Raw genomic sequence first — 87823 nt, 5'->3', positions numbered from 1 at the left:
GGGGATGGGGTTGGTGCCGGCGGAGGGCGGGGTGTTCGGGGCGCTGACGGTGGCGGAGAACCTGGGGTTGGCCGGGGACGGGGACGGTCGGGGGGAGGTCCTGGAGTTGTTTCCGGAGCTGGTGCCGTTGTGGGGCCGCAGGGCCGGGGAGTTGTCGGGCGGGCAGCAGCAACTGGTGGCGGTGGGGCGGGCGTTGGCGGCGCGGCCGCGGCTTCTGCTACTGGACGAGCCGGAGCGCGGCCTGGCGCCGGCCGTCGCGGCGAGGCTGCACGGGTATCTGCTGGCGCGGGCGGCGGCCGGGCGGACGGTGGTGCTGGCCTCGCAGGCCGTACCGCGCACGCTGGGGGGCGCGGCGGTGGTCTACGGGCTGCACCGGGGTGAGGTGGTGTTCCGCGGGGAGCCCGGGGAGTTGGCCGCGGGAGGGCAGCTGGTGCCGAGGTCGGACGGGTGAAGGACTGCGCTCCTGGCGTCGGCCGTAGCGGCGCGGTTGCGGGGTGGAGGTACACGGTGGGCTCCCTTCTGAGGTGCCCCCACAATGAACCCCGAACGCCCCTTCGCACATGTCCCGTTCGGCCCATCCTGAGCAGCGAAAACGCCTGTGCCCCCTGCCGATCGGCAGGGGGCACACAGGCGAACAGAGCACACAGGCACCACAGGCAGCACAGGCAGCACAGGCGGCACGCCCGTCAGGCGGAGGCGGCACCCCACAGGTACGGCGTCGTCGACGTCAGCCGCGCGAAGCCGAGGCGCTGGAGGATCGGCCGGCTCTGGTCGCTCGCGTCCACCTGGAGGTAGCGGTAGCCCAGTTCGGCCGCCTGCCGCGCCCGGTGGGCGACCAGGGCGCGGTAGATCCCCCGCCCGCGCCACTCGGGCACCGTGCCGCCGCCCCAGAGCCCGGCGAACTCGGTGCCCGGGACGAACTCCATCCGGGCCGAGCACACCGGCCGGTCGCCCGCCATCGCGACGACCATGCTGACGGTCTCGGAGTTCTGCTCCAGCTGGTCCAGCAGCCGCTGCCGCAGCGCGGGCTTGGGCGTGCCGAATGCCGACTCGGCGGCCTCGATCAGCAGGTCGAGCCCGGCCTCGTCCGTCACCGGCCGCAGCCGGACGCCCTCGGGCAGGACGGCGTCGGTGGGCAGTTCGTGGACGTCGGCCACCATCACCGCCTCCTCGTCCTCGGCCGTGAACCCGGCGGCGAGCAGCCGTTCTCCCAGGTCGGCGGGCCGGTCGTGGGCGTAGGTCTTCCACTCGAAGTCGAGCCCCAGGGCGGTGAAGTGGCCGATCTGCGCCGCGATCGCGGCGTCCGCGCCCGCCTCGTCGAGGTCCGACCAGAGGACGCCGTTCCAGTCGTGCGGGGCGCCGACCTGCCGGATGACGGCGCCGTCCCGCTCGATGCGGGTGCTGTCGCTGTCGGGCCGGGCCTCCAGTCGGAGGCGGCGGTCGAAGAGGGCGAGTACGGTGTCGTGATCCATCCGCCCAGTTCAACACGGGTGCCGCAGCGCGGGCCATCGTATTTCAGACGGTGAGGACGATCTTGCCGCGCACGTGTCCCTCCTCGCTGATCCGGTGCGCCTCGGCGGCCTCGGCCAGCGGCAGCACCCGGTGCAGCGGCAGCCGCAGCGTCCCCGCCTCGTGCAGCGCCAGCGCGGCGGCGTACGCCCGGCGGTGCTGCGGCTCGTCCTCCGCGCCGGTGAAGCGCACGCCCTCGGCGGGCGCCGCCGGGTTGGCGATGCTGAGGACCCGCTGCGCGTCGCCCGTCAGCTCGACGGACAGGGCCAGCTCCCCGCCCCGGCCGGACGCGTCCAGCGCGCGGTCGACCCGCCCGCCCGGGGCCGCCGCCCGCACCCGCTCCGCCAGGCCCTCCCCGTACGTCACCGGGATCGCGCCCAGTTCGCGCAGGTAGGCGTGGTTGGCCTCGCTCGCCGTGCCGACGACGGTGATCCCGCGCGCCCGGGCGAACTGCAGCAGCAGCGTGCCGACGCCGCCGGACGCGCCGTGCACCAGCAGCGTCTCACCGGCCTTGGCGCCGAGGATGCCGAGGACGCGCTCGGCGGTCTCGCCCGCCACCGGGATGCCCGCGGCCTCCTCCCAGCTCAGCGTGGCGGGCTTGGGGGCCAGCCAGGAAGCCTCGACCAGCGCGTGCTGGGCGTAGCCGCCGCCCATCAGCGCGCCGAACACCTCGTCGCCGGGGGCGAACTCCGTCACACCCTCGCCGACCTCGGCGACCACGCCGGACAGCTCGTAGCCGGGCACGGCGGGGAAGGTGACCGGGAAGAAGCCGTCCAGCTCGCCGCTGCGCAGCTTGTGGTCCAGCGGGTTCACGCCCACGGCGCGGACCTCCACCCGGACCTGGCCGGGGCCGGGGGCGGGCAGGTCGAGGTCGACGGGGCGCAGCACGTCCGGGCCGCCGTACTCGGGGAAGGCGATCGCCTTGGTCATGGGAACTCCTCGGTTCGTAAGGAAGTTGGGGAAGTCGCTGTCTTCGTCGTGTTCCATCCTGGTCCGCCGGGGCACGGGAACCGGCCCGCCTTTCGGACGGTTGCGCCCCTCCGAACGGCCAGGCGGGTGGCCGGGCGTGCGGGATAGGCTCGACGCCATGGACGTGACCCGGCAGCAGCCCCAGGGCGAGACCCTCGGCGAGACCATCGACGACACCCTCGGCGAGGCCCGGCGCAGGTACTGGGGCCGGCCCGAGGACGTGCTGGACCGGGCGCTGGACGTGCTGAACACGCCCCGGCCGGGCCTGCTGCCCCGGCTGTCCGACGTACTCGGCACCCTCGTCCCGCATGTGGCGCTCGCTCAGGTGAGCCATGTCTGCAGCTACTCCCCCACGGCGGCCCACGGCCCCTCCGCGCTGACCGACGCCGTCAGCGGCCTGGAGCTGGCCGGGTTGGGCGAGCTCGCCGCCGAGGAGACCGCCGCCGGGCGGCCCTGGCAGGGCGAGGCCCTGCTGGTCGGCCGGCTCCGGCCGGTGCTGGTGGTCGCCGCCACTCCGAGCAGCGGCGCGGGCGCGCTGCTGGTGCTGGTGCTGGCCGACGCCCGGCCGGTGCCGCCCGAGGCGCTCGCGCTGCTGCAGCGCCTGTGGGCGGTGCTCGTCGCCCATTTCGACCACCGCGCCACCGATGCCACGCCCGACCAGTCGGCGAAGTCCCGCGCGGCCGCCACCGCCCGGGCCCGGGCGATCGCCGAGCTCACCGGCGCCCACAGCGCCGCGCTCACGGCGATCCTCGCCCCGCTGCGCTCGGCGGGCCTCGACGACGCCGCCGCCCGCCGCGCCGCCACCGATCTCGCCGTCACCGCCCTGCTGGACCTGCGCCGCACCGCCGAGTTGGACCGTTCCCTCAGCGAGGAGCCGGCCGACGCCGCGTTCGCCCGCCTCACCGAGGAGCTGCGCCCGCTGCTGCGCCACACCCGGGTCCGCCTCGACGTGGCGCCGGCGGCGGAGACGGGCCGTTCCGTGCCCGCCGAGGTCGCCCACACCGCCCGGGAGGCCGTGCGGGCGGCGGTGCTGGTGATGCTCGAGCAGGAGGAGCTGACCCGGGTGCACGTGGGCTGGCGGTTCGTCGGCGACGCCCTGCGCGCGGTGGTCCGCGACGACGGGCCGGGGCTGCTGCCCGCCGACGCCCTCGACGTCCACCGCACGGCCGACCGGATCACGGTCCTGGGCGGCCGCTGCGCCGTCGAGGCCGTGCCGGGCTGGGGCAGCACCGTCACCGTCGACCTGCCCCTCTCCCTGCCCGAACCGGCGCCCGCCGCCGACCCGTTGGAGGGCCTGCACCCCCGCGAGCGGGAGGTCCTGCAGGAGCTGGCCCGGGGGCGGCGCAACCGGGACATCGCCGAGGCGCTGCACATCAGCGAGTCGACGGTGAAGTTCCATGTGGCCAACATCCTGGGCAAGTTGGGCGTCTCCACCCGGGGCGAGGCCGCCGCGCTGGCCCACCGCGCGGGCCTTCCGGCGAACGTCGCGCCGCTGCACGTGGCCTCGTAGGAGTAGCAGGAGCAGGAACAGGAGCAGGAACAGGAGCAGGAGAGTGAGTGCCGTGAGCGGGCCCGCCGAGCCGGCGACCACCTGGGACCCGTCCGCCCCCGGGGTGCTGCGGCTGCCGTCGGGGCGGCTGGTGCGCGGGCGCGGGCTGCGGCGCCCGCTGCCGCAGGGGCCCCAACCGGCCTTCGGGTTCTACCTGCTGGGGCGCGACCCGGGGCCGATGCCGTGGCCGAGGCGCTGGGTGCGCTGGCCGGACTTCCGGCTGCCGACCGACCGGGCGGATGCCGCCGAGGCGTTCCGGCAGGCGTGGGAGCGCTGCGCCGTGGAGCGGGTCGAGGTGGCCTGCGCCGGAGGGAAGGGACGGACGGGGACGGCGCTCGCCTGCCTCGCGATCCTCGACGGCGTGCCGCCCGGCGAGGCGGTGGCGTACGTACGGGCGCACTACCAGGCGCACGCCGTCGAGACTCCGTGGCAGCGCAGATTCGTGGCGCGCTACCGCTGAGCGCCGTGTGCGCCCCCTCGCCACCACCGCCGATTCCAAGTTCACCTGGCCGTCGGCCAGTTGTCATTGACATGCCCCGAACTCCCCCGTGACGCTTGACCGATGGGCCGGTTCGCGGCCGATCGAGGCGCTGCGGAGGGGTGGTGGCGTGACGCCGTCGGGAGAGGTCGGCCCCCGGGCGCTCGACGCGGCGATCCTGCGGGTACGCGGCCGGGCCGGATACCCGGTGGGCGTCGGGTTCCTGGTCACCGGGGAGTTGGCGCTGACCTGCGCCCACGTGGTCACCACCGCCCTCGCGCTCGCCCCCGGCGAGGCGCCCGGCCCGGACGCGCGCCTCAGCCTCGACCTGCCGCTGCTGCCGGACGGCTCCGCGCACACCGCCACCGTCGAGCGGTGGGCGCCGGAGCGGGACGCGGCCCTGCTGCGCCTGGCCCAACCCCCGGCGGGCGCACGGCCCGTACGGCTGGTGGAAGCCTCCGACGTCTGGGACCACGAGGCCCGCGCCTTCGGCTTCCCCGCCCACCACGGGAGCGGGGTGTGGCACGCCGGGAGGCTGCGGGGCCGCCAGGCGGACGGGCTGGTGCAGCTGGACATCGACCGCGGCGGCGGCTACCAGGTCGCCCCCGGGTTCAGCGGCGGCCCGGTCTGGGACGAGCGGCTGGTCGGCGTCGTCGGCATGATGGCCGCCGCCGAATCCGGCGCCACGGCCGCGAGCTTCCTCATCCCGACCGCCGAACTCCTGCGCGCCTGGCCGGACCTGCGCGAGCTCGCCCTGCCGCCCTCGCCCTTCCGCAGCCTGCGCGCCTTCCAGGAGGACGACGCCGACCTGTTCTTCGGCCGCGACGAGGAGTCCGAGAAGCTCGTCCGGTCGCTGCGCCGCTCCCGGTGGGTGACGGTGGTCGGCGCCTCCGGCTCCGGAAAGTCCTCCCTCGCCCTGGCCGGGGTCGTCCCGCGCTGGCGCCGCGCCGACGGCCTGGCCGTGGTGCTGCGCCCGGGCGGCGGCAGCAGCCCGCTGTCCGCGCTCGCCGGGGCGCTGCTGCCGCTGCTGGAGCCCGAACTCCCGCCGACCCGGCGGCTCGAGCGGCTCGGCCCGTTCACCGCCTTCCTGGCCACGCCGGGCGGACTCGCCGAGGTGATGGGCCAGTTGGCGCAATTGCACGGGCGGCGGCGCGGACTGCTCGTGGTGGTCGACCAGTTCGAGGAGCTGTTCGCGCGCGGCGAGGAGGCCGTGGACGAGCTGGCCGGGGTGCTGTTCGGCGCCGAACTCCCCCATTCGGTGCGGGTGCTGACCACTCTGCGGGCCGACTTCCTGGAGTCCTTCCTCCAGCACCGCCGCCTCGGGCAGCTCTTCCACCCCGACCCCGGGAGCGGCGAAGAGGACCACGAGAGCCTCCTCCTGGGCCCGATGAGCCGGGAGCAGCTGCGCGAGGTCGTCACCGCGCCGGTCGCCGCCGTCGGCTCCGTCGCCTACCAGCCTCACCTCGTCGAGAGCATCCTCGACGACGCCACCGCCGAGGCGGGCGCGCTGCCGCTGCTCGGCTTCACCCTGGAACAGCTGTGGCAGGGCCAGCGCGGCGGCGTGATGAGCCTGGAGGCGTACGAGGAACTCGGCGGCGTCGGCGGGGCGTTGAGTGCCTACGCCGAGCGGGCGTGGCAGGAGAACGTCCGCCCCGCCGACCACGACGCGGCCCGCCGGCTGTTCACCCAGCTCGTCCGCGTGCCCCTCGGCTCCGCCGGCGCCACCCGGCGCACCGTCCCGCGCACGGACCTGGGCGAGGAGGAGTGGCGGATCGCCCAACAGCTCGCCACCACCCGGCTGTTGGTCACCGGCAGCCTCGCCGAGGGCACGGAGACCGTCGAACTCGCCCACGACGCCCTGATCACCCACTGGCCCCGGCTGGCCCAGTGGGTGGCGGAGGACCGCGCGTTCCTGGACTGGCGGGAGTCGCTGCGGCACGACCGCGACCGGTGGAAGGCGGCGGACAAGCCTCCCGAACTCCTGCCCACCGACGTCACCCTGGCCGCCTCGCAGCGCTGGGACGAGGAGCGCAAGGGGTATCTGACGCCGGAGGAGCGGGACTTCCTGCGGCGGGGAATGCGCCACCGCCGGTCGCGCCGCAGGCGCCGTACGGCGGTGGCGGCGGTGCTGTGCGTGCTGACGCTGGTGGCGGGGGCGGTCAGCGTCGTGTCCTGGCAGCTGCGGGACGAGGCGGCGCGGCGCACGGCCGTCGTGCACTCCGCGAGTCTCGCCAACGACGCGGCGGCGCTGGTGCACAGCGACCCGGGGGTGGCGGCGCAACTGGCCGTCGCGGCGTACCGGTTGTCACCGACGAAGGAGGCCGCGAGCCAGCTGTACGCCACGCTCCAGACGCCCCTGGACCGGGTGATCGCGAACACCGGGCACGTGATCAAGCGCGTCGCGGCGCAGCAGGACGGGCCGCTCGCGGCGGCCACCGACGCGACCGGGGCGCTGCGCCTCTGGGACCTCGGCAACCCCACCGACCCGGTCCTCGACGCGACCCTCCAGCTGGACCGGCCCTCCGCGATCGCCTTCCTCCCGCACCGCCCGCTGCTGGCCGCCCGGTGCGCGAAGGGGCACGGCCTGTGCCTGTGGGACCTGGCCGATCCCCGCAAGCCCGTCATCACGGCCCCGCTGCCCAACCCCGACCGGGCCCCCACCGGCGACATGTCCACCACCGCGCTGGCCACCGACGCGGACGGCCGCCTCCTGGCCGCCACCGACCAGGCCGGTTACACCACGCTGTGGTCGGTGGCCGACCAGTCGCACCCGCGGCTGGTCACGGTCCTGGCCAACCCGGGCAAGGAGAGGGCCGCCCTGGCCGGAGTGGTGCTCACCCCGGACGGCCGCCGGCTCGCCCAGACGGCCTTCGGCGGCTCGACGACCGTCTGGGACATCTCCGCCACCCCGCCGAAGCGGACGCTCGAGATCCCGGACGGTTTCGACGCGGCGGCCTTCAGCCCCGACGGCGGCATGCTCGCCACCGCCGGTTCCGGCGTGGTGAAGCTGTGGCGGCTGAGCGACCCCGGCGCGCCCGCGTCCGTCGAGGTCGGCCAGCCGTGGGTCGACCTCACCAATCCGCTCGCCGTCTCCTTCAGCCCCGACGGCCGGGAGTTGGCGATCGGCGGGATCGACAGCAGCAGGCCGAAGGGCGCGCTGTGCCTGGCGAGCGTCGTGCAGCCGAACTGGAACGCGACGCAGCCGCTGTCCCGCAGGTGCACCCACGCCTCCTTCGACACCAGCACGCTGGCGTACACGGCCTCCGGCGCGATCGTGAGCGGTGACTCGGACGGCGGGGTCAGGCTCTGGCGCCAGCCGCTGCGCCGCTTCGGCCCGTTGGACAACTACCCGTCCGGGGGCTGGGCCCTGAGCCGGGACGACCGGCTGCTGGTCGCGTCGACGGCGCCGCCCCCGTCGTCGGTGGACCCCGGCAAGACGCTCGGCGTCTGGGCCCTCGACCGGCCCGACTCCAGGGGGCCGGTCGCGACGCTCGACCTCACGGAATCCCCGCAGTACGTCGCCTTCGTCACCGCGACCGTCCTGCTGACCGTCGCCCACGACGGCACGGTCACGCTCTGGGACCTGCGCGACCCGGAGCATCCGACGTCCACCTCACCGGGCAGGGCCCAGTTCCCCACCTATCACACGGATATCGGCGACTCCATCATCTCCGCCGGGGTCAGCATCTCGGAGAGGGATCCCGGGAAGCCGCTGCTGGGGGTCCAGTACGGAGGGCGCTTGCACGTGCTCTCGGTCTCGGACTCGGCCACGACCCGTGAACTGGGCTCGCTCCCGCTCGCCGATCCGGCCCACGACACGACCGCCGTCGTCGACTCCCGGACGGTCGTGGTCATCGAGTCGACCTCCCTCGTCTGGTGGGACATCACCGATCCGTCGCAGCCGGTGCGGACCGGCGCCTCCGCGCTGGGCGAAGGGAAACCGCGAGGGTTCACCGTCTCCAACTCGGGGGTCGTGACCTCGACCATGGGCGAGCTGGACGGCGGGCGGCTCACGGTGCACTCCGCCGACGGAGGCCGGGTGCGCAGTTCGGCCCAACTGCCCGGACGGGTGGGAAGCACCATCGAGTCCGGCGACGCGGGACGCCTGCTCGCCGCCACCGGCCCCGACGACGGCGGCATCACGCTCTGGGACCTCACGGACCGCGCCCATCCGCGCCCCCGGGGAGCCGCACTCACCAAGCCGGGCGTCGACAAGGCCATCTTCAACAGCGCCGAGACGATGCTCGCCGACTGGCGGCAGGACTTCCGCACCCAGGACATCCAGCTGTGGGACGTGACCGGCTCCGGCCCTCCCGCGCCCGTCGGAACACTCGCGCCGCTGAGCGAGGGCGAGACCGGCTCACCGGTCGCCGCGTTCGCCCACTCCGGCGACCGGCTCCTCGTCCTGATCTCAGGCTCCGCCCGCTTCTACGAGACCGACCCCGCCAAGCTCGCCGACCGCCTCTGCACCTACACCGGCAGCAGCGTCACCGAGGAGCAGTGGCAGCAGTACGCCCCCGGCATCCCGTACCACCGCCCCTGCCCGTAACGAGGGGACGGCGAAGCGTCGCCTCACCGGATCAGACGCCGCGTCAGGACGGCTTCGCAGGCAGCGAGTTGGGCGTCCGGGACGTCATCGTGGCCGCCCGGGTTGGCGTGCAGGGTCTTCACCGGGGAGGCGAACGCGCCGTAGAGGTCGAGGGCGGTGGCGCGGGGGACGAAGGCGTCGTCCCACTGGACCAGGAACTCCACCGGCACCGTGACCCGGCCCGCCGCCTCGGTCAGGGAAGCGCCGCCCGTCAGTCCGAACACGGCCGCGGTGAGCCGGGGTTCGGCCGCCGCGAGCGTGATGCCGGCGCCGGAGGCCAGCGACAGTCCCCAGTAGCCGACGGGGCCGAGGCCCTCGCCCTCCTGCGCCGCCGCGTCCAGCACGGCCGCCCACTCGGAGGCGGCCCGCTCCGCGAGCCCGGCGCTGTGCCGCACCACCCAGGCGCTGACCGGGCGGCCCGCCAGCAGCAACTCCCCGACCTCGCCCGCGAACCGCTGGTCGGCGGCCGTCCGCGGGCGCTCCCCGTGCCCGGGCGCGTCCAGGGCGACGGCCGCGAACCCCGCCGCGACGAAGCGCCGGGCCCGCGCGACCAGGCCGGCGCCGAGCTTGTGCTGCCCACCGCCGTGCGCCAGCAGCACCAGCGGCCGCTCCACCGGCGCCGCGCCGACGGGCCGCCACAGGACTCCGGGCACGTCGCCGCAGGTGAAGCGGCCCTCCGCCACCCCGTCCGAGACCGTCCGCTCGCCGAACTCCACGATGACTCCCCCTTCGACGTGTCCTCCACCCACCCGAACAAGCGCCCACGCACCGTACCCCCTGCCACCTCGCGACCGCCCCCGGCCCCCGTCGACGGGCGGCTTCGGGCGCATCGCATCGCGGAGGACGAGGAGCCGCGGGCGCTCTGCCGCACCGTCCCGTCCCGCCCGGCGTGGGCCGGAAGGCACGGCCCGGTGATCCCGCGGCGCGCCCCCGGCCGTGGCACTGGGCAGGGCCCGGCGGATTCGGAGTAAGCGCTTTCCCGCGCACCTGGGCTCTATAGGGGCGAGGAGGTGCTCATGGGAGATTCGAAGATCGGCCGGGACGAGGAGTTCCAGGCGTTCATCACCGCATGCTGGCCACGGCTGCTGCGAACGGCCTACCTGCTGGCCGGTGAACAGTACGCGGCCGAGGACCTCGTCCAGTCCGCTGCCGAGAAGGCGTGCGCGGCCTGGTCGAGGGTGCGGCGGGCGGACGATCCGCACGCGTACGTGCGGCGCATCCTGGTGAACCAGTTCGCGCGCCGCACCCGGCGCCGGCTGCCGGAGCTGCTGGTGTCGGCGGTGCCGGACAGGGCGTCGGCGGAGGACGGCTTCGCGCGCTCGGACCAGCGCGGGGCGCTGCTCACCGCGCTGGCGACGCTGCCGCCGCGCCAACGGCAGGCGGTGGTGCTGCGGCACTGGGAGGACCTGAGCGACAGCCAGGCCGCGGCGGCGATGGGCTGCTCGGCGGGCGCGGTGCGCAGCCACGCGGCGAAGGGCATCGCCAAACTCCGCCAGGTGACGACGCTGGTGGAACTCAAGAACACGACCCACATCGGAGGTGCGGTATGACCGGGAACGACGCGCAGGACAGGGACATCTGGCTGGGTCTGGGCCTGGCGGAGGCGGCCTCCGAGGCGAAGGTCGGCCCGGTGCCGATGGCGGACATCATGGCGGGCGGCCGCCGCATCCGGCGCCGCCGCCGTACGGTGGTCGGCGCGCTGGCGCTGGCCTCGGCGGTGGCGCTGGGCGGCGGCGCGCTGACGCAGCTGCACCCGGCCCCGGTGGCCACGGCGGCGGGCGGCCCGGGCACTGCGGCGGCGCTCGGCCCGGCGGCCGCACCGGCGACGGCGACGACCCCCGCCGCGAAGGACCCGCTCAAGCCGCAACGGGTGCTGCTCGCGGAGGGCACCACGGACGGCAAGTCGTGGAAGGTGTGGCGGGCGCTGTGGCCGCTCGCGCCCAAGGAGCGGGCGTACGAGCAGGCGCTGGCGGTCTGGCAGGAGCGCAGCGCGTACACCCCGGACGTGAGCAAGCCGACCGAGGCGTTCGTCCAGCAGTACTGGCAGCCCGGTAACGACGTGACGAACGACTACGTCGAGGTGGACGGCGTGCGCCAGGGCCACGACGGCCAGGGCGTCACCCCCGCGGCCGGGCACCTCCTGCCGGAGATGGCGGCCCAGTCGACGTTCGGCGGCGGCATGCTCGGCCACTGGAGCAAGGACGACCCGGGCCCGTTCTTCCCGGCTGAGATCGGTATGGTCGACCTCGGGCCGACCGTCGACAAGGTGGTCGTCACCTGGTCCGACGGTACGAAGACCGAGCCGAAGCCGGTGACGGTCGGCGACTCCCCGATCCGGGTGATCGCCATGGGCCGGCCCCAGGACAAGCGGGCGACGCTCTGGCAGTTCTTCGACCGCGACGGCAAGAAGGTCCCCAACGACGGCACCACGCTGTTCCGCTGACAGCGGCGCCACGTGCCGACCGGGCGCCGGCCCCCGCCCCCTGCGGGGCCGGCGCCCTGCCCGTCGTACCTACTCCTGCTCCGCGTCCGACGCGGGCACGTACCGGGCCGCGAGCAGCCGGGCCATCGTGCGCAGCCGCTCGAAGTAGGGGCGGCCCTCCGGGTCGGTGATCTGCGGCACCACCGTTTCGAGTTCGGCCCCGCAGGTGCGCAGCGCGGCGAGGTCGGGGTGGTCGAGGCCCCGGTTGAGTTCGCTCCTGACCAGGCCCGCGACCGCGAAGTCCAGGTACACCAGGTCCACGCCGTCGATCTCCACGCGCCGCAGGCCGTCGGGGAACGGCAGCGGCAGGTGCTGCTCCCAGAGTTCGGCCAGTTCGACGTCCGAGGGGGTGGCGGCGGGCAGTGTGGTCTTCATCCCTCCAGTGTCCCGGCCGCGGCGGCCCGGCGCCAAACACATTCGCCCTGCGTCGCCGACCTGCTCCTTCGGGCCTGGCCCCCGGCCCTACGCGTCGAGGACCAGGCGGGCGGCCGCCTCCGCGCCGTCCGTGCGGACCAGGGCCGCCACCTCGCGCGCCCGGTCGCGGACCGGTGCGGCGAGGGCCGTGTCGAGGGCGGCGGCGAGGGAGTCGACGGTCGCGGTCGGCCCGTCGTGGGCCGCGCCGAGGCCGAGTTCGGCGACGCGGCGCGCCCAGTACGGCTGGTCGACGATCTGCGGCACGACGACCTGCGGTGTGCCGGCGATCGTGGCGGCGGTGGTGGTGCCGGCGCCGCCGTGGTGGACGAGGGCGGCGCAACGCGGGAACAGCGCCTGCTGGTTGACCTCGCCGACGACGTGGCAGTCCGCCGCGCCGTCCGCGCCGGTGAGCCCGGCCCAGCCCCGGGCGAGGACGATCCGCCGGCCCTGGGCGCGTGCGGCGGCGATGGCGACCTCGGCGGCGTCCGGGGCTCCGGGCAGCGGCATGCTGCCGTAGCCGACGTACACCGGTGCCTCGCCCGCGTCGAGGAACGCCGACAGCCCGTCGGGCAGCGGGCGTTCGTCCGGCAGCAGCCAGGCGCCGGTCTGCCGGACGGCGGGCTCCGGGGCCTGCGGCCAGGGGTCGAGGACGGGGTCGGTGGCGAGCCAGGGGCTCTCGCCGTTCACGTGGTCGCGGACGTTGTCGACGGCCGCGAGCCCGGCGGCGGCCCGTGCGGTGTTGACCGCCTCGCCGAACAGGGTGTTCATGGTGCCGATGTTGAGGTCCCACAGCTGCTGGACGTCGGTGACCTCCGGCGGGTAGGGCAGCATCGGGTACTCGAAGGGCCGGTGGTGGGGGGAGGGCAGCGCGGTCGGCTGGAGCGCGGCGTGGTGGAAGCGGGCGCCCGCCCGCTCGGCCGCCGCCTGCGCGCCGGCCACGGTGGGGAACAGTCCGGTGGCGACCACCACGTCGCCCGGCCCGGCCAGCGAGGAGACGGCCTCCCGGAACCGGGCGGCCAGCACCGCCGCCCGGGTCTGGATGTCGCCCTTCACCGGCAGTCGCCCGGTCACCAGGGCCCGTACGGACTCGCCGACCGGCACCGTCTCCACGCCGAGCGCCCCGAGCGAGCGCGCGTGCTCCTCGTCGGGCGGCGCGCACACGGTCACCGGCACGCCGTGGGCCCGCAGCCGCAGCGCGAGCGCGGCCAGGGGCTGGACGTCGCCGCGCGAGCCGTACGTGGAAAGGATCACCTGCATGTCGTGGGTCTCCGCAATCTTCGGGTTTTGCCGTCGAGTTGCAGATTCTGACCGCTCAGGGGGGCCTTGCGGCAAGACCCCCCGTGCGCTATACGTTGAGAGTGGCGAGGAGTGGGTGCACCTCCTTCGCCCTTCTCCCGGGCGGGCCGGACGGGCAGCCCGTCCTGTCGATCGGCCCCCGGCGCCGGCCCCGCGCCGTCAGCCGTCCAGGAAGCCGGTGAGCAGCTTGCGGACGGCGGCCGGTTCGTCGATCCAGGGCCAGTGCCCGCAGCCGGGCAGCACCTCCAGCCGCGCGGCCGGGTAGGCCGAGGCGACGCGGCGGGCCGTCCCGGTGCCGGCCACCCCGTCCTCGGCGCCGGCGATCACCAGCACCGGGTGGGGCAGGGCGGCCCGGCGGGCGCTCTCCCGGACCGGGTCGGGGCGGACGTAGAACGCCTCGCGCAGCCAGGACGGCGGCTGCGGGTAGGCGGCGTCGGCCTCGAAGTGGCGGCGGGCCGCCTCCGTCCACCGGCCGTAGAGCCAGGGCTCGGCCCCGGCCGCCAACGCCTCGGCGGCGCCCGGCTCCTGGTCCCGGCGCGCCCGTATCGCCTCCACCTCGGCCTGGTCGATCTCCCGGGCGACCAGGCCCGCGGGGGTGATCAGGACGAGGCGGCCCACCCGCTGGGGATGGTCGGCGGCGTACGCCTGGACGGTGAGGGAGCCCGCGGAGTGCCCGAGCAGGTCCAGGCGCTCCGCGCCCAGGTGGAGCCTCAGCGCCTCGAGGTCGCGGGACTGCTCGGGGAAGGCGCAAGTGGCCCGGTCCGCGGGCGTTTCGGAACGCCCGGCGGCCCGGGCGTCCAGCGTCACGAGGGTACGGCTGTCGGCCAGCCACCCGAGCTCGGCGAGGTCCCGGACGTCCGCGCCGGGCCCGCCGGCCAGGCAGACCAGCACCGGGCCGCTGCCCGCCACCGTGTAGTGCAGCGTCGTTCCGTCGTGGGAGGTGAAGTGAGGCATCCGCCCATCCTGGCAGACGCGTTCGCGCCGCGAGGAGCCGAAAGGCAGACCCCTAGACGTCGAAGCCCGTGGCCCGGGAGTGCTTCTCCCAGGCGAGGACGTCCTCGCGGACCTGGTCGAGGTGGCCGAGGACGCCGCTGACGCCGTCCTCGCCGAGCGGCAGCCGCAGCGGGGTGTGCTCCGCATCCAGCGCGGCCAGGATGACCGCGGCGGCCTTCCGCGGGTCGCCGGGCTGGGAGCCGTCCCCGCCGGAGACGAGGGCGCGGGTCTCGGCGACCCGGGAGTAGAGCCCGCTGTCCCCGCTGGCCCCGGCGCGGCCGGTGTCGAACAGCGAGGTCCGGAAGGCGCCCGGCTCCACGATCAGCACCTTGATGCCGAACTCGCGCACCTCGTCGGCGAGCGCCTCGGAGATGCCCTCCAGTGCGAACTTCGTTCCGCTGTAGGCGCCGAAGCCCGCGAAGGACAGCTGCCCGCCCACGCTGCTCATCTGCACGATCGCGCCCGAGCGCCGCTCCCGCATGTGCGGCAGCACCGCCCGGGTGAGGGCCGCCGGGCCGAAGACGTGCACCTCGAAGAGGGCGCGCAGTTCCGCGTCCGAGGTCTCCTCGACGGCGCCGACGTGCGTGCGGCCCGCGTTGTTGACCAGCACGTCGATCCGCCCGTGCCGGGCCAGGACGTCCTGGACGGCGCCCTCGACCGCGGCGGTGTCGGTGACGTCCAGGCGCAGCGCCTCCACCTGGTCGGGGTGGGCGGCCCGCAGGTCGTCCAGGGAGCGCGGGTTGCGGGCCGCGCCGATCACCACGTCACCGGCGGCGACGGCCGCCTCCGCGATCGCCCGTCCGAATCCGCTGCTCGCCCCGGTGACCAGCCACACCTTGTTCACGGCAACTCCCTTTGCTGTGGTATCTCCTGACGCCGATCATGCTGGCGCCCGATCGCCTTGCCCGTCCAAGACCCGTGGTGATAGCCAACGGTCATGACCATGGACGTCCACGGGCGCGACCTGCGCTACTTCCTCGCCGTCGCCGAGGAGCTGCACTTCACCCGCGCCGCCGAGCGGCTGTACGTGTCGCAGCCCGCGCTCAGCAAGCAGATCCGGGCGCTGGAGCGGCGGTTGGGCGCGGAGCTGTTCCGCCGCGACCGGCACGCGGTGGCGCTGACGGCCGCCGGTGCGGCCCTGCTGCCGCACGCGGGCCGGGTGCTGGCCGCCTGGGAGGAGGGCGCGGCGGCGGTGGAGGCGGCCAAGGCGGAGCAGCGCAGCACGCTGGTGGTGGGCATGAGCACCAGTCCGGCCCGCGGGGGCCTGCTCCCGGCCGTCCGCTCCCGCTTCGGCGCCGAGCACCCGCAGGCCGTCACCCGGCTGCGGCAGGTGAGTTGGGAGGACCCGACGGCCGGTCTGGCGCAGGGCCTGGTGGACGTCGCGTTCGTCTGGCTGCCGTTGCCGGACGAGGAGCGCTACGGCTGGACGGTGGTCGCCGAGGAGCCCCGCCTGCTGGCCCTGCCGACGGCGCACCCGCTGGCCGCCCGCGCCGAGATCGACTTCGCGGACCTGCTCGACGAGCCGTTCCTCGCCCTGCCCCCGAGCGCGGGCCCGCTGCGCGACCACTGGCTGGCCCTGGAGGCCCGGGGCGGCCGCCCGCCGCGCATCGGCGCCGAGATCGCGGGCACGGAGGAGACGTACGAGGCGCTGATCGCGGGCCTGGGCGTCTGCCTGGTGGCGGAGGGCAACGCGGCGCTGCTCACCCTGGGCGGGGTCGTCACCCGCCCGGTCCGGGGCGTGGGCCGCAGCCGCTACGCCCTGGCCTGGCGCCGGGAGGACGGGGAGCGGCCGCTGGTGCGGGCGTACGCGCGGGCGTGCGGGGCCACGGTCGGCGAATGAGGGACCCCCTGGCCGAATCCTTGGGCCTGAGCACGGCGGCGATGAAGTCACGTCTGCACCGGGCCCGTTCGGTGGGCTCGGTCAGCGCCGTCAGCGTGCCGGAGCGGAGGGGCTGAGCCGGTGGGGCATGTTCCACCCCTCGGCGAGGGCCGAGGGGTGGACGGTGCTCCGGCGCGGAGGCCGTCACCCGGGTGACGGCCTCCGGCAGGTGTCAGCCCTGCGAGTAACCGCCGTAGGCGAGGGAGGAGTTCACGCTGGTGCAGTAGGCGTAGCTCCACCAGTCCTTGACGCCGGGGACGAGCCACTGTCCCCAGACGGTGACGCCGTTCTGGCACATGGCCCAGGCCCGGTACCAGCTGGCGCCGTCGTTGCTCGTACAGCGGGCGCCGAAGGTGTTGCTGTCCTGCCACGTCTCGCAGGAGAGGGTGCTGGTGGTGGCCGCGGAGGCCGGGGTGGCGGTGAGGCCGCCGACCACGAGCGTGGCCGCGGCGGCGGTGGCGACGGCGAAGGAGCGCAACTTGGGCATCGGATTCCCTCTTCAGGTGTGACGGGAGTGGTGCGTGTGCTTCCTGGTCGAACGGTAAGCGAGCCTACGAACCGATCGCGGGGCGGCCTAGGCGAATTCCGGCCACTGTCCGTACACGGCCCGGCAGTTGCCCTACTGTCGTGCCCGCCCGAGATCGCTCGCGTCAGCCCGTCCGAGGAGCCCCATGGCCGACACCGTCACCTCCCTCGCCTCCCACCTGCACGGGATCCTGGTCGCGGACCTGAGCAACCCGGTGGCCGCCGCGATACCCGGGCAGGGCGCGTTCGCCAACCTCGCGCGGTCCGTCCTCGGCGCGCCGCAGGGCATGGACGTGGCGGCCGGGTTCCGGGACGTGATCGCCCGTGCCTCCGTCCTCGGGCCGGACGCGGCCTGGCTGGTGGCCGCCGGGCACAGCGGGCTCTCGGGGCTGGCGTTCAAGGCGCAGCAGACCGACGCGATGCTGTACCACCTCGACCAGGCCGTCACGTACGGGTTCAACGACTGCCTCGCCCTCCACTCCCCGCCGATGCGCGCCTTCCACCAGGACCCCCGCTTCCGGGCGAGCTACCAGCGCATTCGCATCACCCTCGCCGACCTCGACGAGGTCACCTGGGCGCACCGGGAGCTCCTGCTCATGTCGCGCGACGCGAGTCGGGCGGCCGTCGACAACGTCGGGCGCCGCGACACCGGGATCTCGCCTCTCCCCCAGGCGCCGCTGCCCACCCGGGTGCCCGACACCCCCGGTGTGCTGATCACCCGGGTCGAACTCTCCGCCGCGCAGACCGCGTTGCAGCGGGCGGCGATCAAGGCCGAGACCGGTCGGGCCTCCGGCAACGTCTCGCTCAGCCTCGTCAGCGACGACTGGGACCACGCGGGCGCCCGCCGGGACGCCTGGCGCGCCGACGAACTCGAGACCCACCGCCAACAGGCCGCCGCGGGACGGGCGTTCGTGGAGCGCCCGGGGGTGAGCACGCTGGTGATCCCGTGCCCGCCGCTCGGCTCGCTGGCCTACCCGGCGGGCTGAGCGGGGCGGGACTCCCCCGTGCGGGCGAGGCGGTGAATCACCGGCGTCGGCGATCCGCGACCAGGCGGGCGCTCGGCAGGATCTTCCCTGTCGAAGCCGAGGCCGAAACCGAGGCCGAAGTCGAAGCCTGAAGTTGAAGCCTGAAGTTGAAGTCGAAGCCTGAAGTCAGCGCCCCGCCAAGGAGACCAGCCGCCGTGAACCGCCGCCGCACCGCCCGCCTCGCCACCGTCCTGCTCGCCGCCGCCTCCTCCCTGCTCCCGCTCTCCGCGCCGGCGTTCGCCGCCGAAGCCTCCACCGGGGCCTCCTCCGCAGCCTCCACCGGCGTCACCGACCGGGCCGCGCTGCAGAAGGCGCTGGACGAGGTGGTCGCGGACGGCGTGCCCGGGGCGATCGTCGAGGTGCGGGACGCCCACGGCGTCTTCCGTACGGGCAGCGGCGTCGCCGACCTGGCGAACCGACGCCCCGCCAAGGCCGGGGAGCGGTTCCGGGCGGGCAGCGTCACCAAGAGCTTCGTCTCCACCGTCGTCCTGCAGCTGGTCGACGAGGGCCGCCTCGGCCTGGACGACCCGATCGAGAACGAGCTGCCGGGCCTGGTCCCGAACGGCGAGCACATCACCGTGCGCCAACTGCTCGGCCACACCAGCGGCCTGTACGACTTCACCGACGAGCTGCGCCGTCGCCCCGACCCGATCCGCAGCACGCGGACCGCCACCTACACCCCGCTCGAGCTGGTCGCGATGTCCACCGCGCACGGCCCGCTGTTCGAGCCCGGCACCTCCTGGTCGTACAGCAACACCAACTACACCGTCCTCGGCCTGATGGTCGAGCGCCTGACCGGCCGCCCGCTCGGCGAGGAGATCAGCCGCCGCATCGTGCGCCCGCTGCACCTGACGAACACCTACTTCGCCACCACCGCCGAGCTCACCGGCCCCCACCTGAACGGCTACGAGTGGCTGGACGGCCCGAACGCCGCCCCCACCGACCTGACCGTCTTCAATCCCGCCATCCTCTGGGGCTCCGGCACGATGGTCTCCACCACCGCCGACCTCGACCGCTTCTACCGCGCCCTCCTCGGCGGCGACCTCCTGCCCGCCGACCTGCTCGCCCAGATGCGGGCCGGGCGCACCATCGACACCGACGGCCGCGCCTACGGCCTGGGCCTGGAGTCCCGCACCTACTGCCCCGGCACCCCCGCCTGGGGCCACAGCGGCAGCGTCCCCGGCTACGAGACGTTCAGCTTCACCACGGCGGACGGGAAGCGGCAGATCACCCTCTCCCTCAACCGCAACCTCACCAACACCCCGCAGACCGACGCCGCGATCAACCGCGTCCTCACCGCGGGCCTGTGCTCCTAGGGCCTGTCGTCAGACGCCGGGGCTGGCCCTAAGCAGGCCGGGCCGGGCCGCGCAGGGGGAGGGTGCGGCTGTAGACGACGCTGGTGGTGGTGCTGCCGAAGCCGGCGAGTTCGTCGACGAGGGTTTCCAGGTGTTCCATCGAGGTGGCGGCGATCTTGAGCGTGTAGCAGTCGTCGCCGGTGGTGCGCAGGCACTCGAGGATCTCGCGGCGTTCGGCGAGCAGGCGGCGCAGCGGGTCGTGGCGGTTGCCGGGGTACTTGAGGCGGATGACGGCGAGGACGGGGTAGCCGACCTTCGAGAGGTCGACGGTGGCGTGGTAGCCGGTGATGACCCCGGCGGACTCCAGGTTCCTCACCCGTTCGGTGGTGGCGGAGGGGCTGAGGCTGACGCGTCGGCCCAGCTCGCTGAGGGAGATCCGGGCCTCCTGCTGGAGCTGTTCGACGATCGCCCAGTCGGTGTCGTCGAGGATCGGGGAGGGGGCCTGGGAGGGGGCCTGGGAGGGATTCACGGTCATGGCGCGAATCTACCGGGGAATCCCCTGCATGACACCGCCATCACCGGGAGGAATCCGTTCCATCCGCCATGATCACGGGGATAGCCTCCTCGGCATGCACCTTGGCGTCAACGTTCCGAACTTCGGGCCCGGCACCGACCCCGGCCTGCTGCGCGACTGGGCGCGGGTGGTGGAGGGGCTCGGCTACGACCTGCTCATGCTCTCCGACCACGTCGCGATCACCCCGGACGTGGCGGTGCGCTACCCGGAGCCGTTCTACGAGCCGTTCACCGCGCTGTCCTGGCTGGCCGGCGTCACCGACACGATCCGGCTCGGCACGACCGTCCTGATCGTCCCCTACCGGCACCCGCTGCTGATCGCACGGATGGCGGGCAACCTGCAGCGCCTCAGCGGGGGCCGGCTCGTCCTCGGGGTGGGCGTCGGCTGGGCGCGGCAGGAGTTCGAAGCGCTCGGCGTGCCGTACGCCCGGCGCGGGCGGATCACGGACGAGCACCTCACCGCCGTCCAGGACGCGTGGTCCGAGGAGGCGGGCCTGCCGCACGTCCCGATCTGGGTGGGCGGGCACAGTGCGGCGGCCCTGCGGCGGGTCGCGCAGTTCGGCGACGCCTGGCACCCGCTGCGGCTGTCGCTGGAGCGGATGCGCGAGATCCTGGCCGAGCACGAGCTGCCGGGGTTCGCGCCGCGCCTCGCGTTCCGGCTCACCGACGCCCCGGTGGACGACCCGGAGCGGCCCGCCGGCGTCGGCAGCCTCGAGCAGGTCCTCACCGACCTGCACCGGCTGCGCGAACTCGGCGCCTCCACCGTCGTCCTCGACCCGTACCACGGCGACCCCGACGAGACCCTTCGGCCCGAGCGGCCCTGGCGGGACCTCGCCGAGGTGGCCGCCCACTGGAAGGCAGCATCGTGATCACCACCGCCGACGAGATCCTCCTGCGCCGCGCCGTCGCCGTCGCGGCCGCCGCCATCGACGAGGGCGACGCCCCGTACGGCTCGCTGCTCGCCGCGGCGGACGGCACCATCCTCGCCGAGGCCCACAACACCGTGCGGCGCGACGACGACATCACCGCCCACCCCGAGCTCAAGCTCGCCCGCTGGGCCGCCCGCGTCCTCGCCCCGGGCGCGGCCGCCTCCGTGACGATGTACACCAGCTGCCAGCCCTGCGGCATGTGCGAAGGGGCGCTGGTGCGTTCGGGCATCGGGCGGGTGGTGTACGCGCTGGCGACGGAGCAACTCGTCGCTCTGAACCCGGAGTCGGGCGCCTGGCCGGAGGTGGTGCGGGAAGGGCCCGCGCTGTTCGAGGAGGCTCGGGTGCCCATTGAGCGGTACTACCAGGGGAGTTGACGTCCTCTGCCGTGGTCCCGCCCTCCGGAGGGGAAGGGCGGGGCGTCAGCCCGCAGGTTCGCCCGGTGCGCCCGGTGCGCCGAGGGCGGCGCGGGCGAGCCGGGTGACGGCCGGGACGGCGGCCTCGAGGGATTCGCGGGCCTCGAGGGCTTCGGGGGCCTCGCGGGAGGGGTCGCCAGGGGCGGCCGACGGGGTTTCGGACGCGAGGGCGTCGAAGGTTTCGAAGGAGGTCAGGATGTACAGCAGTGCGGCGGCATCGGAGGGGGCGTCGGGCAGTCGGCCGGCGAGGACGGAGGCGCCCTGGCGGCGGCGGGCGTCGCGCTCGGCGATGACCCGGCCCACCTCCTCGTCGAGGGCGCCGAGGGCGCGCAGCCGGCGGGTGCAGGCCGGGTCGACCGACCAGAAGCCGGCCATCACCTCGACGAAACGGTCCACCGCCGTCCAGGGGTCGGGGCGCCCGAACGCCTCGGCGAGGCGGGCCATGCCGCCCTCGGCGGCAAGGGCGTCGCAGAGGGCCTCCAGGAGCCCCACCCTGGACTTGTACTGGTAGTAGACGGTCGCGCGGGCGACGTCGGCGCGGCGGGCGACAGCGTCGAGGGAGAGGGCCCCGCTCTCGGTGAGCTGGGCCCTCGCGGCCGCGACGATCCGGGCCCTGGTCTCGTCGACCTCGGCCTGCCGCTGTCCCATCCGGTACGACCGGGGGCTCATTCCGTCCTCCTCCGCCCTGCCACCACGTGTGCGTTCTGCGTCGGAAGTATCCCCGATCGCGCCATGGAGGCGCGTCACGGCCGATGGTGCGCGATCAGACGATGACCCGGCCGCCGCTGACATCCAGGGTCTGGCCGGTGATCCAGGAGGACGCGTCGGAGGCCAGGAAGAGCGTGGCCTCGGCGATGTCCTCGGGCTCCCCGAGCCGCCCGAGCGGGTGCGCGGCGGCCACGGCCGCCTGCACCTCGGGCGGCATCCGCTCGGCGGTGATCTCCGTACGGACGGCGCCGGGCGCGATCGCGTTGACCCGCACGCCCCGTCCGGCGACCTCCAGGGCCAGGTGGCGGGTGAACATCAGCACCCCCGCCTTGGCGGCCGCGTAGGCGGCGGAGGAGCCGCCGGGCAGTCGGCCGGCCGTCGAGGCCATGGTGACGATCGAGCCGGTGCCGCGTTCCAGCAGGCCCGGCAGGAACGCGTGGACGGTGAGGAAGGTGGCGTGGAGGTTGCCGTCCACCACCGAGCGCCAGTGCTCCTCCGTCTCCCGGACGGTGGGCACGGGGTAGCCGTTGCCCCCGGCGAAGGCGGCTAGGACGTCGACCGGGCCGAGCTCGCCCTCGATCCGCTCGACGGCGGCGGCGAGCGCCGCCGCGTCGGTGCAGTCGGCGACCAGGCCGAGGGCCTTCGATACCCCGGGCCCCCCGGGGTTCCGGGGCTCCCCGAGTTCGTGCAGTTCGGCGGCGACGGCGGTGAGCGCCGCCTCGTCGCGGCCGAGGACGGCGACGATCGCTCCCTGGCGGGCGAAGGCGCGTGCGGTCTCCGCGCCGATGCCCCGGCTTCCCCCGGTGATGACGACGACCTTGCCGGCCAGGTCGGTGTGCTGGATTCCCATGTCCGTTCGCTCCTTCGGGCTTGCGCTGGCTGTCCGCTGCTGGTTCCCTGTGGTGCAACTGATTCATTCATACAGTGCGTCTGAATGAATCACAAGCCATGCAGACCACCGCAGGAGGACACGATGAAGATCGCCGTCGTCGGCGCCACCGGACGCACCGGCCGCCTGGTCGTCGACCTCGCCCTCGCCGCCGGACACACCGTCACGGCTGTCGCCCGCGACCCCGCCAAGGTCCCGGCCTTCACCCACGGCACCCCGCTCACCGCCCGCGCCGACGTCGGCCGACCGGGCTCCCTGCACGAGGCACTGGCCGGACAGGACGCCGTCGTCGCCGCGCTCGGCACGGCCGGGCGCGGAGCGACCACCGTCTTCTCCGACGGCGCGCGGGAGCTGACCGCCGCCTGCGCCTCGGGCGGCGCCCGGCACCTGGTCGCGATGAGCTCGGCCGGACTGGACACCTCCCGACTGCCCTTCGCCCAGCGGCTGGTGACCACCCTCGTCGTCGACCGGCTGTACCGGGAGATCCACCACGACCTCGCCCGGATGGAGGCCCTGCTCGCGAAGTCCGACACCCCGTGGACGGTCGTGCGCGTGCCCATGCTCAAGGACGGGCCCGCGTCCGCCCGCCCGCAGGTCGCGTACGACCGCCCGCTCCCCCGCGCGGGCACCGCCGCCCGCGCCACGGTGGCCGCGTGGATCCTCGGCCACCTGGGCGACGAGGAGACGTTCGGGAGGCTGGTCCACCTCTCCGACGGGTGATCAAGCGCAAACTCCGCGCCCTGGCCGAAGTCCCGCGCTGAGCACGGTTGCCGCCGCCCCCACCACTCCGGGCACTACGGACGTAGTGGGACTACGGACGTAGTGGGACTACGGGAGTAGTGACACTGCGCCAGCAGTGCCACCCCCGGGGTGGCACTACGGAAGTAGTGCCACTACATCCGTAGTCAAAGCCCTCGGGGAGGCGCCACCCGGGGGTCGTCTGCCGCCGCGACCACCGCACCGGCCGCCGCCCGCGTGCTCTCCGCCCACGCCGTCACCTGTTCCGCCGACATGCAGGCGAGGCAGGAGGTGCAGTCCACCTCCGTGTAGTGCGCCGCGAACTGCCGCTCCGCCTCGGTGGCGTCCACCTCCGCGTCGTGCCAGAAGTTCTCGACCAGTTCCTCCGGCGCCAGTCCCCCGGTCGCCACGCACTCGGCCGCCTCCCACACGTGGCAGCGCCAGGAGATCCCGTACCCCGGTTCGACGACGCCGAGTTCGGCCAGTGCCGCGCTCAGCAGTCCGATCAACTCGGCCGGAGACTCGCTGCGGGCCCGCCCGGCGAGGTCCCGCAGAGCGGGCGAGTCCTCACCGGCGACGAGCAGGTCGGCGGCGGCCATCGGCAGGTCTTCGGGCGGCACGAGGCCGGCTCCGTGTCGCCAGGCCAGGGTGTAGACGGGGTCCATCCCGTCATCCTGCCGTACCTCGAACCCCACCGACGAGCGGTTTCACACCGGCCGCACCCGTGCCCTCAGCAGGCAGAACTCGTTCCCCTCCGGGTCGGCGAGGACGTGCCACGACTCCTCGCCGCTCTGTCCGACGTCCACGGGCACGGCCCCGAGGGCGAGCAGCCGCGCCAGCTCCGCGTCCTGGTCCCGGTCGGTGGGGCTGACGTCCAGGTGCAGCCGGAGCTTGCCGACCCGACGGGGGTCGGAGCTGGGGCTGATGACGACGGTGGGCAGCGGTCCGCCGAACCCGACGCCGGGCGGGCCGAGTTCGATGCTCCCGTCCTCCTCGCGCCCGGTCTCGACGTAGCCGAGGACGGCGGCCCAGAAGACGGCCAGGCCCTCGGCGTCGGCGGCGTCGATGACCAACTCGCTGATACGGCATGCCATGCGGGGCAGTGTAGGCCGCCCGTACGGAACCGAGATCCGAGAACCGGAAGCCGGAAGCCGGGAACCGAGCACGGCCCCAACCCCGGCCCCGACCCCGGCCCCGTACGGGCGGCCTCGCGGGATCAGCCCGCCGTGACGGCCGTCGGCGTGCCGCCGGTGACGCGCAGCAGTTCGCCGTACGTCAGCGGCACCACGGTGTGCGGGTGGCCGGCGGCGGCCCAGAGGACCTCGTACCGTTCGAGCGCGGTGTCGACGACGGTGCGCAGCGGTGCCGGGTGCCCGGTGGGGGCGACGCCGCCGATGGCCTGGCCGGTGGCGGCGCGGACTTCGTCGGCGCCGGCCCGGGTGATCGGGCCGGTGCCGAGCGCGGTGGCCAGGTGGGCGGTGTCGACGCGGTGGGCGCCGCTGGTCATCACCAGCAGGGGTGCGCCGTCGCACCGGAACACCAGGCTGTTGGCGATCGCGCCGACCTCGCAGCCGAGGGCGGCGGCGGCCTCGGCGGCCGTACGGGCGGAGTCGGGCAGGACGACGATCTCGCCGGTGACGCCGGCCGCCGCGAGCGCCCGGGCCACGGCCTGGCTGCGGGCGGGGAGAGTGGAGTCGGTCATCGCCCCATCATGCCTTTCGGGTTGCGGAGGCGCGGGCCACGGCGCCCAGCACCGCCCGTACCCCCGCCGTGAGCACGGAGGTGTCCCGCCCGGCGCCCCAGGCGGCCGCGCCCCCGACCCGCACCTCCACGTACGCGACGGCCTCCGGCCCCGCGCCGACGGCGTGTTCGGTGAAGGAGAGGATCTGCGCGCCCAGCGCGTCGGCGACGGCGTCGAGCGGCCCGGTGCCGTTGCCGGGGCGTCCGTTGACCTCGGCGCGGTCGCCGTCGACGCTCCACGTCCAGTCGGCGGGGACGGCGTCCAGGTAGGCGGCGCGGAACAGCGCGTACAGTTCGGCCGCCGTCATCTCGCGCCCGCTGTCGTCGGTGGCCTCCTGCACGACGCGGGCGAAGTCGATCTGGAGGCGGCGGGGCAGGTCGAGGCCCTCGCCGGTCTGGAGCAGGTGGGCGATGCCGCCCTTGCCGGACTGGCTGTTGACGCGGATGACGGCCTCGTAGGAGCGGCCGAGGTCGGCCGGGTCGATCGGCAGGTAGGGCACGGCCCAGGGGGCTTCGCGCTCGGGCAGTCCGGCTTCGGCGGCGGTCTTGGCGTGGTGGGCGAAGCCCTTGCGGATGGCGTCCTGGTGGGTGCCGGAGAAGGCGGTGTGGACGAGGTCCCCCGCGTAGGGGTGGCGTTCGTGGACGGGCAGGCGGTTGCAGTGTTCGACGGTGCGGCGGATCTCGTCGATGTCGGAGAGGTCGAGCATCGGGTCGACGCCCTGGGTGTGCAGGTTCAGGGCGAGGGTGACGAGGTCGACGTTGCCGGTGCGCTCGCCGTTGCCGAACAGGCAGCCCTCGACGCGCTGGGCGCCCGCCAGGACGGCGAGTTCGGCGCAGGCGACGCCGGTGCCCCGGTCGTTGTGGGGGTGGACGGAGAGGATGACGGACTCGCGGCGCTCGAGGTGGCGGTCCACGTACTCGATCTGGTCGGCGTAGACGTTGGGTGTGGCGATCTCGACGGTGGCGGGCAGGTTGTGGATCACGGGCCGCTCGGGCGAGGCGTCCCAGAGCCGGGTGAGGCCGTTGCAGACCTCCAGGACGTAGTCGGGCTCGGTCAGGTTGAACACCTCGGGGGAGAACTGGAAGCGCAGGCCCTCGCGGTCGCCCGCGAGCCGGTCCATCCCCTGGGCGGCCTCGGTGATCAGCGCCCGCACGCCCTCGCGGTCCTTGCCGAGGACGACCTCGCGCCAGGTGGGGGCGGTGGCGGTGTAGAGGTGGACGACGACGCGGGGCAGGCCCCGGACGGACTCGAAGGTGCGGTCGATGAGGTCGGCGCGGGCGGCGGTGAAGACGACGACGGTGACGTCCTCGGGCACGGCGCCGGGGGTGGTGGCCAGGCGGCGGACGAAGTCGAAGTCGGCGCGGCTGGCGGAGGGGTAGCCGACCTCGATCTCCTTGAAGCCCATGGCCAGGAAGAGGTCGAACATGCGCTGCTTGCGCTGCGGGTCCATCGGTTCGGCGAGCGCCTGGTTGCCGTCGCGCAGGTCGACGGGCACCCACAGCGGCGCCCGGTCGGTGCGGCGGCCGGGCCAGCGGCGCAGCAGGGCGGGCACCCGCACCCGCTCGTGGGCGGGGCGGTAGCGGTGGGAGGGCATGGAGCCGCCGCGCTGGGGGTTCCAGGCGGGGGCGGCGGCGGGGACGGGCCCGGCGGGGGGGCGCAGGGGGGGGAAGGGTGTGGCGGGTCGCATCGCGGGTTTCCTTAGACGGGTACCGGCGACCGGCAGGACGGCGCCCCGCAGCGGGGTGCCGGTCCGGTCAGACCCCGCTGCGGCCGCCGAGAAGGAGTCCGCCCATGACGCCCCGGAGGGCGTGGTTCCATGCCTGCATGCCGGTAGAGTAGCCAGCAGACGACTCCTCAGACAACCTGACAGGTGAAGGAACATGACCACCCCGCTCCCCCCGCTGCGCCCCTCCCCCCTCGCCCAGCAGGCCGCCGAGCGGATCGAGCAGCAGATCCGCACCGCGGTCTGGCCGGTGGGCGGACGGCTTCCGGGCGAGGTGACGCTGGCCAAGGAGCTGGGCGTGGGCCGCTCGACCGTGCGGGAGGCGCTGCGCACCCTGGCCGCGGCCGGGATGGTGCAGAGCCGTCAGGGCGCGGGGGTGTTCGTGACGGCGGACCGGCCCGCCGAGGACTGGCCGTCGAGGCTGCGCCGGGCGGAGCTGGCGCACGTCTACGAGGTGCGCACGATGGTCGAGGTGCAGGCGTCCCGGCTGGCGGCGCTGCGCCGTACGGAGGCGGATCTGCTGGCGGTGGACGCGGCGCTGGCGGCCCGGCAGGCGGCGGGCGAGGGGGACGACGCCGCGTTCGTGGACGCCGACATCGCGCTGCACACGGCGATCGTCGCCGCCGCCCACAATCCCGTGCTGGACGACCTGTTCGCGCAGTTCGCCCCGGTGCTGCGGGAGCACCTGGTGGCGCTGGTGGGCGTGTTCGAGCTGCGGGCGATGGACCGCAACCACGGGTACGCCGCGCACGCGGAGCTCGTCCGGGCGGTGCACGAGGGCGACGCGGAGCGGGCGGGGCGGGTGCTGGCGGCGGAGCTGGAGGCCACCCGGGCGCGGCTGCTCACGGACTGAGACGGCGTCGGATTCCTGTCGAGTTCCGGCCGGCGCCCCGGACGGTCGGCGGAATCGTGTCACACAGTTTTCACACCCCGGCCATCCGTTGGCCGTGACCTGCCATGACACTGTGTCAAGCCTTGCCGATCGGGCTTGCTTCGAATACTGACGGTCAACGAACGGATGACGTTGTGTCCGAGCGGTGATCGAGTACGACCCAGGTGGCGAACACCCGTTCACCCGACTCACACGGTATGACTAATATCGCCTCGTCAGTTCGTCCCAACAGCCCCCGGCCGGCCAGCCCCCGAAAGGGCGGGCCGACAGTCCCTAGGAGCCAGCTCTGCGTGCGCGTGCGAATCGGCGGCCCCCGACGCCGAAGCCCCCCCGCAGGCGTCGTCCGCGCCTGACCCTGCGGGCGGCGCTGCTCGTCCTGGCCGTCGTCCCCAGCCTGGCCCTCGTCCTCCTGTGGGCCGTCACCAGCGGCGAGACCGTCGCCGACTTCCAGCGCCAGGCCGCCCAGGGCCTGCTCGCGCAGAAGGCCGGCCAGCCGTCCAACATCGTCTACTACAACCTCCAGGAGGAGCGCCGGCTCACCGCCGAGGCGCTCGCCCACCCCGGCGGCGACACCGGACCGCTGCACCGTCAGCGCCTGGCCACCGACGAGGCGGTGAGCCGGTTCAGGACCCTGTCCGGCGAGACCGCCGACAGCGCCCCCGCCGAGGTGCGCGGCGCCGTCGCCGAGGCCCGGCAGGCGATGAACCGGCTGAGCGAACAGCGGGCCGCCGTCGACCGCGGCTCCGTCGACCAGCAGACCGTCTACGGCTACTACACCGACCTCATCGCCGTGGACCTGCGTTTGTTCACCGCGCTCAGCCACGTCGACAACGGCGAGGTCACCTGGGTCTCCAAGACCCTGGTCAACGCCTTCTGGGCCAAGGAGATGCTCGCCCGCGAGGACGCCCTCCTCGCCCGCGGCTGGCCCTCCGGGCGGCTCAGCGCCGCCGACTTCCAGCAGGTCCAGCTCGCCATCGGCGCCGAGGACCACCTCTTCACCGTCCAGATCCTCCCCTACCTGCCCGAGGCCGAGGCCCGTACCTGGCGTGCGCTCATGAACAGCCCCGCCTGGCAGGCCAAGGCCGCCGTCGAGCAGCAGCTCACCCGGTCCGTCGCCGCCGACCCGGGCGGCGCGGTGCGGCTGCCCGCCGTCCAGGACCAGTGGCGCCAGGCCGTCGACCAGCTCAACCCCCAGCTGGTCGGGGCCATCGAGACCCGCACCGACGGCATCGTCGAGGTCGGCAAGGGCACCATCACCGACCTGCTCACCAGGGTCGTCCTCACCACCGTCGTCGGCCTCGTCACCGTCGTCGCCGTCGTCGTCGCCAGCTGGCGGATCAGCCGCACCCTGCGCCGGCGCGTGGCCGACCTGCACGGCCAGGCCGAGGAGATGAGCCGCACCCTGCCCGAGGCCGTCGACCGGCTCGGGCGCGGCGAGCGCCTCGACGCCGAGACCGCCACCCCCGCCGTCGCCGACGAAGGCCGGACCGACGAACTGGCCAGGCTCGGCCAGGCCCTCAACCTCGCCCGCTCCTCCGCCCTCGCCGCCGCCGTCCGCCAGGCCGAGCAGCACCGCGGCTTCGAACGCCTCCTCCAGCGCATCGCCCGCCGCACCCAGCTGCTGATCGGCCGCCAGCTGCGCAAGCTCGACGAACTGGAGCGCAAGCACGAGGACCCGGAGGTCCTGGAGGGCCTCTTCGACCTCGACCACCTCACCGCCCGGCTGCGCCGCTACGAGGAGAACCTCGTCATCATGGCCGGCGGCCAGCCGCATCGGCGCTGGCGCAAGCCCGTCCCGCTGCTGGACGTGCTGCGCGCCGCGCAGGGCGAGGTGCCGGACTACCGCCGGGTCATGATCGAGGTCGAGGGCCACCCCTGGCTCTCCGAACGGGCCGTCGGGCCCGTCGCCCACGTGATCGCCGAACTCATGGAGAACGCCACCACCTTCTCCAAGCCGCCCACCCCCGTGGAGGTGCGCGCCGCCATGGTCGGGCGCGGGCTGGCCATCGAGATCGAGGACCGGGGCCTGGGCATGGACCCGGACCAGTACGACGCCGCCAACCGGCTCATGGCGAGCCCGCCGCGCACCGACGTGCTCACCCGGGCCGACGACATCCGCCTCGGCTTCCACGTCGTCGCCCGGCTCGCCGCGCACAGCGGGCTGCGGATCGAGTTCCGGCCCTCCGCGTTCGGCGGCACCCGGGTGGTCGTCCTCGTGCCCGAGGAACTGGTCATCGACGGGGACACCGGGCTGCCGGAGTCCGCGGCCCCCGCCGAGGAACCGATCCCCCTGGTACGGCAGTCGCGGCGCACGGTGCTCTCCGCGGCCACCGGCCCGAGCAGCCCGGAGGCGGACTCCCCGGAGGAGACCGCGCCCGCCGTCGCGCCGGTGGAGGTGTACCGCAGGCTGATCGCGGACGGCCTCGCCAAGCCGAGCCCCGCCAGGACCGGTCCCGCCAAGCCCGGTGGCCCCGGCGGGCCCGGCGCGTGCGAGGAGGGCGCGGAGGGCGAGGAGGGCGCGGAGGGCGAGGAGGGCGCGGACGTCGTCGAGCAGCCCATCCAGCACAGCTCGCCCATCTACCCGGACATCGCCTACGCCCGGGTCACCGACGCGGAGGCGCCGTACGCCGACGAGCAGTACCGCCCCGCCGACCACTACCGGCTCGCCGAACGGCGCAGCCGCGAGTACGCGCCCGCCGAGCCGCCCCCGCCGGTGCCCGTCATGGGCGGGCAGAAGCCGCTGCCGCAGCGGGTGCGCCAGGCCAGCCTGGCCGCCGAGCTGCGCGTGCCACCGCCCTCGCAGCAGTGGGTCGACCCGGCGCCGGACGCGGCCGAGACCCCCTCGGAGCCGGCCCCGCACCCGGTCCGGCGCTCCGGCGCCGCCATCGGCGCCTTCCAGCGGCAGTCCCGGGCCGCGCGCGCCCAGGCCGGCTCCCCCGCTTCCCCCGCCGGCGCCGGCTCCCCCGCTTCCCCCGCCGCAGCACCGTCGTCCGTGGACACCACCGCGCCCCTCGCACCCGCAGCGGACGCCGCCCGAACCACAAGAACGGATGAGCAGCCATGAACCGCACCACCGCCACCCACCAGGACCTGGACTGGCTGCTGGACGGACTCGTCGACACCGTGCCCGGCACCCGCAACGCCGTCCTGCTCTCCGACGACGGCCTGGTGGTCAGCCACTCCGCGGGCATCGAGCGCGCCGACGCCGAGCGCCTCGCCGCCGTCGCCACCGGGCAGCAGTCCCTCGCCCGGGGCGTCGGCCAGCTCTTCGACGGCGGGCCGGTGCACCAGGTGATCGTCGAGCTCGCCGAGTGCTGGCTGTTCGTCGTCGCCGCCGCCCAGGGCACCCACCTGGCCGTCATCGCCTCGCAGGAGGTGGACGCCGAGGTGATGTCGGTGGCCATGCACACCCTGGTCCAGCAGGTCGGGCAGAAGCTCGGCACCCCGGCGCGGGCCGGCTCCCCCTCCGAGCCCGCCGCCACCTCCTTCGACGCCTTCGCCACGCGGAACCGGGCCTGAACCGGGTGGGCGGCCCGTACGGGGCCGAGCCGGACGGGATCGAGCCCAACGGGGCCGAGCCGGACGGCTTCGAGCGGCAGCAGCGCGAACGGGCCCCGCACTGGAGCGAGTTGGCCGAGGAGGAGGACGGCCAGGACGAGGCGGGCATCATGGTCCGCCCGTACACCATCACCCGTGGCCGAACCGCCCCCGACCGCGACGACCTCACCCTCATCACCGTGCTCACCACCGACGAGCCGGCCGCCGACGCCGCCCTCGCCCGCGCCGGCCGCTCCGGCAGCCGCGCCCTCCAGCGCGAGCACCGGCTGATCCTGGAGCGCTGCCGCCGCCCCGCAGCCGTCGCCGAGGTCGCGGCCGGGCTCGACCTTCCGGTGTCGGTCACCAAGATCCTGCTGGGCGACCTCATCGCCCAGGGGCTCCTCAACGCCCGGGCCCCGATCTCGGTGGCCCCCGCCGTCGGCGGCCCGGACACGGGCCTCCTCTCGGCCGTACGCGACGGACTCCGGAGACTCTAGAACCATGGCAACACCCCAGCCCGCGGCCCCCGCCGCGGTCAAGATCCTGGTCGCGGGCGGCTTCGGCGTCGGCAAGACCACGCTCGTCGGAGCCGTCAGCGAGGTCGCCCCGCTGCGCACCGAGGAGTACCTGACCCGGGCCGGCATCGGCGTGGACGACCTCGACGGCATCGACCAGAAGGAGACCACGACCGTCGCCCTCGACTTCGGCCGGATCACCATCGGCCCGGAGCTGGTCGTCTACCTGTTCGGCACCCCCGGGCAGGAGCGGTTCTGGTTCATGTGGAACGACCTGGTCAACGGCGCCCTCGGCGGCGTCGTCATCGCCGACACCCGGCGGCTGGAGACCAGCTTCGCGTCCATCGACTTCTTCGAGGGCCGGCGCATCCCGTTCGTCGTCGCCATCAACTGCTTCCACGGGGTCAACACCCGTACCCCGCAGGAGATCCGGGCCGCCCTCGACCTCGACCCGCAGGTGCCGATGCTCATCGGCGACGTGCGCGAACGCGCCTTCGGGCGGGACGTGCTGCTCGCCCTCGTCGACCACCTGCTGGCGCTGGCCGCCGCCCCGGCCGTCTGAACTCCCCGCCCCCGCTGCTCCTCCCCGCTGCTCACCGCTCTTCACCGCTCTTCACCGCACGTCTGGAGAACCACCCGCCATGACCCCACCCCTGCGCGTCCTCGTCCACGGCGGCGGCATCGGCGGCCTCACCGCCGCCCTCGCCCTCTCCCTCCGCGGCCACCGGGTCGACGTCGCCGAGCTGCGCGAGCAGCCCGAGGCGCTCGGCGTCGGCATCATCCAGCCCTCCAACGCCCTGCACGTGATGCGCGAACTCGGCGTGCTGGACGCCTGCTTGGCCGAGGGCTTCGAGTGGGAGGTGCTGACCATCTGCGACCCGGCCGGCGCCACCCTCGCCCGGATCCCGCAGCCCCGGATGGCCGACGCCCCCGCCGGCAACGGCATCCCCCGCCCGGCCCTGGCCCGCATCCTCGCCGAGGCCGCCGCCAAGGCGGGCGCGACCCTGCGCTTCGGCACCACCATCGACTCGCTGGCCGAGGACGGCGACGGGGTGGACGTCACCCTCGCCGACGGGCACTCCGCCCGCTACGACCTCGTCCTCGGCTTCGACGGCATCGGCTCCCCGCTGCGCGGGCGGCTCTACGGCGAGGCGTACGCGCCCGAGTACACCGGCTTCGCCAACTGGCGCGTCACCCTGCCGCGTTCGCCCGAACTGCACGGCGTGCTGATGTCCACCGGCAACCTCGCCGCCAAGGCGCTGCTCACCCCGATCAGCGACGAACTGATGTACCTGGGCTCGGTGTTCGCCGAGGCCGAGGACTTCCGCCCCGACCCGGCCCGCGCCCACGAGCAGCTGCGCGAGCGGCTCGCCGGCTTCGGCGGCCCTATCGCCGAGGCACTCGCCCAGGTGACCGACCCGGCCGCGGTCGTCTACTCGCGGATCTCCCAGGTCACCGTCGAGGAGCCGTGGCACGTCGGCCGCATCGTCCTCGCCGGCGACGCCGCCCACGCCTCCACCCCGCACCTCGCCCAGGGCGCGGCCATGGCCGTCGAGGACGCCCTCGTCCTCGCCGAGTCGCTGTTGGCCGAGGACACCGTCCCCGCCGCGCTGGCCGCCTGGGAGCAGCGGCGCCGCCCACGCGCCATGTGGGTGCAGGCGCTCTCGCGGGCCGTCCTCAAGCAGGAGACCGGCACCCCGACCACCGAGGAGGAGGACGCCCTCCTGAAGATCGGCGTCCCGGGCGCCGCCCACGTGCTCGTCCAGCCGTACTGAGGCCGTACCGCGAACGGGAGTTGCCGCCCTGCCCCGACCCGGGGCAGGGCGGGGGCATGCCCGCCGACCCGTACGTGTTGCGCCTGCGCGAGGACGCGCGCCTGCGGCGGGCCTGGCGCTGCTCGTCTTCCGGCTCCCCTAGAGGAGAGCGGCCGCCGACTCCCGTGCCTCGCGCAGCCACTGCGCCCGGTCCTGCGGCGACGAGTCGGTGACCGTGCGGAAGACGGTCCGCCGCACGTCCGTCACACCCGCGTACGGCAGGATGCAGGCCGCCCAGATCCGCTGCAGCGGATCGCCGAACTCGCCCTGCTCCCGGGCCTCCGGGGTGTCCGAGGTGTTGAGTACCAGCGCCCGCCCGGCCTTCAGCAGCCCGGCGGGCTCACCGGCGGCGGTGCCCAGCTTGTACGCGACCCCGGGCACCAGGACGCGCTGCGCCCAGCCCGCGAGGACGGCGGGCGGCATGCCCCACCAGTTGGGGTGGATCAGCACCAGGGCGTCCAGCGTCGCCACCTCGGCGCGGTGCAGGGCGAGTTGGGGGTCGCCGCTGGTGCCGTGCGCGTCGACGGTCTCGGTCTCCTCGGCGGTGACCAGCGGGGCGAAGCCCTCCGCGTACAGGTCGTGCGCCCGTACGTCGCAGCCCCGGTCGCGCAGTTCGTCGACCACGGCCTCGTAGAGCGCGTGGTTGAAGCTGTCCTTGCGCGGGTGCGCCAGGTAGACCCCGATCCGGCTCATTTTCCGTCCCCCTCAGGTTGGTTGATGTCGTGGCGGCACTCCCACACCGCCGCCGAGACCCGGGCGAGCAGGCGCGCCGCCGGGTCGGTGCGGTCGCTGCCGTCGGCCAACGGGCCGCTGTAGCAGACCGCGAGGACGTACGGCGGGCAGTCCGCCGGGTGCACCACGCCCACGCAGAGGCGGGCGCCGGGCACCCACCCGTTCTTGAACGCGATCCGGGTGCCGGGCGGCAGACCCGCGGCGAGGTCCACCCGGAAGTCGTTGCGCTCGAGGAGGGTGAGCAGCTCCGGCTCGTCGGCGAGGGAGTGCAGCAGCCGCACCAAGTCGCCTGCGCTGACCCGGTTGTGGACGCCCGCCTCGCGGGCGGCGTAGTCCTCGATCCCGCGCGGTGTCGCACTGCGGGTGGCCCCGGCGCGCCGCCAGACCTCGGCGACGGACTGCTGGTCGGTCCGGGCGAGGCAGAGGTTGGTGGCCAGGTTGGAGGAGTGGGTGATCATCCGCTCGGCCAGCAGCCGAAGCGGCGCCCGGGTGCCGATCAGCTCCCAGGGCAGTGGATCACTGTCCCAGGCCGGGTCGTTGCCGAACTCCCCGCCGACCACGGACTCGAACCGGTTCACCACCGGGATCTGGGCGTCGAGGTCCGCCCCGCCCCGGACGAGCGCGGCCAGTACCGCGACCTTCATCGTGCTCGCGGCGTCGTGCAGCTCGTCGGCCCGCCGCTCGAACACCGGCACCGCATCCCGCGCCCAGGGGGCCACCACGACAGACAGCATGGCCGAAGCGTAGTGCGTGGCCGGGGTCGCAGGCCCGGGCGCGTAGCCGGGCGCGTAGCCGTGGGAACCGACAGGCGGGGCCGGACGAGTCGTCGGCGGCGACTCGTCCGGCGCGTTCCTCAGGTGGCGGTGGGCTTCGGCAACGCTCCGAGGAGGGGCCATTCGCGGTGGTACGGCGGCAGCGGGAGCTTGCCCTCGATGACCGGGGTGCCGAAGATCTTCAGGTGGGCGAGGAGGGCGCCGTTGAGGTCGACTCCGCCGACGAGGGACCAACTGCCCTGGGCCTGCGGGGCCTTGCCGGAGGAGTCCGCGACCAGGGAGCCCTCGGCGCGGGCGCTCAGGTACGGGGCGACGCCCGCTTCCACGCCGACCGTGTCGTAGAGGCCGAGGTTGATGTCGGCGCCGAGCGCGGCCCGGACGGACGCCTTGCCGTTGAGGCGCAGTTGGACCGGCGTCACCTTGGTGTCCGCGTCCGTGGTGGAGGTCCAGCCCTTGCCGCCGGTGTAGTCGGCGCGGACGGCCCAGGTACCGGCGGCGTCCTGTTCGGCTTCCAGGTGCACCTGGCCGTCGGCGCTGACCTCCAGGTAGCAGGTGAGGCCCAGGTTGACGACGACGGGCAGTCCGGCGACGGTGAGCACCGGGTTGGCCTGGAGCTTGGCGAAGGGCACGCGGACGGGTGCGGCGCCGGTGCCGCGCTTGGCGTCGCCGGTGACCTTCCAGTGGGCGTGGGCGCCGAGGTCGAAGCCGACGGAGGCGGTGCGGGGGCCGGCCGCGGTGGCGCCGTGGTAGGCGAAGTGGACGGCCGGGTGGAGCTGGAGGGAGCCGGTGGCGGCCAGGCTCAGGCCGTCGGGGAGGGGGACGGGGGCGTTGAGGTCGACCTGCAGGGTGCCGGAGGCGTCGGCCTTGACGCCGCCGGGGCCGTCGGTGCCGACGGTGGCCTTGAGGTCCTTGACGAGCGGGGTGACGGCGATGCCGTGCACGTCGATCGGCACCTGGCCGTCGGCCTCGGTGGAGCCGAGCAGTTCGCTCAGGTTCGCGGGCCGGGTGGCGAGGGCGAGGCTGTCGCGGGCGGCGCCGGGCTTGACCGCGGTGACGGCGAGCAGGGCGCCCTGCGGGGCGGCCTCGGTGGGCGGGCTGGCGAGCAGTTGGCCGGGCTTCGCGGCGGTGGTGTCGCCGCCCGCTCCGGACAGGACGGCCGTGCCCGCGGCCGCGTCGTATCCGGTGAGCTGGAGGTTCGTCGCGGTGGGGGTGACGGCGCCGCCGTCCTTGGCGGGGCTGCCGACGGCCGCCCGCCGCTCGCCCGCCGGGGCGACGGCGACCGTGCCGGGCTGTCCGGCGGACGGGCGGTTCGCGGCGCCGGAGCCGGAGCCAGTGCCAGTGCCGTTGCCGGAGCCGGAGCGGGCTCGCGGGCCGGCCTGGCCGGGTGCGGTGGCCGCCGGACTGCCCCCGGCGGTGGTCGCGTCGGTGGCGGCGGCGGCGGCCGGTTCGAGGGTGGCCTGGCCGGTGCCGGGGGTGGAGGGGTGGCCGCAGGCGGCGGTTCCGGCGAGGAGGAGGGTGAGGAGGGCCGGGCCGGCGGCCCTGGCTATCGAAGGCTTGAGCGAAGGCTTGGGTGAAGGCTTGGGTGAAAACTTGGGCGAAAACTTGCGCGAGGGATTGAACACGCGGCGTCATGTTACTGATGGGGAATCAGTTTGTCGAAGCGGCCGGTGGACGACTGTATACGCAGGTCAGCCCAGTCGCGAAGCCGGGAGCGGGCCGGTCTCCAGCAGGCCCGGTGCAGCACCGGCGGCCAGCTCCTCCAGGTACCGGGCACGCGGCACCGGCCGGGCCCCGAGGCTGCGCGCGTGCGGGCCGTCCCACTGCACGTCCAGCAGCCGGCCGCCCGCCGCGCCGAAACGGGCGCCGAGGTCGGCGACGGCCACCCGGGCGGCGTCGGGGCGGCGGTGGAACATCGAGTCCAGGCTGAGCACCGGCCCGGCCACCACCCCGAACGTCCCGCCGACCAGTTCCTCCCCCTCCCACACCTCCCCGCTGTGGGCCGCGCCCCGCGCGTTCAGCTCCAGCAGCGCATCCCGCAACTCCGGGGTGAGCCAGGCGGGTTGGCGCCCCTCGGCGCAGGCGTCGACCACCCGGCCGAAGGCCCGGTCCACGCTCGTCCACCACCCCAGCCGGTTCCGCAGCCGCCGCCCGAGCCCGCCCGGCACTCGCACCCCGCCCGGCGCCAGCACGGGCCGGGGGTCGGGCGACCACCAGGCCAGCGCGTACGGGTCCTCGCCCGGCAGCAGCGCGATCTCCCCTGCCGCTACGGCCTGTTCGTACCGCGCCTCCGCGTAGGCACTGGCGAACACGTCCGCCGCCGGGAGCGGGAGCAGCCCCCGCCGGTACGCCTCCAACACGACCTCGGCCCCCGGCTCGCCGCCGAACGCCACCGGGGCGTCCGCGGGCGCCCGGTCGAGGTCCAGCCCGGCGAAGAGGCTCATCGCGGCTCCCCGAGCAGCCCGTCCTCCGCCATCCTCCGCAGGTAGTGGTCCAGCAACGGCCCGTCCACGCGCGGAAGTTCGGTGCCGCTCCCCGCCAGGACCGTGTCCGCGTTCTCCCGGTCGAACCTCGGGAACGTCGGCCGGAAGTACAGCTCGCTGATGCTCAGCTCCCCGCCCGGCGCCCGGTCGACGAACAGCGGCACGAACGGCGCGATCGGGTGCGTCGGATGCCCGGCGGCGAACCTCACCAGGTGGCGCACCCAGTCCCCGTACGGGAGTTCGGAGATGCGGTGCCCGTGGGCCCGCATTCGCGCGGCCAGCTCCGGGAGCGTGGCGGGCGAGGGCGAGGTGAGGTGGTAGACCTCGCCGTCGGCCGGGGCGTGGGCGGCGATGTGGGCGATGGCACCGGCGAGGCGGTCCGCCGGGACGAAGTCGAGCGGCAGCCGCACGTCCGGATAGGTGCCGCTGTCGGCGAAGTAGGCGATGAGCGCACAGAGTTCGGTGCCCGGGTTCATGGCCCCGCTCGCCAGGTCGCCCGTGACGTCGTTGGTCCGCAGGACCGTCACCGGCAGTCCCGCCGCGGCCGCCTCGTGCAGCAGCTGCTCCGCCACCCACTTGCTCTCCACGTACCCGACCCCCAGCCGCTCGGGGTGGGCGAGCGGGGTCCGCTCGCTCACCTCCGCCACCCCCGCCGCGCCGAAGCCGGCGAGGACCGCGAGGGTGGACAGGTAGTGCACGGGCACGCCCCGGCTGTGCCCGGCGAGGCGCACGACCTCCCGGGTGCCCTCCACGTTCGCGGCGCGCAACTGGTGATACGGGTAGAGGAAGTTGACCTGCCCGCCCAGGTGGTGGACGGCGTCGAGGTGCTCCGCCAGCCACCGGTACGGGCCCTCCGCCAGCCCCAGCCGGGGCGCGGTGAGGTCCCCGAGGAGCGGCACCACCCGGGGGTCGACGAGGTCGTGGCGCAGGTAGCGCTGCTGGGCGGCGCGCAGCCGCTCGAGGGCGTGCTCCTCGTCGGGCGCGCGGACGAGGCAGTGGATGCGGGCCCGGGTGGTGGCGAGCAGGGCGTGCAGCAGGTGCGCGCCGCAGAAGCCGGTGGCGCCGGTGAGGAGGATCTCGGCGGGGTCGGCCCGGCTGGGGGCGGGGTTCCAGGACTGCCGTACGGGGACGGCGAGTCGGGCTTCGGCGGCCCAGTCGACGGCGGCGGTGTCCGCGTCCGTGCCGGCCTGCGCGGTGGCGGCCAGCGCGGCGGCGAAGGCCCGTAGTGTCGGGTCGCGCAGCAGGGCCCGGGTGAGGGTGCGGACCTCGCCGACGGGGAAGCCGAACACGATCCGGGCCCGCGCGAGCATCTCCATCGCGAGCAGCGAGGTGCCGCCGAGTGCGAAGAAGTCGTCCTCGGGGCCGACGAGTTCGACCCGGAGCAGCTCGGCCCACAGCTGTGCGAGGGCGGCCTCCCCGGCGTTCGCGGGGCCGGGCGCTCCGGCCGGACGGGCGAGCGGCTCCGCGTGCGGCAGCCGCCGACGGTCGATCTTCCCGGCCGGGGTGAGCGGCATGGCCTCCAGTGCCACGAACGAGGCCGGGACGAGGTACGCGGGCAGCAGCTCGCCGAGGTAGGCGCGCAGGTCCTCGCCCCGGCCCCGCCCGGTGTAGTACGCGGTGAGCGTGCGCGATCCGTCCGGCGCGGTGCCGTCCGCCGTCACCCGGGCCTGCCGGACGGCCGGGTGCGCGGCGAGGACGGCTTCGATCTCGGCGGGGTCGACGCGGTGTCCGAGCACCTTCACCTGGTCGTCGAAGCGGCCGAGGATCTCCAGCTGCCCGTCGGCGCGCCAGCGCCCGGCGTCGCCGGTGCGGTACATCCGCTCGCCGGGGGTGGGGGCGTACGGGTCCGGCAGGAACGCTTCCGCGGTGAGGCCGGGGCTGCGCCAGTACCCCCGGGCGAGTCCGGGGCCGGCGAGGTGGATCTCGCCCTTCTCGCCGGGGCGTACGGGGTTCAGCGCGGCGTCCAGTACGTGCACCCGCACGCCCGGCAGCGGTCGGCCGATCGGCACCGGGGCGGTGTGCGCGGCGTGTCCGGCGTGCCCTGCGTGCGTGGCCTGCCCGGCATGCGTGGCGGCGTCCAGCACCGCCTCCGTGACCTCGCAGAGCGTCGAGGTGACGGCCGCCTCCGTGACCCCGTACGCGTTGAGCAGCCGCACCCCGGGCAGCCGGGCGAGGCTGTCGCGGCAGTCGTCGGCGTGCACCACGTCCCCGCCGACGACCACCAGCCGCAGCCCGTGCGGCGCGGGCCCGGAGGCCGGCAGCAGGCCGAGCAGCTGGTGCCAGTAGGCGGGCGTGAGGTCCATCGAGGTCAGACCCAACTCGCCTATCAGTACGGCGAGTTCGGTCGGCGCCCAGGTGAGCGCGCCGCCCGGCACCACGGTGGCCCCGGCGAGCAGTGGCGCGAAGACCTGCTCCAGCGCGGTGTCGAAGCCCAGCGCGGCCAGCTGCGGCACCCGGTCGCCCGGGCGCAGCCCGTACGCGTCGATGACCCGGTCCAGCGTGAACAGCAGTGCCCGGTGACCGACCGCGACGCCCTTCGGGTGGCCGGTGGTGCCCGAGGTGTAGATCAGGTACGCCAGGCCGTCCGCCCCGAGGTCGGCCTCCGCCCCGGCTCCGGCCTCCGCAGCACCCCCCGTGGCGTCGACCGCGACCCCCACCACCCCCTCGAATCCGTCACCGTCCGTGATCGACACCCGTGCCCCGCAGTCCTCCACCAGCCCCGCCAGCCGCCGGGCCGGGCTCCCCGGGTCCAGCGGCAGCAGCGCCCCGCCCGCCTTGAGCACCGCCAGCCAGGCCGCCACCAGCGCGGCGCCGCGCTCCAGGCACACCGGCACCACCTGCTCGGGCCCGACCCCGCGCTCCCGCAGTGCGGCGGCCAACCGGTCGCTCCACGCGTCGAGTTCGCGGTAACCGAGCGTCACGTCGTCGGCCTCCACGGCGACGGCCTCCGGGGTCCGCGCCGCCTGCGCCCGGAACCGCCCGACCACCGTGTCCCCGCCGGAGCCGCCCGAACCGCCGGACCCGCCGGAGCCACCAGGCCCAGCGGACCCACCGCCCCCGCCGACGCCGGCACCCGAGAACCCCAGCTCCCCCGGCCGCCACTCCCGTTCCACGTACGCCCGGCAGTCCGCCGCCCCCGCCGGCCCGTACACCCGCCGCCACCCCTGCGGCACCTCGGGCACCCCCGCCCCGCCCGGCCATATCGCGTACCGACCGTGGCCGTCGACGACCACGGCGTGATGCCCGGGGCTCCGCTCCGTCCCCGTGCCCCGTGCGCTGTCTGCTGCGTCGTCCACCGGCTTGACCTCGTGCTGTGGCGGCAGAATGCTGGGAGTGCGACATTTCCGACTATACGCACTCACGGCACAGGAGGACCGCCCGGCCGAAGAACCCCCGGGCGCCCCTCTCACATGCCTGTGCCCGACCCGCCCTCGCCCGAACTCCCCGCCCGAGCGGCGGGTGAAGTCGCGGAGGAGGTAGCCTCGTTGACCCGTCGGCGCCAACGCCTGATGACCTGTTACCTGCTCTGGATGGTGCTGTTCACCGGCGTCTACTACCTCAACCCGGCTCAGCGCATCATCTGGTGGACGGGCATCGGCCTCGGCGGCGTCGCCGCGATCGTGGTCGGCGTCCGGCTCAACCGGCCCGCGCACGCCCGCCACTGGTACCTGCTCGCGCTCGCCAACCTGAGCTTCACCGCGGGCGAGGTCGTCCAGGCCGTCCAACTGGACATCCTGCACCGGCCCAACCCGTTCCCCTCCGCCGCCGACGCCCTCTACCTGGGCGAGTACGTGCTGTACGCGGCCGGCCTGCTCGGCTTCCTGCGCTGGCGCACGGCCCGTCAGGACCGCGCGGGCCTGCTGGACGCACTGATCCCCACCATCGGGCTGGCCCTGCTCGCATGGATCTACCTGATCCTCCCCTACGCCCGGAACCCGGACCTCTCCTGGCTGCAGAAGGCCGTCTCCATCGCCTACCCCCTGGGCGACGTCGTCGTCCTCGCCCTCATCCTGCGCCTGCTCACCCCGCACGGCGGCAAGTCCCGCTCGCTGCACCTGCTCGTCCTGGGCTCCGTCGGCCTGCTCGTCTCGGACGTCCTGTACGGGCTGATCCAGCTGCACGGCACCTGGCGCATCGGCACGCCGGTCGAGCTGGGCTGGGCGGCGTACTACACGGCCTGGGGCGCGGCGGCGCTGCACCCGTCGATGGTCGAGGTGACCAGACCGGTGCCGACCCAGCAGCCCGACCCCGGCCCGGCCCGCTTCGCGCTGCTCACCCTCGCCTCGCTCATCGCCCCCGCCATCCTGATCATCGAGTCCGTGGCCGGGAACACCAGCAACGCGGGCGTGATCGGCGCCTTCTCCGCCGTGCTCTACCTGCTCGTCCTGGCCCGGCTGGCGGTCGTGGCCGTGGACCGGCGCCAGGCGGTGGCCCGGGAGCGGGCGCTGCGCGAGGCGGGCGCGCGGCTGACGGCCGCCGTCACGGTGGAGGAGGTCGCGGACGCCGTGCAGGAGGCCGCCTCCACGCTGATGCCCGCCGAGGCCGGGCACGTCGCCCTGCTGGCCGTCTCGGAGGGCGGCGTCCTGCACGTCCGGCACGCCGAACGCGGCGCCGCCCGCCACTCCCCGGCGGCCACCGACGACGAGGTCCTCGCCCTCGCCGCCCACCGCGAGACCGTCCTCCTGCCCGTCGAGGAGATCGGCAGCGACCTCGCCAACCGCCTCGACGGCATGCCCGCCGCCCTGCTGTGCCCGCTCACCCTCGCCGAGCGCCCCTCCGGGGACCCGCTGATCGGCGCGCTGATCGTCACCGGCACCGAACTGGAGCTGACCGGCCTCTGGGGCTCCCTGGAGATCCTCGCCGCGCAGGCCGCGCTGGCCGTCGAGCGGGTGGTCCTGAGCCAGGAGGTCACGCGCCGTAACAGCGAGCTGTACTTCCGCACGCTGGTGCAGAACGCGGGGGACGTCATCCTGATCCTCGACGAGGACGACGGCGTGCGCTACGCCTCCTCCTCGGCCGAGCGCGTCCTCGGGTACCCGGCGCTGGACGGGCGGCCGTTCAGCGACCTCGTCCCGCCGGAGGACAGCCGGGCGGTGGGCAAGGCGCTGGCCCGGATGCGCGGGCCCACGGAGCCGTCCCCCGGACGTGAGCAGAGCCGCGAGCAGCCGCGCGAGCACTGGCGCCTGCTCCGGGAGGACCGGACGCCCATCGAGGCCGAGGTCCGCTACACCGACCTGCGCGCCGACCCGACCGTCGAGGGCCTGGTCCTCACCCTGCGTGACGTCACCGAGCAGCGCCAGATGGAGCGCGAACTGACCCACCGGGCCTTCCACGACTCCCTGACGGGCCTGGCCAACCGCGTCCTGTTCGCCGACCGCGTCGGCCACGCGCTCTCCCGGGGCGAGCGCAGCGGGGCCGTCACCGGGGTGCTGTTCATCGACCTCGACGACTTCAAGATGGTCAACGACACCCAGGGCCACGCCGTCGGCGACGAGCTGCTGGTGGCCGTCTCGCTGCGGATCTCCACGGCGCTGCGCAGCTCGGACACGGCCGCCCGCCTCGGCGGCGACGAGTTCGCCGTCCTGGTCGAGGACGCCTACACGCCCGCCGACGTGGACGCCATCGCCGACGTGGTCCTCGCCGCCTTCGCCGAACCGTTCAGGCTGCGCGCGGGCGCCGTACGGGTGGGGGCGAGCATCGGGGTCGCCACGACGGAGGACAGCGTGGACGCGGCGGAGCTGCTCACCCACGCCGACCTGGCCCTCTACGCCGCGAAGGCCGCCGGCCGCCGCCAGTGGCGCCACTACCGCCCGGCCCTCCAGGCGGGGCTGGTGGAGCGGCACGAGCTGAACGAGAACCTGGACGAGGCGATCGCCGAATCCGCCTTCCAGCTGTACTACCAGCCGATCGTCGACCTGCGCTCGGGCGAGCTGGTCGGCTTCGAGGCCCTGGTCCGCTGGCCGCACGACCGGCGCGGCATGGTGCTGCCCGACGAGTTCATCTCCCTCGCCGAGGAGAGCGGCCAGATCGTCCCCCTCGGCGCCTGGGTCCTCGAACGAGCCGCCCAGGAGGCCGCCGCCTGGCAGGCCGCCTCCCCGGCGCGCACGACGCCCCTGCGCGTCAACGTCTCCGCCCGCCAGTTCCGCGACCCCGGCTTCGTCGACGTCGTCCGCCACGCCCTCGACACCTCCGGCCTCCCGGCGACCTCACTCGTCCTCGAGCTCACCGAATCCGTGCTGATGCGCCACGACGACCGCGTCCAAGCCGACATGGCGACCCTGACCGGGCTGGGCGTCGCCCTGGCCGTCGACGACTTCGGCACCGGCTACTCGTCCCTCTCCTACCTGCGCGAGTTCCCGATCTCCCTGCTCAAGATCGACAAGTCCTTCGTCGACGGGCTCGGCCACTCCGCCCAACAGGACGCCCTCGTCGAAGGCATCACCCGCATCGCCGAGACCCTCGGCGTCCAGGTCATCGCCGAGGGCATCGAACACCCCGCCCAACGCGACCGCCTCGCCGCCATGGGCTGCCCCCTCGGCCAGGGCTACCTCTTCGCGCACCCCCTCACCTCCCCCCAGGCCCGTGCGCTCGCCCGTACCGGGTGACGTCACCCGTCCGCGGCGCCCGTACCGGCGGGTACCGGAAGGGGCGGCGCCGCGTCGATGACGTGACGCTGCCCCCACGCGCCCAGGGGTTCGAGCGCCTCGTTGAGGCGCAGCCCCGTCTCCGTCAGCGTGTACTCGACGCGCGGCGGCACCTCGTCGTACGCCCTGCGGTGCACGATCCCGTCCGTCTCCAACTCCCGCAGGTGCGCCGTGAGGACCTTCTCCGTGATGCCCGGCACCATCCGCCGCAGCTCGCCGAAGCGGCACCGGGGCCGCTCGGACAGCGCCCAGATGACCAGCACCTTCCACTTGCCGCCGATGACCTCCATCGCGGCGTCGATCCCGCAGACGTGCCCACCGGGCCTCGGCACGGTCGCCATCGCCCCACCCCTTCCGACCTTGTCACTCACCTCAGGGTAACCACCCACCTCGAAGTGCGTACTTGATCATCAACGGGCCCGCCCCGAGGCTGGACGACATGCCGACCAACACTTCCAAGACCCCCCTGACCCTCCTCGGCCTCGGCGCGATGGGCGCCGCCCTCGGCCGCGCCTGGCTCGCCGCCGGCCACCCGCTGACCGTCTGGAACCGCACCGCCTCCCGCGCCGAATCCCTGGCCTCCGAGGGCGCGGTGGTCGCCGTGAGCGCCGCCGAGGCGGTGGCGGCCAACCGCCTGGTCGTCGTCTGCCTCCTCGACGACACCTCCGTGGAGAAGACCCTCGCCGAGGTCGACCTGCGCGGCAAGGACGTCGTCAACCTCGTCACCAGCACCCCCGCCCAGGCCCGCGCCCGCGCCGCCTGGGCCGAGCAGCGCGGCGCCCGTTACCTGGACGGCGGCATCATGGCCGTCCCCCCGATGATCGGCGTCCCGGCCGCCGGGCCGTACGTGTTCTACAGCGGCTCCCAGCCCCTCTTCGACGAGCACCGCACCACCCTCGCCGCCCCGGCCGACGCCCGCTACGTCGGCGCGGACGCCGGGCACGCGGCCCTGCACGACGTGGCGTTGCTCAGCGCGATGTACGGGATGTTCGCGGGCCTCACCCACGCGTACGCCCTCGTGCGCGGCGAGTCCGTCGCGCCGACCGACCTCGCCCCGCTGCTGACCGCCTGGCTCGGCGCGATGGCCGGCGCCGTCACCACCACCGCGCAGCGCCTGGAGAGCGGCGACTACACGACGGACGTGGTCTCCAACCTGGGCATGCAGGTCGCGGGCAGGGCCACCCTGCTGGGCACCGCGGAGGAGCAGGGCGTCAGCGCCGAACTCCTCGCGCCCTTCTTCCGGTTGATGGAGCAGCGGCTCCAGCAGGGCAGCGCCGAGGAGGACCTCACCGGGCTCGTCGACCTGCTGCGCCGCTGACGGCGGGGCGCGCGGAGCGCGGCGGGCCGGGGCGGGCCGGGGCGGGCCGGGGTGGCTCACGCGCTCTGCGGGGCCGGGGCCGGGCCCGACGGCTGGTTGCCTCGTGCCAGCTCGGGGACGAGCGAGATCGAGACGCCCGCCACGAGGAGCCAGGCCGCGACGGCGAGCGCCAGGGTCACCGGGAAGGACCACTGCAGGTCGGCCAGCACGGCCGAGCCGATGAGGGACCCAACTGCCTGCGCGGCCCGAGCAGGCCGTAGGTGATCACCACCGACCCGAGCCCGATCAGGAGCGAGTGCGGGATCATGGACGTCCAGGAGACGTGCGTGGCGTCGTGCCGGTGGCCGGGGTGCGGAGAGGTAGGCCCCGGCCTCGTCGTAGCGGTCGACGAAGCGGACGAAGCCGAGGGCGACCGCGGCGATCGATCGTCACGACCGCCCTGCTGTGAACCCGTATAAACCCGCGTGACCTCCAGGGCGACACCCGCGACACTGTCCCCCATGACGAGCCCCGCGCCACTGCGCCCCCGCGCCCTGAAGCCCGGCGACCTCGTCGTCATCGCCTCGCTCTCCGGGCCGCTGCCCGCCGCGTACGAGCCCAACGTCGAGCGGACGGTGGGCGTTCTCCAGGGCATGGGATTCCGCGTCCGCCGGGCTCCGCTGCTCGAGGCCGGGCGCCGGCACTGGTGGAGCGCCGCCGCCCCGGCCGAGATCGCCGCCGAGCTCAACGGCCTGCTCCGCGACCCCGAGGTGCGTGCGATCGTCGCCAGCGACGGCGGCCAGACCGCCTTCGGCTACCTGGACCTGATCGACGTCGAGGCCGTCCGGGCCGACCCCAAGCCGATCCTCGGCTACAGCGACATCTCCCTCCTCCACCTGGTGCTCCACGCCCGCACGGGCCTGGTCGGCTTCCACGCGGACATGGCCGTGCCCGGCTTCGGCGGGAACTGGCAGTCCGTGCCCGAGGCGCGCCGCGCCGAACTCTCCGCGCTGTACGCCAGGTTGCTGACCAGCACCGAGCCGATCGGCGCGCTGCCCACCGGGCCGGCGTGGGAGTGCTGGCGCCCCGGGCGCGTCGGGCGCGTCGAGGGGCCGCTGATCGGCGCGGTGATCAACCGCATCGTGCTGGCGCAGGCGACGCCCTTCGCCCTGCCGCTCGAACGGTTCGACGGCGCGGTGCTGTTCTGGGAGGAGATGGGCGGACACGCCTCGCACGTGTGGAGCTACCTCCAGGTGCTGCGGCACTGCGGCATCCTCGACCGGATCGCCGGCATGGTCGTGGGCGTTCCGCGCGAGATCACCGGGCTCGAGCCCGGCGCGTCCCCGACCCTGCGCGAGATCGTCCTCGACGTCCTCGGCGGGCGTGACATCCCGGTCCTGGGCAACGTGGACTTCGGGCACGCCGGGCCGAACCTCCCCGTGCCCGTCGGCATCCGCGCCGAACTCGACGCGGAGCGGCGGAGGCTGGCGCTGCTCGAACCGGCGGTCAGCTGAGCGCCGATCCCGTCCGGTACAGCTCCACCAGCAGCGGGCGCAGCGCCTCACCGCGGGGCGTCAGCCCGTACGAGGTCCGCACGGGGAAGCCCCGCACGCGCTCGCGCACCACCAACTCCCGATCCTCCAGGGCCCGCAGGCGCTCGGCGAGCACCTTCGGGCTGATCCTCGGCAGCCGTTCCCTCAACTCCCCGTAGGACGCCGGGCCGTGCATCAGTTCCCGCAGCACCAGGGTGGTCCAGCGGCCGGCGATCGCCGCGAGGGCCACCTCCACCGGGCAGCCCTGCTCCGGGTTCCCCGTGCGGCCGCGCTCGTCGGGGACCAGTTCCTCGTCCCAGGGCCTGCCGGTTTCCGTTTGGTGACCCACGCGGGGCCCGACTTCACTGCTCACATGACTCACCACCCCACCACCCTCCCCCTGACCACCGACCCGGCACAACACCCGGCCGTCTTCGCCGCCGCCTTCAACAGCGGCGCCCCGGACGCCCTCGCCCAGGTCTACGAGCCCGGCGCCCTCTTCGTCCCCGCCCCCGGGCGCACCGCCACCGGCCCCGACCTCGCGCGCGCCAGCGCCGAGTTCCAGTCCCTGGGCGTACCCATCACCGTCCACCCCCGGCACACCTACGTCACGGGCGACCTCGCCCTCCTGATCGTCGACTGGACCATCAAGGGCACCACCCCCGACGGCACCGACATCCACCTCACCGGCACCGCCACCGACATCGCCCGCCGCAGCCCCGACGGCCACTGGCGCTACGCGATCGACAACCCCTTCGGCACGGCCTGACCCGCTGCGCGCAGGAAGTCGGCCGGACCGACTTCCTGCGCGCGGCGGCGGCCGTCGGGGCCGGGGGTGGGGACGGTCGGGGGTGTGTTCTAAGGTGTCCGGTCATGATCACGCGTCCCACCGGGCGAGCGCAGGGGCCGTACGACGCGGCCTTCCTGCCGCGCCGGCAGATGAGCCTCCGTGCGGCCGAGCAGCCGATCCGTGAGCCGGTGGCCAAGCTGGGCGGGCAGCCCGTGTGGCTGAGCGAGCCCGCCTGGCCGGTGGACCCGTCCACCGGGCGTCCGCTGGTGTTCGTCGGGCAGTTCCCGGTCCCCGGGGACGAGCTCCGGCTGGCCTACCTCTTCCTCGACGAGGAGGACCTCATCATGGGCGGCCTCGATCCGGAGCGCGGCGACGCCGTCCTTCTCGTGCAGCCCGGCGGCCGCGTCCCCTCCTTCGCCGTCATCGGACCGCCCGGCACGCAGGGGCGGACGCTCTGGCGCTGGGGGTCCGACGAGTCGGAGGTCCCGGTCGAGTGGCACCTCGACCTCCAGCCGGTGTCGCCCGAGATCGACCGTTCGATCGACGAGCAGGCGGCATGGGAGCGGAGCCTGCGCGGCGAGGGTCCCGACGTCGAGCAACCCGGCGGTGAGGATCTTCACGACTACCTCGGCGGCACCGCCTGCTACCCCAACAGCTACGCGCGCGTCGGCTCCCCCTGGCAGTTCCTCTTCAAGATCAGCGACGCATCCGACGACGGAGGCCCGTACGTCCTCAACTTCGGCGGCGGGTACGGCTTCGGTTTCGTCAGCCCCGACCACCTCGAGGGCCGCTTCTTCTGGGAGTGCTCGTAGTCCCTGGTTGCCGCACAGGAAGTCGGCCGGGCCGACTTCCTGTGCGGCGGAGCGCGCGGGAACTACGGAAGTAGTGGCACTACTGCAGTAGTTCCCCCGCCGGGGGAAGGTCCGTCCGGGCCTCCGGCTCCCCCGCGTTCGCGGACCGCGCCCAGTTCTCCGCCTGTTCCCGCGGCCACAGGAAGTGGGCGCCGAACTCCTTCTCCTCCCCGGGCTCCGCCTCCGTCAAGGCGCGCACCAGGGCGGGGCTGTAGACGGCACGGACCCGGAAGTTCACCAGGAACCGGCTCTCGACGACCATCCGTACGTAACGGCGGCTGTTCCCCCGATGCCGTCCGGCCACGATGACGCATTCACCGCCGTCGCCCCAGGCCGGCGGCGCGATCCACACCTTCGCCCCCGGCGCGAAGTGCCGGAGCCCCCTGCGGATCTCCTGGCCGCCCACGCCGTGCCTGGTCTCCTGGGCGACGTTGGCCACGAGGCACACGCCCAGCGGCTCCGGTCCGGTCTCCTCCGTCATCGCGCTGCCCCCCGTAGTTGGCGGTCAGCTCGGCCGCGTAGGCGTCCGGGAAGCCGCGGACGGCGGCGGGCTGCGCGGGCGGAGGCGGCGGACCGAGCCTCGGTGATGCGATCGATCATCGGGCGAGGGTACACGCACCATGATCACCGGGCAGCCGGGTTTCCGAGCGCCAACCCGGACGCCTCAGCCGGCGGGGGCGGGCTCCTTCGGGTTGGTGGTGCAGAAGAACACCCGGCTGTGGCCCCGGTCGAGGTAGAAGCTGCCGGTGTAACGGCCCGGCGCCACCTCGTGCCCGACCCGCACCTGAGCCGTGGCCTCCGTCTTCACCTCTGCCGCCGCCTTCGCGCCGTCGTCGTCGCCACCGCCGCACCCCGCCGGCACCAGCGCGGACCCCACGGCGAGCGCCAACGCCACTCCCCTGCGGGCCATTCCACCACTCCCCCGTTGTCGGAACCCGTCCGTATTCTGCCGCCCATGAGCATGAACGGCGCGTACCTGCGCGTCACGCCCGAAGAGTTGGCGAAGGCCGTCGCGGATCCCGAGTGGGCCGTGCACCTACCCGGACGGCCCCTCCCCCGCCGGGGGGAGGGCGGCAGCCCTCCAGGAGGACGTGACCCCGCCGCAGGTCGGCGAGCCTGAAGGCATGATCACCGCCACCGACCCGCACACCGACCCGCACACCGTTCCGCCCGCGCCCCGGTGGGCGGTGTGGGCCGCGCATGCCGCCGCGCTCAGCACCGTCCCGTCCGGGCTGTGGCGGATCGCCATGGGGTTCGGCTTGCCGGTCGGGTACAGCGAGCAGGTGCTGCGCCACACCTTCCGGATTCCCGGGGTGGGCTCGGTCGCCGTGATCGCGCTCAGCGTCGTGTCCGAGGCCCTCGCGCTGCTGACGATCGGCCTGGTGCGGCCCTGGGGCGAGGTGGTGCCGCGCTGGATCCCGTTCATCGGCGGCCGCCGTGTCCGCCCGCTCGCCGCCGTCGTCCCCGCCGGGCTCGGGGCGTTGGCGCTCACCGTGCTGTGGGGCGACGGCCTGGACTGGTGGAGCACCGAGCACCACCCCGCCTACGAGGGCGTCTGGCTGCACATCATCGGCGTCGCCTACATGCCGCTCGTCCTCTGGGGCCCGCTGCTCGGCGCCGTCACCGTCTCCTACTACCGCCGCCACCGTCCCCGGCGCTGATCATCCCCACCAGACCCGGAAGTTCGTCGGAAGCAGCCTCAACCCCTCCAGCTCGGCGGTGAGTTCGGGGGCGGCCTCCTCAACCAGGCGTCCCTCCACCAGCGGTGCGGAGCTGTAGATCTTGCGCAGCGAGAAGTCCCACCCGGGGCCGTCCCACCCGAGGCCGTCCCGCCGCCCCGGCTCGACCCTCAACCGGTGCGCCTCGTAACGGATCCGGCGGCTCTCCGCCGCCGTGCCCTCGTACGCCTCGAAGGCCGACCACAGCTGCTGGTCGGTCATCCGCGCGACCTCGGCCGCCGCCGCGCCGTCCGGGGCGTCGAGCAGCCGGCCCGCCAGCCGCCGTACCACCGACACCGGGCCCACGTTGTCCCAGGAGGTGTGCAGCCGCGCCTCCGCGCACACGGCCCGCACCAGCACCGCCGCACCCTCACGGTCGGCCGACACCACTCCGTCCTCCAGCCGCAGCCCCGCCAGCAGCGCGGCCGGGTCGGCGTCGAGCCGCCCGGCCGAACGGCCGCTGCGGGCATAGGAGTCCAGGTGGTCGAGGTTCATCAGGCCGGGACGGCCGACGAGCCCCTCCAGCGCGGCCACGACCTCCTCGACGCCGATCCCGTGCCGCGCCAGCACGCCGCTGATCGGCTCGGTGCGCAGCAGCTCCAGGCCGATCGCGTGGTGGTCGAGGCCGCCGAGCCCCTCGAAGGTGTGGCTCAGCGGCAGGTGCCCGATGTCGTGCAACAGGGCTGCCACCCGCAGGAGTTCGTCCCGGGGCCGGAAGTGCGCGACGAGCGCGAGCACCCCGAGCGTGTGCTCCAGCCGGGAGTACGACTGCAGGGTGGTGAGCGTCGACGCCCCGCCGTGCGCCACGAAGTGCAGGCGCCGCAGCGGTTCGGTGCGCAGCAGTTCGGCTTCCACGGGGTTCAGCCGGACGGCCGTGCGCCACAGCGGGTCGGTGAACTCGGGTGCCAGGCCGAGGACGTTGCTCGGGACGGCCCGGGAGGTTCGCGCGTGCACGGTCTTCCGACCCTGCCCGTCCACTCGCATCTCGTAGCGGCTCTGCCAGTAGCCGGGGCCGTCGTCCGGCTGCTTGCCCGAGGGATCGATCCACTGGACGTCACCGCGGTACACGAACCCGCGGGACTCGTAGTAGGAGCGCAGCCGCGCGTTGGACCTCACGCAGTCCAGCCGTAGGAACTCCACCCCCCGGCTGCTCGCCGCGGCGAGCGCCCAGTCGAGGACGACGCCCCCGAGCCCCGACGCCCAGCGCCGCACCGCCAGCTTGTGCACGTACGCGGCCGTGCCGCCGAGGTCGGCCCAGTGCGGGTCGGCCCAGTCCACGGTCACCGTCGCGGCCGGCTTCTCGTCGACGAGAACCAGCCAGGTCTCCCCGCGGGCGACGGAATCCTCGACCCACGCCCGTTCGAACCGTGCCGGCCACTGCCTGATGCCCTGGGCCCCCAGCCAGCCCGCCGCCTCGTCGAGCACCTCCAGCACCTCGCCGATGCGGTCCTCGTCGACGCGTTCGAAGGTGAGCTGCCTGCCCTGCCACATCGAAGTCACGGAGCCGATGATCTCATTAGGGTGATCCCCATGACGTCGACGTTTACCGATGCGTTCCTCCGTACCGCCGAGCACCACGCCGCCTGGGGCGCCGAGCAGCTCGAAGCCCTCCAGCAGGTCCTGCCCGGCGGCCCCTGGACGGTCGATCTGAACCAGTGCCGCTACGAGTCCTCCGGCCGCGTCGTGCGGGTCGGCCTGCTGGGCAGCTACGACCAGGCCGGGCGGTCCTGGCTCTGGGGCTGGGCGAACCCTGGGCTGCGGGGCAGCGCGGTGGTCGCGGCCGGCGCGCGGATCGCCGAGTTCGGGCGCCTCCACGACGTGCCCGAGCTGCGGGAGGAGGGCGTGGACCTGTCGGGCTTCGCCGATCCCCACCGGGCCGCCGAATCGCTCGCCTTCGTGGGCATGGGCGTGCTCGGCGCGGCGGGCTACATCGGCCAGCCGGCCGGCCCCGGCACCCGGGTCTACTTCACCCCCGACGACCCGCAGATCCCCCACGCCCCGTTGAACCCGCTCACGATGCCCCGCCACCTCGTCACCGGCGCGGGCCTGTTCGGCCGTTCCCCGCACGCCGTGGTCACCGGCTACTTCGCCCACCACCGCGTGCCGACCACCACCGCCGCCGACCGCATCACCGCCCACCTGCCGGGCGGCAGCACCGCCGAGGTCGCCTTCGACGCCCTCGGCCGCATCGCCGCGATCAACGTCGCCTGACCCGCCCCACGGCGGCCCCGGGCCCCGTCGACCCGGGCCGGGGTCCGGGGTCCGGGCCGGCCGGGGTCCGGGGCCGCCGCCTCACCGGGTGGCCTCCCAGGTGCGGTGCTGGTCGCAGGCGCGGCGCCACAGGTCGGAGCGGCCGGCGGGGGCGATGTCGGTCAGGTCGATCCGGAACACCTCCGCCAGGACGTCCTCGAACTCCTCCGGCGAGTCGATGATCCGCTCCTCCGTGCCTGCCGCGTCGATACGGCGCAGCAGACGGCTGCGGAGCACGAACAGGCCCTTGGCGTCGCGGAGTTGGGCGGTGAGCACGCGGACGAAGCCGGACTCGGGGGACGTCGACAGGTGCTCGTGCTTCTCGGCGAAGGAGGCCAACTCGACCGGCTGCGGCGCGAAGTCGATCGCCGTGAACGGGGCCCGCCCGTCGTGGAGGAACCGCCAGCCGCCGGGCGCCACCTCGGACGGCGCAAGCGCGACGGTGAACGGGGCCTGGACGTACGGGCCTTCGCGCAGCGGGACGGGCTCGTAGAGGCCCCCGGCGAGGGCGACGTCGACGAGCCACCGCTCGCCGTCGAGGCGGACGGTGAGCCCGAGGTGTTCACCGCCCACGTTCGGTGGGTCCGCCAAGGTGCCCTGCACGCCCGCCCGGTGGAGGGTGACCTCGTAGCCGAGGGCGGTCAGCAGCGCGGCGAACGCGCCGTTGAGGTGGAAGCAGTAGCCGCCGCGGCCGCGCACGATCCGGTCCACGCACTCGGCGGCGCCGATGCCGGTGGGCCGGCCGAGGTGGATGTCGAGGTTCTCGTACGGGACCCGCTCCACGTGCGCCCGGTGCAGTGCCGAGAGCGCCTCGGCATCAGGGGCCTTCGGCCGGTCCACTCCGAGCACGGCCAGATATCCGTCGACGTCGATCATGCTTCCCCCCCGCTGTCCAAGGCAGACGATCAGCCTAGGCCCGGGACAGGGCCCGGGCTCCGACCGGCTCGGCTCACACCGGCTCGGCTCAGACCGCCGTGCCCGGGGTGGGCGTCGCCGTCGGCGGGGTGGTGGAGCCCGCCTTCGTGCCCAGGGTGCGTTCGGCCTTCGCGACGGCCGTGCGGTACTGGAAGGAGGCGAGTTGGGAGGAGGACTCGTCGCGCTGGAAGAAGCCGAAGGCCATGCCGACCGTGCCGAAGCGCTCGATGCCGATGTAGGCGTTGAGCTGTACGCCGCCGATGGTGCCGTCGAGGCGGACGGCGGGGGCGTCCTGGCGGTCGCCGAGGGTGATGGGGCTGACCTTGAGGGTCACCTCGTCGGGGGTGCCCGCGTCGAAGGTGACCGTCGTGCAGGTCTTGAACGCGTCCGTGGCCTTGGCGAAGTCGGTGTTCACCTTGTCCAGGGGCTCCGCGGTGAGGGACTCCGTCACCATCGGGCTGCCGCCGGGGCCGTCGAGCTCGGTCTCGGCGTGGGGGACGGCCGGAGTCGGCTGCCCGGCATGGGAGTTGAGGAGCGCGGACAGTGCGTCGCAGCCGCTCACGGGGCTGGGGTTCTCGCCCGGGCTGGGGCTCTGCGGGGGTGCCTCGCTGAAACCGGACTGCGGGCCCAGGTCGTTGGCGCTGAGCAGCGCCGCCTTGAGCTGGTCGGCAGTCGGGAGTTCGTCGGCCGGAGCGGCGGCGGCCGGAGCCGCGGCGGCCGGAGCCGCGGCGGCCGCGAGGTGGGCCGGGCCCAGGGCGACCGCCGCGCACAGGGCGGCGGCGGTGAGGGCGTGGAGAGACCTCGGAAGGGACGACATTGGGGCCCCCGGTCGAGAGAGTCGAGAATTCGGGCAGGGACGGAAGCACCAGTGTCCCACCGGGGCCCGCGCCGGGCGCGCCGGGCGGGGATCGCCCCAGGTCAGAGCGATCCCCGCACCGGCCGACCGCCGGGCCTCAGAGCGCCGCGGCCAGCTCCGTGCCCTGCTTGACGGCCCGCTTGGCGTCCAGTTCCGCCGCCACGTCCGCGCCGCCGATCAGGTGGGCGCTCACGCCGCGCTCGCGCAGCGCCTCGTACAGGTCGCGGCGCGGCTCCTGGCCGGTGCACAGCACCACGGTGTCGACGGGCAGGAGCTGACGCTCGCCGTCCACGGTGAAGTGGAGCCCGGCGTCGTCGATCAGGTCGTAGCTCGCGCCGGCGACCATCGCCACGCCCCGGTGCTTGAGTTCGGTGCGGTGGATCCAGCCGGTGGTCTTGCCGAGCCCGGCACCGACCTTGCTGCTCTTGCGCTGCAGCAGGTGGACTCGACGGGGAGGGGTCGGGCGTGAAGGGGCGCGCAGGCCGCCGCGCTCGCGGTACTCGGCGTCGATGCCCCACTTCGCCTGGAACACGGGCGGGTTGAGGCTGGCCGCGTCACCGGAGTCGGTCAGGTACTCGGCGACGTCGAAGCCGATGCCGCCCGCTCCGAGGATCGCCACGCTCTCGCCGACGGGCGCGCCGTCGCGCAGCACGTCGAGGTAGCCGAGCACCTTGGGGTGGTCGATTCCGGGGATGTCGGCGGGAGTTCGGGGGGTGACGCCGGTGGCGAGGACGATCTCGTCGAAGCCCTCCGCCGCGAGCCGCTCGGCGTCGACGAGCGCGCCGAGGCGCTGGGTGACGCCCAACTCGGCGAGCCGGGTGCGGAAGTAGCGCAGGGTCTCCTCGAACTCCTCCTTGCCGGGGACGAGTCGGGCGATGTTGAGCTGTCCGCCGATCACCTCGGCGGCGTCGAAGAGGGTGACCTCGTGGCCGCGTTCGGCGGCGGAGACGGAGAAGGCGAGACCGGCCGGGCCGGCGCCGACCACGCCGATGCGCTTGCGGAGCTTCGTCGGCGAGAGCACGAGTTCGGTCTCGTGGCAGGCGCGCGGGTTCACCAGGCAGGAGGTGATCTTGAGGCTGAAGGTGTGGTCCAGGCACGCCTGGTTGCAGCCGATGCAGGTGTTGATGGCGTCGGCGCGGTCCTCCCGGGCCTTGGCGACGAAGGCGGCGTCGGCGAGCAGCGGGCGAGCCATGGACACCAGGTCCGCGCAGCCGTCCGCGAGCAACTGCTCGGCGATCTCGGGGGTGTTGATGCGGTTGGTGGCGACCAGCGGGATGCCGACCTCGCCCATGACCCGCTTGGTGACCCAGGCGAAGGCGCCGCGCGGCACGGAGGTGGCGATCGTGGGGATACGGGCCTCGTGCCAGCCGATGCCGGAGTTGATGATGCTCGCCCCGGCCGCCTCGACGGCCCTGGCGAGCTGGACCACCTCCTCCAGGGTGGAGCCGCCGGGCACCAGGTCGAGCATGGAGAGGCGGTAGACGATGATGAAGTCCTCGCCGACGCGCTCGCGCACCCGCCGCACGATCTCCACGGGGAAGCGCATGCGCCGCTCGTACGGGCCGCCCCACTCGTCCTCGCGGCGGTTGGTCGCGGCGACGACGAACTCGTTGATCAGGTAGCCCTCGGAGCCCATGATCTCGACGCCGTCGTACCCGGCGAGGCGGGCGAGTTCGGCGCAGCGGGCGAAGTCCTCGACGGTCTGCTCGACCTGCTCGGCGGTGAGCTCGTTGGGGACGAACGGGCTGATCGGGGCCTGGAGGGCGCTGGGGGCGACGAGGCCGGGGTGGTAGGCGTAGCGGCCGAAGTGGAGGATCTGCAGGGCGATCTTCCCGCCGGCGGCGTGCACGGCGTCGGTGACGACGCGGTGTTCGGCCGCCTCCTCCTCGGTGGTGAGCTTCGCGCCGCCGTCCCACGGGCGGCCGGCCTCGTTGGGAGCGATGCCGCCGGTGACGATCAGGCCGACGCCGCCGGCGGCGCGCTCGGCGTAGAAGGCGGCCATGCGCTCGTAGCCGTCGGGGGCCTCCTCCAGGCCGACGTGCATGGAGCCCATGATCACGCGGTTGGGCAGGGTCGTGAAGCCGAGGTCGAGCGGGCTGAGCAGGTGGGGGTACGGGCCGGACTCGGGGGTCATCGACGTCTCCTGCGGGCGTGCGGCTGCCGGGGGTGGTTGTTACCGAAGAGTAGGGGACGGCGTCCGGCCTATGCAACTAGTTGCATAGGCCCAAAAGCCCGAAAGGCTTGAAAGGCCGGAGAGGCGCGAACTCGGCAGGCACGACAAAGCCCCGGCCCGCACTCGCTGCGGGGCCGGGGCGGGGACCGGGGTCGGAACCCGGTCACTCGTCTCAGACGTTCACGCCGTAGTCCGTCGCGATGCCGCGCAGACCGGAGGCGTAGCCCTGCCCAATGGCGCGGAACTTCCACTCGACGCCGTTGCGGTACAGCTCGCCGAAGACCATCGCGGTCTCGGTGGAGGCGTCCTCGGTGAGGTCGTAGCGGGCGAGCTCCTGGCCGTTGGCCTGGTTCACGATGCGGATGAACGCGTTGCGGACCTGGCCGAAGTTCTGCAGGCGCGCGTCGGCGTCGTAGATCGACACCGGGAACACCACCTTGGCCACGTCGGACGGCACCCGGGCGAGGTCCACCTTGATCTGCTCGTCGTCGCCGTCGCCGCCACCGGTCAGGTTGTCGCCGCTGTGCTCGACCGAACCCTCGGGGCTGCGCAGGTTGTTGAAGAAGACGAAGTGCTGGTCCGAGACCACCTTGCCGAGCGCGTTGCACAGCAGCGCACTGGCGTCCAGGTCGTAGTCGGCCCCGGTGGTGGTGCGAACGTCCCAGCCGAGCCCCACGATCACGGCGCTCAGACCCGGCGCCTCCTTGCTCAGCGAGACGTTGCCGCCCTTGGCCAGCGAAACTCCCACAATGCCCTCCTCGGATCTCTCCCTGCGGACGAATCTACAACACTGTAGAGATCGCGAGAATCCGCCTGCGGGCGGGCTCCCCCCTGGTATTTTTCCGGGCTACCCCCGGGAACCGCCACCCCCCGGACGGCGTCGGCCGGAGCGCACCTCCGGAGCGCCGGGTCCGGGCGGCCGACCTAGACTGGCGGTGAATCCCACGGCGCCCGGCGGGAGGCCCCCATGCGCAGGCGGTACAGCTTCCACCTCGACGAGAACGGGCACTCCGTCACCGTCAACGTCCGCTCCGGCACCGTGATCACGGAGACCGAGCTGCTGGTGGACGGCAAGGAGTGCGCCTTCCACCGCGTACACGGCCACGGCGTCTACCCGCTCCTCCTGTCCGGCCAGCTCGCCGAGGAGCCGCCCACCCCGCTCGCCATCCGCCTGGAGCGCACCGGCGCGTCCGAGCACCCGCTCGCCTGCACCCTCGAACTCGCCGGCGCCCACCACCCGATGCCCGAGCGCACCGCGCGCTGATCGCCACTCCTCTCATCCCCCCGTGGCACCTCATCGCTAGGTTGCTAGCAATCTAGCGTGCTAGCATCCATGGTGTGGGAAACGAGGAAGTGAAGCAGTTCAACGTCTACCTGCCGATCGAGCTGATCAAGCAGGTCAAGTACCGCGCCATCGAGTCGGAGCTGTCGCTGTCGGCGCTCGTCGCCGAGGCCCTGCGCGCCTACCTCGATGACCCGCGCCCGGAGAACGAGCACCCGTCCATCGAGGAGGACTGACATGACGACCCGAGGCATCGAAGCCGTGTTCATGGAGACCCACAACTGGGGCAAGGCCGCGAAGTTCTTCCAGGGCCTGGGCTACGAGCTGGAGTTCGAGACCGACCACAACTCCGGCCAACTGCGCAACGGCGGCAGCCCGAGCGTCTTCATCGCCGAGGTCCCGGCCGACCGCGAGACCTCCGTCCAGCTGGTCCTCGCGGTCGAGGACGCCGACGCGTTCGTGGCCGCCGAGGGCCTCGAGGTGGTGACCCCCTTCGAGGACACCCACTTCGGCACCCGGCTGATGACCGTCCGCGACCCCGACGGGCGGCTCTGGGCCCTCCAGGCTCCCGTCAAGCCGTAACGACGCAGGGGCCCGGCACCACGCACGCGCGTGGTGGCGGGCCCCTTTGCTCTCAGCCCGTACATCGGGCCACGCCTCAAACCGCGTCTCAGGCCGTACATCGGGCCACGCCTCAGGCCGGGCGGATCTCCTCCACCAGCTCGCCGACGATCTCCTCGACGGCCGCGCGGGCCCGGTCGGCGTCCTCGCGGACGAGGCCCAGGCGCGTGCGACGGTCCAGGACGTCGGAGGCGTCCAGGGCGCCCTCGTGGGTGACGGCGTAGACGATCTCGGCGCGGGTCACGTCCAGGCCCTCCGCGATCGACTCCAACTCCCCCGCGCCCAGCACCTCGTGGGCCAGCCCCCCGTGCCGGGCGAGCAGCGAGGCGGGCAGGGCGGAAGCCTCCACCGGGCGGCTGTCCCGGTGGCCCGGGGCGCCGATCAGCGGCAGGCGGGCCGTCCAGCAGGCGCGCCCGGGCAGGCCCCGCAGGCGGACGGCGGTGTCGACGGCGTCCTGGGCCATCCGCCGGTAGGTGGTGAGCTTGCCGCCGACGACGGTGATCACGCCGTTCGGGGACTCCAGCACCGCGTGCTCGCGCGAGATGTCGGCGGTGCTGCCGCCGCCGGTGTCGATCAGCGGGCGCAGCCCCGCGTACGCGCCGCGCAGGTCCGCGCGGGTGAGGGTGGTGGCGAGGGCGGCGTTGACGGTGTCGAGGAGGAAGGTCACCTCGTCGTCGCTGGGCTGCGGCTCGTCCGGGACCGGGCCGGGCGCGTCCTCGTCGGTGAGCCCGATGGCGACGCGGCCGAGCTGCTGCGGCAGCGCGAAGACGAAGCGGCTGACGGAGCCGGGCACCGGGACGGTGAGCGCGGCGGTCGGGTGGCCGAGGGCGGCGGCGTCGACCAGCAGGTGGGTGCCCCGGCTGGGGCGCAGCTTGATGGAGGCGTCGACCTGGTCGGCCCACACGCCGGTGGCGTTGATCACCGCGCTCGCCCGGAGGTCCAGGCGCTCCCCGGTGAGGGTGTCCACCAGTCGCGCCGAGGTGCCGGTGACCTCCTCGGCCCGCACCCTGGTCAGCACCGTCGCCCCGTACTGCGCGGCGGTACGGGCGAGGGCGACCACCAGCCGTACGTCGTCGACGAGTTGGCCGTCGTGGGCGACCAGCGCCCCGCGCAGCCCGTCCGTCCGCACCCCGGGCACGAGCCGGCGGGTGCGGGCGGCGTCGATGCGGCGCACGCGCGGCAGGAGGCTGCCCGGGGTGCCGGCGCTGCGGCGCAGCACGTCCCCGGCGTGGAAGCCGGCGCGGATCAGGGCCACCTGTCCGGCGTTCAGCAGGTCCGGGAGCAGCGGCACGAGTTGGGGCATGGCGCGGGTGAGGTGCGGGGCGGTGCGGGTCATCAGCACGCCGCGTTCGATCGCGCTCTCGCGGGCCACGCCGATCCGTCCGGTGGCGAGGTAGCGCAGTCCGCCGTGGACGAGCTTGGAGCTCCAGCGGCTCGTCCCGAAGGCGAGGTCGCGGGATTCGACGAGGACGGTGCGCAGCCCGCGTGAGGCGGCGTCCAGGGCGACCCCGGCGCCGGTGACGCCGCCGCCGATCACCAGCAGGTCGATGCGGGGCGCTGCGGCGAGGTCGTCGAGGTCCGTCCTGCGGCGCTGGGCGTCGAGTCGGCTGGTTCCGGCGTGGGGGTTGCCCTTGGGGGTCACGGCGCGAGGTATCCGTTCAGTGCTCTGGCCAGTTCGCGGCGCCAGGCGGCCTCGGGGAGCAGGGAGGCGACCATGCGGTGGGACTGGACGGTGGACTGGGCTATCAGCAGCACCATGGCGGCGAGTTCGACGGGCTCGCCGGGCCGGACCGAGCCGTGGGCCTGGCCCTGCTCGATGCCGGCGCGCAGGGCCTCGAGCAGGCCGCGCTGGCTGGTGCCGAGCCGCTCGACGACGTACTCGAGCAGCAGGTCGGAGTCTTCGGAGTGGAGCAGCGCGCCGAGCACCGGGTGGTCGCGCAGGCGCACGGCCACGTCGACGATGCGCTCGACGAAGGAGTCGAGGTCGGCGAAGGCGAGGGCGGCGCCGCCCTGGATGGTGGCGAGGATCTCCCGGGTGAGGAGGGCGCCGATGACCGCCCGCACGTCCGGCCAGCGCCGGTAGACGGTGGGGCGGCTGACCCCGGCGCGGCGGGCGATCTCGGCCAGCTGGGTGCGGCGCACGCCGAGGTGGACGATCAGGTCGGCGGCGGCGTCCAGGATGGCGTCGTCGGTGCTGCGGGAGTCGGCAGCGGGCGCGAAATCGTCGTTACTACTTGACATGATGTGTGAAACTGTAACGCATGGCACCAGAGACGCAAGCAGGACCGGACGGCGCCGCGCTGCCGCTCCCCCCCATGAAGTGGAACGCCTGGGGCGACCCGGCCCTCGCGAAGGAGCTGCCCGCCGAGGTCAAGGGCCTGCTCGCGGCCGCCCTCGGGGTCACCGGCGACGCCGCGCCCGGCCCCGGCGCGGACGAGGTCCTCCTCGCCCCCTCCCGGATCGGGCCCGAGGACCTGAAGGCGCTCGCCGCGACCGTCGGCGAGGCGCACGTCAGCGCCGCCGACGCCGACCGGCTGCCCCGCGCCGGCGGCAAGTCCACCCCCGACCTGCTGCGCCGCCGCAGCCGCGCCGCCCAGGACGCGCCCGACGCCGTCGTCCTGCCCGGCGACGAGAACGAGATCGCCGCCGTCCTCGCCCTCTGCGCCGAACTCCGCCTCGCCGTCGTCCCCTTCGGCGGCGGCACCAGCGTGGTCGGGGGCCTCGACCCCGAGCGCGGGGGCCTGCGGGCCGTCGTCTCCCTCGACCTGCGCCGCCTCGACCAGCTCCTCGCCCTCGACGAGACCTCCGGCGAGGCCGTCCTCGGCGCGGGCCTCACCGGCCCGGCGGCCGAAGCGCTGCTCGCCGAACGCGGCTGGGAGCTCGGCCACTACCCGCAGAGCTTCCGCTACGCCACCATCGGCGGGTTCGCCGCCACCCGCTCCTCCGGCCAGGACTCCGCCGGGTACGGGCGCTTCGACGAGATGGTGCGCGGCCTGCGCGTCGTCACCCCCGCCGGCGTCCTCGACCTCGGCCGCGCCCCCGCCTCCGCCGCCGGCCCCGACCTGCGCCAGCTCTTCCTCGGCTCCGAGGGCACCCTCGGCGTCATCACCGCCGTGCGCCTGCGCGTGCACCGCCTGCCCGCCGTCAAGGCGTACGAGGCGTGGAGCTTCCCCGACTTCACCACCGGGACGGACGCGCTGCGCGCCGTCGAGCAGCAGGGCACCGGGCCGACCGTCATCCGGCTCTCCGACGAGGCCGAGACCATGGTCAACCTCGCCATGACCGAGAAGATCGGCGACACCCCGGCCGTCACCGGCTGCCTGGCCGTCACCGTCTTCGAGGGCACCGCCGAGCAGGTCGCGGCCCGCCACCGCCTCACCCGGGAGACCCTCCTCGCCGCCGGCGGCACCTCCCTCGGCGAGGCCCCCGCCCGCGCCTGGGAGCACGGCCGCTTCAACGCCCCCTACCTGCGCGACTCCCTGCTCGACGCGGGCGCCCTGTGCGAGACCCTGGAGACCGCGACCGGCTGGGGCAACCTCGCGGGCCTGCGCTTCGCCGTCACCGCCGCCCTCACCGAAGCCCTGCCCGGCGCGCTGGTGCTCTGCCACATCTCGCACGTCTACCCGACCGGCGCCTCCCTCTACTTCACCGTCGTCGCCGCCCTCGGCGAGGAGCCGCTGGAGCAGTGGGCCGCCGCCAAGCGGACCGCCTGCGACGCGATCATGCGCTCGGGCGGCACCATCAGCCACCACCACGCGGTCGGCGCCGACCACCGGCCCTGGATGACCGACGAGATCGGCGACCTCGGCGTGCGCATCCTGCGCGCCGTCAAGGCCGAACTCGACCCGGCGGGCATCCTCAACCCCGGCAAGCTGATCCCGTAGTGGGCGGCGTCCGACGAGTGGCCGTGCTCACCAACCCGGCGGCGGGGGTCGGCCACGCCGGCCCCGCCGCCGAGCGGGCCGTCGCCCGGCTGCGGGCCCTCGGCGTCCGCGTCGACGCCCACGCGGGGCGCAGCGCGCAGGACGCCGGGCGGCTGGCGCGCGAGGCGGTGGCGGACGGGGTCGACGCCCTCGCCGTCGTCGGCGGGGACGGCATGATCAACCTCGCGATCCAGGCGCTCGCCGGCACCGCCGTCCCCCTCGGGGTCATACCGGCGGGCACCGGCAACGACCACGCCCGCGAGTACGGGCTGCCCCTCGGCTCCCCCGAGGCTTCCGCCGAGGTCATCGCCGCCGGCCGCACCCGCACCGTCGACCTCGGCCGCATCACCGGCCCCGACGGCGCGGTGCGCTACTTCGGCTCGGTGCTGGCCACCGGCTTCGACTCGCTGGTCAGCGACCGCACCAACCGCCTGCGCTGGCCGCGCGGCCGGATGCGCTACAACCTGGCGATCCTCATCGAGTTCGCCAACCTGCGCCCCCTGCCGTTCCGCCTCACCCTCGCCGACGGCACCGTCATCGAACGCGACCTGACCCTCGCCGCGATCGGCAACACCCGCAGCTACGGCGGCGGCATGCTGATGTGCCCCGGCGCCCTGCCGGACGACGGGCTCTTCGACGTGACGCTGGTCGACGCCATGCCGCGCCTGCGCGTCGCCCGCTTCTTCCCCACCCTCTTCAAGGGCACCCACGTACAGCGCTCCGAGGTCACCACCCTGCGGACGGAGGCGCTGCGCATCGAGTCTCCGGGCATCACGGCGTACGCGGACGGGGAGTTCATCGCGGCCCTGCCGGTGGAGGTGAAAGTCGAACGGGAGGCGTTGAGGATCTTGGTACCTTGACCCGCATGGAGATGAACGAGGCGGCCAGGACGGCCTGGTGGAACGGCCTGCCGGCCGGAATCCGCGAGCAGATCGACGGGTACGTCCTCCAGGACTCCCTCCTCGGGGCGGTACGGCTCGTCCTGGACGTCGGCCGGGTGCCCCACGGCATCGGACTCGGCATCGCGCAGGTGATCGTCGGCGAGCGCTACGCCCACTACGGCGACCGGATCGCCCGTCGACCGGACAGCCCACTCGACCTGGAGTCCCTGGCCCTCCGGGCCGCCGGCTGCGGCGGGCGCATCCTGGCGATCGAGGCGATCTGGGACGGCGACACCGTCCACGACTGGTTCGTGGTGCTGCTGGCCGTCCTCGCCGAGCCGGAGAAGGACACCGCGCTGGCCACCGTCTACTGGTCGACGGCGAAGCGCTACCTCGGCGAGGAGGCCGCCCAACTCGGCGGCCACCCCTCGGCGGTGGCCGCCGACCGCGCCGGCCGTGCCCTCGCCGACCACCTCGGCGTCCCCTTCCACTTCGCCAGCCCGGACACCCCCGACGACGAGGCCCCGCGCTGGCGCGCCGTCACAGGTGCGCCCTGATCTGCTCCCCGTCCTCTACTCCTCGTCGGACCCGGCGAGGTCCTCGGGGGTGAGGCGGCGCCAGTCGGCCTCGCCCTGCCACTCCGGGGTGTCGGATATCCAGCCCCAGAGCAGGCGTTCGGCCTGCTCGCGGGACTGGTGCTCCAGCGTCTGGTAGTGGCGGTCGGCGGAGCCCTCGCGGTACTCGACCTGCCAGCCGTCCGGGCTGTGCTGGTACGCCTGGGCGTAGTCCTCGTCCGCGCGGCTGACCACCAGGAAGTCCCGCCCGGGCACCTCCAGTTGCTTCATCGCGCGGACGAGGTCCGGCTTGCCGGTGGCGGACACGGGTGCGAGGCCGTCCACCTCGACCTGGTACGTCTTCGTCATGCCGATCACCCTGGCACACGGCACTGACAATCGATCAGGACAGCGAGCCGACGTTCCCCGTGGTGGAGACGGTGGTCGGGCGGCCGGTGGACGCGTCGACCTCGTACACCTTCGCGCCGGTGTCGGTGCGGATCTCGATCCGCCCGGAGCCGAGCCACCGTGCTGTTCTGAACTCCCCGTGGCCCTGGACCTGTGCGCGCATGCTGACCAGCGTCCAGCGGCGGGCCAGCGGGCCGTCCCCGGTCTCCAGCCGGACCTTCCAGGACTGCGTCTCGGCCTCCGAGCCCCCCGAGGTGTCGTGGACCACCACGAGCACGTGGTCGGGGCGGTCGGGCGAGCTCGTCCGGGTCTCGGTCACCGGGCCGATGTCGCCGAGGCCCAGGGAGGACAGCCCGGCCGCCACGAGCAGCGTGCACCCGCCGCCGCCCGCGATCAGGCCCGCGCCCAGCCCGAGCATGTCCGCCCGGCCCCGGACGATCGCCCCGATCAGCAGCAGCACACCCGTCAACCCGAGCAGCAGCAGCGGGTGGTCGAGCGCGTCGGCGACCGCCCCGTGCCCGCCGAAGCGGCTCTCCCACCGCCCGACCATGCACAGCACCAGCGGCAGCAAGGCCCCACCGGCCAGGACCACACCGACCACCCGACGACGCTTCATCCACGACCCCCTTCGTGGACACCCTAATCCGCGAAGCGATCAGCCGTCACCGTCCGGAAAGCCGAAGCCCAGCGCCCGCACCAGGGCCGACGCCAGATCCTCGGCGAACACCGCGTCCTCGTCCTCCAGCACCGCCCGCACCGCCGCCGCGTCCGGCCGCAGCCCGGCCGCCTCGGCCCAGGCCACCGCCCGGGGCGTGACCTCGTCGGGGTCGGCAATCATCCTCGCCGAACGCGCCGAGTCGACCACGGACAGTCCGAGTGCGGCTCAGACGCCCAGGGTCGCCGTGATCCGCCCGGTGGCGATGGCCTCCAGCAGCAGTTTGTGGTCCGCCACCGTCCGGTCGGCGTAGCGGACGGCGAAGTCGGCGACGGCCTCGGCGAAGACGTCCGCGCTGCCCAGGTAGCCCGCGATGGCGAGGCGGTCGCCGGTGCGGGCGTGGGCGCGGGCGAGGGTGCGGCCGCAGAGGTCGCCGTAGGTGCGCAGGGCGGCGGGGGACATGGCGGCGACGTCGGCGGAACCCTTCATGTCGCGCAGTTGGCGGGCGTAGAAGTGACGGCCCTCGGGGCCGGTGGTCCAGCCGAGGAAGATGTCGCTGCCGGCCTGCATCAGGTGCTGGCCGGTGACGACGCGGCGGCCCCCGTGGTGGGCGGCGACCTCGGCGTCCACGCGGGTGGGCGGCAGGTGGTCCTCCAGCACCGAGCGTCCGGCCTCCTTGAGCTGGAGGAACAGCGGGTCGCGGATGTCGCGGCCCTCCAGCAGGACGATGTAGCAGCGGGTGCCGACGCTGCCGACGCCGACGACCTTCATGGCCGCGTCGACGAAGTGGTAGCGGTCGAGCAGGACGCGCCGGTCCTCGGCGAGGGTAGCGCGGTAGTCGCTGAACACCTTGCCGACGGCGCGCAGGTCGGTCTTCCTCAGCGGTTCGATCAGCGGCGGCGAGCTGATGATGCGCCGGTGCCCGTCCCGTTCCTCGGTGAGCTTGCCGAGGGCCTGGAGGCTGGTGCGGCGCCGGGCGTGGGCGAGTCCGGCCTCGACCTGCTTGCGCTGCTTGGGCTTGCGCAGCACGGTGAGCAGGTCGTCGGTGTCGATGTGGGTGTACCAGACGTCGAGTTCGCCCCGGCCCGCGAGGTGGCGCATGGCCTCGGCGTAGCCCTGGGCGGCGGCGAGGGCGGCGCGGCGGGGGCGCTCGCCGTCCTGGCCGTTGTCGCGGGCGGCGACGGCGAGGCTGGCGGCGAGGCGTTTGACGTCCCACTCGAAGGGGCCGGGGTAGGTCTCGTCGAAGTCGTTGAGGTCGAAGAGCAGCCTGCGTTCGGGCGAGGCGAAGACGCCAAAGTTCAACAGGTGGGCGTCGCCGCAGAGTTGGACGATCAGCCCGGTGCCGGCGACGGCGGCGAGGTCGGCGGCCATGACGGCGGCGGCGCCGCGCAGGTACGTGAACGGGGTGTCGGCCATGCGCCCGTAGCGGATGGGCAGCAGCCGGGCGACGCGGTCCTCGCCCTGGCGGACGAGTACGTCCACCGGGTCGGGCCGGTCGGCGGCGGGGATCCACCGTCCGTGCTCGGAGCGGGAGATCCGCTCGCGGGCGGCGCGGCCTCGGCGGCGGCGTTCGGCGGGGGTGGTCATGGCGCGGCTCCCAGGGGGTTCCACCGTGGCGGGGGGTTCCACCGTGGCGGGCCCTGCTCGCGAGGCTAGGCCAGGAGTGCCGGAGGGCGCATCGCCCGCCCTCCGGTACTGGGCCGTTCGGATGGTGCCGCGCCTGTCCGCGTGCTCGGGTTCGCGCCGCTGTTCGCGCTGCTTGGGTTCGCGCTCAGCTTTCGCGCTCAGGTTTGCGCTCAGCTGATGGTGAAGTCCGCCATCATCGCCATGTCCTCGTGCTCCAGGTTGTGGCAGTGGATCATGTACGTCCCCGCGTAGTCGCTGAAGCGCACCAGCACCTCCACCGCCTCGGCCGGGCGCAGGTCGACGGTGTCCTTCCAGCCGGCGTCGTAGGGACCGGGCTCCTTGCCGTTGCGGCTGTGCACCTGGAACTGGTCGAGGTGCAGGTGCACCGGGTGGTGAAGGTCGCTGGTGAAGCGCCACAGTTCGGTGGCGCCGAGGGCGGGGGCGGCGAGGTCGCGGCCGGGCTCGTACAGGTCGCCGTTGATCGTCCAGCCGTCGCCGCGGCTGCGGCGGAAGGCGAAGTCGCGGGTGACGGTGACGGCCTTCGGGTCCAGGCCCGCGATGGTGGAGAGGGTGTCGGGCACCCGGGCGTCGTCGGTGACGGCGCGGGAGGAGACGTCGAAGCGCATCACCTCCTCGGTGCGGCCGCTGCCGAATCGGTTCATCAGGCGGACCTGGGTGCCGGGGGCGTAGCGGGAGAAGTCGACGACCACGTCGAAGCGTTCGGCAGGGGCGATCTCGATGGCGTCGTGGGCGACGGGGGCGGCGAGCAGCCCGCCGTCCGAGCCGATCTGGACGAGGGCGTCGCCGTCGGAGGGCTGGGGGTCGAGTTCGAGGCGGTAGAGGCGGGCGTTGGAGGCGTTGAGCAGGCGCAGCCGGTAGTGCGCGCGGTCGACGTCCACGCGGGGCCAGGGGGCGCCGTTGACGAGGATGACGTCGCCGAGGACGCCGTTGGCGTAGCCGTCGGTGACGCCGGGTTCGGCGAGGGTGGCGTCGGCGGAGGGGTAGTGGAAGGAGCCGTCCCCGGCGAAGGAGCGGTCGGCGATCATCAGCGGGAGGTCGCGGTCGCCGCGGGGCAGGGGAAGGGAAGCCTCCTCCTCGTCGTGGAGGAGGTGGAAGCCGGCCAGACCGCGCCAGACGCCGGGGCCGGTGAAGCCCATGCGGTGGTCGTGGTACCAGAGGGTGGCGGCGCGCTGGAGGCCCGGGTAGGTGAGGGTGCGCTCGCCGGTGACGGTCCTGCCCTTGGCGTGCTCCGTGCCCGGCATGCCGTTCATGGCGTGCACGCCGGGCATGGCGTGTGCCGCGTGGTCGGAGGAGGACCCGACGGGCATGAGCAGGTCGGTCGGGTAGCCGTCGCTGTCGGCCGGGGTGTGCCCGCCGTGCAGGTGGACGACGGACGGGACGGGCAGCTCGTTGCGATGCTTGACGACCACCGCGCGGCCGGAGCGGGCGGCGATCGTCGGGCCGGGGAAGGTACCGCCGTACGTCCACGCCTCCGTCGTGACCCCGGGCAGGATCTCCAGCCTGGCGACCTGCTGGGTGATCTCGTAGTAGTCGGCGCCGGCGTCCGTGCGCACCGGGGCGAGGGTCTTCGGGACGGGTAGCGGCACCTGGAAGGCGTCCGGCAGGGGCAGGTCACTGTCCAGCAGCCGGCCCGGGCGGCCCTCGGCCAGCAGCAGCGCGGCGGAGGGGACGGCGACGGCGGCCAGCGCGCCGGCGCCGAGGACGGAGGCGCCGAGGCGCAGGAAGCGGCGCCGGTTCACCGGGCGACCTCCACCGGGCCGCCGGGGCGCGGCAGCCGGCCCGCGCCGTCCTCCTCGGCGGGGCGCCGCCCGGCCGGGGCGGGCAGCGGCAGCCGCCAGGTGCCGACCAGGACGAACAGCACGCCGGAGACCGTCAGCACCCCGAGGGTGATGTGCACGCCGAGGGCCCTGCCGTAACCCGAGACGATCTGGGCGACGACGGCGGCGGTGAGCCCCGCGGTGCTCCACAGCGGCCACTGCGGGCCGCGGCCGGGCCGGCGGACGAGGACGGCCACGACCAGCTGGATCAGCAGGGCGGTGGAGAGCGTCATCGCGGTGCCCTCGTGGGCCTTGAGCGAGTCGTAGGTGCCGTTGAGGAAGCTGCCGGCCAGCATGACCTGGAGCAGTGCCAGGAGCGTGACCGTGGCGGTGATGAGGCGCAGCAGGATCAGCGGCAGGCGGGGCGCGGGGGGACTGGTCATGGTGCTCCGGTTCTCCAGCTCGGACAGTTGGGGAGGGCTGCGTGAGCGTAGCCGACGAAACGTCAGGTTCCGTCGGAAAGCGGGGCGTTCCGATCGTCGGATGTCCCCATTTCCGGGCACTCGGCCCGGACATTTCCCCCGTTCGGCGGAGCGCGTACGGGTTTCGCCCCGGGTTCACGCCCCTCCCACTGCTTCACGCGCCACCCACTGCTTCATGCGCCGCCTGTCGCTTCACGCGCCGCCCACCGCCGTCACCGGGTTGCCGCGCAGCAGCGCCCGGACCGGCAGGGCGGTGGCGGCGAGGCAGAGCAGGACGGCCCCGGCGGGCAGCGCCCCGGCCAGCAGCGGCGGCACGTACGGGCCGGTGCCGGCGATCCCCCGGGCCACCGGCAGCAGGGTCACCCAGGCGATGGCCGCGCCGAGCGCCAGCCCGGAGGCGGCGACGATCAGCGCCTCCCAGCGCAGCATGCCGCGCACCTGGCGCCGGGTGGTCCCGGCCAGGCGCAGCAGGGCGAGTTCGCGGCGGCGGTCCAGGACGGTCATCACCAGGGTGTTGGCGGCGCTGACGGCGGCGAACCCGCCGAGCACGGCGGCCATCACGGTGTTGGCCCAGCCGTTGATCTCCAGGTTCCGGTCGGCCTGGGCCGCATAACCGGCCCGGTCGGTGACCTGGGCGCGGCGGTCGATGCCCTTGAGCGCGGCGGCCACCGCCGTACGGTCCGCGCCGGGGGCGTCGGCGACGAGGAGGCGGCCGTCGTACGCGGCGGTGACGTGGGCGGCGACGGCGGCGCGCGGCAGCAGGGCCCTGCCGAGGCCGAGGCCGCGCTCGTAGGTGGCGACCAGGGTGGGCCTGACGGCGGTGCCGTCGCCCAGCCGCAGCGGGACGCGCTCGCCGACGCGGGCGCCGAGGGAGTCCGCGAGCATCGCGTCCAGGGCGACGGTGTCGGTGGAGCGGCCGAGGTCGGCGAGGGAGCCGGTGCGCACGCCGAGATCGAGGACGCGGGACAGCCGGGCCGGGTCGCCGTCCACGGCGAGGGCGTCGGCCCGGGAGAGGTGCTCGCCGCTGTCGTAGAGCAGGCCCGTGTTCAGTACGCCGACGGCGGTGTCCACCCCGGGCAGTCGGGCCGCCCGCTCGGCGGTTCCGGCGGGCAGGCCCGGGCCGGCGGCGGTGACCACGTGGTCGGCGGTGACGCCGGTGCGGACGTTGGTGTCGGCGGTGTGGCGCAGGGTGCCCTGGAGGGCGAGCATCGTGCCGCAGAAGGCGGTGACCAGGACGATCGGGGTGATCGCGGAGGCCAGGCGGCGGGCGTTGGCCCGGGCGTTGTCGGCGGCGAGTGAGCCGGGCGCGCCGGCGGCCCTCAGCGGGGCGCCGAGCACGGTGGCGAAGACCCTGGCCACCCAGGGGCCGAGGAAGGAGACGGCCGTCAGGAAGCACATGACCACGCCGAGCGCCGTGTTGGCGGCCTGCTCGCCGTCCAGGGCGGCGGCGACGAAGGCGAGCACCACGCCGCCGACGGCGAAGAGCAGCCCGAGGCCCGTACGCACCCAGCCGGTGCGGGCGGGGGGAATCGCGGCCTCGCCGAGTGCCTGGCCGGGGCGCAGCCGGGAGGGGCGCAGCGCGGCCAGGTACCCGGCGGCGAGCGCGGCGAGGGTGCAGGCGGCGACGGCGACCAGGACGGGCAGCGGGCCCACGTCGAGGTGCACCCCGGCCGGGACGGCGCCGCGCTCGACGAGCTGGTCGAGCCACCAGCGGGCCAGGGCGATGCCGGGCAGGGCGCCGAGGGTGGCGGCCGCGGGGGCGAGGAGGGCGGCCTCGGTGGCGATGGTGCGGCGGATCTGGCGCGGGGTGGCGCCGATGGCGCGCAGCAGGGCGAACTCGCGGGCGCGCTGGGAGGTGGCAAGGGCGACGGTGCTGACGACGACGAAGATCGCGGTCGCGGTGGCGTTGCCGCCGAAGGAGCCGCCGATGGCGATCAGCAGGACGCGGGCCTCGCCGAGGGTGGGGTGCTCGACGGCGCCGCGGGCGTCACCGGTGTAGGTGCGGGTGCGGACGTCGAGGGGGCCGGGGCCGCCGAGCGTGCGGCGGATCTCGGCGGCGAGGGCGGTGTCGGTGGTGCCGGGGCGGGGCTGGACGGCGATGGCGTCGATGCGGCCGGGGTGGCCGGAGAGGCGGTCGGCGTCGGTGTCGGCGAGCCAGATCGTGGGGCCCACGGTCTGCGGGGCGGCGAGGCCGGAGACGCGGTAGCTCGCGGTGCCGCCGGGCGCCGTCAGGGTGAGGCTCGCGCCGGGCGCGAGGTGGGCGGCGCGCGCCGTGTCTGCGTCGAGCACCACCTCGTTCGCGCCGGGGGCGCGGCCTTCGAGGAGTACGTCCTGCGGACCGGCGATGCCGAGGGCGGCGTAGGGACGTCCGGTCAGGGTGTTCGGCACGCTCGGGGCGGTCACCGGGAACGCGCTGTCGGGCCGGGCCGCGGCCACGCCCGGCAGGGCGGCGATGCGCTCCGTCAGCGCGGCGTCGATGCGCGCCCGCTCGGGGGTGGGCTTCTCCCGGGTGTGCTTGCTGTGGCCGTTGGTGACCTCGATCGCCACGTTCTGGTCGGCCACCACCACGACCGGGCTGTTCGCGTACCGGACGGGGTGCAGGCTCGCCGTCACGCCGGTCTGGAGCAGGGTGCCGCAGGCCGTCACCACGGCCGCGCCGAAGAGCAGGGCGATCAGGGTGCCGACGAAGGTGGCGGGGCGGAAGCGCACCGAGGCGCGGGCCAGTCCGTTGCTCATGCCACCACTCCGGCCGTCGCGGCCGTCGCACCGGCCGTCGCACCGGCCGGGCGGACGGTGAGCGCGAGCATCCGGTCGGCGACGGCCTGCGGAGCGGGGTGCGGCAGGTCGTCGACGATGGCGCCGTCCGCGAGGAAGAGCACCCGGTCGGCGAAGGAGGCGGCCATCGGGTCGTGGGTGACCATGACGACGGTCGCGCCGAGCCCGTCCACCGCGCGGCGCAGCAGGCCCAGCACCTCGTGGGCGGTGGTGGTGTCCAGCGCGCCGGTCGGCTCGTCGGCGAACACCACGTCCGGCTCGGTGATCAGCGCCCGGGCGATCGCCACGCGCTGCTGCTGTCCGCCGGAGAGCTGCCCGGGCCGACGGCGGCCGTGCTCGCCCAGGCCCACGCGCGCCAGCAACTCCCGTGCCCACGCCCGGTCCTGGCGTTCCCCGGCGAGGCGCTGCGGGAGCAGGACGTTCTGCTCGACGGTCAGCGAGGGCAGCAGGTTGAAGGACTGGAAGACGAAGCCGATCCGGCTGCGGCGCAGCCTGGTCAGCCGGTTCTCGCTCAGCCCGGTGATCTCCTCGCCGCCGAGGCGGATCTGCCCGGCGTCGGGGCGGTCCAGGCCCGCGGCGCACTGCAGGAAGGTGGACTTGCCGGAGCCGGAGGGGCCCATCACGGCGGTGAAGCTGCCGCGTTCCAGGGCGAGGTCGAGGCCCCGCAGGGCGTGCACGGTCTCGCCGCCGCGCCCGTAGCTGCGGCGCACGCCGCGCAGTTCGACGGCGGGCGGCGCGGGCCGGTCGACGACCAGTGGCACGGGCGGGCGTGTGTCGGTGCTCGGGCGGTCGTGGCGGCGTGCCATGGGTGGGGCCTTCCTTCGGGAGCGTCGCTGGCGCGGGATCGTCGCTGGTCGTCGACGGGTTCCACGCTAGGAAGGCCGTGGGCGCATCACCATGGAGGCGGCTGGCGGGTCGGGGGTGGGGTTATCCCCCGCCCGCCCCTACAGCTCCTCGGGCTCCACCGATCGGTAGGCCGCCCGCAGTTCGGCGAGCACCGGGTGGGCGGGGTCGAAGGCGGCGGCGTCCGCGCCCGCGATCGGGCGCACGCCGATGCCCGCGTTGACGGCGAACGCCCCGTCGTAGTCGGCGAGTTCGCTCAGGTGCACCAGGCGGTGGGACTGCGGGCCGTCGTACGCGCCCTCGAGCAGGGCGGCGGTGACCCCGGGCAGGATCGGCCCCTGCGGCCAGACCAGCTTGCGGCCCGCCAGCAGGCCGAGGTTCCAGGTGGCGCCCTCCGTCACCCGGCCCTCCTCGTCGACGAGCAGCACATCGTCGTACCCGGCGAGTTGGGCCTGGCGGCGGTGGTGGACCAGGCCGAACAGTCCGACGTGCTTCACCTCGGGCAGCTCACGCCGGTACACCGTCGTGCGCACCCGCAGCGGGGCCGGTTCGGCGGCGGGCGCCGGTCGGGTGGTGACCAGCAGGGCGGGCGCGGCGGGGGCCGAGGGGCGCTCCAGGCCGAGCCCGGGGTCGTACACGGTGACGCGGACGATCACGGGTGCGCCGTCGGCCGGGAGCACGGCGCGGATGCGCTCGCGCACCGCCGTCCGGTCCAGCCCGGCGGCGAACAGGGTGCGGCAGTCGCGGACCAGCCGGTCGAGGTGCAGCGACAGGCCCCGGACGCGCCCGGCCTCGGCGCGCAGGGTGGTGAAGTGCCCGTAGTTCAGCAGCCCCAGGGCGGCGAGGCGCGCCGGGTCGGCGGGCGCGCCGTCGATCTCGATCTCAGCCATCCCCCGAGTCTGCCAGCTGGGGCCCGCGGCTGCGGGTGAGAGCCTCGCGCTCGAGTTGCTCGAGCTGCTCGATCCGGTACGCCAGGCCCTCCGGCTCGCCGCCGTCCGCCCAGCGCCACGCCTCCGCCCACCACTGCGGTCCGCGCACCAACGGCCGTCCGGCCAGGGCGAGATGGACGGCCAGCGTGGAACGGGCGAACTCGTGAACCCAGCCGCCCGTGCCCCGGTAGTCGGCCGTCTCGTCCAGCCGCAGCCGCCCGCCCTCGCACCCGGCGGCCAGTATCGGCGTCCATGCCCCGTGCGGGTCGGCGACCAGCAGGAGCAGCCGCCCGTCCGCCTCGCTCACCCGGTAGGGCGGCAGTTGGGGCATCCGGGCCAGCGCGAGGGCGTGGCGCCAGCCGACCACCCAGAGGCCGCGCCGCAGATAGTAGCGCACGGCGTGGCGCCAGGACCAGTGCGCCTCCAGCCGGAAGCCGGGCAGGCCCTCGGCGGCGGACGCCTCGTACACCGCGTCCATCGCTCCGGCGGCCAGGCCCCGGCCGCGCGCCTGCGGGCGTACGTAGAGGGAGGAGACGGCGAGCTGGCCGGGGCCCTTGGTCCAGTTGTCCACGGCGACGGTGCCCGCGACGGCTCCGGCCTCGTCGAGCACCCAGTAGCGGCGGCGGTACAGCTCGCCGCCGGGCCACTCCCGGCCGCTCTCGCCCAGGCGTTCGCGCCACTCGCGCTCGGCCTGCGACGTCACCGCGTCCGGGTCCAGCAGCTCGCCGAGGCCGCCCTCCACCAGGGACGCCAAGTCCCAGAGGGCGAACCGCCGTTCCTCACCTCCGACGACCGCCCGCAGCCGCGGCCCCGCCGCCAGCCTGTCCTGCGCCCGCTCCACCGCCGCGTCCCACGACCTCACCACGGCGACCACTCTAGCGCTCCCACGGGCACGAACCGTCATCCGGCCAGCACCGAACGTCAGTTCACGTACCGTCAGACGGAAAGCCCCCGCACGAGACGGCAGCGCCGGGCGATCGCCTCCGACCCGCCGTTGTTGCGGACCACCTCCACGTAGCCCGCCGCCTCGGCCTCCAGGTCCTCCCGGCTCGGGCACAGGAAGGTGAACAGCCACACGTGCTGCGTGGAGTCACGCTCCGGCACCGCCTCCCACCCCCCACCCCAGGCTTCGGCGAGCGCGTTCACGCAGTACGCCAACGCCAACTCCTGCCGCCCGCCCCACACCTCCCGCATCCACCGCTCGAAGTTGCGGCTCGCCGCCTCCGCATCCTGCCGCGTCCCCTCGCCCCCGAGCAGACGCCTGACGAGCACGCCCTGCGGCTCCTGTGCTTCCCCGTGGATCCCCATGGCCGCCATGCTCGCGGCATCCCCGCAGGGCCCGCAAGAGCGCGTGAACGCGGGCGACGGCAGGGGCCCGCAGGGGCCGGCAGGGGCGCTGGTAGGGGAAACCCGACCACAGGACTCGACCTGACCCCGCTGACCGCGCCGAGCTGCGCCGATGCAATGGAGGGGTGAACGAACGAGCGCGGTGGTGGTGCGGCGGATGGCTGGCCCCCACCGGGCGGTTCGGCTACCTCGCGCTGCCGCTCGTGCTCTCCCTCCTCGCCCCCTCCCTGAATCGAGGCCCGTCCCCCTCATGGGCACCACGCTCATCGTCACCAACGACTTCCCGCCCCGCCAGGGCGGCATCGAGACCTTCGTCCACGCCATGGCCGTCCGCCAACCCGGCCACCGTGTCGTGGTCTACACCTCCGCCGAACCGGGTGCGGACCGTCACGACGCCGCCCTCCCCTTCCCCGTGATCCGCGACCGCGCCCGCACCCTGCTGCCCACCCCCCGCGTCACCCGCCGCGCGGCCGAACTCGCCCGCGCCCACGACTGCGACCGCGTCTGGTTCGGCGCCGCCGCCCCGCTCGCCGCCATGACCCCCGGCCTGCTGCGCCGGGCCCCGGGCATACGGCGCACCGTCGCCACGACCCACGGCCACGAGATCTGGTGGGCCCGCACCCCGGGCGCCCGGCGCCTGCTGCGGCGCATCGGGCGCAGCGTCGACGTGGTCACCCACCTCGGCGAGTACACCCGCGCCCGCATCGCCCCCGCCCTCGGGCCCGGCGCCCGCACCTCGCGGCTCGTCCCGGGCGTCGACCCGTCCGTCTTCCGCCCTCTTCCCGCCCCCGGCCCCCGCACCTCACCCGTCATCCTCTGCGTGGCCCGCCTCGTACCGCGCAAGGGACAGGACATGCTCATCCGCGCCCTGCCCGCCGTCCGCCGCGCCGTCCCCGGGGCGCAGCTCGTCCTCGTCGGCGCCGGCCCCGACGAGCACCGCCTGCGCGGCCTCGCCCGACACCTCACCGATCCCGGCAGCGTCCGCTTCACCGGCGGCCTCGACCACGCCGACACCGCCCGCTGGTACGCCCGAGCCGATGTCTTCGCCATGCCCTGCCGCACCCGCCGCCTCGGCCTGGAGGCCGAGGGCCTCGGCATCGTCTACCTGGAAGCGGCCGCCGCCGGCCTCCCCGTCCTCGCCGGCCGCTCCGGCGGCGCCCCCGACACCGTCCTCGACGGCGTCACCGGCCACGTCGTCGACGGCCGCGACACCACCGCCATCGCCACCGCCCTCACCCGCCTCCTCCTCGCGCCCTCCCCCGCCCGCACCCGCATGTCCACCGCCGCCCGCAACTGGGCGCAGACCCAGTGGTCCTGGGACACCTCCGCCCACCACCTCACCCGCCTCCTCGATCCCGCCACCCCCCTCCCCCAGCCACCCCCGTACGCCGGAGGTCGGCCGGGTGGAGCAGGCGACGGCGGTACCGGGGTTGTCGACGGCGGTGCCCGCGTCGGCCGTCCGTCGGGCGCGGGGCCGATGCCGTAAATCCGTTGGCAGTCGCGCGCTCCTCGTGGATGATCCGCTCCGTGACGACCTACCTGGAAACCGAGCGCCTGACGCTGCGCCGATTCACCGCCGACGATGCGGACCTGCTGATCGAGCTGGACAGCGACCCGGCGGTGATGCGCTTCCTGTCCGGCGGGGAGGCGACGCCCGCGGAGATCGTGCGCGAGAGCCACCTGCCGAACATCATCGCCGGGTACGACCGGTGGGGCGGGGAACTCGGGCTCTTCGCCGCGTTCGAGAAGGAGGGCGGGGTGTTCGTCGGCTGGTTCTGCCTGCGGCCCGAGAGGCAGGGCCCGAAGGACGAGGCCGAGCTCGGCTACCGGCTGCGGCAGGCGGCCTGGGGCAAGGGCTACGCCACCGAGGTCTCGCTGGCCCTGCTGCGCAAGGGGTTCGCCGAGCTCGGCCTGACCAAGGTCTGGGCCGCGACGATGGTGCTCAACCGCAGTTCGCGCAACGTCATGGAGAAGGTCGGCATGACGTTCTCCCACCCCCTCCCCACCCCGGACGGCATGATGACGGTCGAGGGCGCCGACCTCGGCGGCGTGCAGTACGAGATCACGAAGGAGCAGTGGGAGCAGCGCTGACCTACTGCCCCGCGCGCAGGTGGGTCAGGACGGCCAGGACGCGGCGGTTGCCGGTGGTGGGGTCGAGGTCGAGTTTGGTGAAGATGTTGCCGCAGTGCTTCACCACGGAGGCTTCGGTGATGCACAGGCGCGCGGCGATGGCCTGATTGGTGAGGCCCTCGGCCATGTGGGAGAGGACCTCGCGTTCGCGGGGGGTGAGGCGGGCGAGCGGCCGGTCGGCGGTCTGGGTGCGGAGCAGCACGCGGACGACGTCGGGGTCGATGACGGTGTCGCCCGCCGCCACCCGCCGCAGGGCGGAGAGGAAGTCGGCGACGTCCCCGACGCGGTCCTTCAACAGGTAGCCCAGACCCGCCGGTTGGGCGCCCGCGGCGGCGAGCAGGCGGGTGGCGTACGGGGTGGCCACGTACTGGGAGAGGACGAGGACGGGCAGGCCCGGGTGACGCTCCCGCAGGGCGAGGGCCGCGCGAAGGCCCTCGTCGGTGTGGTCGGGCGGCATGCGGACGTCCGTCACGACGACGTCCGGCCGGGAGGCGTCGACGGCGGCGGTGAGCGCCGCCGCGTCGCCGACGGCCGCCGTGACGGTGTGGCCGCCGAGGGTGAGGAGTTCGACGAGGCCGGCGCGCAGCAGCACGGCGTCCTCGGCGATCACGACGCGGAGCACGGGACCTCCAGGCGCAGGGTGGTGGGGCCGCCGACGGGGCTGGTGACGGTGAGGCGGCCGTCGAGGAGCGCGGCGCGGTCGGCGAGCCCGGCCAGTCCGGCGCCGGCGGCGGGGTCGGCGCCGCCGCCGCCGTCGTCGGTGACCTGGACGAGGAGGCGGCCGCGTTCGACCCGTCCGTGGACGGTGATCGCGCTCGCGCCGCCGTGCTTGGCCGCGTTGGTGAGCGCCTCGGTGACGGTGAAGTAGGCGGTGGACTCGACGGGCGCGGGCAGTCGGCCGGGCAGGTCGATGTCGACGGCCACCGGGATCGGGTGACGCAGCGCCACCTCGTCGACGGCGGCGGCCAGTCCGTGGTCGGTGAGGACCGGCGGGTGGATGCCCCGGACGAGCCCGCGCAGCTGCTCCAGCGCCTCCCGGGCCTCTCCGCGCGCCCGGGCGACGAGCTCCGAGGCCCGTCCGGCCCCCTGCAGCTCGTACTCGACCAGGCCCAACGTCATGCTGAGCGCCACGAGTTGCTGCTGCGCCCCGTCGTGCAGGTCGCGTTCGAGGCGGCGGCGCTCGGCCTCGAAGGCGTCGGCCAATCGGGCGCGGGAGCGGGTGAGTTCGAGGACACGGTGCCCGAGGTCGTCCCGCCGGGGCCCGATCAGCAGCCGGGCCAGCGCCACCTGCGCGCCGGTGAGCAGCGCCCCCGCGTACGCGCACAGCAGCAGGCCCGCGAGCCCGGCGGCGCTGAACGGCAGGGCGGCGATCGGGCCGCCGACGGCGTGACCGGGGATCAGCATGACGGTCTCGGGGGCGAGCGCCCACACGATGAGCGGGGAGAGCACGTAGGCGAAGGAGAGGATCAGCAGCAGGGCGAAGCCGAGGCAGGAGGCGGCGAGGACGGTCGCGGTGAGCGCGGCGAACGCCAGCTCCCGCCAGGTGGCGCGCTCGCGCAGCCTGGTCCGCAGACGGGCGCGCGGCCCGGCGCCGGGCAGGCGGCTGTGCGGGTCCGGCAGCGGGACGGGCTCGACCAGACGCAGCCGCCACCGCTCCACGGCCCCGACCGGGATGCCCGCGAGCGCGAGGGCGAGCAGCACCGGCAGCCCGAGCCCGACGACGGACAGGCCGAGCCCGAGGGCCAGCAGCACGGTGAGCGCCACCAGCAGCGGCGGCCCGAGCAGCGCACCGCCGAGCAGGTGCGCCCAGCAGCGCGGCGTCCAGCGGGTGAACGGGAAGGCCGACGGGCGGGCACGCAGCGCTGCCAGGACGGACACGGACTCCCCCGAAGCGCTCACCCCGCCACTCTAACCGGCTCGTTGACGAACCTTCGGTGCGGCGGCGGGCGCAGGCCGACCACCTGCTCGGCCGGGCCGAGGACTGGAGCCTGTCCTGGCGCGTACGGCGGAAGGTCTTGACCTGGGCTCCGCCACAGGTCTATACCAGTGGCAGTCCACGGCAAGTACCGCGTGCCCGTGGACGGTTCGGCCGATCCCGCGCCACCCCCTCCCTGGCGCGACCGGCCACTTCCCCCACAGCCGTTTCCGGAAAGGCCCACCCGATGGAACGCGCAGTTCCCGCCCGACACCTGCCAGAAACCGTGCCAGACACCGTCCCCGCGACCGCGCCCCGCAGGCGCCGCAGCCGCGCCGCCCTGGCCGTCGCCGGGGTGCTCGGCCTGGTCGCCGGCGGCGTCGCCGCCCTGACCGCCACCGGCTCCGCCTCCGCCTCCGCCGCGGACACCACGGGCGGCGGCCTGGGCAGCAACTGGTACGCCTCCGCGCCCTACCTGATGCCCGAGGACAACAGCCCGCCGGACGCGGCCGCCGTCATGGACGCCACCGGCCAGAAGGCGTTCCAGCTGGCCTTCATCCTCGCGCAGGGCAACTCCTGCTCGCCCGCCTGGGGCGGCACCTCCTCGATCGACACCGACACCACCATGCCGGGCGTCATCCAGACCGTCCGCGGCAAGGGCGGGGACGTCTCCGTGTCCGTCGGCGGGTACGGCGGCACCAAGCTCGGCCAGGTCTGCGGCACCCCGGAGGCCACCGCCGCCGGGTACCAGAAGGTCATCACCAAGTACGGACTCAAGGCGGTCGACTTCGACCTCGAGGAGCCGGAGTACGAGAACACCGCCGCCATCCACAACGAGATCGGCGCGGCGAGGATCCTCCAGCAGAACAACCCGGGCCTCTACGTCTCGGTCACCACCGCCGGGACGAACGCGGGCACCGGCTGGTTCGGCACCCAGATGCTCAACGAGGCCAAGTCCCAGGGCTTCACGCCGAACAACTTCTCCATCATGCCGTTCGACGGCGGCTTCAACGGCGCGGCGGCCCAGACCGACGCGCTCACCAAGTTCAACCAGATCCTGCGGAACGTCTTCGGCTGGGACGAGGCCACCGCCTACGCCCACGAGGGCGTCTCCATGATGAACGGCCGCACCGACGCCGCCGAGTACTTCCGCCAGGCGGACTTCCAGGCCGTCCTGGACTTCGCCACCGCGCACGGCCTGGCCCGGTACACCTACTGGTCCGTCAACCGCGACCGCCAGTGCTCCGGCCCGGTCGACCCGGGGCTGTCCGGCTCCTGCTCCAGCGTGGCGCAGAACGACTGGGACTTCACCAAGTACACGGTGAAGTTCGCCGGCGCGACGCCGCCCACCACCCCGCCCACCACTCCCCCGAGCACCCCGCCGACCGGCCCGGGCACCCCGACCACCCCGGTGCCCACGCCCGGCACCTGCACCGCCCCGGCGTGGAGCGCCGGCGCCGTGTACACCGGCGGCAACAAGGTCTCGTACAACGGGCACAACTACCACGCCAAGTGGTGGACGACCAACGAGGTGCCGAGCGCCAGCGGCCAGTGGGGCGTCTGGGCCGACGACGGCCCCTGCTGATCCTCGAACGCGACCCCCGAACTCGATCCCGAACGCGAAGAAGGGGGCGGGCGCCCGTCGAAGCGCCCGCCCCCTTCCCCCTCGCGAAAGGTCAGTCCGTCAGCTGGTCCCGCAGCTCCGCCAGGATCTGCGCCGCCTCCGGCAACCCCGCCGCCTCGCACCGCTGGATGGCGGCCGCGAGCCGGCGCTTCGCCTCCTTGGTGCGCCCGAGGTCCGTGCCCTCGACCAGCGCCGCCAGTCGGACGGCCTCCGCCCGGGGCGCCTCCGCCTGCGGCCCGCCGCGCTCGTACTCGAGGACGGCCCGCTCCAGCTCGGCCAGGCCCTCCTCGTACCGGCCGACGATGGCCAGGCAGCGCCCCCGCTCGTAGTGCGAGGCGCCGCGCACGTACCACTCGGTGTGGTCCTGGCCGAGGCGGCGGGCGTTCTCGCCGACCTCGTCGGCGGCGGCGATGTGGGCGAGCGCCGCGTCCAGCCCGTCCGGGCCGTGCTCGCGCACCGTCAGCTTGGCCAGCTCGCGAAGCGTTCCGCACAGCTGGTCGACCTGGGGGGCCTTCTCGTGCGAGGCGCGGGCGCGGGCGACCGCCGCCTCGGCGGCGTCCCAGCGCCCGGCGTGGGCCAGGGCGATGGACGCCTCGCAGGCGACCATGGTGTGGGTCTCCTGGTCCTCCCAGCCGGCCACCGCGTCGGCCAGGCGCAGGAACTCCTCGGCCGCGTCGCGCCACTCGTCCAGCTCGGCCAGGCCCCGGGCGAGGTCCAGACGGGCCTGGGCGAGAAGCCGCTCGTCGAGGCGCTCCGCGTCCAGCAGCACCGACTCCAGGACGGCCACCGCGTCCCCGGTGCGCTCCATGGAGCGCAGCACGTCGGCCAGCTGCAGCCGCACCTGGGCGGCCTCCTCGGCGGCCTCGGGGCCCCGGCGGTCGAAGCGGGCGGCGGCCTCCGAGAGGGCGCGCACGGCGCCGCCGGAGTCCCCGGACTGCATGCTCGCGTGGCCGAGCATCATGTACGTCGGGGCGTACGGGTAGGAGTCGTCGCCCCAGCGGGACGCCTCGGCCAGGGCCCGGTGGAACACCTCGAGGGCCTGCGTCCACTCGCCGGACTGCAGCAGCACCTGGCCCAGCAGCCCGAGCACCCGGGGGGTGTGCCAGGGCAGGCCGCAGGTGTCCAACTGGGCGAGCACCTCGCGCAGTTCGGCCACCGCCTCGGGCATCCGGCCCTGCCGGGCGGCCGCGTCGGCGGTGTACTGGCGGGAGGTGGCGGCGCGGCGCTCGGAGCCGAGGGACTCGGCGGCCTTCCGGTAGGCGCCGGTGACGGCCTCGAAGCGGGCCACGACCTCGGCGGAGGGCTCCGGCAGGGCCTCGACGAGGTCCTGGTGGGCGGCGTAGGCGCGGGACTGCAGGACGATCAGGTAGTCGTCGTCCGTCATCCCGCCCTCGACGGCGGTGCCGCTGGTGGCCCGCAGCGCCTCGGCGGCGTTCAGGGCCTCGTCCAGGGCCGGCCAGTCGACGGGGTGACCGCCCTGGGCCTCGTCCTCGCCGAGGCCCACGATCAGCGCGCGGGTGCGCACCATCAGGGCCTGGCCGGGCATCCCGGCCCGCTCGAACAGCTCGGCGGCGGCGGCGAGTTCGGCGCGGCCGGCCTCGTGGTGGTCCTTGTCCAGCTCGTCGTGGGCGCGCTGCTCGACCAGTTCGGCCTCGAGCCGTTCGGGGCTGCCGAGCTGCGCGTCCTCGGGGTGGACGAAGCCCTCGGCCTGGGTGCGCTCGGCGATGCGGTGCCAGAGGCGGTCGGCGTCCGGGTGGCCGAGCAGGTCCAGCTCGCGGGCGCGCAGCACCAGGGCGGTGAAGTCCTCCGGCTCGGGCTCGACCTCGCGGCGCGGGGCGGGCGCGACGGCCGGGGCGGCGGCGACCTCGGGCGCGGCGGCGGCGCGCACGCCCAGGGCCAGCGGTTCGGCCAGCAGCGGGGTGCCGGCCAGGCGCTCGCGGCGGTCGGCGCTGACCGCGTCGGTGCCGTTGCGGGCGTCGAAGCGGGCGGCCAGGGCGTCGGCCTCGGTGCGGACGTGGGCGAGGAGGGTGTCGACCGTCCAGGCGGTGCCGGCCGGGCCGCTGACCGTCAGCTCGCCGTGGCCGGCGCCCGCGAGGGCGGCCAGCAGCACCTCGACGCCGGTCAGGAAGGAGAGCCGGGAGCCCGGCTCGCCCGTGACCGAGAACAGCTCGCGGTTCTCGGCGAGCAGTTCGAGGCCGCGCGGCTCGTTGCCGGACAGGGCGCAGAACTCGATGTGCCGGCCGATCGCGCCCAGCATCGCGGACTTGCCGCGGGCGTAGCGGTAGCCGGACAGGTGGGCGGAGCGGGCCTCGTCCAGTTTGCCGCGGCGCAGCAGCGGCAGCAGGGCGACGGACTGGCTGAGGTAGGGCTCCTCCTCGCAGGTGCTGCGGCCCGAGAGCACCGGGGCGAGGATCTCCAGGGCGCGGGCGTCGTCCCCGGCGCGCAGGAAGTGCCGGGCGCGGCTGCGGGTCTCGCAGGCGTGGCAGTCGCTCAGCTCGGTGCGGGGGCGGGCCGTCCACAGCTCGTAGGCGTTCTGCACCTCGATGCCGGTCTCGACGGCGAGGTGGTAGCGCCGGGCGTAGTACGGCTGGAGGTCGAAGCCGGCCGCGCGGTAGCGGTCGCGCATCTCGGTGTGCCAGCGCTCGATCGCGGCCAGCGGCACGTCCGGGGTGTCCAGCAGGGCGCTGGCCACCCACTTGAAGCGCCAGAACACCTGGTGCCGGGCCCATTCGCTGAACCCGTCCGGGTCCTGGTCCCAGAGCTTGAGGATGCGGGCGAAGACGACGGGGCTCTTGTTGCTCTCGCCGTCGTACTCGTATGCCTCCATCAGCTCCATGAGGGCCATGGAGCGGATCTCGGTGTCCTCGAACTGCTCGGCGGCGTCGACGAGTTCCTCGGCCGTGACCGTGCGGGTGCGGCCGTACGGGCGGGCGTCGTTCTCGCGCAGCGCGGCCATCACCGCCTCGGGGGTGTCCAGCATCACGCCTCCTTCTCGTCGGTTCCGGCGCTACCGGCGGCGCCGGCCGCCTCGTGGCCGAGCATGGCGTGGTCGAGCAGGCTGATGAAGGAGCGGTTGAGCAGGGCCGACTCGCTGGCCTTGAGCGGGCGGCGGGTCATCAGCACGGCCTGCCCGTACAGCGCCTCGACGGCGGTGACGGCCAGCTCGCGGCTGGTGACGGTGGCGGCGCGGCGCACCAGCGGGTTGAGGTGGTTGAGCACCAGCTGGGCGCGGGGCACCTCGGCCCGCAGGGAGCCGAGGATGTCCGCCCAGAGGCCGTCGGCCTCGTCGGCGAGCTGGGAGCGGGTGCGCTCGTGGCGGGCCTCGCGGTTGTCCAGCAGCAGGGCGGGGGCGTTGGTGGGGTGGAAGCTGCGAAGGGCGACGTCGCAGTCGAAGCGGCCGACGACCTCGCGGGCGATGGACAGGAAGGCGTTGGCGGCCAGTTCGGCGGCCGGGTCGACGGTGTCCAGGTGGGCGGTGACGGTGCCCGGGTCGAGGTCGGAGACGGAGACTCCGGGGCGGATCTCGGGCAGGCGGTGCACGAGGTCGCGGTCGTAGGTGTAGCCGCCGTTGACGACGCCGAGGCCGGCGGCGCCGGCGATCGGGGCGACCTGGCGGAACTCCTCGACGGTGCGGGTGACCAGCACCACCGGGTGGCTGCGGGCGAACTCGTCGAGGGTGACGTTGCCGTCGGTGGTCTCGAACGGCAGCCAGGGCAGCATCATCCGCAACAACTCGTCGTCGTAGCGGGCGAGTTCCTTGACGGCCAGGTGGTGGACGGACAGGAAGCGGTGCAGCAGGGCCGGGTCGCTGGCGGACAGGCCCGTCAGCCAGTCGCGGATGCGGACGCCGAGCGCGTCGCGCACGGCGGCGAGGGTCTCGTCCGCGTACAGGCCCTCGCGGGAGGCGGTGGGGCGCAGGCCGTCGGTGTCGACAACGCAGCGGACGAAGAACGCCCAGTCCGGGAGGAGTTCGGGCGCCTGGTCGGAGAGCAGCATGCCCTTGAGGTGCACCCGGTGGCCGTTGCGGCGCGAGGGCGGGGCGGCGTCGGGCAGGACGTAGGCGACGCCGCGCAGGCCGACGAGCGGCAGGTCGAGGTCGATGGTGTCCAGCGGGGTGAAGTCGAAGGTCTCGCGGCAGTACGCGGTGAGCGCCTCGCGCCGGGTGACCGGGGAGGTGTGGCGCTCGGCCCAGGGCGGGGTGCGGTTGATCCGGTGCTCGGTGCCGCCCGCGTCGACGACGGTGACGTCGTGGCGCAGCAGGCTGCCGAAGTCCCGGGCCAGGGAGATCACCCGGGCCGGGCGGGTCCACTCGGCGGCGTCGGCGCGCGGGGCGAGGGTGACGGTGGTGCCGGGCTCGGGCTTGGCCGAGGAGGGCAGGGTGCGGATGGTGTAGCTGCCGTCGGACATGCCGCGCCACTCGATGACGGGGGCGTCGGGGGAGCCGGCGTGGCGGGTGACGACGGTGATCTCGTCGGCGACGACGAAGCAGGCGAGCAGGCCGATGCCGAACTGGCCGATGAAGTCGCCGCGGGCCTTGGCCAGGCCGTCGCCGTCGAGGCGGCCGTCGGCGTCGCGCTTGGAGCTGCGGCCGATGGTGGCGAGGAAGGTGTGGACGTCCTGCTCGGTCAGGCCGATGCCGGTGTCGGTGATGCTCAGCTCGTCGTCGGCGCGGACGGTGATGCCCGCCGGGGCCTGCGGGTCGAGGGCGCGGCGGGCGGAGATCGCGTCCACCGCGTTCTGCATCAGCTCGCGCAGGTAGACGCGCGGGCTGGAGTAGAGGTGGTGGGAGAGCAGGTCCACCAGGCCGCGCAGGTCCACCTGGAAGGTGTGCGCACTCGTCGGGTTGTCGGTTGGGGACACCGGAGGCTCTTTCGGTCGCGGAAACGGGTGTCTGGAGTTCGAGGGCGCGGCGTCAGTACGCGGCGGCGCGGTCGCGGTGGGCCTTGAAAGCCTTGACCGGGTCTCCCGCGAGGTAGTGCCAGGGGGACTCGGTGACCGCGCCGTCCAGGGCGTCGAACAGCAGGCGGGCCGTCCGGGGCTGGTCGGCGAGGGAGAAGGCCATCGCGAAGGTGTTGAACGTCGACTGCCAGCCGCGGGTGGGCACGAAGTCCGGGTGGAGGACCGAACGGAACGCGGCCTCCTGGAGCTCGGCGAGCACCGTGGGGCTCGTCAAGTAGGCGTGGTCCTCGCCGTCGGGCAGGTCGATCCAGCGCTCCAGGTGGGCGAGGACCACCAGCTCGCCCAGCGGGCTGCCCTCGGGGGCGGCCAGCATGGCGGAGCGGGCGAACTCGTGCATCTCGTCGTGCGAGCCGCCCCACTTGGCGCACAGCTGCTGCAGGCGCTGGCGGTGGGAGGCCGGGTGCTCGGGGGCGCGGCGCACCGCGGCCTCGAAGCGGCAGGTGGCGATCTCCGGGCCGAGGGAGATGCCGCGGGCGCTGATCTGCAGGAAGTACCAGGGGGCCAGCCAGGACGGCTCGCGCTCGGCGACCTCCAGCAGCTGCTCCTCGGCGATCTCCAGGCGCTCGTGGAACAGCTTCCACTGGTCCTCGGAGACGTGCTTGGCGCGGGCGCTGCTGCGGGCCTCCCAGCCCCAGGTGATGTGCCGGGCGCCGGAGACGAGCAGGGCGAGGGTGTCGTCCGGGGCCTCGGCGACGGCGCGGGCGGACCACTCCTCGACGCGGGGCCGGTCGACGATCGTCATGACCAGCCAGGTCAGCTCGGCGCCGTCGGTGACGGCGGCCAGGGCGGGGCGCAGGGCGGCCCAGTCCCCGGCGGCGGCCTGGTCCAGCATGAGGCGCACGGCCTCGTCCCCGAAGGCGGGGTCGATCCGTGGCGCCGAACCCGTGGCCGCGCGGCTGCTCCCCGGCGCGGACGCGGACCCGGCTACGGGCGCGCCCGTGGGCGCGCCCGTGGGAGCCTCGGCGGCCCGCCGGCCGAAACCGAACAGCCCCGCTCGGCTCTGCGTTCCCTCCCCGCCGGAGCGGCGTCGGAACAGCGGCATGTCATGGCCCCCTCGAACATCATCGGCATCATTCGCATGGCCGAACAGCGGCCACCCAGACTGAGTACATATCACGCCCGGCCGACATCCGTTTGCGCAGCCCAGCGCCCATGGCCCGTCCTCCGGGCCGCGGTGGGTCCCGGGCAGGTCCGGGGGCCGTGGGGCCTCGGCCGTCCCAGACCGTGTCTTTCGGATCACGTCGGATGAGCGGGCGTCTCCCCCAGCCTTCGGCGACCGACGAGAAGCCGGCGAGGTGCGCGCACCCCCTTCGAGGGGGTCAGCGCAGCGTCAGCTGTACGACGGTAGAACGCTCTCGCGGAGATGAACTGCCCACGGAATGGGCGAGTTGTGAACGACCCGATCCGTCGTTCGCCCAATCTCCGCACTGTGCGGGCCGGTTGGGCGGGCGACCGTGGCATCTTGCTGCCTGACAGATTTCTGACACCCGTTCGTGGCCCGATCCACCCCGGGTATCCGTCAGTCTTGGTTGCGTGCACGTCATTCGACTCCAGTTGCGCGCACCGGACGGCGGTCCGCAGGAGCGGCGCACCCCCGCCCCCGGTGCGGTGAGCGGCGGGCTTGAGCGTGCGCTGCCCGGGCCTGTCCGGATCGATCACGCCCGTGTCCTGACCGGCCCGGGCACGGGGGGACGCCGTGCTGTTCGTCCTCGCGGAGGGAATGCTCGTCGCGGAGGGCTTCCGTGGCCGCCGCCTCTTCCGCTGGGAGCCCCGCCACAGCTGACTCCCCGCAGGCTCGGGGCCTCCTCCTTCTCCGCTCCTAAGCCCCGAGCACGGCGTCGGGCGTCTTCCCCTCCTGCGCCTGCTCGATCCGCTGCGCCAGCATCGCCGCGAACTTCCGCGCCGCCACCACGTCCCCCGCCCCGCCCTCGGTGCTCACGCTCGCCACCACCGTGCCCGAACGCCACACGATGCTGACCCCGTCGTTCCCGCCGCCCTGCCCCTGGAACGCCTGGCTCTCACTGCCCACCGTCGGCGTGTCCACCTTCTGGAACGACCCCGCCGCGTACGAGGCGTACGACTCCTTCAACCGCTCCTTCGCCGCATCCCGGCTCGGCAGCGTGTCCACCAGGAACCTCGCCACCTGGTCCCCCGACGAGTACCGCACCTGCCCGCTCAACGGCTTCCCGGCACACAGGTTCGTCCCCGCCGTACAGGTGATCTTGTGGTCGGCCGTATCAACCCGCCGCCGCTCCTCGTCCCACCCCGCCATCGCCTTGCCGTCCGGCAGCACCTGCCCGACCACCTTGTCGTCCAGCAGCACCGCCTCCAGATCCGCCCCCGGCGCAGCCGCCACCGGAGCCGCCGGCTTCGACGCCGCCGCCGACACCGACGCCGCCCCGGTCGGCACCGCCGCCCCCGCAGCACTCGCAGGCGCCTGCGAACCCCCCGTCACCACAGCCGAAGGCACCCCCGCCCCCGTGGCCGCCGATTCCCCCTTCGACCCCCCGGAAGAACAACCCCCCACCCCCCCACCCACCACAACCGCCACCACCACAGCCGCCACCCGCCGGCCACCCATCCCCATCACCCTGACTCCCTCCACC

At 74.5% G+C, this 87823-nt stretch carries 83 protein-coding genes; 34 read left to right on the top strand and 49 right to left on the bottom strand.

From position 1 onward, the window contains the following. The coding region (locus IH61_RS49950; RefSeq protein WP_037972853.1) for an ATP-binding cassette domain-containing protein at positions 1-451 on the top strand (451 nt) is incomplete at its 5' end. A 235-nt stretch (positions 452-686) separates the two neighbouring features. Here IH61_RS49950 and IH61_RS0116180 read toward each other — a convergent pair. After that, a complete protein-coding gene (locus tag IH61_RS0116180; RefSeq protein WP_031070191.1) occupies positions 687-1472 on the bottom strand; it encodes a GNAT family N-acetyltransferase in 786 nt (261 codons plus the stop codon). 43 nt (positions 1473-1515) lie between these two features. Beyond that, positions 1516-2439 (bottom strand): NADP-dependent oxidoreductase, encoded by a 924-nt coding sequence (locus IH61_RS0116175; protein WP_031070189.1) that lies wholly within the window; start codon positions 2437-2439, stop codon positions 1516-1518. 157 nt (positions 2440-2596) lie between these two features. Here IH61_RS0116175 and IH61_RS0116170 point away from each other — a divergent pair, with 157 nt between their 5' ends. From IH61_RS0116170 to IH61_RS42905, 3 genes are all read left to right on the top strand, one after another. Further along, positions 2597-3988 (top strand): helix-turn-helix transcriptional regulator, encoded by a 1392-nt coding sequence (locus tag IH61_RS0116170; protein ID WP_078911143.1) that lies wholly within the window; start codon positions 2597-2599, stop codon positions 3986-3988. Positions 3989-4031: 43 nt separating this feature from the next. After that, a complete protein-coding gene (locus IH61_RS0116165) occupies positions 4032-4487 on the top strand; it encodes a protein-tyrosine phosphatase family protein (protein ID WP_234327198.1) in 456 nt (151 codons plus the stop codon). A gap of 148 nt (positions 4488-4635) precedes the next feature. Beyond that, complete coding sequence (locus IH61_RS42905; RefSeq protein WP_051837174.1) at positions 4636-9054, top strand: trypsin-like peptidase domain-containing protein; 4419 nt, start codon at positions 4636-4638, stop codon at positions 9052-9054. 23 nt (positions 9055-9077) lie between these two features. On the opposite strand, the gene IH61_RS0116155 is transcribed toward IH61_RS42905, so the two are convergent. Then, entirely contained in the window at positions 9078-9809 is a 732-nt protein-coding gene (locus tag IH61_RS0116155; RefSeq protein ID WP_031070181.1) for an alpha/beta hydrolase, read from the bottom strand. 300 nt (positions 9810-10109) lie between these two features. Here IH61_RS0116155 and IH61_RS0116150 point away from each other — a divergent pair, with 300 nt between their 5' ends. Next, the gene (locus IH61_RS0116150) at positions 10110-10643 is read left to right on the top strand and encodes a SigE family RNA polymerase sigma factor (RefSeq protein WP_031070179.1); all 534 of its coding nucleotides are present in this window, start codon (positions 10110-10112) and stop codon (positions 10641-10643) included. Then, positions 10640-11536, top strand: coding sequence for a hypothetical protein (locus tag IH61_RS0116145; protein WP_031070177.1), 897 nt, complete (start codon positions 10640-10642; stop codon positions 11534-11536). The genes IH61_RS0116150 and IH61_RS0116145 overlap by 4 nt, the downstream gene beginning before the upstream one ends. Before the next feature lie 69 nt (positions 11537-11605). Here IH61_RS0116145 and IH61_RS0116140 read toward each other — a convergent pair whose 3' ends face one another. The 4 genes from IH61_RS0116140 to IH61_RS0116120 form a co-directional block, all read right to left on the bottom strand. Then, the gene (locus IH61_RS0116140; protein ID WP_051837173.1) at positions 11606-11950 is read right to left on the bottom strand and encodes a hypothetical protein; all 345 of its coding nucleotides are present in this window, start codon (positions 11948-11950) and stop codon (positions 11606-11608) included. Positions 11951-12037: 87 nt separating this feature from the next. Next, complete coding sequence (locus IH61_RS0116135; protein ID WP_031070174.1) at positions 12038-13246, bottom strand: glycosyltransferase; 1209 nt, start codon at positions 13244-13246, stop codon at positions 12038-12040. Positions 13247-13444: 198 nt separating this feature from the next. After that, on the bottom strand, positions 13445-14239 hold the full coding sequence (locus IH61_RS0116125; protein ID WP_031070172.1) for an alpha/beta fold hydrolase: 795 nt from the start codon (positions 14237-14239) through the stop codon (positions 13445-13447). Positions 14240-14291: 52 nt separating this feature from the next. Then, positions 14292-15122 carry an oxidoreductase gene (locus tag IH61_RS0116120; RefSeq protein ID WP_031070170.1) on the bottom strand — a complete coding sequence of 277 codons (831 nt, stop codon included), beginning with the start codon at positions 15120-15122 and terminating at the stop codon, positions 14292-14294. Between the two features lie 93 nt (positions 15123-15215). On the opposite strand from IH61_RS0116120, the gene IH61_RS0116115 reads away from it, so the two are divergent. Further along, on the top strand, positions 15216-16118 hold the full coding sequence (locus IH61_RS0116115) for a LysR family transcriptional regulator (protein ID WP_031070168.1): 903 nt from the start codon (positions 15216-15218) through the stop codon (positions 16116-16118). A gap of 211 nt (positions 16119-16329) precedes the next feature. On the opposite strand, the gene IH61_RS0116110 is transcribed toward IH61_RS0116115, so the two are convergent. Further along, positions 16330-16644, bottom strand: coding sequence for a hypothetical protein (locus IH61_RS0116110; protein WP_031070165.1), 315 nt, complete (start codon positions 16642-16644; stop codon positions 16330-16332). A 184-nt stretch (positions 16645-16828) separates the two neighbouring features. On the opposite strand from IH61_RS0116110, the gene IH61_RS0116105 reads away from it, so the two are divergent. Together IH61_RS0116105 and IH61_RS0116100 are read left to right on the top strand one after the other, a co-directional pair. Next, a complete protein-coding gene (locus IH61_RS0116105; protein WP_031070164.1) occupies positions 16829-17668 on the top strand; it encodes a hypothetical protein in 840 nt (279 codons plus the stop codon). Between the two features lie 194 nt (positions 17669-17862). Continuing rightward, the gene (locus IH61_RS0116100; protein ID WP_051837171.1) at positions 17863-19023 is read left to right on the top strand and encodes a serine hydrolase domain-containing protein; all 1161 of its coding nucleotides are present in this window, start codon (positions 17863-17865) and stop codon (positions 19021-19023) included. A gap of 28 nt (positions 19024-19051) precedes the next feature. On the opposite strand, the gene IH61_RS0116095 is transcribed toward IH61_RS0116100, so the two are convergent. Next, positions 19052-19537 carry an Lrp/AsnC family transcriptional regulator gene (locus tag IH61_RS0116095; protein WP_051837169.1) on the bottom strand — a complete coding sequence of 162 codons (486 nt, stop codon included), beginning with the start codon at positions 19535-19537 and terminating at the stop codon, positions 19052-19054. A 94-nt stretch (positions 19538-19631) separates the two neighbouring features. Between IH61_RS0116095 and IH61_RS0116090 the strand changes: the two genes are divergently transcribed. Beyond that, positions 19632-20444, top strand: coding sequence for an LLM class flavin-dependent oxidoreductase (locus IH61_RS0116090; protein ID WP_031070157.1), 813 nt, complete (start codon positions 19632-19634; stop codon positions 20442-20444). Next, positions 20441-20878, top strand: a complete 438-nt coding sequence (locus tag IH61_RS0116085) for a nucleoside deaminase (RefSeq protein WP_031070155.1) — start codon at positions 20441-20443, stop codon at positions 20876-20878. Before IH61_RS0116090 ends, IH61_RS0116085 begins: the two co-directional genes overlap by 4 nt. 45 nt (positions 20879-20923) lie before the next feature. On the opposite strand, the gene IH61_RS0116080 is transcribed toward IH61_RS0116085, so the two are convergent. Together IH61_RS0116080 and IH61_RS0116075 are read right to left on the bottom strand one after the other, a co-directional pair. Further along, positions 20924-21586, bottom strand: coding sequence for a TetR/AcrR family transcriptional regulator (locus IH61_RS0116080; RefSeq protein WP_051837167.1), 663 nt, complete (start codon positions 21584-21586; stop codon positions 20924-20926). A 94-nt stretch (positions 21587-21680) separates the two neighbouring features. Next, positions 21681-22475, bottom strand: a complete 795-nt coding sequence (locus IH61_RS0116075; RefSeq protein ID WP_031070152.1) for an SDR family NAD(P)-dependent oxidoreductase — start codon at positions 22473-22475, stop codon at positions 21681-21683. A 123-nt stretch (positions 22476-22598) separates the two neighbouring features. On the opposite strand from IH61_RS0116075, the gene IH61_RS0116070 reads away from it, so the two are divergent. Next, complete coding sequence (locus IH61_RS0116070) at positions 22599-23234, top strand: NAD(P)-dependent oxidoreductase (RefSeq protein WP_051837165.1); 636 nt, start codon at positions 22599-22601, stop codon at positions 23232-23234. 185 nt (positions 23235-23419) lie between these two features. On the opposite strand, the gene IH61_RS0116065 is transcribed toward IH61_RS0116070, so the two are convergent. The 4 genes from IH61_RS0116065 to IH61_RS0116050 all read right to left on the bottom strand — a co-directional run bounded on the left by IH61_RS0116065 (position 23420) and on the right by IH61_RS0116050 (position 26680). Next, complete coding sequence (locus tag IH61_RS0116065; protein ID WP_031070147.1) at positions 23420-23917, bottom strand: hypothetical protein; 498 nt, start codon at positions 23915-23917, stop codon at positions 23420-23422. Between the two features lie 42 nt (positions 23918-23959). Continuing rightward, positions 23960-24346 carry a VOC family protein gene (locus IH61_RS0116060; protein ID WP_031070145.1) on the bottom strand — a complete coding sequence of 129 codons (387 nt, stop codon included), beginning with the start codon at positions 24344-24346 and terminating at the stop codon, positions 23960-23962. Positions 24347-24468: 122 nt separating this feature from the next. Continuing rightward, positions 24469-24954: a YbaK/EbsC family protein gene (locus IH61_RS0116055; RefSeq protein WP_031070143.1), complete on the bottom strand. Its 486-nt coding sequence runs from the start codon at positions 24952-24954 to the stop codon at positions 24469-24471. A 7-nt stretch (positions 24955-24961) separates the two neighbouring features. After that, positions 24962-26680, bottom strand: coding sequence for a 2-isopropylmalate synthase (locus tag IH61_RS0116050; RefSeq protein WP_031070141.1), 1719 nt, complete (start codon positions 26678-26680; stop codon positions 24962-24964). A 193-nt stretch (positions 26681-26873) separates the two neighbouring features. On the opposite strand from IH61_RS0116050, the gene IH61_RS0116045 reads away from it, so the two are divergent. The 6 genes from IH61_RS0116045 to IH61_RS0116015 all read left to right on the top strand — a co-directional run bounded on the left by IH61_RS0116045 (position 26874) and on the right by IH61_RS0116015 (position 33435). Then, positions 26874-27569, top strand: a complete 696-nt coding sequence (locus IH61_RS0116045) for a FadR/GntR family transcriptional regulator (RefSeq protein WP_031070139.1) — start codon at positions 26874-26876, stop codon at positions 27567-27569. Between the two features lie 388 nt (positions 27570-27957). After that, positions 27958-30672, top strand: a complete 2715-nt coding sequence (locus IH61_RS0116035) for a nitrate- and nitrite sensing domain-containing protein (RefSeq protein ID WP_078911137.1) — start codon at positions 27958-27960, stop codon at positions 30670-30672. Beyond that, positions 30669-31127, top strand: a complete 459-nt coding sequence (locus IH61_RS0116030; RefSeq protein WP_051837164.1) for a roadblock/LC7 domain-containing protein — start codon at positions 30669-30671, stop codon at positions 31125-31127. Before IH61_RS0116035 ends, IH61_RS0116030 begins: the two co-directional genes overlap by 4 nt. 149 nt (positions 31128-31276) lie before the next feature. After that, positions 31277-31642, top strand: coding sequence for a DUF742 domain-containing protein (locus IH61_RS0116025; RefSeq protein ID WP_037972842.1), 366 nt, complete (start codon positions 31277-31279; stop codon positions 31640-31642). A gap of 4 nt (positions 31643-31646) precedes the next feature. Beyond that, complete coding sequence (locus IH61_RS0116020) at positions 31647-32222, top strand: GTP-binding protein (RefSeq protein ID WP_031070129.1); 576 nt, start codon at positions 31647-31649, stop codon at positions 32220-32222. Positions 32223-32301: 79 nt separating this feature from the next. Continuing rightward, on the top strand, positions 32302-33435 hold the full coding sequence (locus IH61_RS0116015) for an FAD-dependent monooxygenase (protein ID WP_031070127.1): 1134 nt from the start codon (positions 32302-32304) through the stop codon (positions 33433-33435). Positions 33436-33573: 138 nt separating this feature from the next. Here IH61_RS0116015 and IH61_RS0116010 read toward each other — a convergent pair whose 3' ends face one another. From IH61_RS0116010 to IH61_RS44560, 5 genes are all read right to left on the bottom strand, one after another. Further along, entirely contained in the window at positions 33574-34167 is a 594-nt protein-coding gene (locus IH61_RS0116010) for an NAD(P)H-dependent oxidoreductase (RefSeq protein WP_031070124.1), read from the bottom strand. Next, positions 34164-34940 carry a serine hydrolase gene (locus IH61_RS0116005; RefSeq protein ID WP_031070122.1) on the bottom strand — a complete coding sequence of 259 codons (777 nt, stop codon included), beginning with the start codon at positions 34938-34940 and terminating at the stop codon, positions 34164-34166. Before IH61_RS0116005 ends, IH61_RS0116010 begins: the two co-directional genes overlap by 4 nt. Before the next feature lie 119 nt (positions 34941-35059). Then, positions 35060-36601 (bottom strand): hypothetical protein, encoded by a 1542-nt coding sequence (locus IH61_RS46975; RefSeq protein ID WP_051837162.1) that lies wholly within the window; start codon positions 36599-36601, stop codon positions 35060-35062. A 66-nt stretch (positions 36602-36667) separates the two neighbouring features. Continuing rightward, positions 36668-37420: a leucyl/phenylalanyl-tRNA--protein transferase gene (locus IH61_RS0115995; RefSeq protein WP_031070119.1), complete on the bottom strand. Its 753-nt coding sequence runs from the start codon at positions 37418-37420 to the stop codon at positions 36668-36670. Continuing rightward, complete coding sequence (locus IH61_RS44560) at positions 37417-40755, bottom strand: amino acid adenylation domain-containing protein (RefSeq protein WP_158845031.1); 3339 nt, start codon at positions 40753-40755, stop codon at positions 37417-37419. Before IH61_RS44560 ends, IH61_RS0115995 begins: the two co-directional genes overlap by 4 nt. Before the next feature lie 189 nt (positions 40756-40944). Here IH61_RS44560 and IH61_RS48520 point away from each other — a divergent pair, with 189 nt between their 5' ends. Then, positions 40945-44064 (top strand): putative bifunctional diguanylate cyclase/phosphodiesterase, encoded by a 3120-nt coding sequence (locus IH61_RS48520; protein WP_158845028.1) that lies wholly within the window; start codon positions 40945-40947, stop codon positions 44062-44064. Positions 44065-44066: 2 nt separating this feature from the next. Here IH61_RS48520 and IH61_RS0115980 read toward each other — a convergent pair whose 3' ends face one another. Beyond that, entirely contained in the window at positions 44067-44444 is a 378-nt protein-coding gene (locus tag IH61_RS0115980) for a winged helix-turn-helix transcriptional regulator (protein ID WP_031070113.1), read from the bottom strand. A gap of 98 nt (positions 44445-44542) precedes the next feature. Between IH61_RS0115980 and IH61_RS0115975 the strand changes: the two genes are divergently transcribed. Further along, entirely contained in the window at positions 44543-45421 is an 879-nt protein-coding gene (locus IH61_RS0115975; RefSeq protein WP_031070111.1) for an NAD(P)-dependent oxidoreductase, read from the top strand. A 56-nt stretch (positions 45422-45477) separates the two neighbouring features. On the opposite strand, the gene IH61_RS46970 is transcribed toward IH61_RS0115975, so the two are convergent. Next, positions 45478-45630 (bottom strand): hypothetical protein, encoded by a 153-nt coding sequence (locus tag IH61_RS46970; RefSeq protein WP_158845025.1) that lies wholly within the window; start codon positions 45628-45630, stop codon positions 45478-45480. Positions 45631-45921: 291 nt separating this feature from the next. Between IH61_RS46970 and IH61_RS0115965 the strand changes: the two genes are divergently transcribed. Then, on the top strand, positions 45922-46914 hold the full coding sequence (locus IH61_RS0115965) for a S66 peptidase family protein (RefSeq protein WP_031070110.1): 993 nt from the start codon (positions 45922-45924) through the stop codon (positions 46912-46914). Here IH61_RS0115965 and IH61_RS0115960 read toward each other — a convergent pair. Further along, the gene (locus IH61_RS0115960; protein WP_031070108.1) at positions 46907-47281 is read right to left on the bottom strand and encodes a winged helix-turn-helix transcriptional regulator; all 375 of its coding nucleotides are present in this window, start codon (positions 47279-47281) and stop codon (positions 46907-46909) included. The two genes, IH61_RS0115965 and IH61_RS0115960, sit on opposite strands and share 8 nt — an antisense overlap. A gap of 24 nt (positions 47282-47305) precedes the next feature. Here IH61_RS0115960 and IH61_RS0115955 point away from each other — a divergent pair, with 24 nt between their 5' ends. Both IH61_RS0115955 and IH61_RS0115950 read left to right on the top strand, forming a co-directional pair. Next, a complete protein-coding gene (locus IH61_RS0115955; protein WP_031070106.1) occupies positions 47306-47701 on the top strand; it encodes a YybH family protein in 396 nt (131 codons plus the stop codon). A gap of 104 nt (positions 47702-47805) precedes the next feature. Continuing rightward, positions 47806-48534 (top strand): hypothetical protein, encoded by a 729-nt coding sequence (locus IH61_RS0115950; RefSeq protein ID WP_031070104.1) that lies wholly within the window; start codon positions 47806-47808, stop codon positions 48532-48534. A gap of 79 nt (positions 48535-48613) precedes the next feature. On the opposite strand, the gene IH61_RS0115945 is transcribed toward IH61_RS0115950, so the two are convergent. Both IH61_RS0115945 and IH61_RS0115940 read right to left on the bottom strand, forming a co-directional pair. Beyond that, on the bottom strand, positions 48614-49054 hold the full coding sequence (locus IH61_RS0115945; RefSeq protein WP_051837160.1) for a hypothetical protein: 441 nt from the start codon (positions 49052-49054) through the stop codon (positions 48614-48616). Between the two features lie 183 nt (positions 49055-49237). Further along, positions 49238-49483 (bottom strand): hypothetical protein, encoded by a 246-nt coding sequence (locus IH61_RS0115940; RefSeq protein ID WP_107057149.1) that lies wholly within the window; start codon positions 49481-49483, stop codon positions 49238-49240. A gap of 214 nt (positions 49484-49697) precedes the next feature. Here IH61_RS0115940 and IH61_RS0115935 point away from each other — a divergent pair, with 214 nt between their 5' ends. After that, positions 49698-50234: a hypothetical protein gene (locus IH61_RS0115935; RefSeq protein WP_031070098.1), complete on the top strand. Its 537-nt coding sequence runs from the start codon at positions 49698-49700 to the stop codon at positions 50232-50234. Here IH61_RS0115935 and IH61_RS44555 read toward each other — a convergent pair whose 3' ends face one another. Further along, positions 50235-51782 (bottom strand): GNAT family N-acetyltransferase, encoded by a 1548-nt coding sequence (locus tag IH61_RS44555; protein ID WP_078911134.1) that lies wholly within the window; start codon positions 51780-51782, stop codon positions 50235-50237. It lies immediately after the preceding gene. A gap of 39 nt (positions 51783-51821) precedes the next feature. On the opposite strand from IH61_RS44555, the gene IH61_RS0115920 reads away from it, so the two are divergent. Next, complete coding sequence (locus IH61_RS0115920) at positions 51822-52502, top strand: DUF6882 domain-containing protein (RefSeq protein WP_031070097.1); 681 nt, start codon at positions 51822-51824, stop codon at positions 52500-52502. An 81-nt stretch (positions 52503-52583) separates the two neighbouring features. Here IH61_RS0115920 and IH61_RS0115915 read toward each other — a convergent pair whose 3' ends face one another. The 4 genes from IH61_RS0115915 to IH61_RS0115900 all read right to left on the bottom strand — a co-directional run bounded on the left by IH61_RS0115915 (position 52584) and on the right by IH61_RS0115900 (position 57233). Then, the gene (locus tag IH61_RS0115915; RefSeq protein ID WP_051837157.1) at positions 52584-53417 is read right to left on the bottom strand and encodes an arylamine N-acetyltransferase family protein; all 834 of its coding nucleotides are present in this window, start codon (positions 53415-53417) and stop codon (positions 52584-52586) included. Positions 53418-53505: 88 nt separating this feature from the next. Next, the gene (locus IH61_RS0115910; RefSeq protein WP_031070093.1) at positions 53506-54273 is read right to left on the bottom strand and encodes a hypothetical protein; all 768 of its coding nucleotides are present in this window, start codon (positions 54271-54273) and stop codon (positions 53506-53508) included. A 136-nt stretch (positions 54274-54409) separates the two neighbouring features. Continuing rightward, positions 54410-56446, bottom strand: a complete 2037-nt coding sequence (locus IH61_RS0115905; RefSeq protein ID WP_031070091.1) for an FAD-dependent oxidoreductase — start codon at positions 56444-56446, stop codon at positions 54410-54412. Between the two features lie 211 nt (positions 56447-56657). After that, positions 56658-57233, bottom strand: coding sequence for a TerD family protein (locus tag IH61_RS0115900; RefSeq protein WP_031070089.1), 576 nt, complete (start codon positions 57231-57233; stop codon positions 56658-56660). A gap of 219 nt (positions 57234-57452) precedes the next feature. Between IH61_RS0115900 and IH61_RS0115895 the strand changes: the two genes are divergently transcribed. The 3 genes from IH61_RS0115895 to IH61_RS0115885 all read left to right on the top strand — a co-directional run bounded on the left by IH61_RS0115895 (position 57453) and on the right by IH61_RS0115885 (position 58349). Further along, positions 57453-57749 carry a hypothetical protein gene (locus IH61_RS0115895; RefSeq protein WP_031070088.1) on the top strand — a complete coding sequence of 99 codons (297 nt, stop codon included), beginning with the start codon at positions 57453-57455 and terminating at the stop codon, positions 57747-57749. A gap of 74 nt (positions 57750-57823) precedes the next feature. After that, positions 57824-58003 carry a CopG family transcriptional regulator gene (locus tag IH61_RS0115890; protein ID WP_031070085.1) on the top strand — a complete coding sequence of 60 codons (180 nt, stop codon included), beginning with the start codon at positions 57824-57826 and terminating at the stop codon, positions 58001-58003. Between the two features lies 1 nt (position 58004). After that, a complete protein-coding gene (locus tag IH61_RS0115885; RefSeq protein ID WP_031070082.1) occupies positions 58005-58349 on the top strand; it encodes a VOC family protein in 345 nt (114 codons plus the stop codon). A 112-nt stretch (positions 58350-58461) separates the two neighbouring features. On the opposite strand, the gene IH61_RS0115880 is transcribed toward IH61_RS0115885, so the two are convergent. Together IH61_RS0115880 and IH61_RS0115875 are read right to left on the bottom strand one after the other, a co-directional pair. After that, a complete protein-coding gene (locus tag IH61_RS0115880) occupies positions 58462-60030 on the bottom strand; it encodes a glycerol-3-phosphate dehydrogenase/oxidase (RefSeq protein WP_031070080.1) in 1569 nt (522 codons plus the stop codon). Next, on the bottom strand, positions 60027-60629 hold the full coding sequence (locus IH61_RS0115875; RefSeq protein ID WP_031070079.1) for a TetR/AcrR family transcriptional regulator: 603 nt from the start codon (positions 60627-60629) through the stop codon (positions 60027-60029). The genes IH61_RS0115880 and IH61_RS0115875 overlap by 4 nt, the downstream gene beginning before the upstream one ends. Positions 60630-60649: 20 nt before the next feature. On the opposite strand from IH61_RS0115875, the gene IH61_RS0115870 reads away from it, so the two are divergent. The 3 genes from IH61_RS0115870 to IH61_RS0115860 are packed head-to-tail and all read left to right on the top strand — an operon-like array spanning position 60650 to position 63749. Then, positions 60650-62272: an FAD-binding oxidoreductase gene (locus IH61_RS0115870; RefSeq protein ID WP_234327197.1), complete on the top strand. Its 1623-nt coding sequence runs from the start codon at positions 60650-60652 to the stop codon at positions 62270-62272. Further along, entirely contained in the window at positions 62272-63171 is a 900-nt protein-coding gene (locus tag IH61_RS0115865; RefSeq protein WP_031070076.1) for a diacylglycerol kinase, read from the top strand. The genes IH61_RS0115870 and IH61_RS0115865 overlap by 1 nt, the downstream gene beginning before the upstream one ends. A gap of 5 nt (positions 63172-63176) precedes the next feature. Beyond that, positions 63177-63749 carry a hypothetical protein gene (locus IH61_RS0115860; protein ID WP_199823327.1) on the top strand — a complete coding sequence of 191 codons (573 nt, stop codon included), beginning with the start codon at positions 63177-63179 and terminating at the stop codon, positions 63747-63749. Between the two features lie 15 nt (positions 63750-63764). Here IH61_RS0115860 and IH61_RS0115855 read toward each other — a convergent pair whose 3' ends face one another. From IH61_RS0115855 to IH61_RS0115805, 11 genes are all read right to left on the bottom strand, one after another. Further along, positions 63765-64115, bottom strand: a complete 351-nt coding sequence (locus IH61_RS0115855; protein ID WP_031070072.1) for a hypothetical protein — start codon at positions 64113-64115, stop codon at positions 63765-63767. 34 nt (positions 64116-64149) lie between these two features. Next, complete coding sequence (locus IH61_RS0115850) at positions 64150-64770, bottom strand: hypothetical protein (RefSeq protein WP_158845019.1); 621 nt, start codon at positions 64768-64770, stop codon at positions 64150-64152. 39 nt (positions 64771-64809) lie between these two features. Then, entirely contained in the window at positions 64810-64992 is a 183-nt protein-coding gene (locus IH61_RS0115845; protein ID WP_031070068.1) for a hypothetical protein, read from the bottom strand. Positions 64993-65037: 45 nt separating this feature from the next. Beyond that, the gene (locus tag IH61_RS0115840) at positions 65038-66396 is read right to left on the bottom strand and encodes a DUF2252 domain-containing protein (RefSeq protein ID WP_031070066.1); all 1359 of its coding nucleotides are present in this window, start codon (positions 66394-66396) and stop codon (positions 65038-65040) included. 209 nt (positions 66397-66605) lie between these two features. Further along, positions 66606-68195 (bottom strand): multicopper oxidase family protein, encoded by a 1590-nt coding sequence (locus IH61_RS49565; protein WP_031070064.1) that lies wholly within the window; start codon positions 68193-68195, stop codon positions 66606-66608. After that, a complete protein-coding gene (locus IH61_RS48505) occupies positions 68192-68656 on the bottom strand; it encodes a hypothetical protein (RefSeq protein WP_051837155.1) in 465 nt (154 codons plus the stop codon). The genes IH61_RS49565 and IH61_RS48505 overlap by 4 nt, the downstream gene beginning before the upstream one ends. Positions 68657-68887: 231 nt before the next feature. Beyond that, entirely contained in the window at positions 68888-71431 is a 2544-nt protein-coding gene (locus IH61_RS0115825; protein ID WP_031070061.1) for an ABC transporter permease, read from the bottom strand. After that, a complete protein-coding gene (locus IH61_RS0115820) occupies positions 71428-72276 on the bottom strand; it encodes an ABC transporter ATP-binding protein (protein WP_051837153.1) in 849 nt (282 codons plus the stop codon). The genes IH61_RS0115825 and IH61_RS0115820 overlap by 4 nt, the downstream gene beginning before the upstream one ends. Positions 72277-72414: 138 nt before the next feature. Then, on the bottom strand, positions 72415-73203 hold the full coding sequence (locus IH61_RS0115815) for an aminotransferase class IV (protein ID WP_031070057.1): 789 nt from the start codon (positions 73201-73203) through the stop codon (positions 72415-72417). Continuing rightward, the gene (locus tag IH61_RS0115810; RefSeq protein ID WP_158845014.1) at positions 73196-74107 is read right to left on the bottom strand and encodes a GNAT family N-acetyltransferase; all 912 of its coding nucleotides are present in this window, start codon (positions 74105-74107) and stop codon (positions 73196-73198) included. The genes IH61_RS0115815 and IH61_RS0115810 overlap by 8 nt, the downstream gene beginning before the upstream one ends. A 71-nt stretch (positions 74108-74178) precedes the next feature. After that, positions 74179-74550: a hypothetical protein gene (locus tag IH61_RS0115805; RefSeq protein ID WP_158845011.1), complete on the bottom strand. Its 372-nt coding sequence runs from the start codon at positions 74548-74550 to the stop codon at positions 74179-74181. Positions 74551-74839: 289 nt separating this feature from the next. Here IH61_RS0115805 and IH61_RS0115800 point away from each other — a divergent pair, with 289 nt between their 5' ends. Both IH61_RS0115800 and IH61_RS0115795 read left to right on the top strand, forming a co-directional pair. Next, positions 74840-76075, top strand: a complete 1236-nt coding sequence (locus IH61_RS0115800) for a glycosyltransferase family 4 protein (RefSeq protein WP_063763209.1) — start codon at positions 74840-74842, stop codon at positions 76073-76075. Between the two features lie 41 nt (positions 76076-76116). Then, complete coding sequence (locus IH61_RS0115795) at positions 76117-76680, top strand: GNAT family N-acetyltransferase (protein ID WP_107057148.1); 564 nt, start codon at positions 76117-76119, stop codon at positions 76678-76680. A 1-nt stretch (position 76681) separates the two neighbouring features. Here the strand turns inward: IH61_RS0115795 and IH61_RS0115790 are convergent, their stop codons facing one another. Beyond that, positions 76682-77341, bottom strand: a complete 660-nt coding sequence (locus IH61_RS0115790) for a response regulator (RefSeq protein ID WP_031070052.1) — start codon at positions 77339-77341, stop codon at positions 76682-76684. Beyond that, positions 77326-78618: a sensor histidine kinase gene (locus IH61_RS0115785; RefSeq protein ID WP_051837152.1), complete on the bottom strand. Its 1293-nt coding sequence runs from the start codon at positions 78616-78618 to the stop codon at positions 77326-77328. The genes IH61_RS0115790 and IH61_RS0115785 overlap by 16 nt, the downstream gene beginning before the upstream one ends. A gap of 302 nt (positions 78619-78920) precedes the next feature. On the opposite strand from IH61_RS0115785, the gene IH61_RS0115780 reads away from it, so the two are divergent. Then, a complete protein-coding gene (locus tag IH61_RS0115780) occupies positions 78921-80219 on the top strand; it encodes a carbohydrate-binding protein (RefSeq protein WP_037972832.1) in 1299 nt (432 codons plus the stop codon). A 91-nt stretch (positions 80220-80310) separates the two neighbouring features. On the opposite strand, the gene IH61_RS0115775 is transcribed toward IH61_RS0115780, so the two are convergent. From IH61_RS0115775 to IH61_RS45960, 4 genes are all read right to left on the bottom strand, one after another. After that, positions 80311-83238, bottom strand: coding sequence for a hypothetical protein (locus IH61_RS0115775; protein WP_031070048.1), 2928 nt, complete (start codon positions 83236-83238; stop codon positions 80311-80313). After that, positions 83238-85118 (bottom strand): HSP90 family protein, encoded by a 1881-nt coding sequence (locus tag IH61_RS0115770; protein WP_037972829.1) that lies wholly within the window; start codon positions 85116-85118, stop codon positions 83238-83240. Before IH61_RS0115770 ends, IH61_RS0115775 begins: the two co-directional genes overlap by 1 nt. Before the next feature lie 52 nt (positions 85119-85170). Continuing rightward, entirely contained in the window at positions 85171-86049 is an 879-nt protein-coding gene (locus tag IH61_RS0115765) for a hypothetical protein (protein WP_199823330.1), read from the bottom strand. A gap of 987 nt (positions 86050-87036) precedes the next feature. Continuing rightward, positions 87037-87573, bottom strand: a complete 537-nt coding sequence (locus IH61_RS45960; RefSeq protein ID WP_158845005.1) for a hypothetical protein — start codon at positions 87571-87573, stop codon at positions 87037-87039. Between the last annotated feature and the right edge of the window lie 250 nt (positions 87574-87823).

The organism is Streptomyces sp. NRRL WC-3742 (assembly GCF_000720635.1).
GTDB lineage: Bacteria > Actinomycetota > Actinomycetes > Streptomycetales > Streptomycetaceae > Kitasatospora.
The sequence above is the reverse complement of the archived record's forward strand: the minus strand, read 5'-3'. Positions and strand labels throughout refer to the sequence as shown.

Excerpts from the sequence above, each read along its gene's own strand:
- IH61_RS0115915 (WP_051837157.1), bottom strand. The coding sequence starts at position 53,417 with ATGATCGACGTCGACGGATATCTGGCCGTGCTCGGAGTGGACCGGCCG.
- IH61_RS0115815 (WP_031070057.1), bottom strand. The coding sequence starts at position 73,203 with ATGGCTGAGATCGAGATCGACGGCGCGCCCGCCGACCCGGCGCGCCTC.
- IH61_RS0116170 (WP_078911143.1), top strand. The coding sequence starts at position 2,597 with ATGGACGTGACCCGGCAGCAGCCCCAGGGCGAGACCCTCGGCGAGACC.
- IH61_RS0116015 (WP_031070127.1), top strand. The coding sequence starts at position 32,302 with ATGACCCCACCCCTGCGCGTCCTCGTCCACGGCGGCGGCATCGGCGGC.
- IH61_RS0115905 (WP_031070091.1), bottom strand. The coding sequence starts at position 56,446 with ATGACCCCCGAGTCCGGCCCGTACCCCCACCTGCTCAGCCCGCTCGAC.
- IH61_RS0116135 (WP_031070174.1), bottom strand. The coding sequence starts at position 13,246 with ATGCAGGTGATCCTTTCCACGTACGGCTCGCGCGGCGACGTCCAGCCC.
- IH61_RS0115940 (WP_107057149.1), bottom strand. The coding sequence starts at position 49,483 with ATGGCCCGCAGGGGAGTGGCGTTGGCGCTCGCCGTGGGGTCCGCGCTG.
- IH61_RS0115820 (WP_051837153.1), bottom strand. The coding sequence starts at position 72,276 with ATGGCACGCCGCCACGACCGCCCGAGCACCGACACACGCCCGCCCGTG.
- IH61_RS0116005 (WP_031070122.1), bottom strand. The coding sequence starts at position 34,940 with ATGCTGTCTGTCGTGGTGGCCCCCTGGGCGCGGGATGCGGTGCCGGTG.
- IH61_RS0116025 (WP_037972842.1), top strand. The coding sequence starts at position 31,277 with ATGGTCCGCCCGTACACCATCACCCGTGGCCGAACCGCCCCCGACCGC.
- IH61_RS0116060 (WP_031070145.1), bottom strand. The coding sequence starts at position 24,346 with ATGGCATGCCGTATCAGCGAGTTGGTCATCGACGCCGCCGACGCCGAG.
- IH61_RS0115975 (WP_031070111.1), top strand. The coding sequence starts at position 44,543 with ATGCCGACCAACACTTCCAAGACCCCCCTGACCCTCCTCGGCCTCGGC.
- IH61_RS0116140 (WP_051837173.1), bottom strand. The coding sequence starts at position 11,950 with ATGAAGACCACACTGCCCGCCGCCACCCCCTCGGACGTCGAACTGGCC.
- IH61_RS0115910 (WP_031070093.1), bottom strand. The coding sequence starts at position 54,273 with ATGTCGTCCCTTCCGAGGTCTCTCCACGCCCTCACCGCCGCCGCCCTG.
- IH61_RS0115870 (WP_234327197.1), top strand. The coding sequence starts at position 60,650 with ATGGCACCAGAGACGCAAGCAGGACCGGACGGCGCCGCGCTGCCGCTC.
- IH61_RS0116110 (WP_031070165.1), bottom strand. The coding sequence starts at position 16,644 with ATGCCCAAGTTGCGCTCCTTCGCCGTCGCCACCGCCGCCGCGGCCACG.
- IH61_RS0116105 (WP_031070164.1), top strand. The coding sequence starts at position 16,829 with ATGGCCGACACCGTCACCTCCCTCGCCTCCCACCTGCACGGGATCCTG.
- IH61_RS0116045 (WP_031070139.1), top strand. The coding sequence starts at position 26,874 with ATGACCACCCCGCTCCCCCCGCTGCGCCCCTCCCCCCTCGCCCAGCAG.
- IH61_RS0116050 (WP_031070141.1), bottom strand. The coding sequence starts at position 26,680 with ATGCGACCCGCCACACCCTTCCCCCCCCTGCGCCCCCCCGCCGGGCCC.
- IH61_RS0115805 (WP_158845011.1), bottom strand. The coding sequence starts at position 74,550 with ATGGGGATCCACGGGGAAGCACAGGAGCCGCAGGGCGTGCTCGTCAGG.
- IH61_RS0116180 (WP_031070191.1), bottom strand. The coding sequence starts at position 1,472 with ATGGATCACGACACCGTACTCGCCCTCTTCGACCGCCGCCTCCGACTG.
- IH61_RS0115965 (WP_031070110.1), top strand. The coding sequence starts at position 45,922 with ATGACGAGCCCCGCGCCACTGCGCCCCCGCGCCCTGAAGCCCGGCGAC.
- IH61_RS44555 (WP_078911134.1), bottom strand. The coding sequence starts at position 51,782 with ATGTGGCAGGGCAGGCAGCTCACCTTCGAACGCGTCGACGAGGACCGC.
- IH61_RS0116070 (WP_051837165.1), top strand. The coding sequence starts at position 22,599 with ATGAAGATCGCCGTCGTCGGCGCCACCGGACGCACCGGCCGCCTGGTC.
- IH61_RS0115775 (WP_031070048.1), bottom strand. The coding sequence starts at position 83,238 with ATGCTGGACACCCCCGAGGCGGTGATGGCCGCGCTGCGCGAGAACGAC.
- IH61_RS0115945 (WP_051837160.1), bottom strand. The coding sequence starts at position 49,054 with ATGACGGAGGAGACCGGACCGGAGCCGCTGGGCGTGTGCCTCGTGGCC.
- IH61_RS0115875 (WP_031070079.1), bottom strand. The coding sequence starts at position 60,629 with ATGTCAAGTAGTAACGACGATTTCGCGCCCGCTGCCGACTCCCGCAGC.
- IH61_RS48505 (WP_051837155.1), bottom strand. The coding sequence starts at position 68,656 with ATGACCAGTCCCCCCGCGCCCCGCCTGCCGCTGATCCTGCTGCGCCTC.
- IH61_RS0115935 (WP_031070098.1), top strand. The coding sequence starts at position 49,698 with ATGATCACCGCCACCGACCCGCACACCGACCCGCACACCGTTCCGCCC.
- IH61_RS0116075 (WP_031070152.1), bottom strand. The coding sequence starts at position 22,475 with ATGGGAATCCAGCACACCGACCTGGCCGGCAAGGTCGTCGTCATCACC.
- IH61_RS0115825 (WP_031070061.1), bottom strand. The coding sequence starts at position 71,431 with ATGAGCAACGGACTGGCCCGCGCCTCGGTGCGCTTCCGCCCCGCCACC.
- IH61_RS0115845 (WP_031070068.1), bottom strand. The coding sequence starts at position 64,992 with ATGATTGCCGACCCCGACGAGGTCACGCCCCGGGCGGTGGCCTGGGCC.
- IH61_RS0115765 (WP_199823330.1), bottom strand. The coding sequence starts at position 86,049 with ATGCTGGACCAGGCCGCCGCCGGGGACTGGGCCGCCCTGCGCCCCGCC.
- IH61_RS0115950 (WP_031070104.1), top strand. The coding sequence starts at position 47,806 with ATGATCACGCGTCCCACCGGGCGAGCGCAGGGGCCGTACGACGCGGCC.
- IH61_RS0116150 (WP_031070179.1), top strand. The coding sequence starts at position 10,110 with ATGGGAGATTCGAAGATCGGCCGGGACGAGGAGTTCCAGGCGTTCATC.
- IH61_RS0115980 (WP_031070113.1), bottom strand. The coding sequence starts at position 44,444 with ATGGCGACCGTGCCGAGGCCCGGTGGGCACGTCTGCGGGATCGACGCC.
- IH61_RS0116095 (WP_051837169.1), bottom strand. The coding sequence starts at position 19,537 with ATGACCGTGAATCCCTCCCAGGCCCCCTCCCAGGCCCCCTCCCCGATC.
- IH61_RS0116065 (WP_031070147.1), bottom strand. The coding sequence starts at position 23,917 with ATGGACCCCGTCTACACCCTGGCCTGGCGACACGGAGCCGGCCTCGTG.
- IH61_RS0115995 (WP_031070119.1), bottom strand. The coding sequence starts at position 37,420 with ATGAGCCTCTTCGCCGGGCTGGACCTCGACCGGGCGCCCGCGGACGCC.
- IH61_RS0116145 (WP_031070177.1), top strand. The coding sequence starts at position 10,640 with ATGACCGGGAACGACGCGCAGGACAGGGACATCTGGCTGGGTCTGGGC.
- IH61_RS0115860 (WP_199823327.1), top strand. The coding sequence starts at position 63,177 with ATGGAGATGAACGAGGCGGCCAGGACGGCCTGGTGGAACGGCCTGCCG.
- IH61_RS0115920 (WP_031070097.1), top strand. The coding sequence starts at position 51,822 with ATGACGTCGACGTTTACCGATGCGTTCCTCCGTACCGCCGAGCACCAC.
- IH61_RS0116055 (WP_031070143.1), bottom strand. The coding sequence starts at position 24,954 with ATGACCGACTCCACTCTCCCCGCCCGCAGCCAGGCCGTGGCCCGGGCG.
- IH61_RS0116080 (WP_051837167.1), bottom strand. The coding sequence starts at position 21,586 with ATGAGCCCCCGGTCGTACCGGATGGGACAGCGGCAGGCCGAGGTCGAC.
- IH61_RS0116125 (WP_031070172.1), bottom strand. The coding sequence starts at position 14,239 with ATGCCTCACTTCACCTCCCACGACGGAACGACGCTGCACTACACGGTG.
- IH61_RS0116030 (WP_051837164.1), top strand. The coding sequence starts at position 30,669 with ATGAACCGCACCACCGCCACCCACCAGGACCTGGACTGGCTGCTGGAC.
- IH61_RS0115800 (WP_063763209.1), top strand. The coding sequence starts at position 74,840 with ATGGGCACCACGCTCATCGTCACCAACGACTTCCCGCCCCGCCAGGGC.
- IH61_RS0115885 (WP_031070082.1), top strand. The coding sequence starts at position 58,005 with ATGACGACCCGAGGCATCGAAGCCGTGTTCATGGAGACCCACAACTGG.
- IH61_RS0116090 (WP_031070157.1), top strand. The coding sequence starts at position 19,632 with ATGCACCTTGGCGTCAACGTTCCGAACTTCGGGCCCGGCACCGACCCC.
- IH61_RS0115855 (WP_031070072.1), bottom strand. The coding sequence starts at position 64,115 with ATGACGAAGACGTACCAGGTCGAGGTGGACGGCCTCGCACCCGTGTCC.
- IH61_RS0115850 (WP_158845019.1), bottom strand. The coding sequence starts at position 64,770 with ATGAAGCGTCGTCGGGTGGTCGGTGTGGTCCTGGCCGGTGGGGCCTTG.
- IH61_RS0116175 (WP_031070189.1), bottom strand. The coding sequence starts at position 2,439 with ATGACCAAGGCGATCGCCTTCCCCGAGTACGGCGGCCCGGACGTGCTG.
- IH61_RS0115840 (WP_031070066.1), bottom strand. The coding sequence starts at position 66,396 with ATGACCACCCCCGCCGAACGCCGCCGCCGAGGCCGCGCCGCCCGCGAG.
- IH61_RS0115955 (WP_031070106.1), top strand. The coding sequence starts at position 47,306 with ATGACTCACCACCCCACCACCCTCCCCCTGACCACCGACCCGGCACAA.
- IH61_RS0116010 (WP_031070124.1), bottom strand. The coding sequence starts at position 34,167 with ATGAGCCGGATCGGGGTCTACCTGGCGCACCCGCGCAAGGACAGCTTC.
- IH61_RS0116115 (WP_031070168.1), top strand. The coding sequence starts at position 15,216 with ATGACCATGGACGTCCACGGGCGCGACCTGCGCTACTTCCTCGCCGTC.
- IH61_RS0116020 (WP_031070129.1), top strand. The coding sequence starts at position 31,647 with ATGGCAACACCCCAGCCCGCGGCCCCCGCCGCGGTCAAGATCCTGGTC.
- IH61_RS0115895 (WP_031070088.1), top strand. The coding sequence starts at position 57,453 with ATGCGCAGGCGGTACAGCTTCCACCTCGACGAGAACGGGCACTCCGTC.